The organism is Paucihalobacter ruber, from assembly GCF_006494535.1.
Classification (GTDB): Bacteria; Bacteroidota; Bacteroidia; order Flavobacteriales; family Flavobacteriaceae; genus Paucihalobacter; species Paucihalobacter ruber.
Window position 1 is genome coordinate 115343 of the sequence record NZ_VHIQ01000003.1, and the last position, 115343, is coordinate 230685.

Annotated in this window: 113 protein-coding genes and 2 tRNA genes (2 of these 115 running past the window's edge); 47 read left to right on the forward strand and 68 right to left on the reverse strand. The window is 36.4% G+C overall.

The genetic code is table 11. The features are described from left to right. The 6 genes from FJ651_RS06685 to FJ651_RS06710 form a co-directional block, all read right to left on the reverse strand. Window positions 1-1004 carry the 5' portion of a glycosyltransferase family 4 protein gene (locus FJ651_RS06685; RefSeq protein WP_140989705.1) on the reverse strand. It extends 94 nt beyond the left edge of the window, so the window shows 1004 of its 1098 coding nt (coding positions 1-1004); it begins with the start codon at window positions 1002-1004; its stop codon lies beyond the left edge, outside the window. A gap of 554 nt (window positions 1005-1558) precedes the next feature. Beyond that, complete coding sequence (locus tag FJ651_RS06690; protein WP_140989706.1) at window positions 1559-2884, reverse strand: glycosyltransferase family 2 protein; 1326 nt, start codon at window positions 2882-2884, stop codon at window positions 1559-1561. Then, window positions 2884-3720, reverse strand: coding sequence for an FkbM family methyltransferase (locus FJ651_RS06695; protein WP_140989707.1), 837 nt, complete (start codon window positions 3718-3720; stop codon window positions 2884-2886). Before FJ651_RS06695 ends, FJ651_RS06690 begins: the two co-directional genes overlap by 1 nt. A 166-nt stretch (window positions 3721-3886) precedes the next feature. Continuing rightward, a complete protein-coding gene (locus FJ651_RS06700) occupies window positions 3887-5065 on the reverse strand; it encodes a glycosyltransferase family 4 protein (protein WP_140989708.1) in 1179 nt (392 codons plus the stop codon). Window positions 5066-5076: 11 nt separating this feature from the next. Continuing rightward, a complete protein-coding gene (locus tag FJ651_RS06705; RefSeq protein ID WP_140989709.1) occupies window positions 5077-6000 on the reverse strand; it encodes a hypothetical protein in 924 nt (307 codons plus the stop codon). 1 nt (window position 6001) lies between these two features. Continuing rightward, entirely contained in the window at window positions 6002-7438 is a 1437-nt protein-coding gene (locus tag FJ651_RS06710) for an MBOAT family O-acyltransferase (protein WP_140989710.1), read from the reverse strand. 375 nt (window positions 7439-7813) lie between these two features. Between FJ651_RS06710 and FJ651_RS06715 the strand changes: the two genes are divergently transcribed. Continuing rightward, window positions 7814-8182 carry an endonuclease domain-containing protein gene (locus FJ651_RS06715; RefSeq protein ID WP_140989711.1) on the forward strand — a complete coding sequence of 123 codons (369 nt, stop codon included), beginning with the start codon at window positions 7814-7816 and terminating at the stop codon, window positions 8180-8182. A gap of 203 nt (window positions 8183-8385) precedes the next feature. Here FJ651_RS06715 and FJ651_RS06720 read toward each other — a convergent pair whose 3' ends face one another. The 11 genes from FJ651_RS06720 to FJ651_RS06770 all read right to left on the reverse strand — a co-directional run bounded on the left by FJ651_RS06720 (window position 8386) and on the right by FJ651_RS06770 (window position 20960). After that, window positions 8386-9486 carry a glycosyltransferase gene (locus FJ651_RS06720; RefSeq protein WP_140989712.1) on the reverse strand — a complete coding sequence of 367 codons (1101 nt, stop codon included), beginning with the start codon at window positions 9484-9486 and terminating at the stop codon, window positions 8386-8388. After that, window positions 9479-10873: an asparagine synthase-related protein gene (locus FJ651_RS06725; RefSeq protein ID WP_140989713.1), complete on the reverse strand. Its 1395-nt coding sequence runs from the start codon at window positions 10871-10873 to the stop codon at window positions 9479-9481. Before FJ651_RS06725 ends, FJ651_RS06720 begins: the two co-directional genes overlap by 8 nt. 283 nt (window positions 10874-11156) lie before the next feature. Continuing rightward, a complete protein-coding gene (locus FJ651_RS06730; protein ID WP_140989714.1) occupies window positions 11157-12350 on the reverse strand; it encodes a glycosyltransferase family 4 protein in 1194 nt (397 codons plus the stop codon). Between the two features lie 26 nt (window positions 12351-12376). Next, window positions 12377-14221, reverse strand: coding sequence for an asparagine synthase (glutamine-hydrolyzing) (gene asnB, locus FJ651_RS06735; protein WP_140989715.1), 1845 nt, complete (start codon window positions 14219-14221; stop codon window positions 12377-12379). Between the two features lie 6 nt (window positions 14222-14227). Next, a complete protein-coding gene (locus tag FJ651_RS06740; RefSeq protein WP_140989716.1) occupies window positions 14228-15334 on the reverse strand; it encodes a glycosyltransferase family 4 protein in 1107 nt (368 codons plus the stop codon). Between the two features lie 108 nt (window positions 15335-15442). Next, window positions 15443-16414: an FkbM family methyltransferase gene (locus FJ651_RS06745; protein WP_216746098.1), complete on the reverse strand. Its 972-nt coding sequence runs from the start codon at window positions 16412-16414 to the stop codon at window positions 15443-15445. Window positions 16415-16506: 92 nt separating this feature from the next. After that, entirely contained in the window at window positions 16507-17421 is a 915-nt protein-coding gene (locus FJ651_RS06750) for a glycosyltransferase family 2 protein (protein WP_140989718.1), read from the reverse strand. Further along, the gene (locus FJ651_RS06755) at window positions 17411-18286 is read right to left on the reverse strand and encodes a glycosyltransferase family 2 protein (RefSeq protein WP_140989719.1); all 876 of its coding nucleotides are present in this window, start codon (window positions 18284-18286) and stop codon (window positions 17411-17413) included. The genes FJ651_RS06750 and FJ651_RS06755 overlap by 11 nt, the downstream gene beginning before the upstream one ends. A 79-nt stretch (window positions 18287-18365) precedes the next feature. Beyond that, a complete protein-coding gene (locus FJ651_RS06760; protein ID WP_140989720.1) occupies window positions 18366-19088 on the reverse strand; it encodes a class I SAM-dependent methyltransferase in 723 nt (240 codons plus the stop codon). Window positions 19089-19165: 77 nt separating this feature from the next. Then, window positions 19166-19951, reverse strand: a complete 786-nt coding sequence (locus tag FJ651_RS06765) for a glycosyltransferase family protein (protein ID WP_216746099.1) — start codon at window positions 19949-19951, stop codon at window positions 19166-19168. A 25-nt stretch (window positions 19952-19976) separates the two neighbouring features. Next, the gene (locus tag FJ651_RS06770; protein ID WP_140989722.1) at window positions 19977-20960 is read right to left on the reverse strand and encodes a glycosyltransferase family 2 protein; all 984 of its coding nucleotides are present in this window, start codon (window positions 20958-20960) and stop codon (window positions 19977-19979) included. 150 nt (window positions 20961-21110) lie between these two features. On the opposite strand from FJ651_RS06770, the gene FJ651_RS06775 reads away from it, so the two are divergent. Genes FJ651_RS06775 through FJ651_RS06785 form a run of 3 tightly spaced genes read left to right on the forward strand, consistent with a single transcriptional unit; the run spans window position 21111 to window position 24105 of the window. After that, entirely contained in the window at window positions 21111-21830 is a 720-nt protein-coding gene (locus FJ651_RS06775) for a glycosyltransferase family 2 protein (protein ID WP_140989723.1), read from the forward strand. 14 nt (window positions 21831-21844) lie between these two features. After that, complete coding sequence (locus tag FJ651_RS06780) at window positions 21845-22591, forward strand: class I SAM-dependent methyltransferase (RefSeq protein ID WP_140989724.1); 747 nt, start codon at window positions 21845-21847, stop codon at window positions 22589-22591. Further along, window positions 22588-24105, forward strand: a complete 1518-nt coding sequence (locus FJ651_RS06785; RefSeq protein ID WP_140989725.1) for a hypothetical protein — start codon at window positions 22588-22590, stop codon at window positions 24103-24105. Before FJ651_RS06780 ends, FJ651_RS06785 begins: the two co-directional genes overlap by 4 nt. A 432-nt stretch (window positions 24106-24537) precedes the next feature. Here FJ651_RS06785 and FJ651_RS06790 read toward each other — a convergent pair whose 3' ends face one another. The 13 genes from FJ651_RS06790 to FJ651_RS06850 all read right to left on the reverse strand — a co-directional run bounded on the left by FJ651_RS06790 (window position 24538) and on the right by FJ651_RS06850 (window position 36548). Then, window positions 24538-24921 carry an HU family DNA-binding protein gene (locus FJ651_RS06790; protein WP_140989726.1) on the reverse strand — a complete coding sequence of 128 codons (384 nt, stop codon included), beginning with the start codon at window positions 24919-24921 and terminating at the stop codon, window positions 24538-24540. A 432-nt stretch (window positions 24922-25353) separates the two neighbouring features. Continuing rightward, on the reverse strand, window positions 25354-26445 hold the full coding sequence (locus tag FJ651_RS06795; RefSeq protein WP_140989727.1) for a glycosyltransferase: 1092 nt from the start codon (window positions 26443-26445) through the stop codon (window positions 25354-25356). Continuing rightward, window positions 26442-27335: a beta-1,6-N-acetylglucosaminyltransferase gene (locus tag FJ651_RS06800; RefSeq protein ID WP_140989728.1), complete on the reverse strand. Its 894-nt coding sequence runs from the start codon at window positions 27333-27335 to the stop codon at window positions 26442-26444. The genes FJ651_RS06795 and FJ651_RS06800 overlap by 4 nt, the downstream gene beginning before the upstream one ends. Window positions 27336-27349: 14 nt before the next feature. Then, the gene (locus tag FJ651_RS06805) at window positions 27350-28207 is read right to left on the reverse strand and encodes a hypothetical protein (RefSeq protein WP_140989729.1); all 858 of its coding nucleotides are present in this window, start codon (window positions 28205-28207) and stop codon (window positions 27350-27352) included. 30 nt (window positions 28208-28237) lie between these two features. Then, window positions 28238-29095: a glycosyltransferase family 2 protein gene (locus FJ651_RS06810; protein ID WP_140989730.1), complete on the reverse strand. Its 858-nt coding sequence runs from the start codon at window positions 29093-29095 to the stop codon at window positions 28238-28240. A 43-nt stretch (window positions 29096-29138) separates the two neighbouring features. Next, window positions 29139-29846: a sulfotransferase family 2 domain-containing protein gene (locus tag FJ651_RS06815; RefSeq protein ID WP_140989731.1), complete on the reverse strand. Its 708-nt coding sequence runs from the start codon at window positions 29844-29846 to the stop codon at window positions 29139-29141. Between the two features lie 10 nt (window positions 29847-29856). Further along, complete coding sequence (locus FJ651_RS06820; protein ID WP_216746100.1) at window positions 29857-30741, reverse strand: class I SAM-dependent methyltransferase; 885 nt, start codon at window positions 30739-30741, stop codon at window positions 29857-29859. After that, entirely contained in the window at window positions 30725-32017 is a 1293-nt protein-coding gene (locus tag FJ651_RS06825) for an ABC transporter ATP-binding protein (RefSeq protein WP_140989733.1), read from the reverse strand. Before FJ651_RS06825 ends, FJ651_RS06820 begins: the two co-directional genes overlap by 17 nt. A 27-nt stretch (window positions 32018-32044) precedes the next feature. Next, the gene (locus tag FJ651_RS06830; RefSeq protein ID WP_140989734.1) at window positions 32045-32755 is read right to left on the reverse strand and encodes an FkbM family methyltransferase; all 711 of its coding nucleotides are present in this window, start codon (window positions 32753-32755) and stop codon (window positions 32045-32047) included. A gap of 72 nt (window positions 32756-32827) precedes the next feature. After that, window positions 32828-33943 carry a glycosyltransferase gene (locus FJ651_RS06835; RefSeq protein ID WP_140989735.1) on the reverse strand — a complete coding sequence of 372 codons (1116 nt, stop codon included), beginning with the start codon at window positions 33941-33943 and terminating at the stop codon, window positions 32828-32830. Between the two features lie 11 nt (window positions 33944-33954). Further along, window positions 33955-34830: an ABC transporter permease gene (locus FJ651_RS06840; RefSeq protein ID WP_140989736.1), complete on the reverse strand. Its 876-nt coding sequence runs from the start codon at window positions 34828-34830 to the stop codon at window positions 33955-33957. A 482-nt stretch (window positions 34831-35312) separates the two neighbouring features. Then, window positions 35313-35615 (reverse strand): GIY-YIG nuclease family protein, encoded by a 303-nt coding sequence (locus tag FJ651_RS06845; protein WP_140989737.1) that lies wholly within the window; start codon window positions 35613-35615, stop codon window positions 35313-35315. A 420-nt stretch (window positions 35616-36035) separates the two neighbouring features. Further along, a complete protein-coding gene (locus FJ651_RS06850) occupies window positions 36036-36548 on the reverse strand; it encodes a hypothetical protein (RefSeq protein WP_140989738.1) in 513 nt (170 codons plus the stop codon). A 487-nt stretch (window positions 36549-37035) separates the two neighbouring features. On the opposite strand from FJ651_RS06850, the gene FJ651_RS06855 reads away from it, so the two are divergent. The 3 genes from FJ651_RS06855 to FJ651_RS06865 all read left to right on the forward strand — a co-directional run bounded on the left by FJ651_RS06855 (window position 37036) and on the right by FJ651_RS06865 (window position 40658). Beyond that, window positions 37036-37623 (forward strand): hypothetical protein, encoded by a 588-nt coding sequence (locus FJ651_RS06855; protein WP_140989739.1) that lies wholly within the window; start codon window positions 37036-37038, stop codon window positions 37621-37623. Next, the gene (locus FJ651_RS06860) at window positions 37613-38299 is read left to right on the forward strand and encodes a DUF2490 domain-containing protein (protein WP_216746101.1); all 687 of its coding nucleotides are present in this window, start codon (window positions 37613-37615) and stop codon (window positions 38297-38299) included. The genes FJ651_RS06855 and FJ651_RS06860 overlap by 11 nt, the downstream gene beginning before the upstream one ends. Before the next feature lie 295 nt (window positions 38300-38594). Beyond that, window positions 38595-40658, forward strand: a complete 2064-nt coding sequence (locus tag FJ651_RS06865) for a c-type cytochrome (protein WP_140989741.1) — start codon at window positions 38595-38597, stop codon at window positions 40656-40658. Between the two features lie 1074 nt (window positions 40659-41732). On the opposite strand, the gene FJ651_RS06870 is transcribed toward FJ651_RS06865, so the two are convergent. The 7 genes from FJ651_RS06870 to FJ651_RS06900 form a co-directional block, all read right to left on the reverse strand. Further along, window positions 41733-42239, reverse strand: coding sequence for a hypothetical protein (locus tag FJ651_RS06870; protein WP_140989742.1), 507 nt, complete (start codon window positions 42237-42239; stop codon window positions 41733-41735). A 564-nt stretch (window positions 42240-42803) separates the two neighbouring features. Continuing rightward, window positions 42804-43619: an SDR family NAD(P)-dependent oxidoreductase gene (locus FJ651_RS06875; RefSeq protein WP_140989743.1), complete on the reverse strand. Its 816-nt coding sequence runs from the start codon at window positions 43617-43619 to the stop codon at window positions 42804-42806. A gap of 242 nt (window positions 43620-43861) precedes the next feature. Further along, complete coding sequence (locus FJ651_RS06880; RefSeq protein ID WP_140989744.1) at window positions 43862-44359, reverse strand: hypothetical protein; 498 nt, start codon at window positions 44357-44359, stop codon at window positions 43862-43864. 491 nt (window positions 44360-44850) lie between these two features. Continuing rightward, complete coding sequence (locus FJ651_RS06885; protein WP_140989745.1) at window positions 44851-45240, reverse strand: type II toxin-antitoxin system VapC family toxin; 390 nt, start codon at window positions 45238-45240, stop codon at window positions 44851-44853. Then, a complete protein-coding gene (locus FJ651_RS06890) occupies window positions 45228-45434 on the reverse strand; it encodes a hypothetical protein (RefSeq protein WP_140989746.1) in 207 nt (68 codons plus the stop codon). The genes FJ651_RS06885 and FJ651_RS06890 overlap by 13 nt, the downstream gene beginning before the upstream one ends. Window positions 45435-45720: 286 nt before the next feature. Beyond that, window positions 45721-46335 carry a nucleotidyl transferase AbiEii/AbiGii toxin family protein gene (locus FJ651_RS06895; protein ID WP_140989747.1) on the reverse strand — a complete coding sequence of 205 codons (615 nt, stop codon included), beginning with the start codon at window positions 46333-46335 and terminating at the stop codon, window positions 45721-45723. Beyond that, a complete protein-coding gene (locus FJ651_RS06900; protein WP_140989748.1) occupies window positions 46290-46595 on the reverse strand; it encodes a DUF6922 domain-containing protein in 306 nt (101 codons plus the stop codon). The genes FJ651_RS06895 and FJ651_RS06900 overlap by 46 nt, the downstream gene beginning before the upstream one ends. Window positions 46596-47602: 1007 nt before the next feature. Between FJ651_RS06900 and FJ651_RS06905 the strand changes: the two genes are divergently transcribed. The 8 genes from FJ651_RS06905 (at window position 47603) to argH (ending at window position 55924) form a co-directional block, all read left to right on the forward strand. Beyond that, window positions 47603-48253, forward strand: coding sequence for a GNAT family N-acetyltransferase (locus FJ651_RS06905; protein WP_140989749.1), 651 nt, complete (start codon window positions 47603-47605; stop codon window positions 48251-48253). 3 nt (window positions 48254-48256) lie between these two features. Beyond that, entirely contained in the window at window positions 48257-49453 is a 1197-nt protein-coding gene (locus FJ651_RS06910; RefSeq protein ID WP_216746102.1) for an argininosuccinate synthase, read from the forward strand. Window position 49454: 1 nt separating this feature from the next. Next, window positions 49455-50429, forward strand: coding sequence for an N-acetyl-gamma-glutamyl-phosphate reductase (gene argC, locus FJ651_RS06915; protein WP_140989751.1), 975 nt, complete (start codon window positions 49455-49457; stop codon window positions 50427-50429). A 228-nt stretch (window positions 50430-50657) separates the two neighbouring features. Further along, entirely contained in the window at window positions 50658-51800 is a 1143-nt protein-coding gene (locus FJ651_RS06920; protein WP_140989752.1) for an aspartate aminotransferase family protein, read from the forward strand. Beyond that, complete coding sequence (locus FJ651_RS06925) at window positions 51797-52750, forward strand: N-acetylornithine carbamoyltransferase (RefSeq protein WP_140989753.1); 954 nt, start codon at window positions 51797-51799, stop codon at window positions 52748-52750. Before FJ651_RS06920 ends, FJ651_RS06925 begins: the two co-directional genes overlap by 4 nt. After that, complete coding sequence (argB, locus tag FJ651_RS06930) at window positions 52740-53537, forward strand: acetylglutamate kinase (protein WP_140989754.1); 798 nt, start codon at window positions 52740-52742, stop codon at window positions 53535-53537. Before FJ651_RS06925 ends, argB begins: the two co-directional genes overlap by 11 nt. Then, window positions 53506-54579 (forward strand): M20 family metallo-hydrolase, encoded by a 1074-nt coding sequence (locus tag FJ651_RS06935; protein ID WP_140989755.1) that lies wholly within the window; start codon window positions 53506-53508, stop codon window positions 54577-54579. Before argB ends, FJ651_RS06935 begins: the two co-directional genes overlap by 32 nt. Window positions 54580-54610: 31 nt before the next feature. Next, complete coding sequence (argH, locus tag FJ651_RS06940; RefSeq protein ID WP_140989756.1) at window positions 54611-55924, forward strand: argininosuccinate lyase; 1314 nt, start codon at window positions 54611-54613, stop codon at window positions 55922-55924. A gap of 2 nt (window positions 55925-55926) precedes the next feature. Here the strand turns inward: argH and FJ651_RS06945 are convergent, their stop codons facing one another. Continuing rightward, window positions 55927-56418 carry an Lrp/AsnC family transcriptional regulator gene (locus FJ651_RS06945; RefSeq protein WP_140989757.1) on the reverse strand — a complete coding sequence of 164 codons (492 nt, stop codon included), beginning with the start codon at window positions 56416-56418 and terminating at the stop codon, window positions 55927-55929. 195 nt (window positions 56419-56613) lie between these two features. Between FJ651_RS06945 and FJ651_RS06950 the strand changes: the two genes are divergently transcribed. From FJ651_RS06950 to FJ651_RS06960, 3 genes are all read left to right on the forward strand, one after another. Further along, window positions 56614-57462 (forward strand): transketolase, encoded by an 849-nt coding sequence (locus FJ651_RS06950; RefSeq protein WP_140989758.1) that lies wholly within the window; start codon window positions 56614-56616, stop codon window positions 57460-57462. 52 nt (window positions 57463-57514) lie between these two features. Beyond that, window positions 57515-58468, forward strand: coding sequence for a transketolase family protein (locus FJ651_RS06955; protein WP_140989760.1), 954 nt, complete (start codon window positions 57515-57517; stop codon window positions 58466-58468). An 84-nt stretch (window positions 58469-58552) separates the two neighbouring features. After that, window positions 58553-59140 (forward strand): outer membrane beta-barrel protein, encoded by a 588-nt coding sequence (locus tag FJ651_RS06960; RefSeq protein ID WP_140989761.1) that lies wholly within the window; start codon window positions 58553-58555, stop codon window positions 59138-59140. 40 nt (window positions 59141-59180) lie between these two features. Here the strand turns inward: FJ651_RS06960 and FJ651_RS06965 are convergent, their stop codons facing one another. Next, window positions 59181-60128: an FKBP-type peptidyl-prolyl cis-trans isomerase gene (locus tag FJ651_RS06965; RefSeq protein ID WP_140989763.1), complete on the reverse strand. Its 948-nt coding sequence runs from the start codon at window positions 60126-60128 to the stop codon at window positions 59181-59183. 124 nt (window positions 60129-60252) lie between these two features. On the opposite strand from FJ651_RS06965, the gene FJ651_RS06970 reads away from it, so the two are divergent. Genes FJ651_RS06970 through FJ651_RS06980 form a run of 3 tightly spaced genes read left to right on the forward strand, consistent with a single transcriptional unit; the run spans window position 60253 to window position 61713 of the window. Then, a complete protein-coding gene (locus FJ651_RS06970; RefSeq protein ID WP_140989765.1) occupies window positions 60253-60633 on the forward strand; it encodes an RNA-binding S4 domain-containing protein in 381 nt (126 codons plus the stop codon). Next, window positions 60611-61210 carry a TPMT family class I SAM-dependent methyltransferase gene (locus FJ651_RS06975; protein ID WP_246085328.1) on the forward strand — a complete coding sequence of 200 codons (600 nt, stop codon included), beginning with the start codon at window positions 60611-60613 and terminating at the stop codon, window positions 61208-61210. The genes FJ651_RS06970 and FJ651_RS06975 overlap by 23 nt, the downstream gene beginning before the upstream one ends. Beyond that, window positions 61210-61713 (forward strand): phosphoribosyltransferase family protein, encoded by a 504-nt coding sequence (locus FJ651_RS06980; RefSeq protein ID WP_140989766.1) that lies wholly within the window; start codon window positions 61210-61212, stop codon window positions 61711-61713. Before FJ651_RS06975 ends, FJ651_RS06980 begins: the two co-directional genes overlap by 1 nt. Here the strand turns inward: FJ651_RS06980 and FJ651_RS06985 are convergent. Next, window positions 61705-62223: a shikimate kinase gene (locus tag FJ651_RS06985; RefSeq protein ID WP_140989768.1), complete on the reverse strand. Its 519-nt coding sequence runs from the start codon at window positions 62221-62223 to the stop codon at window positions 61705-61707. The genes FJ651_RS06980 and FJ651_RS06985 overlap by 9 nt on opposite strands. A gap of 126 nt (window positions 62224-62349) precedes the next feature. On the opposite strand from FJ651_RS06985, the gene FJ651_RS06990 reads away from it, so the two are divergent. The 6 genes from FJ651_RS06990 (at window position 62350) to FJ651_RS07015 (ending at window position 66453) form a co-directional block, all read left to right on the forward strand. Continuing rightward, window positions 62350-62422, forward strand: a tRNA-Lys gene (locus FJ651_RS06990). 48 nt (window positions 62423-62470) lie between these two features. Then, a tRNA-Leu gene (locus tag FJ651_RS06995) sits at window positions 62471-62555 on the forward strand. 150 nt (window positions 62556-62705) lie between these two features. Then, entirely contained in the window at window positions 62706-63602 is an 897-nt protein-coding gene (locus FJ651_RS07000) for a MerR family transcriptional regulator (RefSeq protein ID WP_140989770.1), read from the forward strand. A 51-nt stretch (window positions 63603-63653) separates the two neighbouring features. Further along, complete coding sequence (locus FJ651_RS07005; RefSeq protein WP_140989771.1) at window positions 63654-65120, forward strand: phytoene desaturase family protein; 1467 nt, start codon at window positions 63654-63656, stop codon at window positions 65118-65120. A 35-nt stretch (window positions 65121-65155) separates the two neighbouring features. After that, window positions 65156-65995, forward strand: a complete 840-nt coding sequence (locus tag FJ651_RS07010) for a phytoene/squalene synthase family protein (RefSeq protein ID WP_140989772.1) — start codon at window positions 65156-65158, stop codon at window positions 65993-65995. A gap of 8 nt (window positions 65996-66003) precedes the next feature. After that, entirely contained in the window at window positions 66004-66453 is a 450-nt protein-coding gene (locus tag FJ651_RS07015) for a sterol desaturase family protein (protein ID WP_140989774.1), read from the forward strand. Here FJ651_RS07015 and FJ651_RS07020 read toward each other — a convergent pair whose 3' ends face one another. The 6 genes from FJ651_RS07020 to FJ651_RS07045 form a co-directional block, all read right to left on the reverse strand. After that, complete coding sequence (locus FJ651_RS07020) at window positions 66454-67038, reverse strand: TlpA family protein disulfide reductase (protein ID WP_140989775.1); 585 nt, start codon at window positions 67036-67038, stop codon at window positions 66454-66456. A gap of 74 nt (window positions 67039-67112) precedes the next feature. After that, window positions 67113-69380, reverse strand: coding sequence for an aconitate hydratase (locus FJ651_RS07025; protein WP_140989776.1), 2268 nt, complete (start codon window positions 69378-69380; stop codon window positions 67113-67115). 255 nt (window positions 69381-69635) lie between these two features. Further along, complete coding sequence (locus FJ651_RS07030) at window positions 69636-70589, reverse strand: AAA family ATPase (RefSeq protein WP_140989777.1); 954 nt, start codon at window positions 70587-70589, stop codon at window positions 69636-69638. A gap of 9 nt (window positions 70590-70598) precedes the next feature. After that, the gene (locus FJ651_RS07035) at window positions 70599-72014 is read right to left on the reverse strand and encodes a peptidylprolyl isomerase (protein WP_246085329.1); all 1416 of its coding nucleotides are present in this window, start codon (window positions 72012-72014) and stop codon (window positions 70599-70601) included. Beyond that, complete coding sequence (locus tag FJ651_RS07040; protein WP_246085330.1) at window positions 71992-72849, reverse strand: peptidylprolyl isomerase; 858 nt, start codon at window positions 72847-72849, stop codon at window positions 71992-71994. Before FJ651_RS07040 ends, FJ651_RS07035 begins: the two co-directional genes overlap by 23 nt. Window positions 72850-72851: 2 nt before the next feature. Continuing rightward, entirely contained in the window at window positions 72852-74786 is a 1935-nt protein-coding gene (locus FJ651_RS07045) for a peptidylprolyl isomerase (protein ID WP_140989780.1), read from the reverse strand. Between the two features lie 206 nt (window positions 74787-74992). Between FJ651_RS07045 and FJ651_RS07050 the strand changes: the two genes are divergently transcribed. From FJ651_RS07050 to FJ651_RS07060, 3 genes are read left to right on the forward strand one after another with little or no spacing between them, the layout of a single operon-like run. Then, window positions 74993-75916, forward strand: coding sequence for a T9SS type A sorting domain-containing protein (locus FJ651_RS07050; RefSeq protein ID WP_140989782.1), 924 nt, complete (start codon window positions 74993-74995; stop codon window positions 75914-75916). A gap of 56 nt (window positions 75917-75972) precedes the next feature. Further along, on the forward strand, window positions 75973-76434 hold the full coding sequence (locus FJ651_RS07055) for an SRPBCC family protein (protein ID WP_140989783.1): 462 nt from the start codon (window positions 75973-75975) through the stop codon (window positions 76432-76434). Continuing rightward, window positions 76421-76660 carry a hypothetical protein gene (locus tag FJ651_RS07060; protein ID WP_140989784.1) on the forward strand — a complete coding sequence of 80 codons (240 nt, stop codon included), beginning with the start codon at window positions 76421-76423 and terminating at the stop codon, window positions 76658-76660. The genes FJ651_RS07055 and FJ651_RS07060 overlap by 14 nt, the downstream gene beginning before the upstream one ends. Here the strand turns inward: FJ651_RS07060 and FJ651_RS07065 are convergent. From FJ651_RS07065 to crtD, 3 genes are read right to left on the reverse strand one after another with little or no spacing between them, the layout of a single operon-like run. After that, the gene (locus FJ651_RS07065) at window positions 76657-77796 is read right to left on the reverse strand and encodes a lycopene cyclase family protein (RefSeq protein ID WP_140989785.1); all 1140 of its coding nucleotides are present in this window, start codon (window positions 77794-77796) and stop codon (window positions 76657-76659) included. The genes FJ651_RS07060 and FJ651_RS07065 overlap by 4 nt on opposite strands. Further along, on the reverse strand, window positions 77797-78432 hold the full coding sequence (locus FJ651_RS07070; RefSeq protein ID WP_140989786.1) for a carotenoid biosynthesis protein: 636 nt from the start codon (window positions 78430-78432) through the stop codon (window positions 77797-77799). Window position 78433: 1 nt separating this feature from the next. Beyond that, window positions 78434-79921 (reverse strand): 1-hydroxycarotenoid 3,4-desaturase CrtD, encoded by a 1488-nt coding sequence (crtD, locus tag FJ651_RS07075; protein ID WP_140989787.1) that lies wholly within the window; start codon window positions 79919-79921, stop codon window positions 78434-78436. A gap of 201 nt (window positions 79922-80122) precedes the next feature. Here crtD and FJ651_RS07080 point away from each other — a divergent pair, with 201 nt between their 5' ends. Beyond that, complete coding sequence (locus tag FJ651_RS07080) at window positions 80123-81730, forward strand: family 16 glycosylhydrolase (RefSeq protein WP_140989788.1); 1608 nt, start codon at window positions 80123-80125, stop codon at window positions 81728-81730. A gap of 108 nt (window positions 81731-81838) precedes the next feature. Further along, complete coding sequence (locus FJ651_RS07085) at window positions 81839-84787, forward strand: AsmA-like C-terminal region-containing protein (protein WP_140989789.1); 2949 nt, start codon at window positions 81839-81841, stop codon at window positions 84785-84787. Here FJ651_RS07085 and guaB read toward each other — a convergent pair whose 3' ends face one another. Further along, complete coding sequence (gene guaB / locus FJ651_RS07090; RefSeq protein ID WP_140989791.1) at window positions 84788-86260, reverse strand: IMP dehydrogenase; 1473 nt, start codon at window positions 86258-86260, stop codon at window positions 84788-84790. Window positions 86261-86488: 228 nt separating this feature from the next. Between guaB and FJ651_RS07095 the strand changes: the two genes are divergently transcribed. Beyond that, on the forward strand, window positions 86489-88720 hold the full coding sequence (locus tag FJ651_RS07095; RefSeq protein ID WP_140989792.1) for a TonB-dependent receptor family protein: 2232 nt from the start codon (window positions 86489-86491) through the stop codon (window positions 88718-88720). Between the two features lie 174 nt (window positions 88721-88894). Here the strand turns inward: FJ651_RS07095 and FJ651_RS07100 are convergent, their stop codons facing one another. From FJ651_RS07100 to FJ651_RS07125, 6 genes are all read right to left on the reverse strand, one after another. Next, entirely contained in the window at window positions 88895-90337 is a 1443-nt protein-coding gene (locus tag FJ651_RS07100) for a TlpA family protein disulfide reductase (RefSeq protein WP_140989793.1), read from the reverse strand. Window positions 90338-90604: 267 nt separating this feature from the next. Next, window positions 90605-91066: a hypothetical protein gene (locus FJ651_RS07105; protein ID WP_140989794.1), complete on the reverse strand. Its 462-nt coding sequence runs from the start codon at window positions 91064-91066 to the stop codon at window positions 90605-90607. A gap of 134 nt (window positions 91067-91200) precedes the next feature. After that, window positions 91201-91692, reverse strand: coding sequence for a GNAT family N-acetyltransferase (locus FJ651_RS07110; RefSeq protein WP_140989795.1), 492 nt, complete (start codon window positions 91690-91692; stop codon window positions 91201-91203). A 2-nt stretch (window positions 91693-91694) separates the two neighbouring features. Next, window positions 91695-91976 carry a type II toxin-antitoxin system TacA family antitoxin gene (locus tag FJ651_RS07115; protein WP_140989796.1) on the reverse strand — a complete coding sequence of 94 codons (282 nt, stop codon included), beginning with the start codon at window positions 91974-91976 and terminating at the stop codon, window positions 91695-91697. A gap of 203 nt (window positions 91977-92179) precedes the next feature. Next, window positions 92180-92698, reverse strand: a complete 519-nt coding sequence (locus FJ651_RS07120) for a hypothetical protein (protein ID WP_140989798.1) — start codon at window positions 92696-92698, stop codon at window positions 92180-92182. A 282-nt stretch (window positions 92699-92980) separates the two neighbouring features. After that, window positions 92981-93844, reverse strand: coding sequence for a hydroxymethylglutaryl-CoA lyase (locus FJ651_RS07125; protein WP_140989799.1), 864 nt, complete (start codon window positions 93842-93844; stop codon window positions 92981-92983). 113 nt (window positions 93845-93957) lie between these two features. Here FJ651_RS07125 and FJ651_RS07130 point away from each other — a divergent pair, with 113 nt between their 5' ends. Both FJ651_RS07130 and FJ651_RS07135 read left to right on the forward strand, forming a co-directional pair. After that, window positions 93958-94203, forward strand: coding sequence for an AbrB/MazE/SpoVT family DNA-binding domain-containing protein (locus FJ651_RS07130; protein WP_140989801.1), 246 nt, complete (start codon window positions 93958-93960; stop codon window positions 94201-94203). Next, window positions 94194-94517 carry a type II toxin-antitoxin system PemK/MazF family toxin gene (locus FJ651_RS07135; RefSeq protein WP_140989803.1) on the forward strand — a complete coding sequence of 108 codons (324 nt, stop codon included), beginning with the start codon at window positions 94194-94196 and terminating at the stop codon, window positions 94515-94517. The genes FJ651_RS07130 and FJ651_RS07135 overlap by 10 nt, the downstream gene beginning before the upstream one ends. 7 nt (window positions 94518-94524) lie before the next feature. Here the strand turns inward: FJ651_RS07135 and FJ651_RS07140 are convergent, their stop codons facing one another. Beyond that, the gene (locus tag FJ651_RS07140) at window positions 94525-95139 is read right to left on the reverse strand and encodes a LysE family translocator (RefSeq protein ID WP_140989805.1); all 615 of its coding nucleotides are present in this window, start codon (window positions 95137-95139) and stop codon (window positions 94525-94527) included. A gap of 1 nt (window position 95140) precedes the next feature. Beyond that, window positions 95141-96166, reverse strand: a complete 1026-nt coding sequence (locus tag FJ651_RS07145) for a quinone-dependent dihydroorotate dehydrogenase (protein WP_140989807.1) — start codon at window positions 96164-96166, stop codon at window positions 95141-95143. A 109-nt stretch (window positions 96167-96275) separates the two neighbouring features. Between FJ651_RS07145 and pepT the strand changes: the two genes are divergently transcribed. Continuing rightward, the gene (gene pepT / locus FJ651_RS07150) at window positions 96276-97517 is read left to right on the forward strand and encodes a peptidase T (RefSeq protein ID WP_140989808.1); all 1242 of its coding nucleotides are present in this window, start codon (window positions 96276-96278) and stop codon (window positions 97515-97517) included. Between the two features lie 57 nt (window positions 97518-97574). Here the strand turns inward: pepT and yajC are convergent, their stop codons facing one another. The 4 genes from yajC to FJ651_RS07170 all read right to left on the reverse strand — a co-directional run bounded on the left by yajC (window position 97575) and on the right by FJ651_RS07170 (window position 100622). Beyond that, window positions 97575-97862 (reverse strand): preprotein translocase subunit YajC, encoded by a 288-nt coding sequence (yajC, locus tag FJ651_RS07155; RefSeq protein ID WP_140989810.1) that lies wholly within the window; start codon window positions 97860-97862, stop codon window positions 97575-97577. Between the two features lie 5 nt (window positions 97863-97867). After that, on the reverse strand, window positions 97868-98347 hold the full coding sequence (locus FJ651_RS07160) for a DUF1573 domain-containing protein (protein WP_140989812.1): 480 nt from the start codon (window positions 98345-98347) through the stop codon (window positions 97868-97870). A 118-nt stretch (window positions 98348-98465) separates the two neighbouring features. Beyond that, window positions 98466-99410, reverse strand: coding sequence for a transcription antitermination factor NusB (gene nusB / locus FJ651_RS07165; protein WP_246085331.1), 945 nt, complete (start codon window positions 99408-99410; stop codon window positions 98466-98468). Between the two features lie 105 nt (window positions 99411-99515). Further along, window positions 99516-100622 (reverse strand): Glu/Leu/Phe/Val family dehydrogenase, encoded by a 1107-nt coding sequence (locus FJ651_RS07170; protein ID WP_140989814.1) that lies wholly within the window; start codon window positions 100620-100622, stop codon window positions 99516-99518. A gap of 128 nt (window positions 100623-100750) precedes the next feature. On the opposite strand from FJ651_RS07170, the gene FJ651_RS07175 reads away from it, so the two are divergent. The 3 genes from FJ651_RS07175 (at window position 100751) to FJ651_RS07185 (ending at window position 105570) form a co-directional block, all read left to right on the forward strand. After that, entirely contained in the window at window positions 100751-102508 is a 1758-nt protein-coding gene (locus FJ651_RS07175) for an ABC transporter ATP-binding protein (protein ID WP_140989816.1), read from the forward strand. Between the two features lie 59 nt (window positions 102509-102567). Beyond that, window positions 102568-102954 (forward strand): PUR family DNA/RNA-binding protein, encoded by a 387-nt coding sequence (locus FJ651_RS07180; protein ID WP_140989818.1) that lies wholly within the window; start codon window positions 102568-102570, stop codon window positions 102952-102954. 111 nt (window positions 102955-103065) lie between these two features. Further along, window positions 103066-105570, forward strand: a complete 2505-nt coding sequence (locus FJ651_RS07185) for a M14 family metallopeptidase (protein ID WP_140989820.1) — start codon at window positions 103066-103068, stop codon at window positions 105568-105570. A 2-nt stretch (window positions 105571-105572) separates the two neighbouring features. Here the strand turns inward: FJ651_RS07185 and FJ651_RS07190 are convergent, their stop codons facing one another. After that, entirely contained in the window at window positions 105573-105908 is a 336-nt protein-coding gene (locus FJ651_RS07190) for a tRNA-binding protein (RefSeq protein WP_140989822.1), read from the reverse strand. Between the two features lie 43 nt (window positions 105909-105951). On the opposite strand from FJ651_RS07190, the gene FJ651_RS07195 reads away from it, so the two are divergent. Then, window positions 105952-106509 carry a thioredoxin family protein gene (locus FJ651_RS07195; RefSeq protein ID WP_140989824.1) on the forward strand — a complete coding sequence of 186 codons (558 nt, stop codon included), beginning with the start codon at window positions 105952-105954 and terminating at the stop codon, window positions 106507-106509. Window positions 106510-106570: 61 nt separating this feature from the next. On the opposite strand, the gene FJ651_RS07200 is transcribed toward FJ651_RS07195, so the two are convergent. After that, window positions 106571-107293: an energy transducer TonB gene (locus tag FJ651_RS07200; protein WP_140989826.1), complete on the reverse strand. Its 723-nt coding sequence runs from the start codon at window positions 107291-107293 to the stop codon at window positions 106571-106573. 161 nt (window positions 107294-107454) lie between these two features. On the opposite strand from FJ651_RS07200, the gene FJ651_RS07205 reads away from it, so the two are divergent. Together FJ651_RS07205 and FJ651_RS07210 are read left to right on the forward strand one after the other, a co-directional pair. Continuing rightward, window positions 107455-107949, forward strand: a complete 495-nt coding sequence (locus FJ651_RS07205; protein ID WP_140989828.1) for an RNA polymerase sigma factor — start codon at window positions 107455-107457, stop codon at window positions 107947-107949. A 4-nt stretch (window positions 107950-107953) separates the two neighbouring features. Further along, a complete protein-coding gene (locus tag FJ651_RS07210; RefSeq protein ID WP_140989830.1) occupies window positions 107954-108589 on the forward strand; it encodes a hypothetical protein in 636 nt (211 codons plus the stop codon). Between the two features lies 1 nt (window position 108590). Here FJ651_RS07210 and FJ651_RS07215 read toward each other — a convergent pair whose 3' ends face one another. Beyond that, window positions 108591-109388, reverse strand: a complete 798-nt coding sequence (locus FJ651_RS07215) for a lysophospholipid acyltransferase family protein (RefSeq protein ID WP_140989832.1) — start codon at window positions 109386-109388, stop codon at window positions 108591-108593. Window positions 109389-109531: 143 nt separating this feature from the next. Next, window positions 109532-110176, reverse strand: coding sequence for an NUDIX hydrolase (locus FJ651_RS07220; protein WP_140989834.1), 645 nt, complete (start codon window positions 110174-110176; stop codon window positions 109532-109534). 41 nt (window positions 110177-110217) lie between these two features. Here FJ651_RS07220 and FJ651_RS07225 point away from each other — a divergent pair, with 41 nt between their 5' ends. Beyond that, a complete protein-coding gene (locus tag FJ651_RS07225) occupies window positions 110218-110892 on the forward strand; it encodes a peptidylprolyl isomerase (protein ID WP_246085332.1) in 675 nt (224 codons plus the stop codon). Here the strand turns inward: FJ651_RS07225 and FJ651_RS07230 are convergent. Together FJ651_RS07230 and FJ651_RS07235 are read right to left on the reverse strand one after the other, a co-directional pair. After that, entirely contained in the window at window positions 110889-111497 is a 609-nt protein-coding gene (locus tag FJ651_RS07230) for a trimeric intracellular cation channel family protein (RefSeq protein WP_140989838.1), read from the reverse strand. The two genes, FJ651_RS07225 and FJ651_RS07230, sit on opposite strands and share 4 nt — an antisense overlap. Continuing rightward, window positions 111497-112219, reverse strand: a complete 723-nt coding sequence (locus FJ651_RS07235) for an RDD family protein (RefSeq protein WP_140989840.1) — start codon at window positions 112217-112219, stop codon at window positions 111497-111499. Before FJ651_RS07235 ends, FJ651_RS07230 begins: the two co-directional genes overlap by 1 nt. A 31-nt stretch (window positions 112220-112250) precedes the next feature. On the opposite strand from FJ651_RS07235, the gene FJ651_RS07240 reads away from it, so the two are divergent. The 4 genes in view from FJ651_RS07240 to FJ651_RS07255 are tightly spaced (each overlapping or abutting the next) and all read left to right on the forward strand, a layout consistent with a single transcriptional unit that may run on beyond the window. Further along, complete coding sequence (locus FJ651_RS07240; protein WP_140989842.1) at window positions 112251-113261, forward strand: stage II sporulation protein M; 1011 nt, start codon at window positions 112251-112253, stop codon at window positions 113259-113261. After that, window positions 113227-114153 (forward strand): hypothetical protein, encoded by a 927-nt coding sequence (locus tag FJ651_RS07245; protein ID WP_140989843.1) that lies wholly within the window; start codon window positions 113227-113229, stop codon window positions 114151-114153. The genes FJ651_RS07240 and FJ651_RS07245 overlap by 35 nt, the downstream gene beginning before the upstream one ends. Next, window positions 114146-114928, forward strand: coding sequence for a hypothetical protein (locus FJ651_RS07250; protein WP_140989844.1), 783 nt, complete (start codon window positions 114146-114148; stop codon window positions 114926-114928). Before FJ651_RS07245 ends, FJ651_RS07250 begins: the two co-directional genes overlap by 8 nt. Beyond that, window positions 114928-115343, forward strand: the 5' portion of a protein-coding gene (locus FJ651_RS07255) for a DUF4350 domain-containing protein (protein WP_140989845.1). 928 nt of this gene lie beyond the right edge of the window; the window shows 416 of its 1344 coding nt (coding positions 1-416); the start codon lies at window positions 114928-114930; the stop codon falls past the right edge of the window. Before FJ651_RS07250 ends, FJ651_RS07255 begins: the two co-directional genes overlap by 1 nt.

Here is a 115343-nt window from a genome sequence, read left to right on the forward strand (position 1 = left end):
TGCACTTTGATATCCTGCAAGGCGCTTATAAAATTTTCGGTATCATTCGCTGCAATCAAACAACCAGACTTTAAATGAGCTATGGCATCTTCCAAACCGCTGTTTAAACTGCCTATTGCGGGTAAACCAAGTGCATTGGCCTCTAACACTGCAATACCAAAACCCTCTACATCGCCCGTTTTAGTAGTAGTGCTTAGCATTACAAAAACATCGCTTTGACGTAAAAGCGCTTCTACCTGCTCATCCGGTAAACGACCGTGAACCGTCAGATGTTTTTCAACACCCAAACTATTTGCTAATGACGTAAGTTGCTCTACTTCTGTTGGAATACCCACGCAATGATAATGCAACGAAGGAAATGCTTTGAGCAGGGCAGGTAATTGGCGCACCACATTGGCCTGACCTTTACGCTCGGTAATATTTCCTACGGTAATCAATATAGGATAAGATGCCGATGGCTGCTTTGCTACAGCCGGTTTAGACCATTTTTCAGGATCGAATCCATTAGGAATAACCACCACATTTGAATGATGGGGTTTTACAAACGTGGCAGTATGTCTAGAAACGGCAATTAGGGTATCGAAATGCCTTAAGGCCAAACGAATGGAATAATTTAAAATAGGTGATTTAAAATTAACTTCAGAGCCGTGAATCACCGCGAGGGTTTTCTTGCGGTACCACAAGCGCATCCAAGCCACCGCCCATAAGGCAAACTTACCGGAAGCTATTAAAACGTCATGTTGCTTCGCCAATTTAAAAAGGAGCTTAAGTCTTTTGAAATACATTGGCCAACGCGGCTTTTGCATGGCTACGCGTTTAACAGTAAATTGTTGTTGAACGTCAAAAACAGCTTCGCTGGCAGCATCAGTGCGTTGATCGGCTATAAGGGTTACTTCACAACCAAAAGCACTTAAATGTTTTGCCATTTGTTGGGCATGCACCCCAATACCTCCAGGCAAGGGCGGAAATTCAGTGGTTAGTATGAGGATGCTTTTTTTAGGCAATTAATGACTTTTTTTATTAGTAAACTGTATTTAGTATTAAGTATTAAGTATTAAGTATTAAGTATTAAGTATTAAGTATCAAGACTCAAATTATCCGAACTCTGAACTCTAAACTCTAAACTCTAAAATTAACAGTTCTCTGTTCTCTTCTCTCTGCCTGTCGCCCGCCTGCCGGCTGGAAGGGCAGACAGGTCTTCTCTCTCTTCTCTTTTCTCTTTTCTAATATCGTATATCGTACTTCAAATCTATCTCTCTTCTCTCAAAACTTGCCATCCAAAACCCAGTCTAAATCCGCTTTTTTTGTCTGCCCTCCTCCTTCGCTTTAGCTCCGGCGGACAAGATAACCCTAAAGGGAACAAACCCGCCTGTCCGGCCGGCAGGAAAAGCTCCAATTTTGATAAATCGATTTTATATGGTCAACGCTATTCAGGGACGTACACACTTCTAACCTCTCACCTCTCATTTCTAATATCGTATATCGTACTTCAAATATCTCTTTTCTCTGTTCTCTTCTCCCTGTTCTCTTCTCTCTTCTCTCTGTTCTTTTCTCTAACTCACAATCTCTCAATCCTCGCCCCTTCCTTCATTTTAATACCCGACAATCGCCAGGACTTAGCTACCTGCAATACAACCAACGGTAAAAGTAACAGGCTTAAAGGAATTCCCAAAACAACCAGCCACTTATTTCCTTTAAATCGATAAGGCATGATGGATATGGGGATATTGCGCCATAATGCCCGTTTGGCAGCCTTGGTTCCAAAATAGCTTCTAAACAAATACAGCACACTGGGAATGGGACGCGGTTGCCATAAGTTTTGGGTTCTAAAGGCATCCCAGCTGCCCATATCGCGCAGGCCACCGGTGCCAACTTTTAAATGCAGGCGCTTGGCCAGTGGATTTGATACGTTTAAAAACCCGTTTAAATAGGCTCGCAAGCCAAACTCACCGTCGCCCATGCGCTGTTTTTCGAACTGCCGATCGAATAGCCCGATGGTTTCAAAAACACTCCTTTTGATGAGTACATTGCCGGTATCTAACTGGTCGCTTACCCTAAAATAGGCATAATGTGCCGGCACCTCAGCGCCAACGGCGGAAATAGAGACGCCTGAAGACAGATCTGCTTGAAAATAATCCAGACACTTGAGGTGGTTACTGATCCAATCCGCACTGACCCTGCTGTCGTCATCAAACAGCAGGATATAATTGCCTTTGGCACGTTTAATGGCCGTGTTGCGTGCCAGCCATAAGGCCCTTTCTGTCTGATGTGTTAATTGTAACTCTAAATTGTAAGCTTTATAAAACTCCGGTTGAAAGGGTTGCGACTGGTCCACTACAATCACCTCAAAGTGGCGGTAATCTTGCTGCTCAAGGTCTGTTAGCACGTCTTTTAAATACGCATAGCGATTTAAGGTGGGAATGATCACGCTTACAAAAGGTGACCGGTTAACCAAATCGGTTTTGGATGTTAAAGTCAACTGAGCGATGGGCGTATTGTAGGCGGTTGATCTAGGCGTGTTGCGCACCTGCCAATAGGCGTTGAGCTCTTTAAACGGATTGTTCAAGCCTGCCAAACGCATCAGCAACACCCATAGCACCCACCATTTGCTAAAATATTTAAAGGCAAAGCGGTAGTTGTCGGCTAAAGGCAGCGGTTCAAATTGCTGATAGGTATCGGCCTTTCCAATATAACCCCGGTGCAGGGCTTGCCAGGATCTGTCGTAGTCCTTCGATAACTGACTTTTATAATGGGCGTCTTCAGGTATTTCTTTTAGAATATCTTCAGGTAAGGCCGCTACGTTTGGAAACGCGTAATGTCCGTCTCTTTTAGGGAGTCTAAAGTAATGTACCGGTTGTAGATATGATAAAAAGCTAAATGGCATTACAGCGTTGCTTTAGGTAGGCAAAAAATATTAGGAGGCAACACATCGCCTTTTATGTATGGCTTCAGCTTCATAGTTAAAATTTGATAATCAATATTTTCAAACCATGTAATCATATCAATATTGTTATTAGTTTCAACAATTACCATAGGTTGAAACTTTAAAATGGTTTCTTTGGCGCCTTTTAAAATGGCCGGTTCAATACCATCCACGTCTATTTTAATCAAATCGCAACGTGTGATGTTTTGTTGTTTCACATAACTGTCGATGGTAATCATATCGATGGTTACTGAATTTTCATTATGACGCAGGTCTAAGACGTTAGAACTAGAATGATTCAAAAACAACTGAACCGGCTGACAAACATCGCCTACTGCATTATTAACCAATGTGATGCTTTGTTGTAAATCATTTTCAGCAACCGACTTGACCAAACAATCACTCACCCATGTATTGGCTTCAAAGGCATGTACTTGTCCGTTTTTAGCCAGTGTTTGCGACCAAACCAGGCTCAGGTACCCAAAATTGGCGCCTACATCAAATATGACTGCATTATCAGGCCAATGCTGTTGTTTAAACAAGCTTATACTATTGTTCAATAAGGTATTTTCAATGCCCCTTTGCAATGCTCTGGCCGCAACTTTTACGGGTGCTGTAAATTTAAAAACCACCTGTTGGGCTCCGTACAACCTGCTAACCTGCACCGTTGAGGTTTTATAGGTTTTGTTTGATTGGAGTAGTAAGGTTCTCAGCCATTTCAGTCTAGCAGACTGACCAAGTCGCTTTTTAAGAGAGGCCGGAATACTATTATACAAGGTGACTACAAACGGGTTCATATGGTAAGTTTTAATAACTTCATTTTTTAGTAATAAATGTACGCTTTTCAAGAATGGCAAAATAGCAATATTTACAAACTTAACCTATGCCAATCTTTAATTGAATCAACAGATTAAATATTTTAAAGCACCTGCACCGTCTTAGTTTTAAAATGACAATCTGTTTTTATGATTGATAAAAGGCTGTAAACTTTTCCTGCTGTGCCTTTAAACTAAACGCTTGTTCAATTCTTGTTCCGGCATTCGTAATGATATACTCACGTTCTTGATCTGATAATTCTATCGCTTTTAACAGGGCTTGGGCCAAACTATGCGGCTCACGTTTGGGGACAACAAAGCCGGTAATACCATCAACTACATTTTCGGGCAGGGCGCCTCCATCAGAAACAATGCACAAACAACCAGAGGCTTGTGCTTCTAAAACAGCATTGCAAAATCCTTCGGAATGGCTGTATTGGATATAAATATCTGAGGTTCTCATAGCATTTAATACAGCTTCATGTGGTTGTACACCCATGAGCTTTACTTCTTTACTCAATCCTAATTGATGAATGGCGAACATCAGGGGTTCATACAACTCTCCCGAACCAATAATGCTATATTGAAATCGATGAGCCGGATAATTTTGTTTAAAAATTGCCAAAGCCTCTAAGGTGTCCATAAAACCTTTGATGTAATGCAAACGTCCCACGCTTAAAATGGATATAACCGATCCAGGCTCAGTATTTGTGATTCTTTGCTGATACGCAGTGATATCGATGGCCGGAGTAATGATGCTGTAAGGTGTGGTTTCAAGCATGCCGGTGTTTTTGGCTTGACCTAACATGTGTTGTGATATGGCATGAACCTTATCGACCTGTGCCCATAAGGTTTTATAAGCATCGGGGTGTTTTAAAGGATAGACATCCATATCGTAACCCCGGCAGCTCACCGCCATTTTGGCCCCAATGGCCTTCGCCACCAATTCGTGCTGTAGTGCCATGGTAGCAAATCCAAAATGCAGCCAATCTAAACGAGCCCCTAACAAAGGTGCATTTAAATACAGGCGTTTGGCAATGACAGCTGCCGTTGTTCCACGGGCTTTTTCTAAGGCAATGTATTTTTTCACCCTTTTAATATGCGTCAATAAGCCCATATAAGTTTTAAGGATATGCCAGGCAAATGTAATGGGTTGACGCTTGTACACTTTCGGCAGCAGTTGTACTTTACATAAGCTGAATTGTGGAGAAGCCTTGCTCACAAAGAGTTGTACCTCAAATCCCGCATCCTGTAAGCCTTTAATTTTATGATTAAAAAAGGTTTCAGAATACACAGGCGTTTGAGAGAGTACAATACCTATTTTCAAAACATCAACATTTATTGCGAAGCTACTATTTTTTGTGCTAATAAAACCGAAAACTTTGACCCGGAGTCAATATCTAAATGATGTCCATCAGTGTATTGAAATTGATCAACCATATGTGTGAAATTAAAATAGGGTAACTCTAACTCCATACTTACTTCAAGCATTTTTTGGTCAAAATCAGGCATCAGCTCCTTCTCAATCGCAAGCATGTTACTATGAACAGGCATTCTTACCATAAACACCTTACCATGATACTGTAAAAAATCAATAGTTTGTTTTAAATAATCCAAACGTATATCAGAGAGACCTTGATAATCAGTCCTAATTTTAGAATAACTGGTTATTGTACTATTAATCCTTTGGTCTCTTTTTTTTGGCGAATCGTTTAGATTAACTTCATACCATCCATCATCATGTACAAATAAAATTTCTTTATGATAATTAGTTCCCTTTTTTGTAAAAATATCAACATTTTTACCCTCGTAAAAATTCATTAAATACTCTAAATTTGGCTTAACTGAAACATTTTTCACACCTCCTAAAAAAGAATTGTTTTCTCTAAAATTCACCGAGTCTAAAACTTCATTTTTTTGCTTACAAATACTCCAGGGGTTCACCTCGACAATAAAAATACCCTTCTTCGAATCTTCTTTTAATTTAAGCTTGATACTCTCTAAATAAGGCTTTCCATAAGGCGTATGTATTCTTGAAAATGCATAATTATATATTGGATAATTTGGAAGGACACGACTCATGCTATTTGGCTGTAATCCTTGTGCCGCCCTAGAAGAGCCTACAATGAGCGAATTTTGTTTGGGTGTAGTAAATTTTACATAAAATGCATCTGTATAACCGTCAGCTTGCATAAAAATAATATAGCAGCTCAAACCTGTAATTAAAATAAACCCTATGATATGCCAAATAAACCGCTTCATACTAAAACTGAAAATAAATAAACTCCTGCTCTTTAACGCCATACAGGAAGATGAGCATGATGATGAAATAATAAATCAATAGTCTTAACCAGCGTGGATACTCAAGCCACAGTTTTTCAATAGCATATTGATCCCTTCTTCCCCACCATTCTATAAAGACAAACACCAGGATAAACAACAACAAAAAGCTGGGTCTCACTTCGGGAATGCTCAACAAGCTGCGTTGAAAGATTCCTTTTAAATAAGCCACGGCATGCCCAATGTTGTCCGCTCTAAACACCACCCAAGCCAATACGGTGGCCACAAAGGTTAAGCCCATCAAGAGTAATTCTTTTACACTTGGTAATTTATTGTGCTCTGCCACGACGTTGGTATGCTTGCGGTTGCGGTTGGTCCATAACAGGGGTAAAAAGTAAGCCGCATTTAAAGCGCCCCAAACAATAAAGGTCCAGTTGGCTCCATGCCAAAAACCGCTTACCAAGAAAATAATGAGCACATTACGCAATTGCATCCCTTTGCCGCCTCTGCTGCCGCCCAGGGGTATATACACGTAATCTCTAAACCAGGTAGACAGCGAGATGTGCCAGCGCCTCCAGAACTCGGCCATATCTCTTGAGAAATATGGAAAGGCGAAGTTTTGTTTGAGGTTAAAACCAAACAACCTTGCCGTACCAATGGCTATATCGCTATAGCCCGAAAAATCCCCATAAATTTGAAAGGCAAAAAACACCGCCCCTAAAAACAAAGTGCTGCCCGAATAGCCGGCATGACCATCAAAGATGGTGTTGACAAAGACGGCACAGTTATCGGCAATGACAATTTTTTTAAACAAGCCCCAGAGTATTTGACGTAAGCCATCTACCGCCTTGCTGTAATGAAATTGGCGCTGTTGGTAAAACTGTGGCAGTAAATTGGTAGCGCGCTCTATGGGTCCTGCCACCAATTGCGGGAAGAAACTTACAAAGGCTGCAAAGGCTACCACATCTTTGGTGGGTTCCAATTTGCGTCTATAAACATCGATGGTATAACTCAGCGTTTGAAAGGTATAAAAACTAATCCCCACCGGTAAAATAATGTTTAAGGTATTGGGTTGAATAGCCGAGCCAAAAAAACTAAAGGCCGTTACAAAATTATCGACAAAGAAATTGTAGTATTTAAAGAAACCTAAAAAGCCCAGGTTGGCAAGAATACTCAACCATAGCAGGCTACGTCGTTTGGTTTCAGAATTAGTTTGTTGTAACCATAACCCAATACTGTAATCTACCAGGGTGCTAAACACAATGAGACTTAAAAAGCGCCAGTCCCACCAGCCGTAAAATACATAACTGGCTACTACTATCAGGGCATTTTGCAGTTTCAAGTGCTTTTGTGTTACAAACCAGTAAAGCACAAACACTATTGGTAAAAACACGGCAAAATCGATGGAGTTGAATAGCATTAAAGGTGGTTGGTTAGGTGATGGTTAACTGTGGTTGTATTTTTTTCTTCAATATTCGGGATAATTTATTAATTAACAAAATGGCGAACTCGGGGAACTGCCGGAACTCCCCTAACCCCTCTTAGAAAGAGGGGAGCATTTTGGACGGAATTGGTGGTTATGTTACCGAATTAGTTTTTTTTACTACACCAAAAAGCTTCCAAAAAATGCGCAAATTTATTATCCATCTCCCAAACCACATCAACCATCCCAAATGCTCCTCCCTTTTCAAGGGAGGTGTCCGCCGCAAGGTGGACGGAGGGTTCCCAAGCGGCCTGAGTGTTCCAATCACACAAACCTCTTGCAAAACCCACAAAAATATATTAGCTTTAAACCATGAAGCACAATCCCTTACACACCAGAAAGTATCTAAAACCCTATCGCAAGAAATTGAGGGAATCCATGACGCCGGCCGAGGCTTTTTTATGGAGACACCTTAAATCAAGGCAACTTTGCAACCGACGGTTTAACCGACAATTCAGTATTGGAAATTATATAGCCGATTTTTATTGTCACTCCGAAAAATTAATTATTGAACTGGATGGTGAAATTCATAACACTCCTGAAACTCAGGCGTACGACGACAAGCGTACTGCTTATTTAGAAAGTCACGGGTATAGGGTTATTAGGTTTGAGAATAAGATGGTGTTTGATGATTTGGTGGGGGTTTTGGAGGAGATTCGGGCTTCTTTTAACTCCCCTTGAGAACTCCCCTTTCTGGCGCTGCGCGCCATTCATTCCCCTCTTATTAAGAGGGGAGCATTTTGGATGGGGTGGTGGTTTAGTAACTACACCAAAAAATCTCAATTAATATTTTCCAAAACTCAAACCATGCTCCAAACCACATCACCCCTCCCAAATGCTCCTCCCTTTACAAGGGAGGTGTCCACCGCAAGGTGGACGGAGGGTTACCTGCCTGCCAACCGAGCATAAACCCCCTCATGCCCTTCCAGCATCTGCTGAAGTGTAAAACGCTGCTCAACTTCTTTGCGCATGGCCATGGCCAGGTCTTTGCGCTGTGTCCCATCCATTGCCATAACTGCAGTAATCTTTTTTGCCAGGTCTTGAGCATCTCCCGCAGGAAACAACTGCTCTTGAAAATTACTTAACAGGTCAATAACACCCGGTACTTCTGAACCTATTACTATGTTGCCGGATGCCATCGCTTCTAAAGGTGCTATGGGTAAGCCTTCACCCTTTTGTAAAGTAGAAATAACACACACATCTGCCAATGCCAGATAAGGTCTTACATCTCTTTGTTTTCCGGTAAAATGCAGGTGGTTTAAATGGGTATAGCGTTTTTTTAAATCCTGAGCATAAGCACTTTGATCATCGCCTACAATAAAAGTTTTTATACGTGGATTATTCAGATGTGAAACGGCCTCTAAAAGTACCTCAATCCCCTTAACCGGCACCAGATTGGCCACACTCACAATGACAAAATCGTTGGAAGTAGCCGTGATTCCTTCAGGACTGACATAGGCTTTTTCATGGACTTGAAAATGTGAAGTATCTACTCCTAAAGGCAGGTATTGCGTTTTAACCTTGGTGTTCTTAAAAAACTGCTCTTGCATACTGTGGTTAATGGTAATGACACAAGTACTCAATTTGGAGCGCCACAACCAGACCTTATTACCCCAACCCATGGCTTTTTTGGTATATACAAATGGAATACCGGCTAACTTAGCCGCCAAGGGTTCTGTAATATCAGAGCTCCAGTGCCAGGAGTGAATGATATCGAATTGATGCTTTTTAAAAAAGTTGACTATTTTAAGCAGACGAAAAGGTAAACTTATATAAGGTTTATAAGGCGTATAAAATTGAAAGATATGCACCGGCACACCTAAGGACTCCACCTGCTTAAAAAAAGCACCCTTATTGTGGGTACATACAATATGTGGTTCAAATTGTTCTTTATCCAAACCTTTCACCAGGTCATAAACCACCTTACCACTACCCGCCGTATCAAAATTGGGAATGCTAAATAGTATTTTTATTTTTTTAGGCATGTCGGAATTGTTGATTAAACTTGGACAACACCAATAATGTATTGATGGCATGGGCATTAGCCAAAGCATCCTGTTCATAAAAGCCTTCTAAGTTAGCTTTGATAAGGGATTCCGGTACAAGCTCCTGCAATTCCTGATGCAGCAGTGCCTGTTCCAGATGTTGTTGATTGTCCGCACCTAAAAACTGCAACTCCCAGTTGCGCTGTATATAGGGATTACCCAATACAGCACTGATACCGCGTTTGAGTTTGCCGGCTATTTGATGCGGTACATTGTAAGGCGATTGATTGCGGTGGAAATTATAAAGATTAAATGGCCGCTGGTCTTGCCAGGTAATCCTTGCCAGCTCAGGTGCTTTGGTTTTGATATAGGCTATTTGCAGTTGTCGGTTTTTGAGGTAAGCCTCCGGCACCGTGCAAATAAATTCACACATTCGTTGGTCGTAATAGGGTAAGGTGATTGGGTGAGCGCTTTTAAATACCGACAGGTTCACCGAGGTCCAGCGCGGTGCCCAGTGCAAACTTTTAAAGGCACGTATTTGGGCATTGGCGTTATGAGGGATGTCAACATGTTGTAATAACGCCGTAATACGATTTCTAAAGTAAGTTTCAAACGTTCCTTCCAGTCCCCATGCCTGCCATAACTGCTGAGCCAATTGCAAACCGCCTTTTTTGAGTAACTTTTTAATCAGTAGGGTTACCTGATCATCAAATGGCAAGTCATCAGGTACTTTCATATCATCAAACAATACATCACCCCAATGACCCAAAGAAAATACCTCTCCCATCTCCAGAAATTGGTGGTGTATGGCCATTTGTCGCGGACTCGTAAAATCGCTGTAACATTGGTTGAGTTCTGCCAGTTGGTCAATAACGCTCCATAAGTAGCCCTTTTGTATGGTATAAGCATTAAAACTAAAGTTGCAAGCTTTGGCAATGGCTTTGGCAATGTGTGTTTCGGGATAACCGCCTTTAAATTGATAACTATAACTGTGCACCTCAGCACCCAAACGTTTTAAAGCCACTGCCTGGGTGCGGCTGTCCAAGCCTCCTGATAAGGGTAAGATGACTTTTTGACGTCCAATCTGCTCCGCAATAATGCTTTCAAACAATTCTGTAAACTCCTCCAAAGCCTGTTGAAAGGTGATATCTCTGGGCGTGTAATGCCACTTGAAGTAAGGCCTGCTTTGCTGTAAAAAACCTTTATCATCCAAGGTGTGAATGGAGGCTGCTGCCAATACTTTACTATCCTTCCAATAGGTATCCGTATCCAGAAAAAAACCAATGGCCGCAAATACACAAATCGCTTCCAAATCCAATTCATGGGGTGCAACTACCTTGGCAAAGGTCTGTTTCGTTGGTATGATGGAAGTGTTGATGGTTTGCATAGTTTCTCCGAGACGAAGATAGGAAAAAAGGAAATTAGATATTAGAGGTACGATATTAGAGGTTAGAGGTTACAGCTTTGAACTTCCCTGAATAGAGTTGACTGTTTTTAATTTTTCAATTCCTTCAAAAGGTATTACACCCCTAAGGTCCCCTCAAGGGGACAATTGGTTCTTTATATTAGTTATAATTATTCATTCAATATTAGAGACGTACAGTTAGAGGTTAGACACCCAATGACCTAATGAGCTGACCCAATGATTAAATGATCAAATGACTCAATAACTAATTCTCTGAACTCCGAACTACATCCTCATAAAACTCCAAAAACTCCGCAATCCTATCCTCCGCATTAAAATGTTGTTTAACCAATTGATGGGCATTAGCCGTGATGCGTTGTAGCTCATATTCCGGGGTGTGGTGTAGCTTAGTGATGGCAGCGGCCAGAGCCTTGGGGTCTCTAACGGGTACCAGCCAACCTGTTTCACCGGGTTTGACGACTTCTGCCATACCGCCACAATTGGTGCTAATGACCGGTACACCCAGCGCCATGGCTTCTAATACCACGTTGGCAATGCCTTCTTCTAAACTGGGGAGCACTAAGGCGTGGTGCTGTTTTAATAAGGTCGCCAATTCTTCTTGCGACTTTTTACCTAATAAATTAACTTGGTTTTCTAAGCCTAACTGATGTAATTGAAATAGTATCTCCTCCGGATAGTCATTTTCTCCAATAAAGTTAAGATGCACACTTAGACCTTGTTGCTTTAACATATGCATGGCATTCAACAAATAACTATAGCCTTTTTTCCAATGAAACCTACCTACAACAATCAATTGTAAAGGCATATGTGAAGGTTTGTTACAAGGCTGATAAGAATCAATAAATAATGGTGATAGCGGTGAGCGTATGACTTTGATGCGCTTCATATCAGCTCCATAACAACTAGCCTCATGGGCAATAGCTTCTGACACTGCGTGAAATGCCGAAATATTCGGAAAGGTTTCTTGATAGATTTTAGCCATACGCGGTTCTACGATGGGCGTGTAATTGATATGCGCACCGCGCAAACTTACCAGCAGTTGAATACCCAACTTACTTTGCATAAAGTAGTAAAATTCTAAGTCTCTCGCCCATTGCAAATGCAAGATATCCGGTTTGTAAAGTACAATAGGTAAAAACTTTGTAAACCATATCCAACGTTCGTAGTTACTTTTAAAACGTTTTGTTTCTTTTAGTAAAATAGAAAGATTTTTTGGCGATTGTAAAGCCAGTTTTAGGATGCGTTTAATTGTGAGCCATAAATTGCCCCAATGAGACTTGGGTGTTTTATAAATGTGGATATTTCCCTGTTCATATACAATTGGTTTTTCTATAACCCCATATAACTGAACTTGGTGCTTTTGAGCCACGCCTTTAATCAGATTCTCTATAAAGGTGCTACTCGGTATTGAACCGGAAAAAATGGCAATCTTAATCACTATATAGTCAGTCTAAACAATTTAATTTAATCTTGTAATAAATTATTTTTTATGGCCCATTTTTGCCAAGCATAAATATGCCAAACGCCCCAACCGTTTTGATGTGTGCCATCTAAAAATTCAGTAACAAAATCTTTAATCTCACTTGAATTAATAAATGATGACCCATAAATTGGTATGTTAAAAACAACTGTCTTTAGGTCTTCTCTTAACTCATTTAATAACCAGTTATTAATTGGAACTGAAAACCCTTTTTTTTGATTATTTTCTAAATGTGCTTCATTAAATTCTTTTAATAAATCTTTTAGCGGTTTTTTTAAGTGTTCTGATTTTTCAAAATGCTTAGGCACATAATTCAGCGCTTCTTCAATAACCTGTTTGTCTAAAAAAGGTACCCGTACTTCAACACTATTGGCCATGCTCATTCGATCTACTTTTATTAAAACACGCTGTAAATGCGCATAAAACTCATTATATCTTAACCAAAGTAATAATTTTTTTGCACTTAATTTGTTTGGTAATTTGTACAAATTTTTAGCACCATGAGAAAATTGGGCGTTGGGCAACATCCTCTTTAGTCTATTAAAATCAATATAACAATGTTTTGATTGTATCCAGTCTTCTAAGTTTTGATGATGAAAAGGTGCCCAAGTATTTATAATCCCAATTTTATTCAATAATCTAATGAGTGGTTTTCGCGACGCAAAAGGAATCTTAAACCAATGTCTTTTTTTGTATATGTCCATCATTCTGGGATAACCAAAAAACAATTCGTCACCGCCATCTCCCGATAACATGACTGTGAAATTTTGAGATGCTAATTTGGTAATTAAAAAAGTTGGGATACTCGAATAATCTCCAAAGGGTTCATGTAAAAAATCAAAATGATTATCTACAACTTTTAATAGGTCTACTTGATTGACGGCGTGTACCTCATGCCGAATATTCAGTTTTGTTGCAAAATTAGATGCTGAAACACTTTCATCAAGTTTACTGTCTTCAACTTTTATGGTAAATGCCGTTAAATCATGTTTAGTTTGATGCGCTAAAGCAGTTATCAAAGGGCTATCAATGCCACCGCTTAAAAATGTTGCCAAGGGTACATCACTTACAAGTTGCGATGATACTGACTTTTTGAGTGTTTGTTTTAATATGTCTATTTCAAATTCTTGACCGGTAGACTTATTAAAACCAAAACTTTTAAAATCAGAAATATTGATAGTACCAGTGTTAGAAACTTCTATATAAGTGCCGGGTTGAACTTGTTTTATATCCTTAAATACGGTGTTTGGTGCTTGCATATAACCCATACCAAAATAGTCCATAATCACCTCCTTTTGAAGCATTAGATTATCTTTGAAATAGTGGTGGTTAAAAACCTGATTGAATTGTGATGCTGCCACCATACCTTTTTTAGAAACACCATAAAATAAGGGTTTAATACCCGCAAAATCCCTTGCCATCAATAAAGTTTGCGCCACCGTATCAATAACAACAATGGCAAACATGCCATTTAAAGACTGCACTGTTTTTTTAAAACCAACCTTATCTAAAAGATGCACAATCACCTCAGTGTCGGAAGTTGAAACTAAATTAAAAAGTTGAAAATTGTTAATTAATTCATTATGATTATAAATTTCTCCGTTAAATAAGAGATGATATCGACCTGATGGGCTTAACATGGGTTGACTACCTTTTGAAGATGTGTCGCGTATTGCCAATCGATTAAAGCCTAATTGATAATTATCTCCTTTTAAATAACCAAGATTGTTGGGTCCTCTATGCTTAGATAATATAAGAAGTTCTAAAAACGATGCTTTGTTTGAGAGCTGAATGTTAGTATAAGTATACTCGGCTAGAAATCCGCACATATTTCATTAATTAAGCAATTGTTTGTAGAGATTCACGAGCAATTTCTCTTCATTCTCAACTGTGAATTTACTGTTTACAAACTGAATTGATGCTTTTGAAAATAGATTGTATTTTTTTTCATTTGTATATAATTCTATAATTTTTTGTGCTGCCAATTCAATTTCATAATATGGTACTGCAAACCCTGTTTCATTCTGTATTATCATTTCAGGAAGACCGTCAGAATCAGAAACAATACACGGTAAACCATAAGACTGCGCTTCAATTATAGTAGCACCAGCTGATTCAGAAATACTGAGTTGCAAATAAAAGTCATACTTAGGCAAAATACTTTTAAATTCTTCATTTGGAATTTTACCATGACATTTTACAGAATCGTTTAAATTATATCTATCAATTAAGTAAAACACTTGACCCAAATCGGCTCCATCGCCGTAAATATCATATGTAACATCATATCCATTATCTATAAGATTTTTTACCACTCTAATGTTTGAATCTATATTTTTCTCCCAAGTCATGCGAAAAGCTGAAATTATTCTAATTTTATTTCGACTCAGTTTTCTGGGACTTTCGTTTGATTTACTTCCAAATGAGATCGGTATAACATGAATTTTTTCTGCCGACACACCCCATTTAGTTAAATATTTTTTCTGATGCTTACTTACAGTAATAAATGCATCTACTTTATTTCCGTAATTTTTATAGAACAATTTCCAACGCTCTAGAACGTAAGGCTTCAGATAGGTATCAGCACCTCTTAAAGTTATAATAATTTTAGGACGTTTATATGCCTCTATCTCTAATAATCCTATTATTTTAGGATGTAAAAATGAATCTTGAAGATGTAATATATCAACGTGTTGCTTCAGACTTTGTATTTCAAGGTAATTAAGCTTTCTGGGGGAATTTTTAATTAAGTGATAAAATGCTTCATAAATACGCCTAAAATGATAAGGCGGTATTTTAACAATATAGTCTTGTTTATTGCCTTTAAATACATTAACCTTAAAATTAATATCTTTCCTATCCATTAATGCGTTAACAATCGGAGGAATATAGGGTTGGTAAAATACCGGATATTCTTGAAAGACATAAACTAAATTCATCATATAAAATATAAATATTTTTCAATTATCTTTAATAGATAATTACATTTACTTTCCTCTCAATTTTTCTAAACATAATTAATTATATTTTAAAGCAATAAATTAAAAGGTTTATTCTGTAAAAGGTCTTATCTCCAATAATTGCTTTTCTTTGCTATGAATGGCAACATAATTTGTTCTTTCATTTTCCAAAAAAGATTTAGGATTAAGTTCAATTTTTAAATTCAATAAATCGAATAGAATGTAACCTAAAGGTGTGAGAAAATCAAAAATAGGGAGTCTTTCTTCTTTTTTATTTGATTCAAATATTACAATAGGTTTGTGCTCCTTCAAAATATGTGATGCTCCTTTAAGGACAAATATTTCAAATCCTTCAGTATCAATTTTAATCAAATCCGGAAAAATATTATTTAATTTACAATAATTGTCAAGAGTTATAACCTCGACTTCAATTTGAGTGCTTTGTTTATAATCTTTAATCTTTTGTTTTGTAGATGCCTCCAAAGAACCCAGCCATGTTTCTCTTTCTGGAAACATAAGGGATGCAAAACCAGATATCTCACCTACTGCTTTATTTACCAGACATGGCTTAAAATTATTTAATGTACACATTTTATGAAAAAAAGGCTTGCATTTTACATTGGGTTCAAAGGTTACCGTTTTAATATTGTTCGACAAAAATATGAGTGAATGTATGCCATAATTAGCACCAACATCAAAAAAAACTTTTGGCTTAAAGTCTGATTTAATAAAATTATGGTAGAATAATTTAATTTCAATGTCATGACCTGAAAGCGTAAGAGCCATATCCCAATTTAACCACATTTCGCCTTTTGAAATTGGAATTAAAATGCGGTTATTTAAAAATTTCACTTTCCATATCCCATTGAAACCATATTTTTCCGATTCTCTATATAGCCTCTTATACCTGGAGTGAAATCTTTTTTTTTCAGCAAAAGAAAGTTCATTATAGTAAAAATTGATAATTTTTCTTGAATATTTAAATCTTATAAGAGTTTTTATGTTTGAACTAAACATCTTTAAAAGTTTAGTTGAATTTAGTATTATTCTTAAAGGATTCATTACCATCAATTTATTGTTTTAATTAGAACTGTCATAGAATATGATTTATAAGAATTTTAGAAAAGTATCAATATTATTTCTAATTACCTTATTTAGTTTAAATAATTCTTAAAACGTTGAACAATATACTTTAAAAAGTAAGTATCTAAATAACATATAGCGTAATAAAGTCCATATACTACAATTCCAAATTTGGAATGATGCCCCAACTCAATTTTTCGATGCTGTTTTAAGGCTTTACGGTAAAGGGTTGCATCGACCAATTGCGGGTGCGATTTTTTAAAGTTTTTAAGCAATTGTCTGGTTGCCTGATGTTGGGCAGCTTTATTATTGGTAGTCACACTACCTACCGTTTTTTTACGGTTCATATGTACCAATACTTTTGGGATGCCGTACACCTTACTAATCAGGGCAAAGCGCAATATAAAATCCCAGTCCACATTAAAGTTGCCATAGTGGTTGTTAAAGCGCAATTGCTCTTGTTGGTGCACAGATTTGCGCCATAGCATACAGGTATTCACCACTTTTAACTGATGCTCATACAAATATTTAAACAGGGCTTCGCCTTGCGGAAATTGTTTACCATGTACCAGTATGCCGGGGAACAACACCGTACCGCCGTCGCCAATGAACTCGGCAATACCTGACACCAACCCTACTTCGGGGTTTTGTTGTATTACTTGTAACTGCCATTCTAAGCGTTGTTGCACATAAATATCATCTTGCTCGGCCATGGCATAGTACTCCGATTGTGGATCCGCTAAAACAATTAAGCTGTTCACGTTGTCTGCTAGCCCCAGATTTTTTGGGTGTTCTATGATTTTGATGCGCTTGTCTTTAAAAGATTCAGCAATGTTTTTAGACTTGTCTTTTGTGCCGTCAATTCCAATGAGCAATTCAAAATTAGCAAAGCTTTGGTTCAGCAAACTTTCAAGAGTAGCCCTCAAAGTTTTTTCGCCGTTATAAACGGGTAACAATATACTGATGAGCGGACTGTTATTGGCCATACAACCATTGTTTTAATTGGGTAAGCCTGCGCCAAACAGGATGGTACAATTTTAACAATTTCCAGCGACATTGGGGATGTAAATAGGGTAACAAATGTTGGTAATAACTTTGATACATCAAATCGTTGTCTTTAATATTGGCCTGTTTATTTAGGCTACTGGCCTGAGCCTCGTGAAGCCTAAAGGCGCATAAAGCCTTATCTATAAAACCAACCTTATAAAACGGCATCAATCGGTACCAAAAGTCGCTGTCTAAGGCCTGTTTCATGTGGGTGTTAAAATAACCAATGGCATTAAACACTTCGGATTTTAAAAGCACATTCCCGGGTTCGCCTATTTTATTTTTGGGACTGGTTAAAAAATTCCGGTCTTTTAAATAGTCCTTACCCTCTAATACACCATTGGATATTGTTAAGTCTTGCCATTGCTGGTGTAAGTTACTGTAACCTACTACAAATTGTTTGATAAACTCAGTTTCTGTGTCGTAAATTAAATCGCGCTTGCTGTAGGCCATACCAATGGTTGGGTCTGTTTGCATCAGCTGCACCAGACGCGCAATACAGTCAGGGTATAATAAATCATCCTGAAACAAGAACTTGATATAGGCACCCTTGGCTTGTTGCACGGAATGATTCCAATTGGCACCAATGCCTGCCGGTTGGTGGTGGTAGATGTGTATGGGGATGTCTGTTTGCTTTTGAAAAGTCTTTACGATGTTGAGTGTTGCATCGGTAGAAGCATCATCGCTCACGATGATTTCTAAAGGTCGATAGGTTTGCGCCAGTGCCGACTCTAGCGCCTGAGCTATAAAGGCTGCTCCGTTGTAGGTTGGGATACAAATGGACACTAATGGTTGACCTGACATTATTTAGTTATAAACATCAATTACTTACAAAAATAGCATTGCTTTTTTAATATCGGCTATTTTATGGCATTTAGATCTATTAGGGTTTGAGTATTTTTTTTAAAAGAATTTTTGTAGTTAATGCTATTAAATTTAATAACTCTTTTTTAGTTTTTAAATATTTAGGGTGCGTAATTTTTTGGTTATAATTACTTGGATGAACCAAAGCATTTACTTTTTTATTTGGAACTAACACACCATCTAAACAACCTTTTTTAGCATAGATGATCATATTTTGGCTATACCACCAAAACACTTTTTTGTGATCCCAAAATTCCTGTCTTAAGATATCATAAGCCAAAAAATTATGTTCTTTAAATTTTTGATGCCAATACTCCGGCCACTGTTCATTAATATGACAATGACCAAGTTGGTTGGGAACAGCAGCAGAAAATAACACCACATCACTTAGGGTACACAACGAACTTATCAACATATCTGCTGATGATTTTGGTAAATGCTCCCCTACTTCCAAACAAATGGCCATATCATAAGACTGCTGCAGTTGGAATGGCTTCGTTAAATCATGTAATAAAAATTCATGGTCTTCAATGAGTAATTCTTTTCTATCAACTTTAACGCCGTCAACGCCGGTTACTTTTTCAACACCCAATAATTTTGAAGCTTTTAACCAGCTACCATTACCACAACCAATATCAACGATACTTTTTGGTTGTATATATTTAAAAACAACAGGTAAAATTTCAAGAGCGTCTTTTGTATTGTGTATGTCCTGCGAATGTTGGTAATTTATTTTAGTCATTAAATTCTCTTTAAAACAGGTAACAATATACTTAAAAAACTAACAATCTAACCATTACATGCCTCTATAATGTTAGGTTATGCACCATTGGTATATAACGGCTTGTGAATAGCATTAATGAGCTCGCCACTTTCATCAATTTGCCAAGATGCAGAAGCGTTGGCAGTTTTTAAATAATAAGATTGTTCATCAGTTAAATTTTTAATATCAACATACCAGCCGCCATGTTGCGCCTGAATTGGATAATCTGTACGCCAGGCCTTGGTGAAATGTTTTAATCTGTAGTTATACCCGGGTCTATATAAGGCAAAGGTGGTGTCAATTTCAGCCTTCCAGGCGAGAGGATGAATTTTAGTTTTCCAAAATTGAGATTCCCATTCTAAAATGGCATTTTTGTTTGGGTTGGTGTTTGGTATATCATCTAATTTTAATGAAAAACCTACTTTGGTGCGGTCATAAGCCTTATCTAACAAAATACGAAAGGTATTTAAAAAATCATGAGGACACTCTGTCAATGGCAGTATATCGGGATCGGTAAGCGCATAATATCCTTTTGTATATTGATGAACCAAATGCTGATGTTTCCAAAAAGACAAATGGCCCGAATTTGCAGATAGATAATGAATGGTGACTTTATTTTTAATACTATCTAAATAATTGAGCAAAGGCGGGTAAGTAGATTGGTTATCTACAATTACAATGTTTTGATATTGGTGTTTTAATAAAAAGTCAACCAACTTTTTTAAATAGTATAACTGGTTAAAGCTAATGATAATGATGGGTATAGATTTGGGATTTTTAAGTTGTTTTTTAACCGTTTTGTTGAATGTACGGTGGTAAAACAGCGACATTATCTGTAGCATTAATCGCTTTAATTTTTGCCATTTGTTATACCAATTTGCCAACATACATGGGTTTTAATAGCTTATAACCTTTTCCAAAAATAATATAAGACCAATAAATCACGTATGTTTTTATATAAAATAATGTTTTTTTAGATGACGGCACCGGCATATGGGTTAACATTTCCAGCAACATTTTTTGTACATTTTTGGCACATCTATAATTTTTAAGCAGTAACTGATCTTTATAAACAAGCGTTACCATTTCCAAAAGTTTAAGCTGACACTTCTTACTTAAAACAGAATTATAGTTTTTTAAGGTATTAGCTTTTACCAATACGTTAGAAATAACCTTTTCACTTGAAGCCATCCAATTATTAGATAAATTATCCTCATGTTTAATAAGTTGGATTAATACTTTTGCGGTTGGAATATAATTGTCATCAATTGCCAGTGCCTTAATATGAAAATCGTACTCTTGTGATTGTTTAAGTGTTTCATCAAACTGCAACTTATGAGTCATGATAAATTCTTTTTTCCAAAGTGGTGCACCGGTAGACCAAAAAATTTGATAGCAGATATAATCTTCAAGCCGTTTATGAGATGAAATGGATTTAGAACGCAAACCCAAACTTAAATTCTTTGTTACATCTATCCATTCCGTTTGACAAATGCAATAGTTAGCATTATGTGATTGCAATAAAGCTAATTGATGTTCTAACTTGTTAGGCAACAATATATCATCGCTATCCAGAAAATTAATATAGGTACCTAGGCTTAATTTTAAACCGTAATTTCTCGCACCATTACCTCCCGGTAAATACTCATTACTTCTTAACACATATTTAAATCGGGAATCTTTGGTTATATAGGCTTGTACTACCTGTGGAGTTTGGTCTGTACTGCCATCGTCAATAATTAAACATTCCCAGTTGGTATATGTTTGCGCTAAGACAGAATCAAGGGTTTTTGCAATTAAATGAGTACGATTAAATACTGGAATTATTATAGAAACTAAATGAATATTCATATGCTATTTTAGTCGAGTATAAAATTAAAATTTTTATAACTCTTAAACTTTTAAAACTTGTAAATTATTTTTAAATATATTGCAATGTCAAATAATTAAGAGACTAATAAATTATGCTGCTGTTGTATTTCGAATTGTTTTATAATTGATATGAATAAAAAACTTTCCATCATAATACCTGTTTACAATGAACAGGAGACAATACATTTAATTCTAGATTTAATTCAAGATGTTAAGTTATTAGAAGAAACACAAAAAGAAATTATTATTGTTAATGATTTTTCTACAGATAACACCAAGGAGTCAATTTTAAATTATAGTTTAAAAAATTCCAATCTTCCAATGAAAATAATAAATCACGAAAAAAATTTAGGTAAAGGAGCTGCTATTCAATCTGGTATCGCAGAAGCTACGGGAGATTTTGTTATTATTCAAGATGCCGATTTAGAATATGACCCACAAGAATATAATTTACTTCTAAAACCTATATTATCCGGATTTGCTGATGTGGTATATGGTTCAAGATTTATGGGGGGAAACCCACACAGAGTTCTTTTTTTCTATCATACTATTGGGAATAAATTTTTAACTTTTTTGTCAAATGCTTTTACAGGAATCAATATCACAGATATGGAAACCTGCTACAAACTGTTTAAACATGAAATAATTAAAAAAATTCAATTAAATGAAAAACGATTCGGCTTTGAGCCTGAGGTTACGGCCAAAATTTCAAGAATAAAAAACATTAGAATTTATGAGGTTGGTATTTCTTACTACGGTAGAACTTATGACGAAGGAAAAAAAATTGGTTGGAAAGATGGTTTTAGAGCTATCTACTGTATTCTTAAATATAATCTATTTGTAAAATAACAGAATTAAATTACATGGCTCGAAATAGTGAAATTGCATTCAACGAAAATGATCCTGTTGGAGAAACAACGCTAACTGTGATTAGCGAAGCACATCAGTTCAATAACTGGATGTACCAAACTATCAAGCCCTTTATAAAGGGTAACGTTTTGGAAATTGGAAGTGGAATTGGTAATATTTCTAAGTTAGTTTTAAATGACGGATATAACCTTATGTTAAGTGATATACGACAAGTATATTGTAATAAATTGATTAAAGAATTTGAAGGTCATCAAAACTATTCAGGAATCATACAAATGGATCTTACAGACAGCAATTTTGAAGAAAAGTTTAAAAGTCATCTAAGGAAATATGATACCGTTTTTGCGCTTAACGTTGTAGAACATATAAAAAATGATTCGCTTGCACTCCAAAATTGCCATAAACTTTTAAAAGATAGTGGTCATCTCATCATTTTAGTGCCTTCATATCAAAAGTTATATAATAAGTTTGATGAACAACTAGGCCATTATAAAAGGTATAATAAATCTACATTAAGTAAATTGTTTAAAGAAAATAAGATTTGCATAATTCATAAACAATACTTTAATTTCACTGGAATATTTGGGTGGTATATTACAGGTAGTTTATTCAAAAAAGATGCTATTCCCGGAGGTCAAATGAAATTATACAACGCCATGGTTCCTATTTTTAAAGTAGTGGATAAAATTATTTTTAATAGAATGGGATTGTCAACGATTATCATCGGTAAAAAAGCATGAGAACTACAATTAACTTAAAAAACAAAAAATTTTATAAAGATTTAATTGGCATTTGGTTATTGATTTGTTTAGGCTTATTTTTTATTCTTATACAATTTTTTCAAGATCGAGGCATGTGGATGGATGAATCAGCGCTTGCTTCAAGTATTAGAGATGCAAACTTTTATGAACTTTTCAAACCCTTTGGAAACGGACAAGTAGCGCCGATTCTTTATTTAATTATACAAAAAGGCATGATTTGGGTATTTGGCAGTTATGATTTGGTATTTCGAATATTACCATTGTTTTCTGTTTTATTATCTACCCTACTCTTGTTTATTATTTTAAAAGAATTAGAAATAACTAAACGCATAACTTTAATTACTTTAGCACTTTTTTTATTACACCCAAATATAATTTATTATTCATCAGAAATAAAACAATATCCTACCGATATATTTGCGGTGCTCGGATTTATTTTCATCACACTCAAAATAATAAAAACAACTAGTTCAAGGAATAGAATAAAACTGGCTCTCTTGGTTGTTCCATTATTTTATTTTTCAAACGTAACAATCATCATCTTTCCTTTATTGGCGCTGATAATATTATACGATAATTATAAGCACCACAAAAAGTTAAAAATATCCTCAATATTAATCTTATTCATATGGATAATTAGCATTATTACTTATTACTACTTATTTGCATACAAACATGCCAGTACGGACCTAATGTTAAAGTTTTGGACAGGAGTTGGACTCCCAGATTCAGGAATTGATTCACTAAACGAATATTTTAATTGGGGGATAAAAATTATATGGGAACAATTATTTTATGACTTAATTGCCGATCAGAATATAGTTTTCGCGGTTATTAGTTTAATTTTATTTGTGATTGGACTATTTTTCCTAATTAAGGCAAAAAAGTATATAATTATAACTTTAATAATACTGACAATAATCAGTCATTTATTAATGTCTATGTTAATGTTATATCCTTTTTATAAAAGGATTATTCTTTATATGTTACCATTATACTTAATACTCATCGCAGGTTTTTTGGATATTTTATATTTAAAACTGCAAACAAGAAAATTTGGCGTCCCTATTTTTAATATCGCGATTGGTATATTATTTATGTCGTTAATTTATAACAACGCCATCAAATTTCCAAGTGAATATGATCCTTATAAAGCAGCAATCACTTACTTAAATCAAAAAGGATATAATAATGATACATTAATAGTCTTTGCTGGATTGTCTGGAATATCTTACTATAAAGATATAACTCAACCTTATAAAGATAGAATAATAGCAATTGGGCATATAGGCCCCACAAATGAAGAATTAAAAAAGCTAGATACAATAGATGTAAAAAAAAATTATTGGCTTATATTTAGCTATCGAAGAAGTGAATGGAAAGACAAAGTCTTTCCAATTCTTAAAAAAAATGGTAGCCTAAAGTTTGTAAAAGGAAATAACACACTTTTAAGAAAAAATGATGGTTATCTTTATCAATACACACCCTATTAATTGTGGTGAATCTTGTAATGTAGTTTTAGGTATTAACCAAATAACCTAGATGATTTATTGCTATATCATCAATAAGATTAGAGATGCCGTACAATCAATCAAGAGGCTGCGGGCTCTAACCCAAGAGATGCAGGGCTGATGGGATTTTAGATTTAAGATATACGATATTAAATATTCGATAATAAAAGTTTAACTGCTTCCATAAAACTACTGATTAAGAATAACTTAAGATTGTATGTCAAACGAAAGGAATATATGATGCATTTATCATTTGGTTAAGTTACCGTTGGATTGGTCGTGTTATTCGTCGATTTTAACAAAAAAATAGATAAACGGTTTATTAGATTAGATAAAGTTGTGTACTTTTATTACAGAAAAAACCTAGATAAGTTGGTGCTTATCTAGGCTTTTAAATCAAGAAATGCGTAAGGTTTAAGCGGAAATTTTAGAGAACTTCGCAGTTTTTAGCATTTCTTTTAAATCAGTACCGGGCGAAAATATAATTTTCGCCTTTTTTATGGCACTTGCCGTAAGCTCGTCGGCCAGCTCCTGGCCTTCACTACTTACCGACATTCTAAAACTGCCCAACTCGCCGAGTTTGACAATTTTGCCGTGCTCGAGATGGTACACTACCAGCTCCAGCAAGGAGATCAACACCGCATAGCAATCTGCTTTGCTTACGGTACTTTGTCTGGACGCAAAATGCGCCAGCTCGTCTAAGTCTACACGGCCGTCTGAGACTGCTTGCGCGTAGAACTTGTCCGGACCCTCAGTATCCTGAAGGTTCCGCTTTACAACTGATCTAAATTTGATCATAGTGTATTTGGGGATTATTTACACCCTTTTATTCAGGCGACGCCGGCATTATTGCCTTTGTGTTTCCAAGTTATAAAAAAGTGTTTTAAATGTCCTTAAATTTTTGTCTGAACTTATTAACCAAATTATCAACAATATTTATATATTTATACAATTTTTCCTACATATAAAAGTGTTTAAACTTCAATATATTTCATTATAACGTTTATTTAATCGTTAAAGCGTTTATTTTAACAGATAAAATGCGATTTTTATAAAAAAGCTGCATTTTATCCTTATTAAGCTGCTAAACAACGAGTTGTAATACTTTTCTGATAGTGGACGTCAATTTTGGAAAAGATGTATTGAAAAGTGGTAATTTTTTTGATGATTTGAAGACTCAATGAGATGTCTCATTTATAATTACAATGTCATGAAGTTACCCGAAAAAAGTTAAGTATTTTTAACGGCACTTTCTAAAACTTGTTGCAAAGTTGAAAGGTGATGCTCCATACTAAAATTGGCCTTGATGTAGGCTTTACCCGATTGGCCTAATTGCTTGGAGTAGTCCACATCTCTTAATAGGCGAAGCATGTGTTCAGCCATCGTATCAACATCATGTTCATGGCACAATAAACCTGTTTGTTCATGAATGATCACATCCGGGATACCGGCATGATAAGTTGACACCACAGGTAATCCTGCAGCCGAGGCTTCTAAGATGGCCACGGGTGTGCCTTCCATATCGCCATTGTCTGCGGTAATGGAATGTTGTACAAAGGCCAAAGACTCCTTAAGATCTTTTTGAAATTGGGTTGATGTAATCGCCCCCGGAAATGCCACATGGTTTACTAAGCCGAATTGCTTAGCCAAATTAATACAGGTATTACGCAAAGGACCATCACCTCCCATTATTAAGTATGCCGTCGGGTACAAGTCAACCACTTTTTTAAAAGCCAGTAAGGTTAAATAAGGCGCTTTTTTATCTACAAACCTCCCAAGCGCCAAGAATTGTGGCTTTTTAAAATTGGGATTGATGTGCAAAAATGCATCACTAGGTGCACAGGGGTTATAAATAATTTTTTCTTCAGGACAACCCAGCGAGATTAATAGGGATGTCATGAGTTTAGATACCGCAATAACGGCCGTGGCATATTCAAATACCTTAGTGTAATTATTATTTTTAGAAATTACCGATTGTATAGCTGCATCATAACCATGAAAATGAACTACCAAAGGAATTTTTAAGGCGCTACAAACATCCACCACACTTTCACCGGTGGGGCCGTAATGGGCTAACACCACATCAATTTTATGTTTTTTAAAAGATGTCTTTAAGCTTTGCGACTTAACGTCTTTAAACAATAAGCCATAACGCTTTCTAAAATCACCAAATGGTATTATTATACTGCCTTTGCCTTCTAGTTTAGTAGGTGGGGCACCGTCATAATAATAAAACACCTTGCCACTTATTCCGTTTTTTTGAGCCTCAATAAAGGTTTCGGAATAGCTGGTTTTATTAGGTGAAATGAGTGCGATGTTCATAACTTACTAAAGGGTAGGTTCGAATTTAAATAATTTTTCAATGCTGTTAATAAATCCTGAGACACCGGATACTCAAATTTACGCGCAAAGAACTTATTTGAACTTAAAATAGGCTCAAGATCTGTTCGATCTAAATTGGCCGGAAAATTTCCATTTCTGTTAGACCATTCAATATATCTTAAACTGTCATTGACAACGGTATTGGCATATTTAGAATTCATCAATACTGTTTGAATATAAATTTCTTCAGAGCAAAATGAGTGTTTCATTCGCCTTAAAAAATAAGGCTCCTCCTTTGTGTACTCCATTATATATGCTAAGGCTTTTCTGTTTAAACTCCAATAGCTTTCACCGCCATATAATTTGGGTAGTTTTTTAGATAGTTTTCTTTTAATACCCAGCTTTTTTTGCCAATTTACCAATTTAAAAATTAAAGGTCTGTGTTTTTTCGCATTGATCCAGTCGTAAAAATTATAATATTCCAAACGATCCAAGCCCCCATTAGGCCAATTTTGGTAAGGTAATTCACGATAAACCATATAATTGTTTTCCTGATGAGATTCAAAAAACGAGATAAAATAATCTTTGGTCTTTACGGGATAATCGTGGCCGGTAATAACATGAAACCTGTTAATGTTTTTATTTTTAAGAGCCTCAACAGACAAATATAAAATACACTTTAAATGATTAATTCCTCCCCAGTTCACTTTATATTTTTGAGACACCAATTTAACCTGTGGCAAGGTAGATAACTCGTTAATGACCTTGTTTGGAAGCTCACTTTTTTTATCGACATGAATATAAATTTCAAACCGCTGGTCAAAAAAATTAGCAATTTCATACAGATGTTCAAAATTCTTGTAGGCTGTAATAAGTATTGCTTGTTTCATATCAACAAATAAAACTATTTTTTAGAAATGGTAGGAAGTCTAAATATACCGCAAGAAAGCGAAGTGAGTATAAACAAAAATAAGGTTTTTAAATAATGCCAATTTCTAAAGGTCTTTCTTTCGTTTAAAAGTATATATCCTTTATGGTAAAATTGATGCTGTTGCTTTACAATGCCTCTTACGTCCCGGTCACTTAAGGCAGGCGTCGTTCTTGTAATATACTGGTCGGGCCATTCCATACAGGTTAATCCATAACCCAGATTTAAAAACTTATTGCTTAGTTCAATTTCACCATTGAAAATAATATTCAGCCTGGATGTTTCATTAATACCGGGGAATGACTCACCCAGTAAGTTCAAATATTTAATACTGGATAAAAAAGCATAAGTTTGAACGTGAGGTAAATTATTTCTGTCACTTCTAAGTGGGTGATCTATAAAATTAATGGTACTACCACAAAGTGCAGTATTTGGGAATTTTAAAAATTGTGATTTAAAATCTGTCAACCAGTTTTCTTTAAAAGGTCCAAATCCACTTCTGTTTTGAAAAAAAACATAGTCATTGAGATTAGCTTGTTGTTTTATGATGTTTAGCATGACGTTATAAGAACTAAAATCTCGCCCAATATTCGATTTATATAAGACCTGATTTAATGCAATGTTTTTGTGGTTGTTGAATAAATAACGTACAAGCCGCACAAAGGTTTTATCAATAAAATTTACAGGCTTTACTTTACTTATAGCCATATAAAGATTTACTCGACTAACACCCGAAGGCATTTTGTAAATACGTATCAGATTTTGAATATCACGATAATAATGCCAGGTATCATTAGCAGTAGCATAGATATGAAAATATTGAGGCTCAGACATATTTATCCACAACTTTAATACTTAGAATTTTCATTTTTTAAGTGAATTTTTTATTCCTTTTAAATTATTAAATATTAATTTATTGTTTTTTAAAACGGATTCAAGTTTTAAAGCCCATTTAATAACCGTTCTTTTTTGAATACGGTTATAGGCATCTCTATGCTCCAAGCCATCAACTAAGGCCATTCTTAAATTAGAAATCTGTTTCATGTCTTCTTTTGAAAACATGTAAGAAATTATTAAGCTTCTGTTCTGATTAGAATTAATAAGCATAGATTGCTCACGAACCCTATAATCAAAACCTACAATTGGTAAGTAATAAAATTCCCAACCTTTAAAAAACAAACGAATATATAAATCCCAATCTTCATAACCCATCACGGGCATTAGTTCGTCATAGCCACCAACCGATTCCCAAGCCGATTTTCTAAGAATCACACAGGCATCTATATAATTTTTTACCAGCATTCTAGAAATATCAAAAGAACCAACCTTAACCAAGCCATTTTCTATACCAAAACGATTGAGATCGCTGTAGACCACAGCAACCTTTTCATTGCTCTCAATGATCTCTAAACCTTTAAAAATGTAGTCTGTTCTTAATTTATTGTCGGCATCTAACAGCAACACAAAAGGTGCTCTGGCATTTTTTATACCTGTATTTCGTGCATAACCCAGGCCTTTATTTTCTTGATGAATAATGGTACAATTAGGATAATTAAACCCCGCTAAAACGCCCTGAGTATAGCCATTATCATTCGAGCCATCGTTAACTATAATGATTTCAATATCCTCTTGATTTGGAAAAGCCAAAACAGAGTTAACAGCCTCTTCAATAAAGTTACCCATATTATAACATGGAATGACGATGCTTATTTTTACGGGCATTTAATATTATTTATGAATTTAATATAAATTGATAATTCAATAATCATTTTAAAAAGTACACTGAAGGTAATTGAGCTTTTATATAGCTTTTAAAATTATGTTTATTTTCAAAGTGATAATTTAAGAATTTAATATCCTCATTATATATGCGTTCCACTATTTTTTTTCTATTGAAATTATAAAAATGAGAATAATGAAACATGTTATGCCCACTTTTATTAATCTTATTATTTAAAATCTTTTCTTTCAATTCATTTTTAATATTAAGTTTTAAAATACCGGTATTAAAATCTTCAAAAGATATTACCGCGTCATAATTTATAATTTTATTGTTTAATTGAAAATATGAATATTGGCTATTTAAATGATCACCTCTAAAGTCAGGCGTACTATTATTGTTCAAAAGAGAATAATATTTGCCCTTTTTTAGAATAAAATTTTCAAAAGTATCAATAATATTGTTAGTTTTTGATATCCAAAAATAATCAGACATCATTCTACTGTATGGATTTCTTACAACAATGAACTTATAGTAGTTATCCCAAATATCATAATTCAAATATTCACAATCAAAAAGTTGCTGTGGAGTAGCATGTTGTAGAAACAGTTTATTTTTTTCACTCCATCCAAAAAAATTTTTATTATTCTGAGTTGCATTACTAAACACATCTATATCAAACGCCTTCTCTATACTTGAACCAGCACATTTTGAAATATGAATAAAAATACATTTATGTTTGTGCGATATCATTAGTATCTAACTACTTTTGAAAAACTAGTACATCTTGAAAATAAATTCCAGGCTGTTCTTTCCAATTTCCCGGATAATATTCTATCAGGGTCAATCCTGAATGCATTAATAATTTATCTAATGCCTTTTTTGTGATTCCAATTGCATTTTCCGGAATTTTTAAACGTTTTGGATAAAGCCAATTTTCTGAATTATAAGCAGGTGTATTAAAAATCCATTCTAACTGATTAGTATTATGAAAACGACCCTTTTCATCTTTTCTTTTATCAAGAGAGTTAAAATATAATTCATCTAAATAAAAAAAAGTGACTATAGCATTTCCCCCTTTTTTTAAAACACGATGTATTTCTTTAAAATAAAATAACGCATCTTCTTCATTTAAATGAGTCCACACAGATAAAGCAGTAACCATATCCATAATTTCATCCTCAACAGGCCATTGCTTTCTAAATTGATTATTTTCGCGAGAGTACATTGCATTATTGACATCAAAATGCTGAAATCTTAAATGGTCTTTGTCTTTATAGTGATTCTTACAAAACCGAATGTTTTGCTCAATTACATCAATTCCTAAGTAATAACCATTTTCTTGAACAACCCCTTGGCAAGCCATAGACAACAATCCTGTTCCACATCCTACATCCAAAATAATATTATCATTTTTCTGTTTTAAATTTTGATAAATCAAAGTTTGAAAAATACCTATCACATGAGCCCATTCAGCATATGATATCTTACCTCCTTTTCTTTGTTTCCTGTAAGGAATACCTTGAATTACATTAGTTCGTAAAACTTCGTTTCTATCATTATCTTGAAATAGTAATTCTAAAGAATCAAAATCTACCTTTAAATATTTTTTAATCCTTTTCTTGGCTCTCTTATATAATTTTATCACTTTCCATCTTTTTAAAGTCCCAGGAGGTATCAATAAATACTTTTCCTAAATTCTTTTTAACCGGTATCTTGCCACTATTATAAAAATCACCATTGACTACTGATACCAATTCGAAATTTTCTTCATCAAACAGTGTTGTCATCAACTTTAAATCAATGATTTGTATTCCAATTTTATAGTCTCCTGGACCTAATGAAAACTTGTTTATTGAACAAGTTGCAATAACCTCTTCTTGAGGGTTGATCAACTGTTGATTGTTAGTAAAGAAAGTATTAAACGTAGTAATCAAGTTTTCTTTAGTGTCAAAAAATTGTAGTCTTATATTAATAATCTTGCTGGTTTGTCCATTTATTAAGTTTAGCGTGAACCTATAAGGCATACCCAATATAAAACTTGAAACATTATCGCCATTCGAGTTCTGAATTTCAAAGGATTTTATTTTAATATCTTTTAAAATTAATGGAAACCCTTTTATATTCTTCTCATTTTGGTCATTATCCAAATATGTATGAATCGCCTGATTAACTTCTCCGTCAAATGTAATAAACCCATTTTTTAGAACAATAGCCCTTGTACATAATTGCTGAATTGATTCCATATTGTGACTTACAAACAATACCGTTCGTCCTTCTCCCTGACTAATATCTTGCATTTTACCAATGGCCTTTTTTTGGAACTCGGCATCGCCCACAGCCAAGACCTCATCAATTACTAAAATATCAGGCTCTAAAAAGGCCGCTACCGCAAAGGCCAAGCGTACCCGCATACCGCTACTATAGCGTTTAACCGGGGTATCTACATAGCGCTCGCAACCGCTAAAAGCAATGATTTCGTCTTCCTTTTCCTTGATTTCGGCTTTGGTCATGCCCAGGATGGCACCGTTTAAATAAATATTTTCTCTACCGGTAAGCTCAGGGTGAAACCCGGTGCCTACTTCCAACAAAGATGCAATACGCCCCCGGGTTTTAATTTCACCGGTGGTAGGAGCCGTAACTCTGGATAGGATTTTTAATAAGGTAGATTTACCGGCACCGTTTTTACCAATAATGCCCAACACTTCACCTTGTTGCACTTCAAAATTGATATCCTGCAAGGCCCATACATAGTCACTATCCCCTTTGGTACTGCGGTCGTTGGTGTCGCCTATTTTTAAAAAAGGGTCTTCCTTACCGCGCACTCGGTACCACCAGCGCTTCAGGTCGTCACTGAGCGTGCCGGTCCCCACCAGGCCGAGGCGGTATTGTTTAGAGATGTTTTCGGCTTTGAGAATGATCATTCCTTTAAGGTCATTACATTTACAGGGTTAAATATAGGACATATGTTTAAATAACACATTGGTATAGGCCGCCATATTATTTCTATAAACAATAGGGTAAAAAGCTACTAACTCAAAACCTTGTGCGATGGCGAAATCACATAGCTCAGTAAACCTTGGAGCCTTATCATGGTGATTATTAAAAGTAGTTTCAAAAAACAGCAAGCCTATCTTTTGAGCAGCAAAGCAATTGTGTGTACCTTTAAAAACTTCTAATTCAAAACCCTCAGTATCAATTTTAAGAACATCTATTTTATCTATGGTATGTGTTTCACAAAATTGATCGATGGTTATTATTTTTACCGGCGTTTTCTTTTTTAATTGAGCATTGTTATCGGTTTTACTTTCTAAAAAAGAATTGGTATTTGAGAGTTGATATTCATTTAACATTAATTCCCCCGGTTGAGAAGCTACACCAACATTCCAATAATATACGTTTTTAAAATTGGAGGTAGCATTTTTTAAAATTTGGAAGGTATCAGGACTAGGTTCAAATGCGTGGATGGTTGAAGATTCAAAAACTTCTTTAAAGTCTTTAATGGTTTGTCCTACATTCGCACCTATATCAAAAAGGATGGGTTGCTTAGTTTTAACAAACTTTGCCATATCGTAAAAGGGATATAGCCCCATTTGATTTTTTTTAAACTTTATGATATCATATCCGTAATTTCTGGCAAGTTTTCTAATGCTTCTTCTCATGTTTTATAACCATATTTCTTAAAAATGTGCTTCTATATCATTAAAATTCAAAAATGAAGATAGAACATCATCTCATGTCAATAAACTGTTTAAAATATTTAGCTGTTTGCTCATATTATTGTCATGATATTTAAATCTATCTATAAAATCTTTTCGAGCAAATTCAGACATTGCGTTCCAATCGCCCTCCAGAATTTGTGTTATATTTTTAATAAGGTCTATTTGAAAGGTATCATTTTCACAAAAGTAACCATTCTTGCCATTTACAAGAATATCTTTAATCCCACCAACATTATTAGCAATGATTGGTGTTCCTGCAGATAATGCTTCCACATTCACCAATCCAAAAGCCTCCTCCTTACTGGCACTGATATGTATTAATACATTAGACATATATAAATACACAAAGTCCAGTTTTAAATTACCTAAAAAATGAATGTGGTCTGAGATTTTTAAAGCTGTACAACGCTGTTCTAAAGCGGCCCGATTAGGGCCGTCGCCTATAAAATAAAACATTAGTGTTGGGTACTGTTCTAAAATTTGTGGTATGGCCTCTACCAAGTGCTCCTGTCCTTTACTGTTATCCATTCTGCCTGCAAAAGCCACTGCAAACTGTCTATCTGCCTTACTTTTGATGGGTTGATTTTCAAAATAATCAGAGATGAGTAAATGTAAAACATTAACCTGCTCTTCTTTAAAATTAAAATGATGAATAAGGTCTTGTTTAGTAGCCTTAGAGTTCGTGAGTATCTGCGTTGCATAACCTCGCAGTAATAATTTTTTTCTAAGCTCTAACAACCATAATTTAAATGATGATGATTTTGAGTCGGTTTGTATTTGCAGAAACATGGTGTGCCAATACACCCATCTATTGCGTATGCCTAACAGTTTACTCACTAGTAATACCAAATTGGTAGCACCAAATTGACCAAGAGTTACATCGGGCTTGTACTGTTTGCAAAGCTTATAAAAGAATATAAAATCTTTAAGCTTGGTTGGTCTTTTAGAAGGCCAGGTTACTACCGGGATACCGTTATATTCTTTAATGTTGGTATTTTTCTTGTCGACTACGATTACTACTTTGTTACCATTGTTATGAAGTGCTTTAGCCAATGAAAAGAAATAGTTGGAAATGGCATTGCCTTTGGGACTGGTGCAAATGATGTATGTTTTTTGGTGGCTATACATTTGAAATTTGCCTAAACCGTATCAATAAAACTCCGCTCCGTTCTATTAAAAATCAACAGGCCTACAATTAAAATCACAAAAGTAACGGTTGCTGTAAACCCTAAACCATACCATGAAAAATCGCCCACACTTAACAGCATATAACGGCTGTACTCCACAATATAAGCCACAGGGTTGTACTCAACCAACCAGGCATATTGAGGGAGTTTTTCACGCATCAGAGCCAGTGGATACATCACCGCCGAGGTGTACATCAACAACTGCACGCCAAAGGTAACCAGATATTTAAGATCGCGGTATTTAGTGACCAAGGACGAGATAATCATACCAAGGCCAAGGCCTAAAAGTCCCATTAATACCACAATTACCGGGAACAGCACCAGCGTACTGTTGGGGCTCACAGCGGTGCCTTTAACAACGTAAAACACATAAAAGCCCACAAAAATAAACAGCTGTATACCAAACTTAACCAGGTTGGAAAACACCAGCGATAAGGGTAAAATCACCCGTGGAAAATACACCTTGCTAAAGATGCCTTCGTTGGCTTTAAACGTATCGGAAGTACCGGTAAGGCAGGTTTTAAAATAGTTCCAGATGCTAATCCCGGCCAGGTTAAACAAAAACGGCGGTATGGTTCCGGTAGAGATATTGGCCACGTTATTAAAAATAAGGGTAAAGGTCAACGCGGTAAACAAGGGTTGTATCAAATACCAAAACGGTCCCAAAATGGTTTGCTTGTAAACCGTTACCACATCGCGCTTAACAAACAACATCAGCAAATCGCGGTAGCGCCAAATTTCTTTTAAGTTAAGCGACAGCGCATTTTGCTTGGCTGAAATGGTGTAGAGCCAAGGTTGTTCCTGAGTGGTTTGGGATGGTTTGTTCATTGTTGTCGGGCAACTGATCATTGCAATTAACGGGTTAAATATAGGATTTATTTTGGGGACAGGGCAAGTGTAAATTAAGCAAATTTTGTTAATTCTATGGTTGTTGCTTTTTGGTGGGTGATTATGATGACTCGGTGAGATTGCTTCACCCTTCGGGTTCGCAATGACCGTCCTTCTTATTGTTTTTTAGTTAATGCCTGTCCGTCCTACAGAAAGACGCTACGTCAAAGCCAAATCAACCTAAACAAATACGGTCCTTGCGAGGAGCGCAGCGACGCGGCAACCTCATCAACCCCATTTCCCAACTCTATTAACCTCTCAACAACTTGTTTGGGTAAATCAACCTCATCCACCCACTCCCAATTCAAATTATTAAAGACGGTCATTGCGAGGAGCGCAGCGACGAAGCAACCTCATCCACCCCATTTCCCAACTCTATTAACCTCTCCGCAACTTGTTGGGGTGAAGCAACCTCATCCACCCTATCCAAATCTCTCTAAAACCTCCCCATACAAATCGTTCCAATCCCGATTCAAACCCTCAATCAAAGCCAACTTTTTCGCCCGGCTACCGGCCTTCAATTGCTTTTCCCTTTCTATCGCCAGACTAATGGATGGCAACACCTCATAATACACCAATTTATCCAGATTATAATGCGCGGTGAAAGACCGCGGATACTTCTTTTCCTTATGATCTTTGATGCGCTTTACAATCACTGACGTAACACCCACATATAAAGTGGTATTGTTTTTATTAGTGAGTATGTAAACAAATCCGGCTTTCAATTTGATATTGGACTTTAACAGGTTAAATATAAAATTTATTTTGGGGAGTTGTCACGGGAAAATGGAGTTTATATGACTAATTCGGCTCACTCGGTGAGATTGCTTCACCCTTCGGGTTCGCAATGACCCCCGTTTATTGTTTTTGTAGTTATTGCCTGTTTGGCCTTTAGATGGACGATACGTCAAAGCCAAATCTCGCGTAACAAGGACGGTCATTGCGAACCCCCAACTTCGTTGGGGGTGAAGCAACCTCCTCCACCCCATTTCCCAACTTGATTAAGCACTCCCCAACTAAAAGCGCAAAGCAAACTCATCAACCCTCCTACGCTATCGCTCCGGCGGGTAAGCTCAAAAACTAATAACACAATTTAAAATTGAAGGAATTCTTTCTTAATAAACTTCGGAGCGCTCAAATAAAACTTATAAGCCTCCTGATAAAATATCATTTTTAAAAGTAATCCACGTATTGAGGTCACCATTAATATATATTTCGCGCTTTTTACGTAACACTCCTGTTAATCCGCCCACGGCTGCACCAACAGGTAGACCTAAAATAATTCCTGCTCCTGCCCAATCTCCTGTTGAATTATTATCATTTAAATAACTTAAATCACCTTTCCATCTTAATGATGAAGATCCGCCTCCACCAACAACAGCCCCGATAACGCCTCCAATTATACTTCCTTTAAGAACGCTACTACCTATTGCACGTTTAAATTTGATGGCACCTAAATCTGTTGCTGATAAAGTATGCAAGCTATCTCTAAACCTAATGGTAAGGGTAGAATCGGATACACCGTACAAAAAACCTTTGGCAATTTTGTGGTCATCAAGATCGTAGATGCGCACAAACTTTTGGTCTTTAGAATGCAATACTTGAGACACACCGCTAACAGAAATGAGCAGTGCAAAAATTAAAACAGTTGTTTTCATTATAATAGAATTTAATTGGTTAGCATACCATTTAAAAACAACCATTAATGTGCTTTAGCAGGGCAGTATTTAAAACACGTTCATCTGCATTACATTAAAAGTACGAAAAAATCAATCACACAGATCAAACTCAGTAAAAAATACAACAGGTGGATCTTGTTAACTGTGCAATAGTATTAAGATTATAGACATAAAACGGATGGGATATTAGATATTAGAGGTTAGATATTAGAGGTTAGAGGTTTGAACTTCCCTAAATAGGATTGACCGTTTTTAAACATTAATTTCATTATTAAAAATAGTAATAGATAGTTCTCGATACAAATGTTTTCGCCCCTGCTCAAACATTCACACGAACTGAAGGTAGTTAGCGACTTGATAAAGTTTCGTCACTTCGATTGATTCCGAGGAACAAGGAATCGTATCGACAAGCACTCCTAAAAACCAACAAACCGTTATCTTTGTAATTAATTAGACGGTTTTACAAATGAAAACACCACTCTTGTATTTAGCCATTCTTGTATCACTTCTGCTAGTTGGCAATACCCAGATGATGGCCCAGCAAAAGTACGAGCGGGAGGTGCGCATTTCTGCTGATGACGTGCATCCCGATGCGCTCAAGTTTTTAAAAGATTCACCCGTCAACTCTAAGGTAAAATGGTATAGAGAAATAGGGCTGGATACCACCTCTATTGAAGCCAAAACCAAATACAAAGGTCAGCGTTACAGCATTGAATTCTCTGAAAACGGTGTGTTGGAAGATGTTGAAGTTGAAATTAAGGCCCGTGATTTGAAACCTGACATTCTTAAAAATATTGAACAAACCATCGAGCAGGCTTACGGCGATTTCAAGATTGAAAAAATACAATTGCAATACACCGGAAGTCCCCAACTTTTAAAGTCGGTTTTTGGTTCTAGCACCATACCCGATGCGGTAATCATTAAATACGAACTGGTGATTAGCAGTAAGGAATCTGAAACATTCAAGCGGTTTGAGTTGTTGTTTAATGAGGAATTAGAATTGGAGCGTACTACCGAGATCATCACCAAAAACGATATCAACATTGAATATTAAATACTGTTTTATAGCAGGCATACTGGTGCTGACTATATGGGTATCCAAGGCTCAAAGCAGCTATGAACTGGGCTGGTTGCCATCTTTAACCTTTAATAAAAAACTGCCCAAAGACTACGTGATTAACTTCAAGGCCGAATCTAGACAGGTCATGGAAAGCGGCGTGTTTAATAGCGACATCTCAGAAGGCTACGACTATGTTTTAACTGATTTTACCACCATTATTGGAAAAAAAATAGGGATGAATACCTCCTTAAATTTGGGGTATTTATTCAGGGTTGAAAACAATGTGATTATTCATCGCAGCATACAGCAACTTATTTGGGTCAACCGCTACGAAGGCTTTAAATTGGGACACCGTTTGGCCACCGATCAAACCTTCGAACCGGGCGAAGCACCCGCCTACCGACTGCGCTATCGCATGGTGGGCGAACTGCCCTTAAGCGGTTTAGAAGTAGACGTCAACGAATTCTACATCAAAGCCGGCACCGAATACCTCAATGAACTGCAAAGCGGTAAATACGAAGGCGAACTGCGATTAATGCCCTTTTTAGGCTACGCCTTAAACCCCAAACAAAAACTGGAACTGGGATTAGACTACAGACTGGGCAACTTTATTAATGGCCCTCCCGAGCACACCTTTTGGATAGGTATGAACTGGTATGTGTCGTTGTAGGATATAGAGTATTAAGTATTAAGTATTAAGTATTAAAACTTAAGACTAAGACTACACGACTTAAGACTTAGGATTTAATCGGTGTGAATCTGTGCTCGATTTATTATATACCATGTGAAACTTAATGCCAACATAAGTTGCAGATATTTCTGAAAATAAAAATTAGCAGTCCATCAAAAAGATTCATTAACCACTATACCACTAATTCGGGAATTTAACTAAATTTGAGTAAAAGTTAACTATTTACCTGAGACCTAAACCTTTTTCCTCTTGAGGAAATTTAGCACATAGTTCTATGAATCCATTTCCCTCCTCCCGCATTGTAAAGACTTTTGGTCTCTTTGCTGTTTTTTTCAGTCTTTTTTATTGTACCTCTGAACAACCGCCTTCTAAAGAAGCACCACAATTGATGGCACTTGGCTATGGTATTAATGGTATATCGCTTGCCGTAGAAGATATAGACAGTGCTCAAACCTATTTTACCGATGTGCTGGGCTTTTCGCTTCCCAGAAAAGATTTAGAAAAAAGCCTGATCGATCAGGCCTTCAGCTCGTTCTTTCAATTTCCGGATATGAGCTACATTGAATTGGTAACTTTACCCGACTCAATGCCAACATCTGAAAAAAACGCGGCTTTTCGCTCTTTTACAAAACAAGGACAAGGTGCTTTTTCTTATTCAATATCCAGTTCTTCCGCAGAACAAACATCCAATTGGCTGACTTCCCAAAAGTTTGTCATGGATAGCCTTCAGTCACTTTTTATGACCGAGGAAGTACCTTCCGGTTGGGGTATGAATGATGGTGGTGCAACGATGTTGAGTACGCGTTTTGTACAGCAAGACTACCCGGCACTTTTACCTGATTTCATGCAAATTAGAAACTTTCCCTACGAACGTATAACGGACTTTATCAGCTTTTACGTAATTCAGCGAGAATTTATTTCTCATCCCAATGGTGCGGTGGGTATTTCGGCTATTCAGCTGGTTGTGAAAGATCTTGAAAAGTCCAGAAGTGAGTTTCAAAACATGGGTTTTGAAGAAATTATAGATGACAATCTAAAAAATCAAGCGCGATTTCGAGTAAAGCGGCATCAGGAAATACAGCTATTTGGTGTGGATGAGAAAGACGTTGATTCAGAATTTCCGGAAAATCGAAAATCTAAGATTCTGGGCGTGACGGTTGAAGTGAAAAACCTGAAGGCTACCAGGGACACCTTGAATTTAAAACTTCCGGAAAAAGCCATTCAATTCGATTCAATCAATCAAATCCTTACCATCCCCGGCGAATATGCTATGGGTTTGCGCATGCAATTCATACAAGAATCAAAAGAACAGGCAATGCAAGCCGAGCGACTTAAAATATCTTTTGGTGGCAAGCTGGATAGTGTTGCCTCGTCTAATGCTGAAGCCATGTATCTTAAATACTGTGCTCTTTGCCATGGACCAGATCGGGAGGGATATGCTGCAGACAATGCGCCTTCCCTTCGATCGAAATCTCTTTTGGGTACTTCTTTTAATAATAATTTTCTTCGCTACACCATACAATATGGCAGAAACGAAACAGCTATGGCGGGGTACTACAAAGCAGCAGGAGGTCCATTGGAGTACATTGAAATAGAACTCTTACTGAAATGGCTCAATGAAAAAGCTGAGATTGAAAACCCTATTGAATTGTCTAATGACCCCATTAAAGGAGATATAGAATTGGGCGCAAAAATTTACTCCCAGGCCTGCGCTTCGTGTCATGGTGCCAAAGGCGAAGGGGTATTGGCACCTGCTTTGGGCCATCCGATGTTGTTGGCCACTGCCTCAGATCAATTTTTACGTTATGCCATTGCCGAGGGTCGTGATGGCACACCCATGTTGGCTTTTAAAGACAGTTTGAGTTCGGAAGAGATTGACGGGGTCACCGCTTTTTTAAGAAGTAGGGCGTCGGGTTGGGATGTACCTAAAACAGCAGTAGTTAGTATGCCCACCCCGGAAGAATATGTGCTCAACCCCAACGGTAAGCAACCCAATTTTAAATTGCGGGAAGGTCTTTATTTATCGGCAAAACAGTTAAATGAAGCCTTAAAAGACAGTGTAAAAATGGTGATCCTGGATGCCCGATCTACGGCTGCCTGGCATCAAACACACATTCCCGGATCTGCTCCGGTTCCATATTACGAAGATCCTGAAACCTTTGTACAGCACATACCCAATGATGGTACTTGGGTGGTAGCCTATTGTGCCTGTCCGCACGCCGCTTCGGGTGTAGTGATTCAAACCCTTAGAAGGCTTGGATATAAAAACACAGCCATACTGGATGAAGGGATTTTAGTTTGGTCGCAAATGGGTTATCCCATCCGCAGCGGACAGTAAGTTCATCGATTTCTAGTCTTGGTCACTTTCTGTTTGCCGCCTGCTTGCCTCTGGCATGTGAGCTTTAGCGAAGGAGGAGGGCGAGCAAAAAAAGCCGGTCATAAATTGACTCTATACTGTTAATTACCCACCCCTAACCCCTCCCAAGAGGGGAATAGGCCTGTTAGTTTTTATGAGACGTAGGATTATATCTGTGAGAATCTATGGTCAATTTATTATATAACATGTTAATAGTAAAACTTAAAGCCATATCAATCTTAGCTTTTTTTGTACCCTTTAGGGTTAGGGCAAACAAAAAAAGCCGGCAATGAATTGACTTTTTTACAAGAAGTTTAAAATTTAATGCTGAACTGCGATTTTACCCACCCCTTATCCCTGTATTGATGAGACTCCTCGTCGCTCGTGCCTCGCTCGCTCGGAGTGACAAACTACCTGCGTTTGTTATACCTACAGTTTCATCAATAAACTTAAAGCCATACCAATCTAAGCTTTTCCTGCCTGCCGGTCAGGCGGGTTTGTACCCTTTAGGGTTAGCCTGTGCGCCGTAGCTTTAGCGAAGGAGTAGGCAAGCAAAAAAAGCCGGCAATGAATTAACATTTTTACAAGAAGTTTGAAATTTAATGCTGAACTGCGATTTTACCCACCCCTTATCCCTATATTGATGAGACTCCTCGTCGCTCGTGCCTCGCTCGCTCGGAGTGACAAACTAACTGCGTTTCTTATACCGACAGTTTCATCAATAAAGTTAAAGCTAAACAATCAAAGCTTTTCCTGCCGGCCCTGCCTGCGGCAGGCAGGCGGCAGGCGAGTTTGTTCACTTTAGGGTTAGCCTGTGCGCCGTAGCTTTAGCAAAGGAGTAGGCGAGCAAAAAAAGCTATGACGTAACATATAAGATATTAGAGGTTAAATATTAGAAGTTAAAAGTTTTGTACGAGTTATCTTTATATGAATTATCCCTTTTGAGGGTCCCAAAGCATCGAGATAGCGATGTCTTAAAGCTCATAACTTTTTATAAATAAAAAAAGAGAACAACCTGAGGCTATTCTCTTTAATTATAAAATATTTTAAAATATTCTAGAACATAATGTTATAAGTTGCTCCCAGTCCAACTACTTGAATATCGATGTCGTTTTCAGCAAACGTATGTTGATAGAAGGCGTAAAAATTCCATTTGACGTTGTGGTATCCAATATGCGGATTAACGTACAACCCGCCGCTGTTATCATTGGCATTGGTTAAAAAACCGTATCCAAAGTCGGCTCCAAAAAACAACCCTTCACTGGTGGCGTAATATCTGGCAAAACCTGCCAAGGGTATTAATCCGAAATCGGCTGCGCCATCCTTACCAAAGAAGTGATTGTAACCCGATGCCACACCAATTCCAAAATTGGGATTAACCAGGTACTGTGCTCTAAGGTCGGCACCAAGGGTAAAGGAACTAAAATCAGCCGTGTCCCCAATGGGAGCGCCAATAGTTAATCCGGCCTTGAACCAGGAATTTTCGGGTGTGATGTCAATATTATCCTGAGAAAAAGCAAAACTTGCCGCAAACAAACTGAATACTAATAGCGTTTTTTTCATTATTGTGATTTAAATTATTGTTATACTTATTATTAAGTCAATATCCATGCCAGTAATACAAAGCTGCCACATTAGGTGAAAGTTGGTGGTGAGAGGTTAGATATTAGAAGTTTGAAGTTAGAAGTTTGAACGTTGTACGTCCCTTATATACGTTGACTACTTAAAGCCATATCAATCTTAGCTTTTCCTGCCTGCCCTGCCTGCGGCAGGCAGGCGGCAGGCGGGTTTGCTCCCTTTAGGGCTAGGGCGAGCAAAAAAAACTAGTCATTAATTTACAATTGAGTTAACCTTACCACCCTATTTATCCAACTGTAAGTAAGTTATGATGATTAAAAATGAATACGACAAACTCAAAAACTCAAAAACTCAAAAACCCTACTCCGGCGAGCGGGCTTAATAACACATTCTCCAAAGTCAGGAGAATTTAGCAAGCTTAAATAATTAAACATTTAACGGCGAGGTAAAAGCAATAATTTTAGAATCAATAGAGATCTGTACCTTCTCTATCGGTATAGCCGTGAATGTGTGCAGAAATTTTGAAACTATATTCAGCAAAGATTTACTTTAATTCCCTAAAACAGCATTTGGATGAATTTTTTCCTGCGCCTTGCGTATGATTGACATAGATAATGAACGTGGAACAAGCCAATTCACAAATAGCAGGGTGCGATTTACCATACCTGGTATTACCAATGATTTTCCCTTCATCAAAGCCTTGTAGCCGCTAAGCGCTACATCAGCCGGATGGCTACACAAAACGCTGTTAGGTGTTACTTTCGATTCGCCATTACCAACCGACTTTTGGAATCCCGTCGCCGTAATGCCGGGGCAAAGTGTTGTTATTGATACTCCGGTGGTATGCAATTCGTTGGCAATAGCTTGCGAAAACGATAAAATGTAGGATTTACTAGCGTAATAGACTGCCATTAGAGGACCCGGCTGGAAGGCAGCGACGGAAGCAACATTTAATATGCGTCCGTAACCTGCCGTTATCATTCCCGGTAAAAATAATTTAGTGAGTGCGGTAACGGTTAGTACGTGCAATTGTAACATGCACATTTCTTTTTGCCAGGGTGTTTCGGCAAAACAACCGTAAACCCCAAAACCGGCATTATTTACTAAAAAGGATATATTGAAACGATGGGTTGTAACATGATTATAAACAAATTCTGCAGCATTTTCTCGGGCAAGATTACAATTAAGTATATAAACCTTAATTTCCGGACACTCATTTTCTATTGCGTGTTTGGCCTCGCAGAGTTTTGGTTGGTTCATATCAACAAGGATTAAATGGTGCCCATCTCTGGCAAATAGTCTTGCAAGCTCAAAGCCAATTCCGCTTGCACCACCTGTAACTAAAGCTGTATATCTGCTGATCATAATAAAAATGGTATTAAACTTAAAATAAATAAATTAGTTTTTTTTTGAAAGAGAATTATTTGCGACTGATTGACTCCAATTAATTTTCCGCTGATTTTCGAAAGTTAAATACAGTGGAGATCTAAAAAGTTAATGTCTTAAGCAAGAAGACTGTTCAAAGCCAAAAGCTCGTTACAAAATTTAACGTTATTAGGTTGAACTCCGAAATCAGGAAACTTCAATGAGCAATTGTAGCATCACACTTAAAATCCGCCTGATAAGACGTTATTTTTAAAAGTAATCCACGTATTGAGGTCACCATTAATATAAATTTCCCGCTTTTTACGCAATAGGCCTGTTAAGCCACCCACGGCTGCACCAATAGGTAGACCTAAAACAAAACCCGATACCACTCCTTCGGCCACTGTTGCTTGACCGAATAAACTATCGGGGTCGGGATCGGCAGATGCACCTCCAACTATTGCTCCAATACCGCCTCCAATTAAACTTCCTGTAAGAGCATTACTTCCTATTGAACGCTTAAACTTGATGGCACCTAAATCTGTCGCTGCTAGAGTATGTAAGCTATCTGTAAACCTTATGGTAAGGGTAGAATCGGATACACTGTACAACCTACCCTTGAGCACTTTGTTGCCGTCGAGATCATAAACGCGCACAAACTTTTGGTCTTTAGAATGCAATACTTGAGACACACCGCTAACAGAAATGAGCAGTGCAAAAATTAAAACAGTTGTTTTCATTATAATAGAATTTAATTGGTTAGCATACCATTTAAAAACAACCATTAATGTGCTTTAGCAGGGCAGTATTTAAAACACGTTCATCTGCATTACATTAAAAGTACGAAAAAATCAATCACACAGATCAAACTCAGTAAAAAATACAACAGGTGGATCTTGTTAACTGTGCAATAGTATTAAGATTATAGACATAAAACGGATGGGATATTAGATATTAGAGGTTAGATATTAGAGGTTAGAGGTTTGAACTTCCCTAAATAGGATTGACCGTTTTTAAACATTAATTTCATTATTAAAAATAGTAATAGATAGTTCTCGATACAAATGTTTTCGCCCCTGCTCAAACATTCACTCGAACTGAAGGTAGTTAGCGAATTGATAAAGTTTCGTCACTTCCTGTCTGCCGACAGGCAGGCGAGTGATTTTACGGAGCTCGCGAATTTTATCACTATTAGGTTGAAATCAGAAAGCTCAAGAAGTAACTCAACCAATCAAATTAAATGCGGATTTAACAGCTTTAAATCCGGAATTTTATCAAAGTCTTTAATATTACGTGTTACTAAAGTCAAATTATGGTGTATGGCGGTAGCTGCTATTATAGCATCAGGCACCTTTATCGCATAGGTTTTTCTAATATCAACAGTTTTTTCAGTAATTGATGCATGTATATAATGCACTACTGAATCGTTAATAAAATCTTTTAAAATCGACTCATGTTTTTCGGTTGATTTAAAACTGAGTAATTCAATATGTGTAACAAAGGAAATCTGTGGAACATTATTAACTACCTCGTCTAAAAATAACATACCATTTTCAGGAAGCCTTCCTCCTAAATAATCGATAATGGCGTTGGTATCTAACAAATAATTTACGCGCCCCATGACGCTCTTGATTCTGCTACTTGGCTCTGAAGTTCATCTGTAACATTACCAGGTATGCTTGAAGCATACTTTTTTGACAACTTACGAGAAGGTTGCTTGTCCGTTTTCAAAACCCTAATAAGATTTAGGGCCTCTAAACTTTTTAAAAGTTTATAAACTTTACTACTTTTTATTTCGATGGTTAATATCTCCATGATACAAGTTTATCAAAAACACTAAGCTAAGATAATGAATTTTTATTTATTTAATAATCAACATAAAAAAAGAAGGTCAACTCTAATCAGGAAAGTTCAATGAGATATTAGAAGTTAAATATTAGAAGTTAAAAGTTTTGTACGAGTTATCTTTATATGAATTGTCCCCTTGAGGGGACCTTAGGGGTGTCTTATAGCCATATCTATCTTAGCTTTTTTTGTTCCCTTTAGGGCTAGGGCGATCAAAAAAAGCTATGCAGTAACATATAAAATATTAGAAAAGTGTTCAGAGTTTTTCAACAGCGGCCCTTAAGGTGGTCTTAACTTCTTCCCATGTTATCGGAACGACCATTTCGGGCATGACCTGTAGTTCGGCGTCTTCAAAGTAAACTAAACTTCTTATCGCATTGTAAGGAGAGGCATCGGGAAATTTGTTTGAATAAAACTGCAGCAGTTCTTGTAAAGAAAATTCTTGCAACAGAAAGTAAATATCCACAAAATCCTTTTTAGAACCTCTGTTTGTAATTGCTGCAATTTTCATAGGTGCAATATCTTTTTTTCCTGCCATCTTTACGCCTTCTGATTCAATGAGCGGATCAATCCAATCGTAAGGATAATTAACGATGTCGACTTTAACATTCTCAATAGTGAACATTTTAATCGACTTTCGGTCTAACATTATTTCAACATTAACAATGCCATATTGTTTAATCTCGTGGGTAATTTCCAAACCTGTTTCTTCAATTGTTCCAAAAAAATCTAAGTCAATTGATTTTCTGTGACCTATTTGCAGTGCGAGTGCGGTACCTCCAACCAGCCGCAGATGACTCAGCAAAGGAATGGATTGCAATTTAATCAATAAATCCAATGTGGACTTTTCGACCGTGTTTGTTTGTAACATCTGAATTGATTTTCGGGGGTTCTGGTTACTGTGGCAATAAAGGCCAGCGATTGCGGAAGCAAACTGCGTAAATCTAGTGCGATGTGTTTTATTTTTTCCAACCCATATAACTCATCACGAATAAAAAGCCAGTCTTCCCATCGACCGCGATCTAACACCCTGTTGACAATATAAGAACCGTGTTTTTCAACATCTAATTCGTTCAAATCGGCGTCCCAAAACAGGTTTTTTGAAAAGCGGGATAAAAGCTGCTGTTCCATTTTTACAGGTTGTTGTTTTACAAAAATAAGGAATAAAATGGTACTTGCGAGATTCGAAGTTTAAAGGTTGGTAGCTTGGCAGTTCGGTACACAAGACAGATTCTCCTAACTCGGTGAGATTGCTTCACCCTTCGGGTTCGCAATAACCCCCGTTTGTTGTTTGCTTCGTCACTTCGTTCCTCGCAATGACTCCCTATTGTTGTTTTTGTAGTTATTGCCTGTTTGGCCTTTAGATGGACGATACGTCCAAGCCAAATCTAGCGTAACAAGGACGGTCATTGCGAACCCACAACTTCGTTGGGGGTGAAGCAATCTCATCCACACCATTTCCCAACTCTATTAACCTCTCCGCAACTTGTTGGGGTGAAGCAACCTCATCCACCCCATTTCCCAACTCTACTAACCACTCACCACCTAAACCGTATATCTGTAAGTCCATGAAACAGGTTAACTTCTTAAAGCCATATCTATCTAAGCTTTTCCTGCCAGCCGGTCAGGCGGGTCTCCACCCTTTAGGACCAGCTTGTCCGCCGCCTGCCTGCCTCTGGCATGGGAGCTTTAGCGAAGGCGTAGGCGAGCAAAAAAAGCTGTGACGTAACATATAAAATATTAGAAGTTAAAAGATTTGTACGAGTTATCTTTATATGAATTGTCCCCTTGAGGGGACCTTAGGGGTGTATTTAAGCCATATCTATCTAAGCTTTTTCCACCCTTTAGGGCGTGGGGCAAACAAAAAAAGCCGGCCACGAATTAACTTTTTACAAAAAACACCAATAATAACGCTACTTTCTAAATTTACCTAAGCCCTTGCCCTAACTCTCATAGTTAGATGATTTATCTGTTTTTAGAGTTATCTAAAGATATTTATAATTAATTATATCTATAATAATCATAATATAAGATATTATAACTATTTTAATGATATTTAATAAAATAATAATCTGTATATTGTTATTTTATTGCAATAAGTATCTAATTTTGGCGACTTATTTTATTGTTGACGCTACATGGAAACCTATCAATTTAAACTCGAAGTATCTTCTTCAAAACATCTCAAGTATTGCGATGCCATCATTACCGAAATTGAGGCGTCTGCAAAAGTTAGAGGTACCGGAATTGCCAAACGCTCTGAGGAGTATGTTCAAAAAATTCTGGAAAGCGGTAAAGGCATTGTTGCCATTACCGAACAAGGCGAATGGGCCGGTTTCTGCTATATCGAAAGCTGGGACCACGACCGTTTTGTGGCCAACTCAGGATTGATTGTGGCGCCAAAATTCAGAAATCAGGGATTGGCTCGCCTTATCAAAAAAGCCATTTTTGATTTATCGAGACAAAAATATCCGGTGGCTAAGATTTTCGGACTCACCACCGGACTGGCAGTGATGAAACTTAATTTTCAGTTGGGGTATCAGCCGGTTACCTACTCTGAATTAACCCAGGACGAAAAATTCTGGAATGGCTGCAAAACCTGCATCAATTACGAAATTTTAATGTCGAAAGAACGTAAGAATTGCATTTGTACCGCCATGCTCTACGACCCTAAAAAAGAAATAAAACCCGAATTGCGATTAACCGAAAACCCAAGCAGCAAAAAACTCACCTGGAAGTCTATCTTACCACTGAGATATTTAAGCCTGAGAAAAAAACAAAATACATAAATCATGCAAAAATTAGTATTGGCCTATAGCGGCGGATTGGACACCTCTTACTGCGCCATCTATTTATCAAAAGAATTAGGTTACGAAGTACACGCCATTACCGTTAATACCGGCGGCTTTAATGATGAAGATATTAAAGGCATCGAAAAACGCGCTTTAGAGCTGGGCGTGAGTTCATACACCTGTGTCAACGCCGTTGAGTCGTACTACGACAGCTGTGTTAAATACCTCATTTATGGCAATGTGCTTAAAAATCACACCTACCCGCTTTCGGTAAGTGCCGAGCGCACCATTCAGGCGCAGGAAATTGCCAACTATGCCAACCAAATCAATGCCGATGCCATTGCGCATGGCAGTACAGGTGCCGGCAACGATCAGGTGAGATTTGATGTGATATTTCATATTCTTTGTCCGCAAATAGACATCATCACACCCATCAGAGATTTAAAATTATCACGTGAGGCTGAAATAGCCTATTTAAAGGCTAATGGCGTGGACATGGATTTTGAAAAAGCGGCCTACTCAGTCAATAAAGGACTTTGGGGCACTTCGGTTGGTGGTAAAGAAACCCTGACCTCTCATCAAAATTTACCTGAAGAGGCTTTTACGAATCAGCTTCAAAAATCAATAAACGACCAACAAGACATCGCACTTCACTTTAAAAAAGGTGAGCTCATTGGCGTTAATAACAAAGAATTTTCACACCCAACCCAGGCCATTCAGTATTTGGAAACTTTGGCGGCACCTTTTGCCATAGGCAGAGATATCCATGTGGGCGATACCATTGTGGGTATCAAGGGCCGTGTAGGTTTTGAAGCTGCAGCAGCCTTGATTACCATTAAGGCACACCATTTGCTTGAAAAACACACCTTGTCTAAATTTCAACTGCAAGTAAAAACACAGCTGGCCGAAAATTACGGTACCTGGCTGCACGAAGCCTTGTTTTTAGATCCGGTGATGAGAGACATGGAGGCCTTTTTAAACGCCTCTCAAAACACCGTTAACGGTACTGTTTTTGTAACCCTCAAACCTTACCGCTTTATCTTAAACGGCATTTCATCGCCCAACGATTTAATGGCTTCTAAATACGGTAGCTATGGCGAAATGAACCTGGCATGGAGTGGCGACGACGTTAAAGGTTACTCTAAAATTGTGAGCAATTCCCTGAAAATTTACCATCAAATCAATCAAAGTTATTAAAATGACTCAAAAAGCAACTATCGGAATTATTGGCGCCGCAGGCTATACGGGCAGCGAGTTATTGCGATTATTGGTGCATCATTCCAATGTCAATATCGCCTTTGCTACCAGCCGAACCCACGCCGGTACGGCTATAAGCGATGTTTTTCCTGATTTAAAGGGGGATATTAATATTAAATTCACTGAAGATTTTCAAACCGGTGCCGACCTTATTTTCCTGTGTTTACCGCACAAGCAAAGTAACATTTGGCTCGAAACGCATTCCATTCCAACCAATACCAAAGTTATAGACCTGGGTAACGATTTCCGCATTAAAAACAACAGCGCCCTGGGCCAATTTACCTATGGACTGCCCGAAGTGCATCAAGAACACATCAGCGGGTCGCAACTGGTGGCCAATCCCGGATGTTTCGCCACCGCCATTCAGCTGGCCCTTTTACCACTGGCACAGGCGCAGTTGCTAAACACGGTCAATACCACAGGTATCACGGGTTCAACAGGTGCCGGCGTCTCGTTGCAGCCAACCACCCATTTCACCTGGCGTAACAATAATATTTCGGCTTACAAAACCTTGCAGCATCAGCACGTTGAAGAAATTTTACACACTTTGCAACCGCTCAACAAACAACGCATTGATCTGCATTTTGTGCCTTGGCGCGGCGATTTCACACGTGGTATTTTTACAAGCAGCACTGTGAGTATCCATTTTGATATTAACCAAATACAAGAGTTGTACAATGACTTTTACAGCAACAACCCATTTGTACATGTATCAACTCAAAATATCGATTTAAAGCAAGTGGTTAACACCAACAAGTGTTTGATCCATCTGGAAAAAGTAGATCACCAATTGGTAATACACAGCGCCATCGACAACCTCATCAAAGGCGCATCGGGCCAGGCCGTCCACAATATGAATTTAATGTTTAACTGGCCTGTTCACACAGGTTTAAAACTAAAAGCATCGGTTTATTAATGCAACAATTGGTTAACAATATCAGGGCGTTTATACGGGCTATCCGTTCTAGCTTTTTTGCTTCAAGCTACTTTTTATGGCTGTTAAAGGCGCTTCCTGCGGTCGCACTTTACAAGCCTAAAAAGTTAAGCTTTCAGCTGCAAAAGGCTGCCACTGCTATCACTAACGCGGCCTTGAAAAGCCTTCAAATTTTGGTGCTCAATTATTTAATGTTAAAACAAATTACTCATGGAGTTATTTAAAGTATATCCCTTATTCCCCTTAAACTTTGTAAAAGCCAAAGGCGCGCATCTATGGACAGATACCGGCGAACAATATCTGGATTTGTACGGCGGACATGCTGTTATATCCATTGGTCACAGTCATCCCACCTATGTTAAAAAGGTATCTCAGCAATTGGCAGACATTGGCTTTTACTCCAATTCGGTTCAAATACCAATTCAAGAACAACTCGCCAAAAAATTAGGCGAACTTTCAGGCTATGAAGACTTCACTCTTTTTATGTGTAATTCGGGTGCCGAAGCCAATGAAAATGCCATAAAATTAGCCTCTTTTCACACGGGTAAAAAGAAAATCATCTGTTTTACCAAAGCGTTTCACGGACGTACCGCCGCGGCAGTAGCTGCAACAGACAACAAAAAAATTATCGCACCCGTTAACGAAACCGACAATTTTTTGTTTCTGCCGTTTAACAACCATCAGTCTTTAGAAGAAGCCTTTAAAAATCATGACATAGCTGCGGTGATCATAGAAGGCATTCAAGGGGTTGGCGGTGTACAAATACCCGAACCTTCATTTTTACAAAACATTCAAAGCCTTTGCAACGAAAATGACGCCATTTTCATTTGCGATGAAATTCAGTCCGGATTTGGAAGAACCGGTCAATTTTTCGCTCATCAACATGCCGGTGTAAAGCCCGATATCATTACGGTAGCCAAAGGTATGGGTAACGGTTTTCCGGTTGGTGGTGTGCTGATTTCCCCTAAGATAGAAGCACAATTTGGCATGCTAGGCACCACCTTTGGCGGTAATCATCTGGCTTGCGCCGCTGCCTTATCGGTTTTAGAGGTGATTGAAACAGAGCAACTCATGCAAAATGCCACTTTAATGGGAGATTACCTGGTGAATGCCTTAAAAGATTTACCCGGTATTAAAGAAATTCGCTATCAAGGTTTGATGATTGGTATTGAACTTAATGAGCCTTGTGCCGAATTCAGAAAAGCATTACTCAACAATTATCACATACTTACGGGTAACGCTTCGTGTGCAAATACCCTGCGTATTTTACCAACACTTAACATCAGCACCAAAGAACTGGATGAATTTATAATGGCTTTCAAAGAGCTAGCTAAATTAACTGTATTATCATGAAACGATTTTTTTCGGTAAACGACGTACCAAATCTCGATAACCTCATCAAACAGGCGCGTCAATTAAAACAGCAGCCGCTGGCGCAACAACATTTGGGAAAAGGAAAAACCATAGGACTGGTGTTTCTAAATTCAAGTTTAAGAACACGCATCAGCACGGTTAAAGCAGCTCAGAATTTAGGTCTGGAAAGCATTGTTTTAAACGTAACTCAAGACAGCTGGAACTGGGAATTTAATGATGGCACCATTATGAATGGCAACACTGTTGAACATATAAAAGATGCCGCAAGAGTTCTCAGTACCTATTGCGATATCATTGGCATTAGATGTTTTGCCGGTTTACAGGACAAGGCAGAAGACACCTCAGAAAAAGTTTATATGCTTTTTGAAACCTACGCTACGGTGCCGGTAATTTCGTTAGAGTCGGCCACCCTGCACCCGTTGCAAAGTCTGGCAGACTGTATTAGCATTGCCGAGCATAGCGCTAAAAATAGTTTCCCTAAAGTTGTTCTTAGCTGGGCACCGCACATCAAAGCCTTGCCTCAGGCTGTGGCCAATTCATTCGCACAATGGATGCATAAAATGCCATGCGAATTGGTTGTTACGCATCCCGAAGGTTATGAGTTAGACCCCAAATTTACCGGAAATGCCGCCATTGAATACAACCAACAAAAGGCTTTGGAAAACGCCGACTTTGTGTATGTAAAAAACTGGTCGTCGTTTAATAATTACGGAAAAATTTTACCCGTTGAAGAAGACTGGATGCTCACCAACAACAAACTGCGCATTAGCAATAATGCCAAAATCATGCATTGTTTGCCGGTTAGACGTAATTTAGAAGTGAGCGACGAAGTTTTAGACAGCGCCAATTCGTTAATTTACGAACAAGCCAACAACCGAACCTACGCCGCACAGGTAGTACTTCAAAATATATTAACACATGCAACTTAATATTATTAAAATAGGCGGAAATATTATAGACAGTGAAACAGATTTGGCATTGTTTTTAGAGGATCTATCCCGGTTAAAAACGCCTTTTATCCTTGTTCACGGCGGCGGAAAACTGGCGACACAAATGGCTTCACAATTAAATATTCCGCAGCAAATGGTGCATGGCCGACGCATTACCAACGCCGAAACCTTAAAAGTAGCCACCATGGTGTATGCAGGTTATATCAATAAAACCATTGTTGCAGGTTTACAAAAATCGGGGGTTAATGCCATAGGCCTGTCAGGCGCAGATGCCAACATCATTAAAGCCTCAAAAAGATCGGCAACACCGGTTGATTACGGGTTTGTTGGAGATGTTGATTACGCTCATATTCAGAATAAAACCTTACAAGTATTTCTTGAACAAGATTTAACACCGGTGGTATGTGCCATTACCCACGATGGCAACGGACAATTGCTAAACACCAATGCCGATACCATTGCCGCTCAAATTGCCTGCAGCATGAGCAACCATTTTAAAGTAAAACTCATATACTGCTTCGAAAAAAATGGGGTACTTTTAAACGCAGATCAGGATGACTCGGTGATACCCGAAATTGATGAAAGTATGTTTCAAACCTATGTGAATAGCGGTATTATAAAAGACGGCATGATTCCGAAAATGGATAATTGTTTTTTTGCCCTCAATAATGGCGTTCAAGAAGTGAGAATACTGCATGCTTCTCAATTAAAAAATCACATCAACCATAACAGCAATGACGGAACAAGAATTACATCAACTCTATAACAGCGCTTTAAGTTTGTTAAAACAGCTTATTAGTATACCGTCTTTCAGCAAAGAGGAAGCGCAAACTGCCGACTGTATTGAGAAATTTTTAAATAACCATGGTATAAAAACCCATCGTTCAGATAATAATATTTGGGCATTTAATAAGCATTTCAATAGCGACAAACCTACCATATTACTCAACTCACATCACGATACTGTAAATCCCAATTCTAATTATACTTTAAATCCGTTTGAACCCATTGAAAAAGATGGCAAATTATACGGCCTTGGCAGTAACGATGCCGGCGGATGTTTGGTATCGCTAATTCACACGTTTTTATATTTTTACGATCAGCCCAATCTTAATTACAACCTTATTATCAGCGCCACCGCCGAGGAAGAAATATCGGGCCTCAATGGTATTGAATCTATTTACAACAAACTAGGTCCTATAGATTTTGCCATTGTTGGTGAACCAACCGAAATGCAATTAGCAATCGCCGAAAAAGGTCTCTTAGTGCTAGATTGTGAAGCCAAAGGAACCTCATCTCATGCGGCGCACCCTAATAATGACAATGCCATTATTAATGCCATGACCGATATTGAATGGATTTCAAAATATAAATTTGAAAAAGTCTCCCCGTTGCTGGGCGAAGTTAAAATGACTGTCACCATCATCAATGCCGGGACGCAACACAATGTAGTGCCCAATAGTTGTAAATTTACGGTAGATGTGCGCACTACCGAACTGTATTCAAACCTGGAGGTTCTCAATATTATAAAATCTCACGTAAACAGTGAGGTCACACCGCGCTCATTACGACTCAACTCATCGCACATGCCATTGGATCATGCATTTGTTAAAGCCGGTTTAGCTATTGGCCGCAGCTATTACGGCTCACCTACTTCGTCTGATCAGGCCGTTATACCGTGTATCTCTTTAAAAATGGGCCCGGGATTATCCACCAGATCACACAGCAGCGATGAGTATATATTTTTAAATGAAATAAAAGAAGGTATTAAAATTTACCACGACACGCTTGTTCAATTATTAAAATAACACGCGTAAAAAACAAATAAAACCTAAAACTATGTCTCAAAAAATATGGCAAAAAAAAGCTGAAAGCAATTTGGAACACTCCCAAAAAGTTGAGGCTTTTACCGTTGGAAACGACATTGATTTTGATTTAAAACTCGCCAAATACGATGTCTTGGGCTCCCTGGCACACTGCGAAATGTTGTGCAGTATCAACTTGCTTACCGCAGAAGAATGGCAACAAATTCAAAAAGAATTAAATATAATTCTCGAAGACATTGAATCCGGTACTTTTATCATTGAAAGCGGTATTGAAGATGTGCACTCGCAAGTTGAGCATTTACTCACCAAACGCATTGGCGATGTCGGAAAAAAAATACACAGTGGCCGCTCAAGAAACGATCAGGTGTTAACAGACCTCAAGTTGTTTTTTAAAGCTGAAATTTTAGATATCAAAAATCTCACCCGGAAGTTATTTGAGCAATTGATTGATTTAAGCAATCAACATAAAGACGTGTTGCTTCCGGGCTATACCCACTTACAAGTAGCCATGCCATCGTCTTTCGGGTTGTGGTTTGGGGCTTATGCCGAGAGCTTAACCGACGATATGGAAGTATTGCTGGCGGCCTTCAACGTGGTAAATAAAAATCCGTTAGGTTCCGGTGCCGGTTATGGCTCGTCTTTTCCGTTAAACAGACAACTTACCACCGAACTTTTGGGATTTAAAACCATGAATACCAACGTGGTTTACGCACAAATGACCCGTGGAAAATCTGAAAAAGTGTTGGCCATGGCTTTGGCAACCATTGCAGCCACTTTGGCTAAATTTGCTTACGACAGCTGTTTGTATATGAGTCAGAATTTCGGGTTCATTGCATTTCCCGATTCGTTAACTACCGGCAGTAGCATTATGCCGCATAAAAAAAACCCGGATGTGTTTGAAATAATGCGTGCCAAATGCAACAGGATTCAGGCTTTGCCCAATGAAATTACGATTTTAATCAACAATTTACCTTCGGGTTATCACCGCGACGTACAATTAACCAAAGAATGTTTGTTTCCGGCGATTGACAGCTTAAAAGAATGTTTAGAAATGCTGCATTTTATGCTTCAACATGTAGAGATAAAAACAGATACCGTTAACCAAAATATCTACAAATATATGTTTAGCGTAGAGCAAGTCAATGAGGAAGTATTAAATGGTGTGGCATTTAGAGATGCCTATAAAAAAGTTGGTTTAGAGATTGAAAACGGTCATTTTGAACCCAACTTTAATGTAAAGCATTCGCACGAAGGCAGTATTGGCAACCTTTGCAATCACCACATTGAGGCGCAAATGAACAGTGTGCTCATCAAATTTGAAGAATAAAATCAGCCGTTCTTTTTTGAAGTTGGTAACTGCTTGATGTAGGCCGTACTTTTTTTCACTTCATTTAAAACAATAAAGCTGTGGTATTGCCCAATGTTTGGAATATCTGAAATGACATTCACGATAAAATCGTTGTAAGAATCAATATCATCAGCATAGATTTTAAGCATAAAATCGTAAGTACCCGATGTGCTCACCACTTCTAAAATTTGATGGTGTTTAACAATGGCTGCTTCAAAATTCTCCAAGGTTTTTTTTGACTGTTCCTTCATGGTGATATTGCAATAGGCAATTAAACCAATACCTAATTTCTGCCTGTCAACAAGCGCCACATACCTTTGAATGATTTGTTGCTTTTCGAGATTCTTTATGCGCTCATAAGTTGGCGTAAATGAAAGTCCGATTAAGTTACCCACCTCTTTCACCGAGATGGTGGAATCTTTCTGTAAAATGTTGAGAATTTTAAAATCTTTATCGTCTAATTGACTTTTCATAGATAATTATATCTGATATACAAATTTAACTATTTTACATCATTCCAATAAATTAATTCAATTGAAATAACAAGCATAAAACAGCATTTTGAAGGTTTAGATTTGACTGAAAAAAATTATCAAAAACTATTAACAAATCAACAATCGATGCTTTTAAAACCTTTACTTTTGAGGCATCAAAATTTTAACAACACAATGAATTCTAACATCCCTTATTTAAAAGATTTAACTACTCAGGTCCGAAGAGATATTTTGAGAATGGTGCACAAAGTAAACTCGGGGCATCCCGGTGGATCACTTGGTTGTACCGAGTTTTTCGTGGTTTTGTATAATGTCATCATGAAACACAACCCAAAATTTAACATGAATGGCGAAGGAGAAGATTTATTTTTTCTCTCTAACGGTCATATCTCACCTGTTTTTTATAGTGTGCTGGCAAGAGCCGGATACTTTAATATTGATGAACTCAACACCTTTAGACTCATTAATTCTCGGCTGCAAGGTCACCCAACAACCCATGAAGGTTTGCCGGGTATTAGAATAGCCTCAGGATCTTTGGGTCAGGGTATGTCGGTTGCCATTGGCGCTGCACAAACTAAAACATTAAATAACGATTCTCATTTAATATACAGTTTACACGGTGATGGTGAATTGCAGGAAGGCCAAAATTGGGAAGCCATTATGTATGCCGCCGCCAATAAAATTGATAATTTAATTTCAACTGTTGATTTAAATGGTCAACAAATAGATGGTTCTACAGACGATGTGTTGTACATGGGAGATCTCAAGGCCAAATTCGAAGCATTTGGATGGACGGTGATTGAAATTGATGAAGGTAACTCAATTGAAGCCATTATTGAAGGTATGCAAACTGCCAAATCAAAAACGGGCCAAGGCAAACCGGTATGTGTATTGCTTAAAACCGTTATGGGTAATGGTGTAGATTTTATGATGCACACGCATGCCTGGCATGGTAAGGCACCAAACGACGAGCAATTGGCCGTTGGGTTAGCGCAAAATGCCGAAACTATTGGAGATTACTAGAAAATTAATATAGAAGTTGAATCAAAAGATACCCGCTTTCGCGGACATGTATATGAAAACATTTACAAACACAGGAAATAAAGATACACGCTCCGGATTTGGAGCCGGATTAACCGAACTAGGTAAAACCAACCCTAATGTGGTGGCACTTTGTGCCGATTTAACCGGTTCATTAAAAATGGAAGTCTTTCAAGAGAACCATCCTGAACGTTTTTTTCAGGTTGGAATCGCTGAAGCTAACATGATTGGGATTGCCGCAGGTATGACCATTGGCGGTAAAATCCCGTTTACAGGAACCTTTGCTAATTTTTCCACCGGTCGTGTTTACGATCAAATAAGACAGAGTGTTGCCTACTCACATAAGAATGTAAAAATATGCGCCTCTCACGCCGGCGTTACGCTGGGCGAAGATGGTGCTACCCATCAAATCCTCGAAGATATTGGTTTAATGAAAATGCTTCCCGGAATGGTGGTTATCAATCCATGCGATTACAACCAAACCAAGGCAGCAACCATTGCTATTGCGGAACATTACGGTCCGGTTTATTTGAGATTTGGTAGACCCAGTGTCCCTAATTTCACACCGGCAGATCAAACTTTTGAAATTGGTAAAGCACTGCATTTAATAGATGGTAGCGATGTCACCATTTTAGCTACTGGGCATTTGGTTTGGGAAGCGCTAGAAGCTGCCAAAACTTTAAATGAATTGGGCATTTCGGCCGAGGTTATTAATATTCACACCATAAAACCTTTAGATGATGAAGCCATTTTAAAATCGGTTAAAAAAACAGGTTGCGTGGTTACTTGCGAGGAACACAACTATTTAGGTGGTTTGGGTGAAAGTGTTGCCAGAGTGCTTAGTTTAAACCATCCGGCGCCCCAAGAATTTGTAGCTACCAACGATACTTTTGGAGAGTCCGGCACACCGGCACAGTTAATGGACAAATACCAACTCAACAGCGCAGCCATTATTGAAAAAGCGCAAAAAGTAATCAGCAGAAAATAAGTGAATTAATTAAGCGTTATAAGATATATATATTTATTTGGTAGGGTTATTGCTACTTTAATTGTTAAATAAATAAACGATATCATGAAAAAACTTTTTTTAACAACTTGTTTTATTACACTATTTGGCCTTGTTGGTATGTCTCAAAATGGTAGTGGCTTTGGAATTAAGGGCGGCTTAAATTACAACGGTAACGGCGATTACTTTAATTCTATTTCAACCAATTTTGAAAATCCTGATAATACCTTCGGTTATCATTTAGGGATTTTCGGAAAAATTGGTAATAAGGTCTACCTGAGACCCGAATTGGTTTATACAAAAACCAAAAGTGATTACAACAGTGGTACATTTGATATGTCTAAACTGGATGCTCCAATTCTGGTGGGGTTAAAAATAATTGGTCCTTTGCACGTGTTTGCCGGTCCGTCTTTTCAATACATACTTGATACCGAATTTGAAGGTGTTACAATTGACAACATTGAAAACGATTTTTCAATAGGTTTAAACTTTGGTATTGGTGTTAATTTTAACTCCTTTGGAATTGACCTAAGATATGAACGCGGATTTAGCGAAAATGAAGGTACATTTTTAGATAATAATTTAGGAGTAGGTGGCAGACTAGATACCAGACCGGAGCAATTAATTCTGAGTCTTTCTATAAAACTGTTTTAAAAAAAATGTCGCTCGAATGAGCGACATTTTTTTTGATTATTTATGAATCCTCCGGCCAGGTCGGATCCAGATAGTCCGGTGTTCCGTTGTCATTAGAATCAGGGAACTCGATGGTGCCGTCTTCGCGAATAATAATTTCTTGTCTGGTTGGTACACCATCTCCATCGTCGTCTGAGTCTAAATAATTTGGAATACGATCACCGTCTGTATCATCATTAAATAAATTAAAATCCCCGTTTAAGTCTTCCATATAAGACGGCACACCGTCATTATCATGGTCGAGAACTTCAGTTTGAAATAATTCAAATTTAAAAATGAGATTAGAATAAAAAGGAACGCCCACCGGTGGTGTAGCAAAATAAGCCAATCCCGAAGGAATAAACATCACACCTACGCCATAATTAAAATATTGAACCGTACCATCAGTATTGATACTAAAAGTTTCTGCGGCGTTGAATTCCGGTAATACTCTGTTCCATCCCGGTATGACGTTGGTTAAATCAAAGACTATTGGACTTGGAGTACTATCAAAAATAAAATCGTTTTGCAAATTTCCTGAATATCTAACTCTAACCGCATCAGAAAAATTAGGACGACCCTCTCCACTACCCTGATTTAAATTTAAAATATAATAAGTGTATTCAACGTCTTGAAAAGTGGTGGTTTTAGTCACCAAATTAGCATCACCCCAAAGGATTCGGTTTTCATTCGGATCCGGAAGCGGCAAATAGTTACCATTGTCATCTTTTGGTAGTTCGGTAATTGTAATATCTGCAACTGTAATGTTATTAAGTGCCTGCAGCTCAGAAAAGTTGTAGTAGTGCGTTTGGAGATATCCTACAAGCGAATCGTTATCAACAATTTGTTGTTCAGTTCTGTCTCTTTCAGGTACCGGTTGAAAGTCGGGATCATCGGGTGAGCACGAAATACCAACAACTATAAAAACAGCAATTAATAGTCCTCCAAATTTTTTCGTTTTGTTCATCATTATTCTTATGTTGCCATTACGGCGTTTTAATCTAAATGTATTATTGCTTAAATTTGAGCGTGCAAGATACAATTTTATAACATTTTTGCACTGAATACTTAACGTAGTTTTTGGTAAAAATAATATGCGAATAGACAAATACTTATGGTGTGTACGGTACTATAAAACTAGAAACATGGCTACCGAAGCCGTTAAAAAAGGCCATATTAAGATAAACGGACAGGTTGTGAAGCCGAGTCGTGAGGTCTATCCATTAGACGAAATTGAATTGCGAAAAAATCAAATCAACTACAAACTAAAGGTGAACGACATCCCTGAAAACAGATTGGGAGCCAAATTGGTTGACATCTACAGAACCGATCTTACTCCTAAAGAAGCCTATGAGGCATTAGAGTTGTTAAAATATTCAAAAGAGTATTACAGGAAAAAAGGAACAGGTAGGCCAACCAAAAAAGACCGAAGAGATATAGACGATTTTACAGATGAACCAGATGTTGACTTTTAACGCCGATTACTGGAACCAACGCTACAAAACCGATGAAACCGGATGGGATCTTGGACATGTTTCACAACCAATTAAAGCCTATATCGACCAACTCGACAATAAAGATTTAAATATTTTAATCCCCGGTGCCGGTAATAGCTATGAAGCTGAGTACTTATGGCATTCTGGTTTTGAAAATATATATATTATTGATATAGCGCCTGTGCCCTTAATTAATTTCAAAAACAGATTACCGGAATTTCCTGATAATCAAATTATTTTAGGCAACTTTTTTGAGCTAAACATAACATTTGATCTTATTATAGAACAAACATTTTTTTGTGCATTAGCGCCGTCAATCCGTAAAACTTATGCTACAAAATCTGCTGAATTGCTTCATAACGGCGGGAAAATTGCCGGACTTTTGTTTGATTTTCCGCTTACCGAAAAAGGACCACCATTTGGTGGCAGTTTGAGCGAATATCAAAATTTATTTAACATCGGCTTCAATTTGAAAACTATGGAACGCTGCTACAATTCTGAACCATCGCGTGAAAACAAAGAACTCTTTATTATCTTTGAAAAAAGAAAAGTCTAATGATTTCTAATAAGCAGGTTATATTAAACGAGCGCGAAATTGAACATAAATTAAGACGTATCGCCTATCAAATTTATGAAAGTAACGCCAACGAAAGTCATATAGTTTTAGCGGGAATTGCCGATAACGGTTATTTGCTTGCAGAAAAAATTAAAAATTTACTAACCGAAATATCGGATTTAAACATAGAATTATGCAAGGTTTCTGTCGATAAAAAACATCCGCACTTACCTGTTGTTACCGATGTATCTCCTGAGCATTATCAAAACAAATCTTTGGTTTTAATTGACGACGTACTAAATTCGGGCAGTACGCTTATCTACGGCGTTAAACATTTTTTAAATGTGCCTTTAAAACAATTTAAAACAGCAGTACTTGTTAACAGAAATCACAAGAAGTTTCCGGTAAAAGCAGATTTTAAAGGCATATCGCTGTCTACATCCATCAACGAACATGTAGAAGTTGTGCTTGATAAACAACCATTTGAAGCCTTCCTAACTTAAAATCTCTATTATGTTGTCTGCAACTTGTTGTGGAGTAAGGTTGTCTATATTAATAGTAGCTTGCGCCTGGTTGTAGTAATAATTTCGCTCAAAAAGATGCTTCCGTATAAAATCATTTAATGCTTCTTTACTATCGAGGTGACTTATAAGCGGTCTTTTTGATTTTTCGGGATATAAGCGGTCTGTTAGTGTATTTACAGAAGCCTTTAAATAGATAACCTTAGCATTATTCGCACCGGTGAGTCTTGTTATGTTATCTCCATAACACGGCGTGCCACCACCCAAAGCCACCACATAATGATCTAATTCTAAAAGCTTTTCTAAGTGTAAATATTCTTGCTTTCTAAAAAATATTTCTCCCTTTTGTTTAAAGGTTTCGGTGATGGACATTCCGATTGAATCTTCCAAATAGTTGTCAAAATCCATAAACCTATATTGAATTTTATTCGCAAGTATTTCTCCAACAGTAGACTTTCCGCAACCCATATATCCTATCAAAAAAACAATCATTAACCAACAATTTAATTATTCAAATGAACAAAAAATAGCTTCAATAAAAAAACAAAAAATTAACATTTAAAAACATTTGGAAAGTAAATTAAAGATTCTATATTTGCACCCTCGAAAGAAAAACCTGACCTGGTAGCTCAGTTGGTAGAGCATCTCCCTTTTAAGGAGAGGGTCCTGGGTTCGAGTCCCAGCCAGGTCACATTAAGTTAAGCTTATGCTTAGCTTTTTTTTTATCTTTACCTAAAAAGCGCACGTGGCGGAATTGGTAGACGCGTTAGGTTGAGGGCCTAATGACCGCTTAGGTCGTGGAAGTTCGAGTCTTCTCGTGCGCACTAAACAAATTTTTGAGTCACTTTTTTTATTTTTTCTGTGCCTCATTTATCCTCAAACGAAATTTCTACAACCATTTTTTTTAAAAAATGTTAAACAGTCGCATTGATTGAAAAATTAATGTAATTTTGTTTAACTTTTCAGCATTTAAAATGAACAACATTAAAAGTAAATTTAGTATAAAAGATTTAGAAAATCTAACAGGGATAAAAGCGCATACCATAAGGATATGGGAAAAGCGTTACAATTTACTTTCTCCTAAGCGAACCGATACCAATATAAGATACTACGACCTTTCAGATTTTCAGAAACTATTGAACGTTAGCTACCTTAATAACAATGGTTATAAAATATCTAAAATAGCCACCCTGGAAGAAGGAAAAATTCCGGAAACAGTAAGAAAAATAGCGACAGAAACAAACCTAAACAGCCATGCCATCAATTCTTTTAAGCTGGCCATGTTAAACTTTGATCAGGTTTTATTTTATAGAACATACGAGCGTTTAGAAAGCGAAATGGGTTTTCGAGATATCTTTTACACTATTTTTATTCCGCTTTTAACAGAATTGGGCTTATTGTGGCAAACCGACACCATAACGCCCGCACATGAACACTTTTTAACTTCTCTGATTAGACAAAAAATTCTGATCAACACCGAGAATATTCAGGCGACGTCAGAAACAAGTGATAAAACATTTATACTCTATTTACCCGATAACGAAGTTCATGAATTAGGGTTGATGTACATTAACTACGAGATTGTAGCCAATGGTCATCATTCAATTTTTCTCGGTCAAAGTGTACCAATTGACAGCCTTATAGAAATTACCAATTATTACGATGATGTGACTTTTGTTTCTTATTTCACCGTAAAACCTGAAAAAGAAGAGATTCAACAATATATACAAGATATTGCAAGCAAATTATTGGTAAATTCTCATGTTAAATTTTGGGTTTTAGGACGAATGCTCAACGCCATCGATTTGAATAAGCTGCCAAAAAACATGAAAGCCTTCAAATCTATAGACCACCTAGTTAAAGATTTGTAAAAGTTTGAATTTCTTACATCCCTGTTTAACTTTTTGCTACATTTGTTAGACATGAAAACAACAATAGCAATTATAGGTTCCGGCTTCTCTTCGCTTTCAGCAGCATGCTATTTGGCGAAGCAAGGCTTTGGTGTTGAAATATTTGAAAAAAATAGTACAACCGGAGGCAGAGCGCGTCAACTAATTAAACAAGGATTTACTTTCGACATAGGACCAAGCTGGTATTGGATGCCGGATATATTTGAGAAATTTTTTAATGATTTCGGAAAGACAGTATCCAACTATTACGAACTGGACAAACTAAGTCCGGCTTATAAAATATTTTTTCACGATGAACAAATCACCATTGGTGATACCATGGATAAAATATGTGACGAGTTTGAACGCATTGAAACCGGTAGCTCAAAACCGCTTCGAAAATTTATAAAGCGGGCACAAGAACATTACGATATTGCTATCAATAAAGTGGTTTTAAGGCCGGGATTATCACCTTTTGAGTTAGTAACGCCTGAGACTGTAACCCGGGTAGATCAGTTTTTTAAAACTATTAGCAGCGAGGTTAGAAAGAACTTTAAAAATCCTAAACTAATTTCGACTTTAGAATTTCCTGTATTATTTTTAGGTGCAAAACCCAATAAAACACCGTCGTTCTACAGTTTTATGAACTTTGCCGATTTTGGTCTCGGAACCTGGCATCCAAAAGGTGGCATGTACGAAATTATCAAGGCCATGACTGCTTTGGCAACTGAATTAGGCGTTAAGATTAACATTAACAGCAACGTTGAAAAAATTATTGTTAAAGACAAAAAAGCGGCTGGTATTGTAGTTAACAAAGAGGAAAAGTATTTTGATGTTGTATTGAGCGGCGCAGACTATCATCATACTGAAACATTATTGGATGAAACACATAGACAGTATTCAGAAAAATACTGGAGCAAAAAAACTTTCGCGCCTTCATCCCTGTTGTTTTACATTGGATTTGATAAAAAGCTAAACAATATTGAACACCATAATTTATTTTTTGATACCGACTTTGAACAGCATGCCATAGATATTTACGATACACCTAAATGGCCTGATAATCCGTTGTTTTACGCTAACTTTCCTTCTGTTACCGACAAAAGTATGGCACCGGAAGATTGTGAAACAGGTTTCTTTTTAATTCCTATTGCGCCCGGATTGGAAGACACCGAAGCGTTAAGAAATCAATACTTCGACATCATAATTAACAGATTTGAAACCTTAACCAAGCAAAAAGTAAAAAATAATATTATATTTAGAGACGCATTTTGTGTGAACGATTTTATTGAGCAGTACAATTCTTACAAAGGAAATGCCTACGGAATGGCCAATACGCTATTACAAACAGCATTTCTAAGACCCAAATTAATCAGTAAAAAAGTAGAACATCTCTTTTTTACCGGTCAGTTAACCGTTCCCGGTCCGGGAGTACCACCTTCATTGATTTCAGGGAAACTGGTTTCAGAGTTGATCACAAAACAGTTTAAAAATAATTAAGCAGCGTCTGTATTAATTAAAAAAGGCATTTACAAATGAAAACATTATTCGATTCGGTTTCAAGACAGTGCAGTAAGTTGGTTACCCAATCTTACAGCACTTCATTTTCTATGGCAACAAAAATGCTTTCAGAGTCAATTCGCCAGGATATTTACAACATTTACGGTTTTGTAAGATTTGCCGATGAAATTGTTGATACGTTTCACGATTACAATAAAAAAGACTTATTCGACAGATTTTCTGAAGACCTTGAACACGCGCTGATTAATAAAATAAGTTTAAACCCTATATTAAACTCATTTCAAGAAACCTATCATAAATACGACATAGATAAACATTTGGTGGATGCATTTATGAAGAGCATGCATTTAGACCTTCATAAACAAACTTACTTAACCGAAGAAGAATACAAAGCCTACATTTATGGCTCGGCGGATGTTGTAGGGCTAATGTGCTTGAAAGTGTTTGTGAAGGGCGATCAACAGAAGTATGACGAATTGAAAGATTCGGCCATGAGTTTGGGTTCGGCCTTTCAAAAAGTTAATTTCTTAAGGGATTTAAAAGCAGACTTTGAAGACTTAAGTCGTACCTACTTCCCAAACACCGACTTAAATCATTTAGATGAAACATCAAAACAAATCATCATTCAAGATATAGAAGCCGATTTTCAAAAAGGTCTAGAGGGTATTAAAAAATTACCATTAGAAGCCAGATTTGGTGTTTTTATGGCTTACAGATATTACAATAAATTACTTGAAAAGCTTAAAGACACACCCGCTATTAAAATTAAATCGGCCAGAATTAGAGTTCCAAATTATAAAAAAGTGGAACTTTTAACGAGAAGTTATGTGAAATATCAATTAAATTTGATTTAAAATTAATTATGCAAACTTTACTCTGGATACTGATATTTCTAGGCACATTTTTAATAATGGAATTTAATGCATGGTTCACACATAAATATATCATGCATGGATTTTTATGGTCTTTACACAGAGACCATCACCTCAAAGACCACGACAGCTGGTTTGAGCGCAATGATTTGTTCTTTATTTTCTACGCTGTGGTGAGCATGGGTTGCTGGTATTTTTGGGGCGAACACAATTTATGGTATTTCCTGCCCATAGGTATTGGAATAATGGCCTATGGCCTTGCCTATTTTATTGTTCATGATATTTTTATTCACCAACGATTTAAGTGGCTGAGAAACATTGACAATGCTTATGCCCGAGGTGTAAGACGTGCTCATAAAATTCATCACAAACACTTAGGTAAACAGGAAAGCGAGAATTTTGGGATGTTATTCGTTCCTATGAAATATTTCAAGAAATAACTACTCTCTTAAGAGTTGGTCTAACTTTTCTTTAAAACCATCACTAAACCAGTTAGCAGCGCCGGTTTTATCTACTAAAATTTTACCGCTTTTATTAATAACAAAAGTTCGGGGTATCGAATTGATATTAAATTCTGAAGGCGGTTTCGTGGCGGCTTTGTAAACCGGAAATTGATAATTGTGCTTTTCTTTAAATTTTTGAAGTTTATCTAGGTCTTCATTCGAAACAAATAAAAACACCACATCGTCTTGGTAAGCTTGATAAAGTTTGTCTAAACTTGGCATTTCTGCGATACACGGCGGACACCAGGTAGCCCAAAAATTTATGACAATTACTTTTTCTTTGGCATCGTTAAATTTGAATAACTCGCCTGATTCGCTTTGCAAAGTCCAGTTATAATCAGAAATGGTTTCAGCCTTTTCAACCGATTTAAAACCCGGTCCAAAGAGCCCTAAAACTTTGTGAAGACCCACTTGAATTGGTTGACGCGTTTGCGGAATGATTAGCAATACCAAAATCACTAATAATACTATATTAAAGCCTCTACCCGATGATTTTTTACCCCTGCTTTTCTCGTCTGTCATTATATTTTAAAATTGACTCAAAAATAAAAAAAAAGCCCCCGATTTTCGGAGGCTTTATTAATGATATTTATTTATTAAGCATTTTGCTTTTTAATTAAATTTAAGGCCGATCCTTCGTTATACCATGCTATTTGAGCATTGTTATAAGTGTGATTAACTGTAATAGCATCTTTACTGCCGTCTTTATGAACTAGCTCAATGGTTAAAGGTTTATCCGGCGCAAAAGCATCTAAATCTAAAAAGTTGAAGATATCGTCTTCCTGAATTAAATCGTAGTCATTTTCATTGGCAAAGGTTAATGCCAACATCCCTTGCTTTTTCAGGTTAGTTTCGTGAATTCTGGCAAACGACTTTACCAACACAGCAGCCACACCTAAATGTCTTGGCTGCATGGCGGCGTGCTCACGAGAAGAGCCTTCACCATAATTATGATCACCAACTACTATTGAAAAAATACCGGCTTTTTTGTATTCACGCTGTACATCGGGTACACCACCGTATTCACCGGTTAGTTGATTTTTAACAAAATTGGTTTGTTTGTTAAAAGCGTTAACCGCGCCAATTAAGGTATTATTAGCGATGTTATCTAAATGACCTCTATATCTCAACCATGGGCCGGCCATAGAAATATGGTCTGTGGTACATTTTCCAAAAGCTTTAATTAAGAGTTTAACACCTTGTAATTTATTTCCTATTGGTTTAAATGGCGCTAAGAGTTGAAGTCTTTCAGACTCGGTACTTACCTTAACGTTGATATGGCTTCCGTCTTCGGCGGGCGCAATATAACCGGCATCTTCAACGGCAAATCCTAAAGGCGGTAATTCGTAGCCTCTGGGCTCGTCTAATCTTACTTCTTCACCATCTTCATTGATTAAAGTATCGGTTATTGGATTAAAGTCTAATCTACCCGAAATAGCGATGGCAGTTACCAGTTCAGGAGAGCCAACAAATGCCAATGTATTAGGATTACCGTCTGCACGTTTTGCAAAGTTTCGGTTAAACGAATGTACGATGGTATTTCTAGGTCCGTCGGCTGCTTTATCACCATATCTGTCCCACATTCCAATGCACGGTCCGCACGCATTTGCAAAAACTTTGGCACCAATTTTATCAAAAATATCTATAAATCCGTCACGCTCAATGGTAAATCTTACCTGTTCAGAACCCGGTGTTATGGTAAACTCTGATTTGGTTTTTAAATTTTTATCCGATACCTGTTTAGCCAGCGATGCTGCTCTTGAAATATCTTCGTAAGACGAGTTGGTACAAGAACCTATCAAACCTACCTGAACATTCAAAGGCCAGTCGTTTTCCTTTGCAGCCTCAGCCATTTTAGAAATTGGTGTTGCCAAATCGGGCGTGAATGGTCCGTTAAGGTGCGGTTCTAGTTCAGATAAATTAATTTCAATCACCTGATCGAAATAAGCTTCAGGATTGGCGTAAACCTCGGGGTCTGCGGTAAGATAAGATTTTATCTTGTTAGCCTCATCGGCAACGTCTGCTCTATCGGTTGAACGCAGGTATCTATCCATTGATTCGTCATAACCAAAAGTTGAGGTTGTAGCGCCTACTTCGGCACCCATATTACAAATAGTACCTTTACCGGTGCATGACATAGATGTTGCGCCTTCGCCAAAATATTCGATAACAGCACCGGTTCCACCCTTCACGGTTAGAATACCTGCCACTTTTAAAATTACATCTTTAGGCGCTGTCCAACCGGAAAGTTTACCGGTTAATTTCACACCAATTAATTTAGGGAATTTAAGTTCCCATGCCATACCGGCCATTACATCCACAGCATCGGCACCACCAACACCTATGGCAATCATTCCAAGACCACCGGCGTTAACGGTATGCGAATCTGTACCAATCATCATTCCTCCGGGGAATGCGTAATTTTCAAGAACCACCTGGTGAATAATTCCGGCACCGGGCTTCCAAAAACCTATACCGTATTTATTGGAAACCGATTCTAAAAAATCAAAAACCTCATTACTAGTTTCTTTGGCTCTTTTTAAATCTGCTTCTGCGCCTACTTTTGCTTGAATTAAATGGTCGCAGTGAACGGTTGTTGGTACAGCCACTTTTGGTTTACCGGCGTGCATGAATTGCAATAGGGCCATTTGCGCCGTAGCATCCTGACATGCCACTCTATCTGGCGCAAAATCTACATAATCTTTACCTCGTTGTAACACCTTGGTTGGTGTTCCTTCCCATAAATGCGCGTATAAAATTTTCTCAGAAAGTGTTAAAGGTCTGCCAACTAAGTCTCTCGCCGTGTCAACACGATGTGCCATGTTAGCATAGGCCTTTTTGATCATATCAATATCGAATGCCATAGTAGTAACTGTTTTAAATTGATTTGTTATTTTTTAAGTAGTGCAAAGTTAAGAAAACTCACTCACTTTTAAAAGTATGTAACAAAATGCTTAAATAAATGATAAAAATTCAAGTGATTTTAAGTTTTATCGTATTTTTTTAATTATTTCTTAACTTTTAAATACGATAATTTATAAATTCATAAAATTTGAATCATAAATTGAATATATGTTAATGGCATTAAAAACGTGTTTAAAGTCTTGGATAGATTTATATTAAAACAAGCTTTCAATAATCGCATCATCGGTGATGCCTTCAGCTTCGGCTTTATAATTTTTAATCACCCTGTGTCTGAGGACACTTTTTGAAACTGCCCGGATGTTTTCGATATCAGGAGAAAACTTCCCATTAATAGCGGCATGCGTTTTGGCCGCCAGCACCAGGTTTTGAGAAGCTCTTGGCCCTGCTCCCCAGTCAATGTATGCTTTTACCAAATCTGTTTTATAAGGAGATCCCGGCCTTGTTTTATTGACCATTTTTACGGCGTATTCTATAACATTATCTGCCACGGGTATACGACGAATCACATTTTGAAAATCTATGATTTCCTGAGCATTAAACAAAGAATTTACAGTAGCCTGAACGTCGGTTGTAGTACTTTTTACCACTTCCACTTCTTCTTCAAAGCTCGGGTATTCTAAATTAATGGCAAACATAAATCTATCGAGCTGAGCTTCGGGAAGTGGATACGTGCCTTCTTGTTCTATAGGGTTTTGAGTAGCCAGCACAAAGTAAGGCTTTTCAAGACTGTAACGATGTCCGGCAACAGTTACAGCTCTTTCTTGCATTGCTTCCAGTAAGGCTGCCTGAGTTTTTGGCGGGGTTCTGTTAATTTCGTCGGCCAGAATGATGTTGGCAAAAATTGGGCCTTTAATAAATTTGAAATGTCTATTTTCATCTAAAATTTCACTCCCAAGAATATCACTAGGCATTAAATCGGGCGTAAATTGAATTCGCTTAAAATCAAGCCCCAATGCTTGGGCAATAGTGTTTACCATTAAGGTTTTTGCCAAACCCGGAACACCAATTAACAAAGCATGACCGCCGGAAAAAATGGAAATTAGAATTTGATCAACAACATCATCTTGGCCGATGATTACTTTTGAAATCTCCTTTTTTAATTCTTTATATTTTTTTACAAAATGCTCTATTGCTGCTACGTCGGACATGGTGTTGGATTAGTTTTTAAGCCAGTTTCCTGAAAATTGACACTTGCGGTGCTCACCGTTGATTTTAATATAGGTGTCTTTTATTTTTTGGTCTTGCCATTTTGAAACGGTCTCCAATTGTTTTTCCTGAAGCGCCAATCGTTTAATTTTCAAATAATCGCGCGAGAAATCGGCTTCGTGTTCATCAGTCCGGTTGGTGACTTTTAAGATCTTGAATTTTATGGCATTAACCCTGTCTTCGTCTTGAAGTATCGGACTTACCTCATCGTCTTTTAAGTCTTGAATCTCTGTATACATTTGAGTATCCATTCGGGTAAGTTCAAAATTAAAATCCTGAGTCATCGGATTGATTAGTCTACCGCCTTCGAATTTGGTTTCAACTTCGTCGCTATACTTTAAAGCTGCCTCGGCAAAGGTAAGTTCTCCACTAACAATTTTATCCCGCGCTGCCTGAAGTTTTTCGCGAGCTGCCTGAATGGCCGATGGTGTTACTTTTGGCCTCAATAAAATATGTCTCACGTCAATTTCTTGTCCGCGTTCCTTCTCCTTATAAATGATGTGATAGCCAAACTCCGTTTTAAAGGGTTCTGAAATTTCTCCTTCTTGAAGGGAAAATGCCACATCTCTGAACTCTTTTACCATTTGCGGTCTTTTACGATTAAGTGTGTATTTACCACCGGTTCTTTTCGAGGCAATATCGTCTGTATAAAGCACCACTTTAGATGTAAAACTAGCACCATCTTCTTCAACATCTTTTTTAAATTGGCTAAGTTGGTCGATAACCTTATCAATTTCTTCTTGTGTAACCTCAGGAATAACCACAATTTGCGCTACTTGAAGTTCTGTACCAAAAATAGGCTTTTCGTCTAGGTCGTTGAAAAACTGCCTTACTTCTTCGGGAGTAACTTCAATTTCTTCTACAATTTTGTTTTGCATCTCGGTAACCAACTGCATGTTTTTATTGAGTTCTACCATTTCTTCGCGCAGTTCGTCTTCAGTACTTTTGTTATAGAATTTTAAAAGTTCGTCTAAAGTACCACCCGATTGGGCTAAAAACCCATCAATTTGTTGCTCTACCCTTCCACGTATTTCCAATTCATTCACCAAAATACTATCCTGAATGGCATGGTGCGCATAAAGCTTGTCTTCAAGTAATTTACCAAATAACTCACATCTGGAAAAATCTTTAACCTGACCACCCGCAGCCTTGATTTGTGCGTATTCTTTGTCAATATCTGAATCAAGTAGTACGTATTCACCAACAACTGCCGCAACACCGTCAATTTTTCTGCGCTTTGTATTGTCGATGGTATCTTTAGCAATTTCTTTTGGTTTATCTTCAATAATTTCTTGTGCACTCAGCATATTGAGGCCTGAAAACACCATAATCAAAGCTAATATGCTATTGATTGTTATAAATTTCAAATTTTTTGTTACTGTTAGCATCTTGAATAATGTCTTTTTCTAATTGTTTTATAAGTTCGAGTTTACGTCTGTTAACAACAATTTGATTTACAGTTGGTAACACATATTCTAAAGGTGCATAATCGTTTGGGAACAGCACTTCATTAACATGCACCAAATATAGGTCTAATGAATCTGTGAGTTGTATGAAATTAGTTTTTTTTAACAATTGATTTTTGTTGAGGCTTCCTGTAATTGGCACCTTTTCAATTAACTGGCTGTACCGAATCCAAATGGAGTCGTTTAATGAATAAGATTTAAACTGCACAGAAATTGAATCTAAATGTCGCTTGTCTTCGGATGTGAAAGATTTAAATTTATTGGTAATATCTTTGGCATCATTGGCGTTCTGAGCGATTTTAATGTAACGAAGTTTTAATAATTCTTCATTTAATTTGAACGACTCTTTATTGCTTTCATAAACTTCTTTTAATTCTTCAGGATTAGTGTTATCATTGATGTTTTGTTTCACCAAAGCATCTAAATAGGCCTTAGTATAAAGATCAGATTTGTATTGAACTACCAGTTTATTGAATTCTTGTTGTGTTTTGTCGGGTAAATTTCGTTCGGCTCCCGAAAGCAGTAAAAGTTGCAAAGCCCATTTATTTATATAATTATTAACCAATACCAGACTGTCGTCTTTTGACACACCCTCAGGAACTACGCCAACCAAGTCTTCTTTGTATAAAAAGTTTTCGTTAACTCTTGCCACCGGATTACCGGGTGATGCCGGTTTAAAAAAATCGCAGGAAGATAAAGAAAGAACCAGGAATAATATGCCGATGTTTTTAATCAATACTATTTTAATTGAGATTTTACCTTTTTAAGAATCTTTTCATTCACTTCTACCGGAAAGCGGGATTTTAGTTCCACAAGCCAGTTTGTTTCAATTTCATTTTGATAATCGTTGACCACTTTTCCACGAGCTTCTTCAAGTGATTGGATAGTTGAAGGAATTACCTCATTAATTAAAACCACATGATAGGCATCGTTATGACTGTAAATTTTTGAAACACCTTGACTGAATTCTAAATCAACGGGTAATATATCGTTATCTTTCTGATAGATGCCCTTGGTAAAAATAATCTTTTGATTATTGTTATTCATTTTGGTATTGATATCGTCTAAAGCTACACTTTCATTAAGCATTTTTTGAACCTGTTCTGCATCGGCTTTACTGGCTGAACTTGCCATAACCATATCTATTCTATCGTTCCAAATGTATGTTGCTTTGTTTTTGTTGTAGTAATTTTCTAATCCAACCGAATCTTTCGCGGCTTTATTCCAGACTTCTTTTTCCATCAAATCAAATAGAAGCAAACCATCTCTATATTCGGTTAAGATAGCCGCATATTCTTCGTTAGTATATTCTAAATAGGTCTCGTGATAAGTAGTGATGGTATTATTTACAAAATTTTTATATTCGGTTTCAACAATAAAATCAAACCCGGTATTTTTCCCAACATAGTTTTTCTGACTTGCTTCTAAAAAGAGTGCAAAATCTTTATTGGTGTAGGCAATACTGTCAATTTTTAAAGCGATTCCTTCTTTAAGATCTTCAGGAATACGCCATGTTCTATTAAAGAATTCTGCAGATAAAATACTTTGAAAATAAGGTTTAATTTCAGGATAGGTTTTGATCTGGTACTTTGCCATAAGCTTTTTAACCAAAGCCTCGTTGATTAATTTTGATCTGGAATCGCGTTGTATTCTATTTTGAATTTCGGACTTTAATTCATCCAAAGATTCTAATGGCTTTTTATCAATTAATTTCACAATATGCCAACCAAATTGTGTTTTAAAAGGTTTTGAAACTTCATTCTTTTCGGTTAAGTAAAAGGCCACATCTTCAAACTCGAGAGCACTTAACTGACCGCCTTTAAAAGGCATTAGTACGCCACCTTTATTTGCCGAACTTTTATCGTCTGAAAACTGTTTTGCTAAAGACTCGAAGCTTTCCCCTTGCTGGAATTTTCTGTAGATTTCATTAATACGCTGCTCAGTATCGATGTCTTTATCGGTTTGATTGAGTGATACCATGATATGTGCTACCGTAACTTCTCCTCGAGACGGTCTTTTATCCTTGACATGCACAATATGATAACCAAATTGTGTTCTAAACGGTTGTGAAATCTCACCTACCGGAGTTTCATAAGCCACGGTTTCAAAATCGTAAACCATTTTAAAAGCCGAAAAATAGCCCAATTCTTCACCGTAAATTTGTTGTCCGTCGTGCACTAAGGCTCTTACATTATCAAAACCTTCTTCTAGCGCGCGTTTTCTAAATTCCTTAATTTTGTTGTATGCAATTGTAGAGTCTTTTTCGGTTGCATCAATTCTAACCAAAATGTGAGAAGCGTTGATATCGAAAGACAATCTTTCGTAAGCTTCCTTTACCAATTCATCGGTAACCTCGGCGTCTGATATATAGTTTTTTAAAAGTTGTTTTTTGTAAGATTCAAACTCTCTTTTATAGGTTGCTTCTTCATCAAATTTTAAGCGTCTTGCCTCTTTTAATTTGAGCTGATAATTAATGTAAAGATCGAGATAGTTATCGATATCTTTTTGCGACTCGTCTTTAACCAGATCAAGATTTTTGTTATAAACGCGAATAAACTCGGTTGCAGTTATTGGGGTATTTTCAACAGTAAAAAGGATTTCGGTGTTTTGCTTTTGTCCCAAAACCCAAATTGAAACTAATAAAAACAAAACTATCATTAAATTTTTCAACATATCATCAACTTTTAAATGCAAGCAAAAATAACATAATTACGCTATTAAGACAACACACTATTTTAACTTGAGTTAAGAACAACACAAGCTATCATTTATTGTCTTATGCCAGATAATCTTGACAACTTTTTAACACGCAAACGTTTTCGTCATATACTTATAAGCTAAATCTTGAATTTTTGGTTATTTTTATAAAAACTTACTATATGATGAAAAAACTACTTTTCTTACTTACAGTTAATTTAACCTTTGCTGCAGCTTCACTGTTAGCTCAAACTAACTACAACGGAAACGGAAATGGAGGGTTTGGAGAACCTGTTGGTGGTAGTAATATGACTATTAACGACAATGGTACCACCGTTACATTAACCTTTAACAAAGGTATTGGCGACTTTAACGACGATATGGTCATTTACATTGACAGCAAAACGGGTGGTTTTAGCTCTACGGTTAATTTTGCCGATCCTGATTCTGGAGACAGGCTGCGCAGAGCGATAACAGGAGCCGGTATTTTTGATGGCGGCACACGCTCGGTGGTGAATTTTCCCGCAGGGTTTGAAGCTGATTACGCTATCGCTGTGAATACAGGCTTTGGCGGATTGTGGGAGCTTATCGAAAACGGAGCATTCCCTTTTATTACCGGAGTTGGAAATCCCGCAAATCCAACAGATACAAGTTTTGTAATGAGCTTTAACAAAGAAGACATTGGTATTGCTCCTGGAGATAATGTCGCCTTTAATTTTGTAATAACTTATATGAATGCCTTTGGAGGCAACGGCGTTTTTAGGTCGGATGAAGGTTATGGAGCCGGCTTACCATCAGGAAATCCCGGTACAGATGATGTTACCTTTACTTCGTTTGAAATTTACGATGCTAGCTTATCAATTAACGCCAATCAAATTAATAAATTAACTGCACGTTTTTTAAATAATGAGCTAAACATTTCAGGAGTCAATACTTCAGCTAATCTTGAATTATATAATTTACTGGGCCAAAGTGTTGTCAAGTTAAAAAACATAGCTATTAACAACCAATTAACTATAGGCAACCTCGATCTTATTAAAGGGGTTTATTTGCTGAAAATTTCAATTGCAAACAGTTCAAAGACTATTAAATTAGTCAATCAATAACCACAAACAAAGCACCGTCAAATAATCACACTAACTTTCGGTGCTTTTATTTTTTTATGAATTTTATTGCTGAAATAGAAATTGATTTACCACGTGCCGAAGTATTGCACAAGCTTATAAATACCGACAATTATCAACACTGGCAAGAGGGCTTTCGTTCCGCCGAACATATCTCAGGAGACATTGGTCAATTTGGCGCTAAAATGAAATTGATTTACAAATTTGGAAGCAAACAAAAAATCTGGATTGAGACCATCACCAAAAGGGATTTACCGTTTCAACTGCATGCGAATTACAGCAATAACGGACTTATAAATTTTCAGCGTAACTACTTTAACGAAAACAGTGAAGGTGTTACCAAATGGATTTCTAAAAACGAATTTATTCCTACCAACTTTAAAATGCGCCTGATTATTATTTTTATGCCCGGTGTTTTCAAAAAACAAATTCTGAAACAAATGAAAAATTTTAAGAAATTTGCAGAAGAAAATCAATCTTTGCTGAATGCAACAAATTAAATTTATCTGGGATTTTAGAGGTCCGAATGGCGCACAAATAGCCAACCACCATTTAATTCATTTAAAAGAATTTATTTTTAAAGAACAACTCGATATCGAAATTTTCGGGGTGGAATCTGTCAACGAAATGCATCATATGGCATTTATGGTGGTGCCGGAAGCCCTTATGAAATCTCTGCGCGATACCCTAAAACCGCATCGCGGACAGATTTACTCAGAAAACTAAAACATCCGCTTCAACAAAGCCTTTACAAATCTCAATGGAGGCACCGCAGTAATAATTCTTAAATCTTCTGATAAATTAGATTCTTCATCTAAAAACTTAAGAATAGTTTTGATGTTTGTTTTTTTAAATAAACTTGAAAATAATTTGGCACCATCGCCATTATGTTTGGCCAAAACATCTAATAATAGCAAGTCGTAAAACCAAAATTTTGTAAGCCTTGTGAACCTAGATAAGTCTTGGTTACCCTTTAAATAAGACACCACTGCTTGCGTTTTCTTGGTAGTATTCATAAAGGTATAACCGGTACTGGCCTTGGTCCAGCCGCCGGCGGTGCCAATGTGTAAAACATTCTTGGTGTTATTCTTCCAGAATTTAAAGGAAGTCATAGGTATCGCACCATGCTCTGTCTCTGTTATTTGGTAATTTTCAATACCTTTTTGTTTTAAATAGTCTTTTATGGCATTTTCATAATCTTGCTTTGGCAGCAAATCTTTTGAAAAAAGAGTGTATTCAAATAAAGCTTCGGTTTTTGAGGTTGGCAACACATACATAAAACGGGTATTGCCATTTTGTGGAATTTCAAAATCCATAAAAGTGGCGACATTGTCATTAAACACCTCGGTATCGCATTTCACAAACCAACCTATAAAATGTTGTTGCAATAATGGAAATTTCTGTTGCGTCTTAAATGACTCATCAAAAAGAATGCTGTTGAACAACTTATTACAAATAACCTCACCTTCAGAAGTTTCTACTGTAACAAAATCGTTCATTTCAGTAAAACCATGCACCTTTGCGCTTAAAAATTGAATGTTCGGTTTACTTTCGATAACTTCCCACAGATACCTGTAAAATTTGGCACTTCTTATCATCTTATACTGATAAGGCGCTATGTTAATTTCTTCAGAATAATAATCGCTTCCAAAGTAAATGTGATTCCATGATTTAAATATCAAATCATCCCATTCGCCATTCTCCTGCTCCCAAAAACACCAGGTACGATTGTTCGTGAGGTTTTTTTCCTTATCGATGATTAAAATAGACTTATCATCAAAAAAAGTATCCTGTGCCATTCGGTAAGCTAGCATAAGCCCGGAGGCTCCGGCACCGGTAATGATATAATCTGTTTTCTTCATCTAAAAAATTAAAAAGGCGCTAAAAAACACTAAAATAGATATATAAATATGCCGGGATAGCGTTCGATTTGTTTTAATGTTGAATTTCTGATATGCCAAGTGTGCCAAAAAAGCCGTACCCAACCAGCCCAAATAATTTTGCAAAGGTACAATACCGTTTTCAAACTCCCAGTAATCAAATCGTGGTGCCGAGACCTCTATAATCACGTCTAAACCGGTCATCAACGCTGCACCTGTGAAAGCCGAAACCCAAATATTTTTAAAAAACTGCTTCGCTATATCAGCTGTTATAGCTGTTAATACTGCCCAATTGATACATATTAATAAAGGAACACCAAATACCTTAAAGCCTAGATTGTTGCCATAGGTATAATTACCATATACCAAACCGAAATTAACGCCTAAAGCTTCGGTAACAAAACCCAGAAAAAAGGGGATGCTCAATGCTGCAAAAACTTTCAGGTTTATTTCCTGAATATTTACAAACATAATAGTGAAGGTCAATAGTAAATTTAGTGGCGTTAACGATAAAAACCATTCAGCATTTGGAGAACTTATACCAATAATACCGGATATGGTAAATAACCAGATTAAAAAAATGCTCAGCCAAAGCTTGTATTTGGGTTGCCAGGTCATATTAATGAGAGATTTCTATAAGTTCTGAAACAATTTTTCCTGAGAGCAAACACAGCGGAATTCCGCCGCCGGGATGTACGCTACCGCCGCAGAAATACAAATTTTTAATACTTCTTTTAAAGTTGGGATGTCTTAAAAACGCGGCAAATTTATTGTTTGAAGATGCCCCGTAAAGTGCGCCCTGGTAACTTTGTGTTTTAGACTCAATACCTCTTGGGTCTAATACAAACTCATATTCAATAAGCGCCTCGATATCTTTATGCAGCAACCTACTTAATTTTTTGATGACATTGGTTCTGGCCGATTCAATTATACTGTCCCAATTCTGACCGGTATTACTAGGCACGTTGATCATGGTAAACCAGTTTTCGCATCCATCGGGCGCATCGGTTGGTTCGTCTTTACTGGTAATGTTAATGTAAACTGTTGGGTCGTGATGGACGGTTTTTTTATTGAAAATATAGTCGAATTCGGTCTTATAATCTTCAGAAAAGAAGATGTTGTGCAAATCCAAATTCTCAAAGCTGTGTTTAATACCCCAATAAAAAATCAAAGCCGAACTGCTTCGTGGTTGTGCTAATGTTTTTTCGGGTGCCTTGTGCTTGGGTAGTAATTTTCGATAGGTTGGTACTACATCGGCATTAGAGACTACTATATCAAAAGGCAAAGTTTTGTTCTTTACCTTAATGCCCACTGCCCTATTTCTATCAGTAATAATTTCTTCAACTTTGGATTCAAAATAAAATTCAACACCTAGTTCCTTTGCCAGGTTGTACATACTCATGGTTATTTGATGCATGCCGCCTTTGGGGAAATAGGTGCCAAAATGTTGCTCTAAGTGCGGAATCATTGACATAATACCTGGTGTTAGATATGGGCTGGAACCATTGTAGGTAGCAAACCTATTGAATAACTGCACCAGTTTGGGTTCTTTAATCAACTTTTCATTGACTTCATTTAAGGTAGAATTAATATCTAAAACCGATAGATTAAAAATGGCTTTAATAGTTTGAGAGTTGAGATAGGTTGAAAATTGATGCAGTGATTTTTCAAGGAACAAACCGGCTGTTAAATCGTATTTGGTTTTACTGCGTTCAAAATAATCGAGCACTACCTTTTTATCTACATTAAATACAGCCTCGGCTTCGGCAGCAAAATCCTCCGGTTTGGCATGTGCAGTAAAAGTTGTGCCATCTTCAAAGAAATAATTACAGACAACGTCCTTTCTGATGTAATCAAAATAATCTTTAGAATTTCTGCCTGTTATTTCGAATAGTTCTTCAACAAATTGCGGCATGGTAAACAACGAGGGGCCCATGTCAAAACGGTAGCCTTTGCCTTCAAAAGCAGTAAGTTTTCCGCCGGGATAATTATTAGCCTCAAAAACGCTTACCTTATAACCTTTTGATTGCAAACGTATAGCAGCCGAAATTCCTGCAATTCCGGCACCAATTACGGCCACTTTCTTAACATTATTGTTCTCTTTCATAGAAAAACGAAGATACTATATTCTAAAAAATTTAATTAGTTTGTAAGTATTAAAACTTTCTAAATAAAATGAAGCATTATTGAGCGTAATTTGATAAGAAATTTTTCTTAAAATATCATAAACTTTTTATTGTATAGCTTTTGTATAGGTCATTTCCTTTTTCAACACAGAGATTATCGGTATCTTGAAGAAATTTTTTTTATGAAAAGACTCATTTCTGCCATACTATTCCTTTTTACATTTGCTATTACAACTAATTCTCAAACAGTTGAAGACGATTTTGAAGGAAATGGCACCATTAACACATGGTTTGGAGACGATTGCGACATTGATGTAAACTTTCTAAATCCGTGGCAAGAAGGTATCAATACCTCCAACACGGTTTTACTATATAGCGATACCGGCGGTCAATATGCCAATGTAAGATTTGACGTGATGGCTAATTTTAATTTGTCTGTTAATCAAACATTTTCCTTTAAAATTTATGTGCCATCATTTGGAATTACAGGAAATCAGCCAAATCAGGTGTCGCTAAAACTTCAAGACAGATTTTTAAGTGCGCCATGGAGCACACAAAGTGAAATTGTAAAACCAATTGTTTTAGACCAATGGCAAGAGGTGAGTTTTAATTTTTCAACAGACGATTATATTAATCTAGACTCCGGGTCTGCACCACCAACCGAAAGAACTGATTTTAACAGAGTTCTCATTCAGTTAAATGGTGAAAATAACAGCGACCGCGTTACTGCCTATATTGACGATGTGCTTTACGATGGCGAAATTGAAATTCCGGTTGAACCAAATTTTGACTACCTTGTTTGGAACGACGAATTTGATGGCTCGGGTGCTATTGATACTTCAAAATGGTTTCATCAAACATTGCTGCCTAACGGGCAAAGCTGGTACAATAATGAAATTCAACACTATACCAACAGAACAGAAAACACCTATGTAAGTGATGGTACCATGAAACTGGTCGCCAAAAAAGAAACGTTTACAGACCAAGGTGTTACAAAACAATATACCTCAGCAAGATTAAACTCCAAATTTGCATTTACCTATGGCAAAGTCGAAGTTAGAGCCAAACTACCAACAGGCATTGGCACTTGGCCAGCCATATGGACCTTAGGCAAAAACATTACAGAACCAGGAGGCTACTGGACCAATGATTTTGGCACAACCTCATGGCCTGCATGCGGAGAAATTGATATTATGGAACACTGGGGAGACAATCAAAACTTTGTACAAAGCGCTATGCATACGCCTTCAAGCTTCGGCGGCACCATCAATAAGGGCGGGCAGATGATTCCAACCGCTTCTACAGAATTTCATTTATATACACTAGTGTGGACAGAAGAAAAAATGACCTTTAGCGTTGATGGAAATGTACATTATGTTTACAATCCGGAAATTAAAAATGCTGACACTTGGCCATTTGATGCCGATCAATACCTGTTATTAAACTTCGCCATTCAGCCCAGTATTGATCCTAATTTTACCGAAGATGCCATGGAAATTGATTACGTGCGTATTTATCAAGAAGCACCACTTTCGGTTAGTGATGAACATAAGCGTAATAAATTATCTGTTTATCCTAATCCTGCTGTAAATATTTTAACCTTACGAGTTAACGACGAGTTCATAAATTCTAAGGCAGAAGTTTATAACATACTCGGGCAAAAAATAATAGAATGGACTATGGATAAAACTCAAAAAGACATTGACATTTCTCAGTTAAAAAACGGCGTTTATTTCTTGCGTATTGAAAATAATGAGGGTTTTATTACAGAAAAAATAGTTAAGAAATAGATTCAAATACCTTATTAACAGAAATTACATAAAATTCGCAAAATATTAACCTGAAACCTCCGAGTTTTATCCCTTCTTTAGTAATTTTAAGCTCTCTAACCCAAGACAATGCAGCTTATAAAGAATTCAGCTAATAAAAAGTGGATCAAAATAATAGGTAAACTTTTTGCAAGTATCGCAGTGGTGGTATTACTTTTTATGTGGTTGGTACCAAAAATTTTCGCAGATGATATCAGCACCATCATCAGAAATCAGGCCAATCAATCACTCACCACTAAATTCGACTTTTCGTCATCAGAACTGTCGTTTTTTAAACATTTTCCGTCTTTAACATTTTCGTTTTACGAGTCTAAGCTTGACGCTTCGGCACCATTTGAAAACGACACCTTATTTTACGCCAAAGAACTATATTTCAAAATAAATGTTTTAAAACTCGTTTTCTCAAATCAGGTTAAAATAAAAGGTATTGTAGCAACCGAGGCCGACATAAATTTAATGATAGACCAAACAGGTAACAGCAATTATCAGATTTACAAAACCAGCACCGATACCATTGCTGATGCCAATAAAGCATTATTTTTAGAAGTCGACCTATTTGAGATTCAAAATAGTAAACTCCATTTTAACGACCTGTCATCAAAAATAAATTTTAGTGCTGATAATTTTAATTTTAAAGGAGATGGCAGTTTACTCACAGCCGATGTCTATCTCAACACAGCCGTTAAAGCTCAAAATTTCGAATTCCTATACGACGGAATGAGATATTTTTTTGAAAAAGATTTGAATGCAAAAGTAAAAACACGCTTTAATACAGATGAACTATCGTTTAAATTTGAAAATAATAAAATAAAAATCAATAAATTACCCTTAAACTTTGAAGGTGAATTCAAGTTACTACCCGATGGTTATGAGGTTGATTTTTTAGCCGACTTCAGTAACACTCAAATTGCGAATGTACTGAGTGCCTTCCCTCCAAAATACAATATTTGGATGCAGGAAACAAAGGTAAAAGGAACCGCAAGTGCAGAGATGGTCTTCAAAGGTCGTAGCAGTAAACTCAATAACCTAAATCCTGATTTCTCGCTAAAGTTAAAATTAGAAAATGGAGAAATAGACTGCAGCTACACCAAAGAATTTATTGAAGATATCTTAATAGATGGTTCGTTTTTTATACCACAACTTAATTTATCGATGGCCAATTACGATATACAAAAATTCTATTTTAAAGTAGATGAAGACTATTTACAAGGCACCTATTTAGAAAAAAATAACGGCAAAGAAAAATTGGTAAATGCTGACATTAAGGGTAAAATTAATTTAAAAAATATTTCGAATGCTCTGGGAATTGAGAATTTGGTGATGGATGGTAATCTTAACGTAGCTATCACATCTAACGGTTATTACAATCCTGAAGAATTAAAATTCCCAAAAACCGAAGCCTATTTTAAAATAGAAAATGGTTTGATACAATCGCCTTACTATCCCAATCCCATTAGTAATTTAAATGCTGATGTAAAACTTAACAATGGCGCCGGTACTTTTAGTGATGCGAGTTTGATTATAGAAAATTTGAATTTCTTATTTGAAAACGAACCTTTTACAGCCAATGCCCGTTTTATTAATTTTGACGATGTTGATTATAATATGGCTGCAAATGGCACATTTAATTTAAACAGATTTTATAAACTTTTGGGCGCTTCGGTGAACAACCTTGACGGACTAATCATAGCAGATTTGAGTCTTAAAGGTAAGCAGAGCGATTTCTCGTCCGGTAATTATAACCTTCTTTCTCACAGTGGTAGCCTTAAGTTTGAAAACATTAATGCGAAGGTTAATAATTACCCTAAAGATTTTTTAATTGAATACGGTGAGCTCCTATTCAATAATAATTATACGGCTTTCAACAACTTTAAAACAAGCTACGGTACATCAGATTTATTACTAAACGGAAATTTTAACAACCTACTTTCGTATATGTTCAACAGCAAGGAAAATCTGGCCGGAAACCTTACCATTAGTTCTGACTTTTTTAATTTAAATGAGTTTGTGCCAAGTTTTTCATTTAAAGAAAGTGAGCAATATAATCCAATTTATGTAGATACCAATTCGGTTGAGCAGTACGGGGTTTTAAAACTTCCAAAGCGGGTAAATATAGAAACCCAATTAAATGCAGCACACATACTATACGATTCTATCAATGTTTATAAAGTGTCATCAAAAGTTTTACTAAAAGACGAAACCTTAATACTACAGCAATCGAACTTAAAACTTATTGATGCTACAGCAACCATATCGGGTAATTACAAAGCCATTGATAAAAACAAAGCTGTATTCGACTTCAATTTAACAGTTGACGATTTTGATATCAATCGGGCTTACAAAGAATTGCCTCTATTTAGAGAAATGGTCTCGGCCGCGGCCTACACCGAAGGTATTGCTAAATTAGACTATCAACTGTCGGGTATTTTAGATGGTGAGATGAAGCCCATTTTTCCATCGTTGGCAGGTTCAGGAACTTTAAATATTAAAAATGCTACCATCAAAGGTTATAAATTACTCGGAACCGTTTCTAAATCAACACAAACCGACGCATTTGAATCACCCGACTTAAAAGAAGTAGTTATTCCCACCACTATTAAAGACAATATTTTAACCATTGACAGGTTTAGAATTAAATCGAAGGGATTTAGACTTCGTACGGAAGGTGAAACGAGTTTAGACGGCGATTTGAATTTAAAAATGCGCATAGGTTTACCACCTTTCGGAATTATAGGAATACCCATAAAAGTAACAGGAACCAGCGAAGAACCCAATATTTCATTAGGAAGAAAATCGCCCGATTTAGAAACAATTTCTTATGAGGATTACCTAGAAATGGAAAGAGACAGTATGATGACTAAAGAATTAGACAGTCTTCAAATTAAGGAACTCAACACTAAATTCTCAAAAGAATTAGAGCGAGACCAATCCAAAACAACCGATAGTTTGTTAATTGATGTTGAAAAACTTCAGGTTAAATCAACCGACAGCCTACTAAAAGCGCAAAAGAACAATTAACTATCTAGAGTAATTAGGCGATTCTTTGGTAATGGTTACGTTATGCGGGTGACTTTCGTTAATGCCGCTCGCCGTAATTTTTACAAATTGTCCGGTTTCCTGGAGTGTTGCAACGTCTTTAGCTCCGCAATAACCCATTCCTGCACGTAATCCGCCAACAAATTGATGGATACTTTCAAACAATTCGCCTTTGTACGGTACACGACCAACAATACCTTCGGGCACTAATTTTTTTATATCGTCTTCTACATCCTGAAAATAGCGGTCTTTACTTCCTTCTTTCATAGCTTCAACAGATCCCATTCCGCGGTAAGATTTAAACTTTCGGCCTTCGTAAATAATAGTTTCACCCGGACTTTCTTTGGTACCGGCCAGCAATGAGCCGAGCATGACACAATCGGCGCCGGCTGCAATGGCCTTTGGAATATCGCCTGTGTATCTAATACCGCCATCGGCGATTACAGGAACACCGCTGCCCTTTATAGCAGCAGCAACCTCGAGCACTGCCGAAAACTGCGGAAATCCAACACCGGCAACCACACGGGTTGTACAAATAGATCCCGGACCAATACCAACCTTTACAGCATCGGCTCCGGCTTCAACCAAATATTTGGCAGCAGCCGCCGTGGCAATATTTCCTACAATAACTTCTAATTCAGGAAAATGCTTTTTAATTTCTTTTAAAACAGATACTACGCCTTTGGTATGGCCATGAGCGGTATCGATAACTACAGCATCAACTCCGGCTTTAACCAAAGCATCTGCTCTCTCTAAAGCATCGGGAGTTACCCCAATGGCAGCTGCAACCCTCAATCTGCCATAGGTATCTTTATTAGCAATAGGTTTTTGGGTGACTTTTGTAATATCTCTAAAAGTAATGAGTCCGGCTAATTTATAATGATCATCAACAATCAGTAATTTTTCAATTTTATTTTCCTGAAGAATACTTTCAGCATCTTTTAAAGAAGTTCCAACAGGGGCAGTTACCAAATTGTCTTTGGTCATGACTTCTATGATAGGTCTGGAATTTTCGTGTTCAAAACGCAAATCGCGGTTGGTGACGATACCTTTTAAGGTGCCATGATCATCAACAATAGGAATACCACCAATACTGTATTCGGCCATATTGCGTTTGGCATCTAAAACAGTAGCCGTTAACGGTAAGGTTACCGGATCGATGATCATACCGCTTTCGGCACGCTTCACCTTTCTAACTTTAGCTGCCTGGTCTTCGATACTCATATTTTTATGTAATACACCAATACCCCCTTCACGCGCCATGGCAATGGCCATTTTACTTTCGGTTACGGTATCCATTGCAGCAGAGACAATTGGTACGTTTATGCCAATATTTCGGGTGAATTTCGAAGTAATATCAACCTCTCTTGGTAGTATTTCGGAGTAAGCCGGGACTAATAAAACATCGTCGTAAGTTAGACCTTCGCCCAGAATTTTTTGTTGATGCGCTATCATGTGCAATTTCTTTGAATTGCATGCAAAGATACTTCTTTTTTTGAATGTATAAATGGGCAACGAAATTTTAAAAAATCGGTAATAAACGGTCTTCGGCTTAGTAAAAAGTTAAAACACAAACACCTATCACTTTTAATTTTTATTTATTCTAAATAAGCTTTGAAATATAAATATAACACTCTAAATTTGCCGCCTTAAATCAGTTTTGTTTTTAATCAATCTAAATAAATGAAATATTTACTTGCTGTTGCGACCATATTATTTAGCGCACCGATTTTCTCACAAACCACCCAAGAATCAGAAAAAAAAGCCACAGATAGCATTCAAAAATTAGATCAGGTAATCTTAAATGCCAACGTAATGTTTGGTAATAAATACGTGGCAAAAAACAGGACAGGTTCTTCTTATTATTTATCGCCCGAAGAGTTAAAAAAATTCAATTATACCGATATTAACAGAGCCTTGCGTTCGGTACCGGGTGTTACTTTTTATGAGGAAGACGGTTTTGGTTTAAGACCTAACATTAGTTTAAGAGGTACCTCACCCGAACGCAGTGCCAAAATAACCGTGATGGAAGATGGCGTTTTAATTGCACCTGCACCATACAGCGCGCCTGCAGCTTACTATTTTCCAAATGTAGGCAGAATGCAAGCGGTTGAAATTTTAAAAGGTAGCAGTCAAATTCAATACGGACCATACACTACCGGTGGCGCTATTAACTTGGTTTCGGCTCAAATCCCCAATAAATTTCAGGGAGAAATTCGCGGTAGCTACGGGAGTTTTAACACCTCGCAATTACATGCACGTGTTGGCGATAGTAAAGAAACCATTGGCTATATGGTTGAGTTTTTAAACTTTAATTCCGATGGCTTTAAAAATTTACCTTCTGGCGCCAACACCGGATTTAACCGAAATGATGTAGTAGCCAAATTTAGAGTGAACAGTAAAAAAGAAGCCAAATTACAGCAATCGCTGGAGGCCAAATTTCAATATTCCGACGAAGATTCAGATGAAACCTATTTAGGACTTACCCAGGAAGATTTTGACCGTTCGCCATTTGATAGATACGCAGGTTCGCAAATTGACAACATTACCACCGAAAATGTTCATTTTATGTTAACGCACACACTAAATTTATCAAAAGATATGCGTTTAACTACTCAGGCTTATCACAACCGTTTTGCCAGAAACTGGTACAAACTTAACGATGTAGCTGCCAACGGTCAAAAAGTAGGCATTGCCAATATTTTGGACAATCCCGCAGACTTTCCAACGCATATGGCAATTATTAGAGGTGAAGACGATTCAGCAGATGACGCTTTTTTTATTAGAGCCAACAATCGTGTCTATTATGCCCAGGGTATTCAATCTAAATTTGACTGGCACTTTTATGGCGACCAAACCTTTCACGATATTGAAATTGGTGTTAGATATCATTACGACCAAGAAGACCGCTTTCAATGGGATGACCGTTATAACATGATTAATGGCGTTATGAATTTAACTTTTGATGCCGTTGAGGGTTCAGGCGCCAACCGAATTAGCAGTGCCGGTGCTTTGGCTGCCTTCGCCATGTACAAGTTTAAATACAAAAACTTGACCGTTACACCCGGTTTGAGATATGAAAACATATTACTAAGTCGTTTAGATTTTGGAAGCAATAACCCAGAAAGAAATCCAGGAACCGGCTCAGAACGCGATAACCGCGTAGATGTCTGGATTCCGGGTATTGGATTTAATTACAATATTAAAGAAGACTTATCAATTTTTGGAGGTGTTCATAAAGGATTTTCACCTCCCGGCAACGAACCCGGCCAACAACCCGAAAAAAGTGTGAACTACGAATTAGGCTCAAGATTTACTTTTGGGGCATTTCGCGGTGAAGTGATTGGTTTTTACAACGATTACAGCAATCTGTTAGGAAGTGACTTGGCAGCCAGTGGTGGCGTTGGTACGTTGGACCAATTTAATGCCGGTGCTGTAAGAGTGAACGGTTTAGAACTGTTACTTAATTACGATGTGTTACAAAATAACTCAAAACTTTCTATGCCCATCAGTTTTGGTTACACTTTTACCAACACCGAGTTTCTAAGCGATTTTGCCAGCAGTGTTGGTATTTGGGGCGATGTTAATGTTGGTGACGAAATGCCATACATTCCAAAACATCAGTTTAATGCTATGATTGGTCTTGAACACCAAAAATTTGAAATCACTTTAAGCGGTCGTTATAACGGCGAATTTAGAACTGTGGCAGGTACCGGAAGCATTCCTCAAAATGAAAGGGTTGATGCCAACTTTATTATAGATTTTGCCGCCAAATACCATCTGGCCAAGCAACTGAGTTTAACCACAACGGTAATTAATTTATTAGACGAAACTTATGCTGTGGCCCGCGTTCCGGCAGGTCTTAGACCCGGACATCCGTTTGGAGTTTACGGCGGATTAGAATTTAGATTTTAAAAAAAGTGAATTTTGTTTAAGTTGATTCATTTTTAAGTGGAAGGGTTTGTTATTTGGTTAGCAAGCCCTTTTTTATTATATCTAAAGGACAACTTTTACTTGTTAACTTCAGGCTATAGTTTATCATTTCTAGACAAGCCAATAATTACCAATAACCTCCTTAAATAACATTTTTTATTTTGTCAATACCTTTTCAAGCTCAGTTAAATTACTAGGTCTCGGGGCATTATTTGTTAAAATGTTCCCGTTTTCATCAATTATTAAATACTGTGGAATACTTACGTAGCCTTTTACAAGAGAATAATTTTGTTCAAAATTTTGGAAGAAATCCAGACTTGCTAACATATGCAAACCACTCAAATTATAATATTTAATATCGTCCTTCCATTTATTTTCAACTTCGGGTTTATCTAAAGAAATATAAAGCTTTTTATAACCATTAGCTTTTAAAAGCACATCTAAGTCTTCATTAAATTTGAACTCTCTCTTACACGGTGCACACCAAGTGGCCCAAACATCCACGTAATATTTATCGCCTTTAAGTATATTCAAAAGCTCTGTCATTGTTGCAACATCTTTTCCGTCAATAAATTGGATGTTGTCTGCTAAATTTCCCGAAATTTTTTCATGATAGTCTTCTACTTTTTGGATTTCAGGTGAAAGATATTTAGTGTAAGGGCTTGTGGGATATCTTTCTTTATAATTTTTAAAAACCTTTATTAAGCTTTTTTCAAAATTATTTTGCTTTGTGGTATTCATTAAAAAGTTCGCTGTGACAATTTCTGCAATTTTGGAGTTTTCATATTCGTTTATTACGTTGTATTGGTAAGGAATCCATTGATCATTTTTATACCAAGTTTGAACTGAATCTATTGTGATTGAATTATTAGCTCGTAATTTATACAAGGGCTTTTGAAGCAAAATATTATCTGCTAAATCCAACCAGCTGCTAGGTTTGTAATCAATATTCAATGGATATTTTTTTTCTATTGTATTTGAAAGCTCTAATAAATCTTTGTTTATAGGAAAGTTTTGATGTTGTTTACTCAAAATAATTTGAATAGTTCTTGATGCGTAGAAATAGTTGATGTCCTCTTTTAAAATATTTTCAAATCTTTCATCAATTTGGTTTTTGTCTACAAGTTTTTGTATTTCATTTAATTCGTCATCCTGCTGCACTTTTATCTTGTTTGTTATCTGATAAGGTGTTGAATCAGTTTGATATTTATTGAACTCACTCACATCGAAATAAGGCCTTTTTATTTTATTTAGAAACTCCATTCCGGCACTGTTGTTTCCCTTGAAAACATAAGATGAATCAGTATATTCAACTTCAATTTTAGTATTTGGCAATAAAATGGATTTTAAACTTTCTTCTCCAACTTTAATAACTATGTACTCCGGTATTTCAATTTCTTTTTTAAATATAAACTCTTTATTTTCATTAGGATAAATAGTATCATTTTTCATATCCCAAATATAAACACCCTCTTTAGGGTTTCTTACTACCACATATTCAATTTGATCTGATTTTATGCTGATCTCTGAATCTCTATTTTCGTTTTCAGAACAAGAGGATAATAAAATAAAGACGAGTAGGTAAAGTATTTTTTTCATGTATGCTTTCTTAGTTTAATCTAGTCAAATTGTATGCTAATTCTTTATACCATCACCCTATGTAACGATACAATGCTATTAATTATATTATTAGATATATCTCAAATATAACGCAATTGATTAAAATCCCTACTTTCAATTACTTAATTGTAAAAAATTAACAAGCGTCTTAATGATACACCGTAAATATTTTGGTAGCTTCGTTATAGGCACTTTCAAAACTAAAAGCGTTCAGATTGTTTATTTTTTGCTATTTACAATAGTTTTCTAATCAAATTCAGGGTCGTAGTAACCAAATCTTATGGTGGCATTGTGAAATATGAATTCTGTAGCTGTTTCAGTAAATTCTATATGATCAAAGAAGATAGTGTAATCAACATTATTAATACCGGTATGAATTCTTCCAGAGAATGAAGTCCCATCAGTTTGATAATCTTCGTCAATTTGAGCAAAATCAAATTCGTGCATTGCATTTTCAACAATCAATCTACCGCTTATTCTAGCGTAGGGTACATTATTGGGGTGTGTTTTGGTATAATTTCCTAATTTTAATAAGGTGAATTCCAAGCCAGGTCTGTCGCTAAAAGTTAAGCAATCATTTTCTTTAATGACGGTTGATTCAAGAAAAGCTATTTCAAGACAATTTACTACTTCCTCATTAATTTCTTCATTATTAGTTGAGCATGATAAAATTGTGATGATGAGTATTGCGGATATAATGTTCTTCATGTCTTTTGTTTGTTATTTGTTGAACGTTCTCATATTTGATACGTAGCAGGCTAACAATCACTTTACTGCTTGCCTGAAACTAAGATTAATGAGTACCAAAACTAGCAAAAACCATTTATTACGGTGTGTTTTCCCTAAATTATTTGTCTTATTGTACTCATTGGAAGAAACATTTTTTCACTGTCCGGCAATTGTTCGAAACCATATTTTCTGTAAAAATCCACGGCATATTCATTAATTGGATCTACAACAACTGCCATGGCTCCAATACTTTCTTCAGATAATGTAAATGCTCTAAACAAAGCGTCTAACAGAAGGTGCTCGCCTAATCCGGTTCCTTTTGCCGATAAGTCTCTTGCCAGCCGTCCTAGCAGAATAACAGGAGCATTATAATTTCGAGGAACTTTTTTGATATACTTTTCAGGAATCTGTTCTCTTCCCAGGCTTTCGCTTGTTAGCGTATAATATCCTATTACATTCTTGTAAGAATCTGTTGCAACGAAACAGACAGCCAGCTTTTTCTTTACATCCTGACTAACTTGATTGTGGATATACTCAGTTAGTTGTTGCTCTTCGCATTTAAATGCCTTTCGGTTATGGGTCTTATCTAATAAAGAAATATCCAACTTCAGGCTTTTTTTGATTTGTATCTTTTAGCAGCTTCAACTAAGTTTTGATTAGGTTTTGGATTTCCGAATACGGCATCAAAGAATACTTTACGATCCTTCTCTGTTGCAATAATTCTGTCATTCTTTGCCACTATTTCTTCAGCTTGCTGTTTAACCACTCTAATAATAAAGCTACTGAATGATTTGTCTCCACTAAGTTTCTGTGCTTTTTTGAAAATTCTTTTATCAGTTGAGGACACTCTCAGTTCAATGCGTTCGTCTTTATTTAGCTGTGCTTCCATCGTGTATTATGTTTTTTCAAATGTACGTTAAATAACCGTACAAACAAAATTTGTTTCTTTCCGACGTCTCGCGTAAATGGTTTGTGGCGGTATAAAAACCGCTCGCCATTCGGTTAAGATTTTAAGTTTCTAAAAATACAAAAACTTTGAGTTTAGCCCAAAATCCGCCATGAACTATATACCCTGTTACCACATTTTTTTATTTAATTAGCTTTAATCAAAAGTAAAATCAGCGTTATTAACATTCCTAAAATAAAAGCAATAATATTCTTACTTGTTAATTCCTCTTTTTTAATTCCATAATTCAGTTTACTAATTTTCTTTTTATTCATAAGTATGATAATCAGAAATAAGATGGAAAAAGATATAACATAAAAAAATATCAAATCATTATCAATTAAATCATCTTTAATTACCATGAATACTAAATTTGAAATCAAAAAATAAAAATATGATTGAATTAAAATCCAACCGATTTTTCTTTTGATAAAAACTCCGATGAATGGAAGCAATGATATTATAACAGGTCTTAAATAACTGAATCTTGTAGTAATATAAAAGTAATCAGCTATTTTGCTTTCACTAAAACTATAGGCGACATCATAGTGATCAGTTATTTTTAAAATTGCATTAGTCAAATTAAATATAAACAAAAAGGCGATAAATATCTTAATTATTAATATTAGATAATTATCTTTTAAGTTTTCTAAAGTTAATTTCAAATTCCAGTTTACTTAAAATTATTATGCTCAATGTTTTGAGTGTGTTTTTTTTAAATTTTCTGTCATTTCACCCGCAATTTCATCATATCTTATAAATTCAACTCACGAATTTGACTTTTTTCGATTCTGAAATGTGTGGTAACTCATTATATCATAATTATTTATATCGATATCTCGATATTAAGTGGGTTATTCGTGACTTCTCAAATATAATAAATCTACCTCAACCGTCGATCGATAAATACTTAAATATAAAACCCTAACTAAAGAATAACGGACTTCTCAATGATACACCGTAAATATTTTGGTGGCCTCGTTATAGGCACTTTCAAAACTAAAAGCGTTGAGATTATTTATTTTTTGCTGGGTAAAATACGAGAGAAGTCGTTCGGTGGGCATGTTACCGGTGAGTTCGTCTTTGGCCATAGGGCAGCCACCAAAACCTTGAATGGCGCCGTCAAATCTTAAACAACCGGCTTTGTAGGCGGCATCTACTTTTTCGTGCCAGGTAGATGGTGTGGTATGTAAATGCGCACCAAATTCTATATTCGGATAGGCAGGAATTAAATTGGAAAACAAATAATCGATGGTTTCGGGATTTGAAGTACCAACCGTATCGCTTAACGACAAAATCTTTACTCCCATTTTGGCAAGTTTCTCGGTCCATTCACCAACTATTTCAACATCCCAAGGGTCGCCATAAGGATTGCCAAAACCCATCGAAATATACACTACTACCTCTTTATCTACTTTGCTGGCAATGTCCAAAATTTCGTTTAAGGTCACCACAGACTCCGCAATGGTTTTATGGGTATTTCGCATTTGAAAGTTTTCAGAAATAGAAAACGGAAATCCTAAATAATCAATTTGGGCATGTTGGGCGGCATCTTGCGCACCTCTGGTATTGGCTATAATGGCCAGCAATTTACTGGAAGTTTTACTTAAATCTAATCCTGCCAACACTTCAGCTGTATCTGCCATTTGCGGAATGGCTTTGGGCGACACAAAACTGCCAAAATCAATGGTGTCAAAACCCACACGTAACAAGGCCTGGATGTATTGAATTTTCTTTTGTGTGGGAATAAATGCCTTGATACCTTGCATGGCATCGCGCGGACATTCGATTATTTTAAGCTTAGATTGCATAGAGCACCAAAGATAAGAAAGAAATTTGCCCTGAAAAGAACCTATTGCAGCAATAAAGAATTATTTTCATAATTAATTAAAATGTATTTACTTTGTAATAACAATTTAACATCATGGAAACCGCAATTATTAAGATAGGAAATTCAAAAGGTCTACGCCTCAGCAAGAATATTTTGGAAAAATACAATATTAAAGATAAGGTAGAACTTATTCTGGAAAAGGGTCATATCATTCTGAAACCAATTCCTAGCCCACGCAAAAACTGGGATAAGGCATTTAAAAAAATGAACGAAAGCGGAGATGATAAACTTTTGATGAGCGATATTTTTGAAGATGAAAATTTAGAAGAATGGAGCTAAACCAATATGCAATAGTTCTTGTCAACCTGGACCCAACCGTAGGTAGCGAAATAAAAAAAACAAGACCTTGTGTTATTATTTCACCTGATGAAATGAATAGGAATTTAAACACCATTGTTCTCGCACCTATGACCACCAATCTTAAAAAGTATCCTACAAGAGTTGCTGTGAATCACAACGGGAAAAAAGGTATGATTGTGATTGATCAAATTCGTACGGTTGATAAATCGAGAATCATAAAAACATTTGAAAAATTAAATGACTCCGAAATTGATAAATGTAAAGAAATAATTAAAGAGACTTATGTTGATTGATAACTATTTACAGTAAAATATAAACTGCAATTCCAACAAACACCAAAATTTGCAACCATTTAAAAAAAACATTGATTCTTTTATTGTTAACAGTAAACCGGGCAATAGTACCTGAAGCCATCGCTATGGTTGAGAAAATAACAAAAGACACTGCCATAAAAATAAGTCCCAACACATAAAACTGAACCACCTTACTCAAATCATCACTAAACAAAAATCCCGGAAAAAAAGCCAGAAAAAAAATGGTGACTTTTGGGTTAAGAACATTCATAACAACACCTTGCTTAAACAACTGCCATAACGATTTTTTAGGAGCATCGCCACTTAACGAAATACCTTCGTTACTTTTAAATACTTTAAAGGCCAGATACAACAAATAAGCGGCTCCAAATATTTTGATAGCCGTATAAACAGAAGTATTATTTTTTATAATCGCCGACAGTCCAAACGCTAACAATGAAGTATGCACAATACATCCCGAAATAAGTCCTGCCACAGTTGCCATACCATATTTAACTCCATTGGTAATACTTTGAACCAACACGTAGATATTATCAGGTCCGGGAGAAATGGCCAAAGCTGCCGTAGCAAAGGCGAATGAAATTAAAGTTTCGTAACTCATTTTATGATTGAGTTTGTTGTAAAATGGCTTTATTGATGGATTTAATTAGTGCCGGACCTTCATACACAAATCCGGTATACAATTGAACCAAACTGGCACCGGCTTTCAGTTTTTCAAGCGCATCTTCAGCCGAATGAATACCGCCAACGCCTATAATAGGGAAAGCACCTTTACTTTCTTGATGTAAAAATCGAATGACTTCGGTGGCGCGCAATTTTAATGGTTTTCCGCTTAAGCCACCCATTTCGGCTTTATCTTCACTTTGCAAACCTTCGCGACTAATAGTTGTGTTGGTGGCTATCACTCCGGCGATTCCGGTAACTTTTACAATATCAATAATATCTAGAAGTTGTTCATTGGTTAAATCAGGAGCAATTTTTAATAATATAGGCTTCGCTTTTGGTTTTGTAAGATTGAGTTGTTGAAGCGAATTTAATAGTCTCGTGAGTGGTTCCTTATCTTGAAGTTCCCGCAAATTGGGTGTGTTTGGTGAGCTTACATTCACTACAAAATAATCTACATCGTCAAAAAGTGCCTCAAAACAAAGTTTGTAATCATTTTCGGCTTCGTCGTTGGGTGTAACTTTATTTTTGCCAATATTTCCGCCAATTAAAACATTTGAATTTGTTTTCAATCTTTCAACCACAGCATCCATACCTTCATTGTTAAAACCCATTCGGTTGATAATGGCCTGATCTTTTTTAAGTCTGAACAAACGCTTTTTAGGATTGCCATCTTGTGGTTTGGGGGTTACCGTTCCTATTTCAATAAAACCAAAACCAAACAAGGATAATTCTTGAAACAATTCGGCGTTTTTATCGAAACCGGCTGCCAAACCAACCGGATTTTTAAATTTTATTCCGAAAACTTCTCGCTCTAAAGATGGATGTTCTAAAATGTAAACCGATTTTAAAATACTTTTTACACCCGGAATTTTACAAATAAATTTAATAAACGAAAAGGTGAAATGATGTACCCTTTCAGGGTCGAATTGAAATAATAATGGCTTAATTAAAAACTGGTACATGGCTACAAATTGCCTACAAAAGTAACTTAAAAGCACAGAATTTAAAAGAAAGCCGGCGAAGTGTTGTAACTTAATTTTAGGTTGTATACTTTTGATGAAAAGCACGATTATGATTTCAAAAGAAGCCATCACTAAACGTTTTACAAGTTACGTTACCATTGATACGGAGTCTGACCCAAATAGTGAAACAACTCCAAGCACCAAAAAGCAATGGGATTTAGCCAATAAACTGTTTGAAGAACTAAAAAGTATTGGTATGAGTGATGTTTCTATTGACGACAATGCCTACGTCATGGCAACACTGCCGTCTAACATCAAGGCAAAAGTTCCCACAATAGGTTTTATTTCACATTTTGATACCTCTCCCGATTTTACAGGTGCCAACGTTAAACCTCAAATTATAGAAAACTACAACGGTAAGGACATTGTTTTAAATGCTGAGAAAGATATAGTCTTATCGCCCGATTATTTTGATGATTTACTCCAATACAAAGGCCAAACTCTTATCACAACTGATGGCACTACCCTATTAGGCGCCGATGACAAAGCCGGTATTACAGAAATTGTAAGTGCCATGGAATACCTCATCCATCATCCCGAAGTTAAACATGGCGACATTAAAGTTTGTTTTACGCCTGATGAAGAAATTGGTCGAGGTGCTCATAAATTTGACGTCAAAAAATTTGGTGCAGACTGGGCTTACACCATGGATGGCAGTGAAATTGGTGAATTAGAATACGAAAATTTTAATGCCGCCGCCGCAGTCATTCACATTAAAGGAAAAATTGTACATCCCGGTTATGCCAAAGGGAAAATGATCAACTCGATGTACATGGCAACCGACTTTATCAATTCATTACCCCGATTAGAAACACCAGAACACACCGAAGGTTATCAGGGATTTTTTCATTTGCACCAAATTGAAGGTAAAGTAGACGAAACCAAATTGCATTACATTATTAGAGATCACGATAGGGATAAATTTGAAGCCAGAAAACAAATGATGCAACAACTGACTCAAGATTTAAATACCAGTTATGGAGATGAAATTATTTCGGTTGAGATAAAAGATCAATATTTTAACATGAAAGAAAAGGTTGAACCGGTTATGCACATAGTTGACATAGCCGAAGAAGCCATGAAGCAATTGGGCATTAAGCCAAAAATTAAACCCATTCGTGGTGGCACAGATGGCTCTCAATTGTCTTATATGGGACTGCCTTGCCCTAATATTTTTGCAGGCGGCCATAATTTTCATGGACGTTACGAGTATGTGCCTGTTGAAAGTATGATAAAAGCAACAGAAGTAATTTGCAAAATAGCCGAACTAACGGCACAACGATATTCCTAATAAAAAAGCCGTTTCAGTTTAATTGAAACGGCTTTTTTAAAAATTTATAATTTTATTTTATTCTGCGCTTGCTTGTAGCTTAGCACTCATTTCCATTGAGATGGCAGATCTGTCAAACTTAATTTTCCCTGCTAGTGTTTCAATAACACAGCTGTTGTCTTTATCGTTAAGTTCAACTATTTTGCCATACATGCCACTTTTTGTGATAACTCTATCGCCCTTTTTAAGTTCAGTAATAAACTTTTTTTCTTTTTTCTGACGTTTAAGTTGCGGTGCAATCATAAAGAAATACACCACTGCAAACATTGCTACAAATGGCAGAAATGAACCAATTCCTTCACCCATATTAATTATTGCATTGGAGTGACAGACGCAGAACCGGCGTTAGCACTTGGGTTAATGAAAGCTTTTATACTAACACTTTCGTTGCCTTTTTCTGTATTGGTAGTTAGATTAACTGTTTTTCGAACTTGGTTAGCTCCTTTACCGTTAAATTTTACTGCAAACTCACCTGTTTCACCCGGCGCCACTTCTCTGGTCCAGTTTGATGGCACAGTACAACCGCAAGTACTTTTAATATCGCTTACAACTAACATTGAGTTACCTGTATTTGTGTATTTAAATACTGTTTCAACAGGTGTACCATCTTCAAGAGTACCAAAATCGTGCTCAACTTTATCGAAGCTAATTACAGGAAAATTACCGGCATTAGCATCTCTTTGGGCAGCCTGAGCTACATTTTCTTCTTTAATCTTTACTGTGGCGTCTTCTTTGCATGAAGTTGTAAACACCAAACATAAAGCGCTAAATCCTAAAATTACTTTTTTCATTGCTTAAAATTTAAATTATTGTGTATGATTTGTTGCATTTAAAACCCAAAAGTAGTAATAATTTTGTAGTTATTAAAACAATTGTATTGAGCTTAACGCTTTTCATTGCTTCAAATGACTACTTTAAGCCTCTGCCTGTCTTGTTAAGAGAATTACTATTTTGATACTGTTTAACCAAATTATCAAGTATTCCGTTTATAAATGTACTGCTTTTGGGAGTTGAATATTCTTTGGCAATTTCTAGATATTCATTAATGGTAACTTTAACGGGGATACTGGGGAAGTGTTTAAATTCACAAATAGCCATGGTCAATAAAGTAGCATCTACAGCAGCCAAACGCTCTGAATCCCAGTTGGTGGTTTTACCCTTAATTTCAAGATTCAGCTCGTCTTTGTACAGTAATGTTTTTTGATACAGCTGAATTGCAAATTGCTTATCGTCTTCATCCTTATACAAATCAGGTAAAAAGTAGGTATCATTGCTTTCGGGTTTGATCTGTTTAAGCATCTTTAATAAATTGGTGTTGATAATTGGTAAATCGTCAATCCAAGTTAGTTTTTTATCTTCAAGATAATCGTAAAGTTTTTCGTTAGGGGCAATAATGTCTCTGAAAATATCGGCTACAAATTGTCTGTCACTTTCAAAATCGTGGTTATTTGACTCGGCATATTTTCGGTAGATTTTGCTTTTTAAAATTTGTTTGAAGATTTTATCAACGTATTCAAAATCTAAATCCCAATAGTTTATTTTTTGTTTCGCTATGGTTTCAATCAGTAATTTATTTGTTGAAATTTTTAACAAAACCTGGTTATTAATAATAACTCTGCTTGGTTCCGGTTCGTTGGAATCTACTAAAATTCGGTTTTGAAGTTTTTTGTAATAGTCTTCAGATTTCTTGTGAAGCTCAATAAACAAAGACATCATGAGTAAGTAGAGATCGTACATATTACTCATACTGTTTAGAAGAAATTTTTGATCGGTATTACCTTCTGAAATTTCATTTTGACCTAACGCAAAAAGGGTTTGCATTACTTTAATACGAATATGTCTTCTGTTCAACATTTTTAAAGAACTTACTATGTAATCTTTTTAAAGATTATAAATTAACGATTAACCTTCAATAATAGAAAGTGCAAAAGTAGCGCAAAAACAAAAAGAATTAAGTAATTACTTCTTTAAATTTTCAATTTTTCTCTCCTCTATACGCTCTAAAGCTACATTAAGTGCTGCCTGATGTGTTGTAATATCACTTTTTTTGGCACGTTCTAAAATTTCAAGTGTTGTATTGAAGATATTTTCGGTTTTGCGCATAATTTCTTGACGGTTGTAATGCTCTAATTCGGCGTAAACATTGATAATACCACCGGCATTAATCAAAAAATCAGGGGCGTAAAGTACACCTCTTTCATGTAGTATTTTGCCGTGTATGTGCTCGTTAGCCAATTGGTTATTAGCAGCACCGGCAATAATAGCAGCGTTTATTTTAAAAACAGTATCGTTATTGATGGTTGCACCTAAGGCACAAGGTGCGTAAATATCCAGTTCTTGTTCAAAAACATCATTACCTCTATGAATATGGGCACCATATTTTTCACTAACGGCTTGTAATCTTTCTTCGTTAATGTCGGTGATAATTACTTTTGCACCTTCGTTAGTAAGGTGTTCAACTAGAGCTTCGCCCACATGGCCAACGCCTTCAACCAGTACAATTTTATCTTCTAACATTTCGCTACCATATTTAAATTTTGCAGCAGCTTTCATACCCATAAAAACGCCATAGGCGGTTACGGGCGAAGGATTTCCGGCGCCACCTTTACTTTCAGAAATACCTGTAACGTAAGGCGTAACTTCACGTACCAAATCCATATCGGAAGTTTCCATCCCTACGTCTTCGGCAGTGATGTACTTTCCACTTAAAGAATGTACAAACTCACCAAATTTTTTCATGAGTTCAGGCGTTTTTTGTGTTTTGGCATCACCAATTATTACAGCTTTACCACCACCAAGATTTAAACCGGTAATAGCGGCTTTAAAGGTCATACCACGCGACAAACGCAATACGTCATTTAAAGCTTCCCATTCACTGGCATAATTCCACATTCTGGTACCACCAAGTGCAGGACCTAAAACTGTATTATGGATTCCAATTATTGCTTTTAAACCAGTATCTTTGTCGTTGCAAAAAACAACCTGTTCGTGGTTATCAAATGAAGTTTGCCCAAATACCGGGGCAATCTGAGTTAGTTCGTGAGAACTTAAAACATCTACGGCCATGTTAAAACTTTTAATGGTAATTGAGACATTCTCAAAAACCGCCTGCAAAATTAGCTTATATTTTGAATTATTTTCATAACATAAGTCATATTTTGACGATTTGTTAATAAAAAGTTGCTTACTATTAAATGAAGGAATTACAGCACATCAATAAATATTTTTACAAATATCGATACCGATTAATTATTGGTATCATTATTACGATAGTCGCCAAAATTTTTACACTTTATACGCCAAGGTTTTTAGGTGCTTCAATCAATGTTGTTGCCAGTAGAGCTAATGGAGATATTAGCGATGAAGTTTTTCAAAAAGAATTGGCTTTTAATATCTTACTACTTTTAGGCGCTGCGGTTATTGCCGGTTTATTTACATTTTTAATGCGTCAAACCATTATCAATGTGTCGCGATTGATTGAATACGATCTTAAAAACGAAATTTATCAGCAATACCAAAGACTCTCGCTTAGCTTTTACAAATCTAACCGTACGGGAGATTTAATGAACAGAATAACCGAAGATGTTAGTAGGGTTAGAGATTACGCAGGTCCGGGACTTATGTATACCATCAACATGATCAGTCTTTTTGTAGTAGCCTTATTTTATATGTTCAGCACCGCACCAGTACTAACATTATATACCATTTTACCCTTACCCGTGTTGTCTGTTCTAATTTATTATATCAGTGCTGTTATTCATAAAAAAAGTACGATTGTACAGGAAGAACTATCAGCACTATCTGCTTTTACGCAAGAGGCATTTAGCGGAATTTCGGTTATTAAAGCTTACGCCATTGAACCAAAAACTCAGGCCGGTTTTAACCAATTATCAATCTCAAATCGCGAAAAGCAAATAGACTTAGCCAAGGTTAGAGCCTTATTCTTTCCATTAATGGTATTATTGATAGGCATCAGTAATATTTTGGTTATTTATATAGGCGGAAATCAATATATCAATGGTGAAATTGAAGAGATTGGCACTATCGCCGAATTTATTATTTACGTCAACATGCTCACATGGCCTGTGGCTACTTTAGGTTGGGTAACATCTTTGGTGCAACAAGCCGAAGCATCACAAAAACGTATTAACGAATTTTTAAAGCAAGAGCCTGAGATAAAAAACCTGAACCACGAACACTCTGAGTTAAATGGTGAAATTGCCTTTGATAACGTTCATTTCACCTATCCCGATACCAATATAAAGGCATTAAAAGGAATTAGTTTTTCGGTTAACAAAGGTGAAACTTTAGCTATTATGGGAAAAACCGGATCTGGGAAATCTACCATTTTAGACCTTATTGGAAGATTGTATGATTTAGAAGCAGGTGACATTTTAATAGATGGAACACCTATCAATCAATTAAACCTTTACGATTTAAGAAATCAAATTGGTTACGTACCACAAGAGGCTTTTTTGTTTAGCGACACTATAGAAAATAATATTAGGTTTGGCAAAGAAGACGCAACAATCGACGACATAACTGCTGCTGCAAAAAGTGCCGATGTACACAAGAATATTGTCAAGTTCAAAAAAGGTTATCAAACTATTTTAGGCGAACGCGGCATTACATTATCCGGCGGGCAAAAACAAAGAGTTTCAATTGCGCGCGCACTTATAAAAGATCCCGAAATATTTTTGTTCGATGACTGCCTTTCGGCCGTAGACACAGAAACCGAAGAGAAAATCTTAAAAAGCCTGTTTAAAGTTTCTAAAGGAAAAACAACCATTATTGTGACACATCGTATTTCTTCGGCTAAAAATGCAGATAAAATTATAGTGCTTGAAGATGGAAAAATTATACAGTCAGGTAGCCATGAAACGCTCATGTCGGCCGACGGATACTATCGCAACATGTTTGAAAATCAAATAAGTAAAAAAGAATTAAAGTAATTTGTTGGTTACTTATCTTTTTTTTTAGAATTTTGAGCGAAATTTAAAAAATACAGCGCATGAGTGATAACGGAATGAATGAACAAGAAGAAATTTTCTCAAAAGTATTGAGAGCCGGAAGAAGAACCTACTTCTTCGATGTGAGATCTACCAAAGCCGGTGATTATTACCTAACCATTACCGAAAGCAAAAAATTCACCAACGATGATGGCTCATTTCACTACAAAAAACACAAAATCTACCTTTACAAAGAAGATTTTGAGGAATTTAAAAATATTCTAGACGAAATGACCAATTTTGTATTCGATGAAAAAGGTGGAGAAGTTATTAGCGAACGTCATCAAAAAGACTTTAAAAAAGAAGATTTTAGTTCAAATGGTGAGCTAAAAGATGATGAAGCCACCACAACCGAACGTTTTACAGACATAAGCTTTGATGACATATAACCATCAACTTTTGTTAAAATAACTACAAAAAACCGCCTTATCAAAAGGTGGTTTTTTAATTTTAGACCTTTCGTAAATAAAAACACTAACTGTTCAACTAAAATCTCCAAAATGCGTTTTATTAAAGCAATTCTATTGTTGATTACATTCAACATATTTTCTCAATCACAAATTACTTTAGACTACTACCTTCCCGAGAACATTTCTTACAATACCAATATTCCAAAACCGGCTGATATTATTGGTCACGAAGTAGGACAATGGCATGTTACCCACGATAAAATGGTGCAGTATATGTACGCCGTCGCAAATGCGTCCAACAGAATATCTATTGAAAATCGCGGCTATACTTTTGAAGATAGACCGCTGCTGCTTTTAACGGTTACATCCCCAAAAAATCACGAGAATATTGAAGCTATTAGAACAACCCATATAAACGCTACTGAAAGCGACGAAACAAATTTTAACAGGCCAACCGTAGTTTATCAAGGCTTTTCAATTCACGGCAACGAACCTAGCGGTGCAAATGCCGCTCTGGCGGTTATTTATTATTTGGCGGCAGCCGAAGGTGACGAGATTAATCAATTACTGGAAAATACGGTCATTTTATTCGACCCGAGCTATAATCCCGACGGACTTCAACGCTTTGCCTATTGGGCCAATACCAACAGAAACATGAATTTAACCTCCGATTCAAACGACCGTGAGTACAACGAGGTTTGGCCGGGTGGACGTACCAATCATTACTACTTTGATTTGAACAGAGATTGGCTGGTTGGTCAATTACCAGAATCTCAGGCACGTATCAAATCCTTTCACAATTGGCTACCTAATATATTAACCGACCATCACGAAATGGGTACCAATTCTACTTTTTTCTTTCAACCCGGAATCCCGTCTAGAGTTCACCCGCTTACGCCAAAACAAAATCAGGATTTAACAATGGCTATTGGCAACTTTCACGCTAAGGCCTTGGATAAAATAGGATCGTTTTATTACACCGGAGAAAGTTTCGACGATTTTTACTACGGAAAAGGTTCTACATTTCCAGATATTAACGGAGGCATTGGAATACTTTTCGAACAAGCCAGTTCTCGAGGCCATCTTCAGGAAAGCGATAACGGATTGTTAACCTTTCCTTTTACAATAAGAAATCAATTCACCACCGCACTTTCTACCTTAGAAGCTGCTGTTAAGCTAAGAACAGACTTGCTTGATTACCAACATCAATTTTTCAAAAATGCCAGACAGGAAGCTTCCAAAGCAGGAAACAAAGGAATTGTTTTTGGTGATGAAAAAGATGCTGCAAAAGCCTATCACTTGGCCGAAATTTTACAACGCCATCAAATTGAGTTGTTCGCTTTGGAAGAAGATATGACTATTAATGGTAAAAAATTCGCAAAACAGCACAGTTATTTTGTTCCGAAGAATCAAAAAAACACCCGATTGATTAACGCCATGTTCGAAAAACGAACCCAGTTTCAGGATAGTCTGTTTTATGATATTTCGGCATGGACTTTACCATTGGCTTTTAATTTAGATTACGAAGAAAATGTGGCAAAACCTTCAGATAACAAACTTTCAACAGCCGTAAATTTATCTAAAGGTGAGGTTAATTCCGCAAGTAATTATGCTTACCTGATGGAATGGCACGAATATTATTCGCCCAAAGCACTTTACCAAATACTTAGTAAAGGATTAAGAGCCAAGGTAAGCATGGAACCTTTTAAATCTGGTGGAAAAGCCTATGATTATGGCACCATTTTAATCCCAATTCAAAATCAATCACTCAATCCTGGAGATATTAAAAGCTTACTTGATGACATTGGAATAGAATGCCATGTTAATTTCGATGGTGTATCTACAGGTCTCAACGAGGGAATAGATTTAGGTAGCGGCCAATTTAGAACCTTGGAAAAACCCAATATTGCGTTGTTAGTTGGTGATGGTATTAGCTCATACGATGCGGGCGAAATTTGGCATTTATTGGATACGCGCTATCAAATACCCATCACAAAATTAGATACTAGAAATCTAAATCGCAGTAATTTAGATCATTATACAACCATCATTATAGCCAACGCATCGGGATTAGGTAAATCTGAAGCCGGCAAACTAAAAAGTTGGGTAGAAAATGGTGGTACACTTATAGGTTACAGAAATACCTTGCGATGGTTCAACACCAATGAATTTATGAAAATAGAATTCAAAGAAAAGGATTTGACTGCTAAAAACATAAGTTTTGAACAGCAAAGAGATTTTAGAGGTGCACAAGTAATTGGCGGCGCAATTTTTGAAGCCAAATTAGACAGATCGCATCCTATAAATTTTGGGTATAAAAACAACAACTTAGCCTTGTTTAGAGATACCACTTTATTTGTTTCATCAGACGAACAAAGCTACAATAACCCCATTCAATACACAGATCAACCCTTGTTAAGCGGTTATATATCTAAGCCTAATTTAGAACTTTTGAAAAATACTGTGCCTTTTAAAGTTAACAGATTACGCTCCGGCCGAGTTATTGGATTTACAGATAATACCAACTTTAGAGCCTTTTGGTATGGTACCAATAAATTACTGATGAATGCCGTGTTTTTCGCTAACAACATGTAATATTACAAAACCTGAGCACCGTTATTAACGCGATGCTCAGGTTTTAATAAAATAACTTCGTGACTACTAACTGCTCCAACAACTAAGCATTCGCTTATAAAGTTGGCAATTTGTTTTGGTGGGAAATTTACAACAGCCAATATTTGCCTGTTTAGTAACTCTTCTTTTTTGTAAAGCACTGTAATTTGGGCCGAAGATTTTTTTATTCCCAAATCACCAAAATCTATGACGAGTTGATAAGCCGGTTTTTTAGCTTTCAGGAAATCTTTAACCTCGATGATAGTTCCAACCCTAATATCTACTCGTTCAAAATCATTAAAAGAAATGTCGGTATTCATTTTTTAAAAATACGATTTTTACTTATATTGTAAATAAAAAATTATGGCACAAACACCTTCTAACATGTTGCCTTTAGGCACCAAGGCACCAGATTTTGAGTTGTTAAACACGGTAGACAATAAAGTTAAAAATCTTAACCAACTACGCGGTGAAAAAGCAACAGTTGTTGTGTTTATGTGTAATCATTGTCCGTTTGTAAAACACATCAACAAAGAATTATCGGCCACTGCCAAAATGTATCAAAACAAGGGCGTCAATTTTATAGCCATTTCAAGTAACGACGTTGAAAATTATCCTCAAGATGCGCCGCATTTAATGCAACAACTCGCCAGAGAAGAAGATTTTATTTTTCCTTATTTGTACGATGAAACTCAAGAAGTAGCCAAGGCATATGATGCTGCCTGCACGCCCGATTTTTATCTTTTTAATAAAAATTTAAAATTGGCATATCGCGGTCAATTTGACGATTCCAGACCCGGGAACAACATACCTGTTACAGGTCTGGATTTAAAAAATGCCATTAATGCGGTCATTAATAATTTTCCTGTTGATGTTAATCAAAAGCCAAGTATAGGTTGTAATATTAAATGGTTTAAATAGAAAAGAACCAATTTAAATTGGTTCTTTTCTATGATTTAAGTTAAATTCTATTGGTTTTAAATTAGTTTGATTCAACCAACTTAAAATTAATTGGGATGCTGTATGGCACTGCTACAGGTTTGTTACGTTGTTTACCGGGTTCCATTTTAGGAAGTAAACTTATAATACGTTCGGCTTCTTTTTCTAAAATTTGATCCGGGCCACGCGTTTTAATTTTAGTTACTAGGCCATTTTTATCAATTTGGAACAACACGAACACTTTACCGTAAATTCCAAGTTCTGTGGCCACTTCGGGATATTTAAAGTGCTTTTTTAAGTGCTCCTGCATTTTTTCCTGGAAACAGGCTTTTAACTGGTCGTTGTTTCCGGTACAACCGGGAAATGTAGGAACTCTTTCAATAACCGCAAAAGGTACTACTATATCTTCTTCTACTTCTTCTACTATTAGATCTTTTATTTCAACTGCCGGTTCAATCACATCATCAAAGCCTATTTCTGTACTCTTTACTACAGTTTCTTCAATATCTTCGGTGTTTTCTATAACCGTTATTACTTCAGTAATTTGAGGTGGTGGCGGTGGCGGTGGAATATTAATGGTTGTCATAGGAATGTCTTCCTCAATCATCTCACTCATTTGAAGTATATCAACAAGTGTATCGCTCTTCTCATAGGTTCTATGCTCTAATGCCAAATATGTTAGCAATAACATTACATTTAAACCAACAGCAAAGTAAATACTGCTGTTTCGACCTACGTCTAAATTAGGATTCTTTTTTGATTTCATGACGCTTAAATTTTATGTAATGAAATTAATCTAAACCTCTAAATTTAACTATGATATAAATCAGTTCTTGATGAAATAGCCTATTTTTACTAGGATTCGACGAACAACTTGTAACAAAAACATAAAGTTGTATACTAACAGACACTAACCAAATTAGCGCATTGGACCACAGTTTAGAACATAGTTTTGTTGATCTTTTAGGGAAACATCAAAATATTGTGCATAAGGTTTGCAGGTTGTACACCAATAATCAAGATGCTCATAATGATTTGTTTCAGGAAATAACCATTCAACTTTGGAAAGCCTTTCCGAAGTTTAGGGGCGAATCTAAGTTTAGTACCTGGATGTACAGAGTTGCGTTGAATACCGCAATTACCTTATATAGAAAATCTACGCGAACTTTAAATACTCAAGAGTTTGACAGTATTCAATATAAAATTGAAGCCGAACCTTACGACGATACCGAAGAACAACAACTAAAACTATTGTACGACGCGGTTCATCAATTAAACGATATAGAAAAAGCCTTGGTGTTTTTATATTTAGAGGATAAAAATTACGCCGAAATAAGTGATACTCTGGGAATATCTGAGGTAAACGCTAGAGTGAAAATGAACAGAGTGAAGACAAAGTTAAAAACCATATTAAATCCGTAAGGTTATGGATGAATTAGAATTATTAAAAAAAGACTGGGGAAAACGCAAACCTCAATTTGAACAAGTTTCAGTAGACGAAATTTATGCCATGTTGCATAAAAAATCGTCCTCAATAGTTAAAATATTGTTTTATATAAGTATTGCCGAGTTGATATTTTGGATTTTACTTAATTCCATTCCATTTTTCTCGTCAGATGCTTACAAAGAACAAATTAATATGGTTTATAAAAATGATACGACGTTTTACATAGTGCTAAGTGTATCTTATGCCATCATATTGTTGTTTATTTATCTTTTGTATAAAGCTTATAAAAACATCACTGCAACCGATAGTGTAAGAGTTTTGATGCAACGCATTTTAAAAACCAGAAAAATTATACAATATTATGTGATTTACAATTTATTAATGGCTTTTACTGCCATGGTTTTAGGAAGTTATTATGGCATTGTAAATGACCCTGTAATATACGAACAATTTAACGGTTTTAATCAAACACAAATAATAATTTCCATTGGTATAATGGTGATTTTTACATTAATGTTTGTTCTATTAACTTGGGTATTTTATAGAATTCTCTACGGAATCTTGATTAGACGCCTATTAAAAAATTACAAGGAGTTGAAAAAGCTGGAAATTTAAATTACCATTTTCTTAATTTATTCAATTCTTCTTTTTCAAGCAATTCTTGCTGAGGTATAACTTTCAAAAAAGATGGATGCTGTTCTATGGCAAATTCAATTTTTTCAACAATTTGGTCGATGGTTTCATTTTCGTAATCTATGTTTAGTGGTTGTTTAATTTCCATAGTTTGCAAAATGTTTTTCTTCTTAACTCGTAGACCTTTTTTATCGAAAGAACGTCTAAAACCATCAATTACAATTGGCACTACAATGGGTTTGTAATGCTTAATAATATGAGCGGTACCTTTTCTAATTGGTTTAAAAGGCGTTGTTGTACCTTGTGGAAAGGTAATCACCCAACCATCTTCAAGAGCCTTTTTAATACTGGTGATGTCGCTCATCTTTACCTGTCTTTGTACCTCTTGACCTCCGGCACGCCAGGTTCTATCAATACTTATTGAGCCAGCATAGGCCATAATTTTTGGCAGCAATCCCGATTTCATGGTCTCTCTGGCAGCTACGTAATAAATATTTAGCTTGGGTTTCCATAGGTAGCCTATGTTTTTAATATTATCATCTCTGCCGCTCAAACTGGCGTTAAACACATGAAACATAGCCACAACATCGGCAAAATAGGTTTGATGATTAGAAATAAATAGCACATTAGTATCGGGTAGATTTCTAATAACATCCGAACCTTCTATTTGTAATTCATTAAAACCACGATAACGCCTATGGGTTAAAGTGCCCATAATTCTAATTAACCATAATTTTAAAAATAAAATATGACCAAACGGATTCTTTTTAAATAAACTCATTACCTGATGTTAAAATAACCTTACAAAAATAATCAGATATACCCGATTAAAAGCCCAAGAAGTCGCTAATATTTTAATTTGAATGAAATAAATATAAATAAAACCTTAATAAACAGATTTTTGCATTTCTATAAAATCTTGTTCTATTGCAACACATTTTGAAATAAACTTTTAATTTCACTCATCATCATTGCAGTGGCACCCCAAACAATTTGTCCGTCAAAATTAAACGCAGGTACTTCTACCTCTATATTGTAAGAAGTTGGTACGGTTACTTTACAAACACAACTGTCGTTTAAAAAATTTTGTAGCGACACGGCTAAAATATCTTCAACTTCAGACTCTTGTTTAATAAAAGTTGGTGTATGAGCTACTTTCCCAAGGAAAGGAAAAACTTCAAAATTACTCGGTGGTATATAAAGTTGTGTTAATGGTTTAATGATTTCAATACTTTTTCTGGACACGCCAATTTCTTCTTCCGTCTCTCTAAGTGCGGTTTCCTCAAAATTTTTATCGATGGCCTCTACCTTTCCACCAGGAAAGGCTAATTGAGCCGAATGCACACCTTTATAAGTTTTGCGTTTAATTAAAACCAAATGAGTTTCTCCGTTAAAATCAGGATAAAACAAGGCTAAAACTGCGGCTTTTTTCGATTTTTTTATAACTTGCTGCCGTAACTTCATCAACTCTTGGCGGTATGGCGGCGACATTAAAAATTGAGCATTCTCGCCGGGAAGCGGCAAGTGCGTTAACTGATTTACCTTTTCATTAAAAAAATCGAACTTCATCTATGAATTATAAAAGTCTGTTGTTTCTTCTCTTAATATTTATGAATTGTGAAGATAGCAAAACTTCAAAAGAAATAACTAATTCTAAAGTGAAGGATAGCATAATAGTTGAAGTTGAAGCTGAAGCTGAATCGAAAGTTAAACCGAACGACAGTGATGATACATTTCAACTCACTGACACCAATGCCATGGATTTTTTCATGATGTTCGATAAAGAAAACCCCGAAAACAAAGTGCGCATCTACACCCGTTTTGGAACTATTGATTTAGAACTATTTACTGAAACTAACTTTCATCGGGCCAATTTCATCTTTTTAACCAAAAAAGAATATTTTGATGGTACACAGTTTCACAGAGTGGTTAATAACTTCATCATCCAGGGCGGTAATACCGATAATCCTAATGTTGGTAAAAAACGTGGCGAAATAGGCAGATATCTTATTCCGAAAGACACCAGACATGGTTTTAATCACCATAGAGGTATTGCGTCTGTCCCCAGTTCAGAAATTGATAACCCTTATAAACTTGCTTCGCCTTATGAATTTTTTATAGTTCAGGCACCGAATGGGGCTTATCATTTAGATGGCGATTATACAGCCTTTGCCAAGGTTATTAATGGTATGAATGTAGTAGATAAAATTGCTGCCCAAAAAACCGATCGAGCCGAATGGCCATTGCGGAATATCATTATTGACTCTGTGCGGATTATAGATTAACCCTTATATAAAGTTGGCAAACTAATCTTAAAAATAACCGCAGCCAATCTTACTGCAATCACTACTAAACCAACGATTAAAAACAATATATCAGTTGATAAGTTTGTGAGTGCCTCCAGCATAAAAAATATAATTCCACCAACAATACAGGCAGTAGCATAAATTTCTTTTCGGAAGATAACGGGAATTTCGTTGCATAAAATATCCCTAATCACGCCTCCAAAACAAGCCGACATAGTACCTAATGCAATACAAATAATTGGATGTAAATCTGCCAAAATACCCTTTTCAATTCCTACAACTGTATATAAGCCTATACCAATGGTATCAAATAAAAACAGAGACCTTCTAAGTTTATCTAGTTTATTTCTAAAAATAACCGCGAAGATTGTAGCTCCGGCAATAACATACATAAATGTGAGGTTTTTCATCCAAAATACCGGTACTTGTCCGATAAGCACGTCTCGCAAGGTACCACCGCCAACTGCCGTTACAAAGGCTATGATAAATACACCGAAAGGATCGAGTTTTTTGTTAAGCGCTACCAAAACTCCAGAAATGGCAAAGGCTATAGTACCGAGAATATCAATAATTTGTAAGAACATTACATTTGTTGGGTATAGTAGTTATAATCTTTTAAGATGGTGCCAATAAATTCTTTGTCGTACATATCACTTTCAATAGACAATACGGTACATATTTTAGTTCTCAATAATTTAAGCATCTTAAAATCGTTGGTGCGTCGGGCAATTTGAAAGGCTTCTTTAATGATGCGCACATCTTTATCGGTTAAAGTAGTAACGTTTGAAAATACCGGTACATAGTCGTCTTTAACTTCCTCTAAAATGGTATTCGAAATTTTTTCTTTCTTCTTCACGCTTATTACCACTGTTCCGGCTGCAGCATCACCAATGCGCTGTTTTTTGTCGGATAACAAAATGCTGGTAACACCAATTGAGGCAAAGAAAATCCAGATATCAACAAAGCGCAACATCCATCTCACCATTAAATTATACCATTCGGTTGGGGCGCCGTCTAAGCGCACCACGCGAATGCGCATGATCATCTTTCCAATGGTTTGTCCGTTAAACGCAATATGGCAAATTAAAGAGTAAAAAAATGCCGGTAATAAAATGAGTCCAAGATAACCGCGCTTACTCCAACCATCGTCGATAAAGGTTGAAAATTCAACCAAATTTTCCATAATGGTCATGTAGGTTAACAAAATAACCCCATCAATAAGGAAAGCCACAAACCTTTCGCCCAATCCAATTAATTTGTAATTAAGGTTCACATTTTGGGCTGTGTTTATTGCTAGATTGCTCATTGCAGAGTATATTCGTTTAAATTTTAAGTTTATGCGTGAAGCTGCATTTGTGAGGCAAAATAAGGAAAAATGGCTGGTATTTGAAAAGGCTTTGAATAATAATATGAAAATTAATCCGGATGACCTAGCATCGTATTACATTCAACTCACCAACGACCTGTCTTATGCTCAAACTTACTACCCCGATAGTAAGACCTTGTTATATCTCAATTCGCTGGCGTCTCAGGCACATCAAAAAATTTACATCACCAAAAAAGAGTCTAAAAATAAAATTATAAGTTTTTGGAAATACGAATTCCCGCTATTTTTTAAACAATATCACAGCACTTTACTTTACACTTTTTTGATTTTTATGGGTGCAGTTCTAATTGGTGTGGTTTCTACCCTAAACGACGATTCGTTTGTGCGTTTAATTCTGGGCGATAGTTATGTAAATACAACTATTAACAACATTGAAAACGGCGAACCAATGGCTATTTATAAAAGCGGCAGTAAAATGGGCTCATTTTTAGGAATTACCATTAATAATATTAGAGTTGGAATTTTGGCTTTTGCCTTTGGTGTTATTTTTAGCGTTGGAACCATTTATATTTTGCTAACCAATGGCATCATGCTTGGCTCTTTTATCACTTTTTTCTACAATTATGGTTTATTAGAAAAAACCTCAACAGTTTGGCTGCACGGCACTATCGAAATTTCGGTGATTGTAATCGCAGGCTGTGCCGGATTGGTAATGGGCAACAGCTTTTTGTTTCCTAAAACCTACTCAAGGCGCGTAGCTTTTGTAAAAGGTGCCAAAGATGGATTGAAAATTGTGGTAAGTACCATTCCGTTTTTTATAATAGCCGGATTTATTGAAGGATTTATTACCCGTTATGGTGAACAAATGCCTTCATTTATTTCGTACGGAATTATATTTTTGTCGTTGTTTATCATTGTATATTACTATATTGCATATCCAATTTTATTGAATAAGGCAATCCCTCAAATTAAAAATAATCATTTAAGTGAACAAACCCTATTTAGAACTCAGAACGCGTAACAGCTTTGGCGATATTATCAATCTTTATTTTCAATTCTTAAAGTACAATTTTAAAAATTTTGTCAACTTGTATCTCAAATACAATGCAATTAGCATTATTTTCACACTAATTGCTTCTTATCTATTGGTTACAGGTTTTATGGGGCTTGCCAGTAGAGATTTTAGATTTGGCATGAGCAGTAATATAGACAGCAATGCCTATCTTATTAGTGGTGTTATTGTTTTGGTACTAATGGTATTAATTACCAGTTTAATAAATTATAGTTTTTCAAGCGCATTTATTACTGAGTATGTTGAAAATAAAGGTGAAGTACTTTCAAAACCCGTTTGGAATAAAATAAAAAAGAACATTGGTAATATCATCCTGCTCATCTTAATTGGTTTTGTGACTTATCTGGTTTATTTAATAATTTCGATTGTGGTGTCTTTTATTCCTTTAATTGGATTGATTGTGCAATACGGACTCAATTTTACACTAACCGCTTTATTTGGGTTATCCTTTATTTCAATGTTTAAAGCAACTAACAGAGAAGGCGCCGGAGCAGCCATAGGCGAGGCATGGGATTTTACGCTTTCAAACTTTTGGAATGTAATTTTATACGGATTGGTAATTGGCATTTTAAATTTGATGATTACCGCATTGATGTCTACTATTCCAGGATTTATAATTGGCATATACCTGTTTTTTTCAATTGATGCTGATATTGATTTTGCCACCAGTAACTTTGCAAGTGTTATTTTTACCATAAGTTTTGCCATGTTTATTTTGAGTTTTATTTTCACACAAGCCTTATCTCAAATTTCTTATGGCATCTTGTATTACAACCTTTATGAACAAAAACACAACACCTATTTAAAAGGTAAAATTGAGCAAATTGGTATTAATGATTAAGACGGTTTTTGACTTGATATTTAAGGGTCGTTCATATTCAACCCATGTAGTTAAAACCCACTTAAACCGTGGGGTGAATACAGATTTAGATATTAAACTAAACACTGGCTTAGTCGATAGCCTCACACAAAACAAGATTAAAACCGATTCGTCTCAAGTCGAGGTAACCCCTTTTAAAGAAGCCATTAACGAACGTTATAAAGGGAGCGACTTTAACTATGACATTAACGATACAGGTGGCATCAATTTGTTGCAGCGACTTTTACAGCGTTTTTTTAATTGGCTTAGTGATGTTTTCGGCATTAATATAGATTTTGTCGATTACAAAACGCTAGAGATAATTATTTACGCTTTGCTGGGTATTGGCGCTCTATACCTTTTGATTCGGTTTTTGGTTGAAAACCCAATGAACCGTGTCTTTAAAACCGAAGAAACATCGATAGAGACCTTCAACTACACCGAAGAAAACATTACCGAAGTTAATTTTGACCAACTAATTAACCAAGCAATTAACGAAGGTAATTTTAGATTAGCCACCAGATTTTTATATCTAAAATCCCTTAAAATTCTATCTAAAAACAATATTATTGAATGGCATTTTGATAAAACCAACAGCGATTACCTCAACGAAATTAAAAATACCGAAACACAACAATTATTTAAAAAAGTATCGTATGTGTATGATTATGTGTGGTATGGCGAATTCACGGTAAATCACGACCAATTTGAGTATAACAAACAGTATTTTGTGCAACTTCAAAAAGCAAAAAATTAATGGATAAAACTTCCAAAATAGCACTTTATGCCATTGGCTTTGTTTTGTTGCTAATGATTGTTGCCGAGGTAACCAAGCCAAAAGCGCTCAACTGGAGAGACTCATATTCAGCTTCAGATAAAATACCATTAGGTTGTTATGTACTTTATAATGAACTTAAAAATCATTCAACTTTTAATATAGAATCTTCTGAAAGTAACCTTTATGAATTTATCAAAACGGTAGACACCACTAAAAATCAAACGCTGTTTCTGGTGAACAATTACATCAATTTAGACGATGAGCTTTCAGATGAATTATTGGAATTTGCAAACAAAGGCAATACGGTTTTTATTAGTACAAGATATTTATACTCAAAACTATTAGATACCTTTAAACTCGATTTCCATAGTGGTTATAACAAATTTTACAAAGA

Bases quoted from the DNA above. Each gene is read 5' to 3' on its own strand.
- FJ651_RS06825 (WP_140989733.1), bottom strand. From the start codon at position 32,017: ATGATCATTCTCAAAGCCGAAAACATCTCTAAACAATACCGCCTCGGC.
- FJ651_RS07130 (WP_140989801.1), top strand. From the start codon at position 93,958: ATGGAAACCGCAATTATTAAGATAGGAAATTCAAAAGGTCTACGCCTC.
- FJ651_RS06870 (WP_140989742.1), bottom strand. From the start codon at position 42,239: ATGAAAAAAACGCTATTAGTATTCAGTTTGTTTGCGGCAAGTTTTGCT.
- FJ651_RS06755 (WP_140989719.1), bottom strand. From the start codon at position 18,286: ATGTCAGGTCAACCATTAGTGTCCATTTGTATCCCAACCTACAACGGA.
- FJ651_RS07085 (WP_140989789.1), top strand. From the start codon at position 81,839: ATGCAGCTTATAAAGAATTCAGCTAATAAAAAGTGGATCAAAATAATA.
- FJ651_RS06805 (WP_140989729.1), bottom strand. From the start codon at position 28,207: ATGTCTGAGCCTCAATATTTTCATATCTATGCTACTGCTAATGATACC.
- FJ651_RS06760 (WP_140989720.1), bottom strand. From the start codon at position 19,088: ATGACTAAAATAAATTACCAACATTCGCAGGACATACACAATACAAAA.
- nusB (WP_246085331.1), bottom strand. From the start codon at position 99,410: ATGTTGAACAGAAGACATATTCGTATTAAAGTAATGCAAACCCTTTTT.
- argC (WP_140989751.1), top strand. From the start codon at position 49,455: ATGACTCAAAAAGCAACTATCGGAATTATTGGCGCCGCAGGCTATACG.
- FJ651_RS06950 (WP_140989758.1), top strand. From the start codon at position 56,614: ATGAATTCTAACATCCCTTATTTAAAAGATTTAACTACTCAGGTCCGA.
- FJ651_RS07045 (WP_140989780.1), bottom strand. From the start codon at position 74,786: ATGTTGAAAAATTTAATGATAGTTTTGTTTTTATTAGTTTCAATTTGG.
- FJ651_RS06855 (WP_140989739.1), top strand. From the start codon at position 37,036: ATGAAAACACCACTCTTGTATTTAGCCATTCTTGTATCACTTCTGCTA.
- FJ651_RS06920 (WP_140989752.1), top strand. From the start codon at position 50,658: ATGGAGTTATTTAAAGTATATCCCTTATTCCCCTTAAACTTTGTAAAA.
- FJ651_RS07185 (WP_140989820.1), top strand. From the start codon at position 103,066: ATGCGTTTTATTAAAGCAATTCTATTGTTGATTACATTCAACATATTT.
- FJ651_RS06795 (WP_140989727.1), bottom strand. From the start codon at position 26,445: ATGAACATCGCACTCATTTCACCTAATAAAACCAGCTATTCCGAAACC.
- FJ651_RS06780 (WP_140989724.1), top strand. From the start codon at position 21,845: ATGGCTCGAAATAGTGAAATTGCATTCAACGAAAATGATCCTGTTGGA.
- FJ651_RS06885 (WP_140989745.1), bottom strand. From the start codon at position 45,240: ATGGGGCGCGTAAATTATTTGTTAGATACCAACGCCATTATCGATTAT.
- FJ651_RS06900 (WP_140989748.1), bottom strand. From the start codon at position 46,595: ATGGAACAGCAGCTTTTATCCCGCTTTTCAAAAAACCTGTTTTGGGAC.
- FJ651_RS06960 (WP_140989761.1), top strand. From the start codon at position 58,553: ATGAAAAAACTTTTTTTAACAACTTGTTTTATTACACTATTTGGCCTT.
- pepT (WP_140989808.1), top strand. From the start codon at position 96,276: ATGATTTCAAAAGAAGCCATCACTAAACGTTTTACAAGTTACGTTACC.
- FJ651_RS06970 (WP_140989765.1), top strand. From the start codon at position 60,253: ATGCGAATAGACAAATACTTATGGTGTGTACGGTACTATAAAACTAGA.
- FJ651_RS06955 (WP_140989760.1), top strand. From the start codon at position 57,515: ATGAAAACATTTACAAACACAGGAAATAAAGATACACGCTCCGGATTT.
- FJ651_RS06980 (WP_140989766.1), top strand. From the start codon at position 61,210: ATGATTTCTAATAAGCAGGTTATATTAAACGAGCGCGAAATTGAACAT.
- FJ651_RS07055 (WP_140989783.1), top strand. From the start codon at position 75,973: ATGAATTTTATTGCTGAAATAGAAATTGATTTACCACGTGCCGAAGTA.
- FJ651_RS07180 (WP_140989818.1), top strand. From the start codon at position 102,568: ATGAGTGATAACGGAATGAATGAACAAGAAGAAATTTTCTCAAAAGTA.
- FJ651_RS07070 (WP_140989786.1), bottom strand. From the start codon at position 78,432: ATGACCTGGCAACCCAAATACAAGCTTTGGCTGAGCATTTTTTTAATC.
- crtD (WP_140989787.1), bottom strand. From the start codon at position 79,921: ATGAAAGAGAACAATAATGTTAAGAAAGTGGCCGTAATTGGTGCCGGA.
- FJ651_RS07115 (WP_140989796.1), bottom strand. From the start codon at position 91,976: ATGGAAGCACAGCTAAATAAAGACGAACGCATTGAACTGAGAGTGTCC.
- FJ651_RS07175 (WP_140989816.1), top strand. From the start codon at position 100,751: ATGAAGGAATTACAGCACATCAATAAATATTTTTACAAATATCGATAC.
- FJ651_RS07190 (WP_140989822.1), bottom strand. From the start codon at position 105,908: ATGAATACCGACATTTCTTTTAATGATTTTGAACGAGTAGATATTAGG.
- FJ651_RS07210 (WP_140989830.1), top strand. From the start codon at position 107,954: ATGGATGAATTAGAATTATTAAAAAAAGACTGGGGAAAACGCAAACCT.
- FJ651_RS06865 (WP_140989741.1), top strand. From the start codon at position 38,595: ATGAATCCATTTCCCTCCTCCCGCATTGTAAAGACTTTTGGTCTCTTT.
- FJ651_RS07145 (WP_140989807.1), bottom strand. From the start codon at position 96,166: ATGTACCAGTTTTTAATTAAGCCATTATTATTTCAATTCGACCCTGAA.
- FJ651_RS07020 (WP_140989775.1), bottom strand. From the start codon at position 67,038: ATGACAGACGAGAAAAGCAGGGGTAAAAAATCATCGGGTAGAGGCTTT.
- FJ651_RS06890 (WP_140989746.1), bottom strand. From the start codon at position 45,434: ATGGAGATATTAACCATCGAAATAAAAAGTAGTAAAGTTTATAAACTT.
- FJ651_RS07030 (WP_140989777.1), bottom strand. From the start codon at position 70,589: ATGTCCGACGTAGCAGCAATAGAGCATTTTGTAAAAAAATATAAAGAA.
- FJ651_RS07060 (WP_140989784.1), top strand. From the start codon at position 76,421: ATGCAACAAATTAAATTTATCTGGGATTTTAGAGGTCCGAATGGCGCA.
- FJ651_RS06725 (WP_140989713.1), bottom strand. From the start codon at position 10,873: ATGCAAACCATCAACACTTCCATCATACCAACGAAACAGACCTTTGCC.
- FJ651_RS07010 (WP_140989772.1), top strand. From the start codon at position 65,156: ATGAAAACATTATTCGATTCGGTTTCAAGACAGTGCAGTAAGTTGGTT.
- FJ651_RS06905 (WP_140989749.1), top strand. From the start codon at position 47,603: ATGGAAACCTATCAATTTAAACTCGAAGTATCTTCTTCAAAACATCTC.
- FJ651_RS07160 (WP_140989812.1), bottom strand. From the start codon at position 98,347: ATGAAAAAAGTAATTTTAGGATTTAGCGCTTTATGTTTGGTGTTTACA.
- argB (WP_140989754.1), top strand. From the start codon at position 52,740: ATGCAACTTAATATTATTAAAATAGGCGGAAATATTATAGACAGTGAA.
- FJ651_RS07220 (WP_140989834.1), bottom strand. From the start codon at position 110,176: ATGAAGTTCGATTTTTTTAATGAAAAGGTAAATCAGTTAACGCACTTG.
- FJ651_RS06840 (WP_140989736.1), bottom strand. From the start codon at position 34,830: ATGAACAAACCATCCCAAACCACTCAGGAACAACCTTGGCTCTACACC.
- FJ651_RS06745 (WP_216746098.1), bottom strand. From the start codon at position 16,414: ATGAATCCTTTAAGAATAATACTAAATTCAACTAAACTTTTAAAGATG.
- FJ651_RS07100 (WP_140989793.1), bottom strand. From the start codon at position 90,337: ATGAAAAAAATACTTTACCTACTCGTCTTTATTTTATTATCCTCTTGT.
- yajC (WP_140989810.1), bottom strand. From the start codon at position 97,862: ATGGGTGAAGGAATTGGTTCATTTCTGCCATTTGTAGCAATGTTTGCA.
- FJ651_RS06910 (WP_216746102.1), top strand. From the start codon at position 48,257: ATGCAAAAATTAGTATTGGCCTATAGCGGCGGATTGGACACCTCTTAC.
- FJ651_RS06810 (WP_140989730.1), bottom strand. From the start codon at position 29,095: ATGCCCGTAAAAATAAGCATCGTCATTCCATGTTATAATATGGGTAAC.
- FJ651_RS06945 (WP_140989757.1), bottom strand. From the start codon at position 56,418: ATGAAAAGTCAATTAGACGATAAAGATTTTAAAATTCTCAACATTTTA.
- FJ651_RS06705 (WP_140989709.1), bottom strand. From the start codon at position 6,000: ATGAAGCGGTTTATTTGGCATATCATAGGGTTTATTTTAATTACAGGT.
- FJ651_RS06775 (WP_140989723.1), top strand. From the start codon at position 21,111: ATGAATAAAAAACTTTCCATCATAATACCTGTTTACAATGAACAGGAG.
- FJ651_RS06740 (WP_140989716.1), bottom strand. From the start codon at position 15,334: ATGATGAATTTAGTTTATGTCTTTCAAGAATATCCGGTATTTTACCAA.
- FJ651_RS06835 (WP_140989735.1), bottom strand. From the start codon at position 33,943: ATGTATAGCCACCAAAAAACATACATCATTTGCACCAGTCCCAAAGGC.
- FJ651_RS06790 (WP_140989726.1), bottom strand. From the start codon at position 24,921: ATGATCAAATTTAGATCAGTTGTAAAGCGGAACCTTCAGGATACTGAG.
- FJ651_RS06750 (WP_140989718.1), bottom strand. From the start codon at position 17,421: ATGGCCAATAACAGTCCGCTCATCAGTATATTGTTACCCGTTTATAAC.
- FJ651_RS07000 (WP_140989770.1), top strand. From the start codon at position 62,706: ATGAACAACATTAAAAGTAAATTTAGTATAAAAGATTTAGAAAATCTA.
- FJ651_RS07140 (WP_140989805.1), bottom strand. From the start codon at position 95,139: ATGAGTTACGAAACTTTAATTTCATTCGCCTTTGCTACGGCAGCTTTG.
- asnB (WP_140989715.1), bottom strand. From the start codon at position 14,221: ATGTGCGGATTTCTAGCCGAGTATACTTATACTAACATTCAGCTCTCA.
- FJ651_RS06830 (WP_140989734.1), bottom strand. From the start codon at position 32,755: ATGAGAAGAAGCATTAGAAAACTTGCCAGAAATTACGGATATGATATC.
- FJ651_RS06765 (WP_216746099.1), bottom strand. From the start codon at position 19,951: ATGCTACAGATAATGTCGCTGTTTTACCACCGTACATTCAACAAAACG.
- FJ651_RS07065 (WP_140989785.1), bottom strand. From the start codon at position 77,796: ATGAAGAAAACAGATTATATCATTACCGGTGCCGGAGCCTCCGGGCTT.
- FJ651_RS06895 (WP_140989747.1), bottom strand. From the start codon at position 46,335: ATGTTACAAACAAACACGGTCGAAAAGTCCACATTGGATTTATTGATT.
- FJ651_RS07225 (WP_246085332.1), top strand. From the start codon at position 110,218: ATGAATTGTGAAGATAGCAAAACTTCAAAAGAAATAACTAATTCTAAA.
- FJ651_RS06985 (WP_140989768.1), bottom strand. From the start codon at position 62,223: ATGATTGTTTTTTTGATAGGATATATGGGTTGCGGAAAGTCTACTGTT.
- FJ651_RS06800 (WP_140989728.1), bottom strand. From the start codon at position 27,335: ATGAAACAAGCAATACTTATTACAGCCTACAAGAATTTTGAACATCTG.
- FJ651_RS06875 (WP_140989743.1), bottom strand. From the start codon at position 43,619: ATGATCAGCAGATATACAGCTTTAGTTACAGGTGGTGCAAGCGGAATT.
- FJ651_RS07240 (WP_140989842.1), top strand. From the start codon at position 112,251: ATGCGTGAAGCTGCATTTGTGAGGCAAAATAAGGAAAAATGGCTGGTA.
- FJ651_RS07135 (WP_140989803.1), top strand. From the start codon at position 94,194: ATGGAGCTAAACCAATATGCAATAGTTCTTGTCAACCTGGACCCAACC.
- FJ651_RS06850 (WP_140989738.1), bottom strand. From the start codon at position 36,548: ATGAAAACAACTGTTTTAATTTTTGCACTGCTCATTTCTGTTAGCGGT.
- FJ651_RS07105 (WP_140989794.1), bottom strand. From the start codon at position 91,066: ATGAAGAACATTATATCCGCAATACTCATCATCACAATTTTATCATGC.
- FJ651_RS07015 (WP_140989774.1), top strand. From the start codon at position 66,004: ATGCAAACTTTACTCTGGATACTGATATTTCTAGGCACATTTTTAATA.
- FJ651_RS06720 (WP_140989712.1), bottom strand. From the start codon at position 9,486: ATGCCTAAAAAAATAAAAATACTATTTAGCATTCCCAATTTTGATACG.
- FJ651_RS06935 (WP_140989755.1), top strand. From the start codon at position 53,506: ATGACGGAACAAGAATTACATCAACTCTATAACAGCGCTTTAAGTTTG.
- FJ651_RS07005 (WP_140989771.1), top strand. From the start codon at position 63,654: ATGAAAACAACAATAGCAATTATAGGTTCCGGCTTCTCTTCGCTTTCA.
- FJ651_RS07250 (WP_140989844.1), top strand. From the start codon at position 114,146: ATGATTAAGACGGTTTTTGACTTGATATTTAAGGGTCGTTCATATTCA.
- FJ651_RS07080 (WP_140989788.1), top strand. From the start codon at position 80,123: ATGAAAAGACTCATTTCTGCCATACTATTCCTTTTTACATTTGCTATT.
- FJ651_RS06880 (WP_140989744.1), bottom strand. From the start codon at position 44,359: ATGAAAACAACTGTTTTAATTTTTGCACTGCTCATTTCTGTTAGCGGT.
- FJ651_RS06785 (WP_140989725.1), top strand. From the start codon at position 22,588: ATGAGAACTACAATTAACTTAAAAAACAAAAAATTTTATAAAGATTTA.
- FJ651_RS07195 (WP_140989824.1), top strand. From the start codon at position 105,952: ATGGCACAAACACCTTCTAACATGTTGCCTTTAGGCACCAAGGCACCA.
- FJ651_RS06975 (WP_246085328.1), top strand. From the start codon at position 60,611: ATGAACCAGATGTTGACTTTTAACGCCGATTACTGGAACCAACGCTAC.
- FJ651_RS07215 (WP_140989832.1), bottom strand. From the start codon at position 109,388: ATGAGTTTATTTAAAAAGAATCCGTTTGGTCATATTTTATTTTTAAAA.
- FJ651_RS06710 (WP_140989710.1), bottom strand. From the start codon at position 7,438: ATGCTATTCAACTCCATCGATTTTGCCGTGTTTTTACCAATAGTGTTT.
- FJ651_RS07125 (WP_140989799.1), bottom strand. From the start codon at position 93,844: ATGCAATCTAAGCTTAAAATAATCGAATGTCCGCGCGATGCCATGCAA.
- FJ651_RS06770 (WP_140989722.1), bottom strand. From the start codon at position 20,960: ATGAATATTCATTTAGTTTCTATAATAATTCCAGTATTTAATCGTACT.
- FJ651_RS07095 (WP_140989792.1), top strand. From the start codon at position 86,489: ATGAAATATTTACTTGCTGTTGCGACCATATTATTTAGCGCACCGATT.
- FJ651_RS07230 (WP_140989838.1), bottom strand. From the start codon at position 111,497: ATGTTCTTACAAATTATTGATATTCTCGGTACTATAGCCTTTGCCATT.
- FJ651_RS06690 (WP_140989706.1), bottom strand. From the start codon at position 2,884: ATGCCATTTAGCTTTTTATCATATCTACAACCGGTACATTACTTTAGA.
- FJ651_RS06815 (WP_140989731.1), bottom strand. From the start codon at position 29,846: ATGATATCGCACAAACATAAATGTATTTTTATTCATATTTCAAAATGT.
- FJ651_RS06715 (WP_140989711.1), top strand. From the start codon at position 7,814: ATGAAGCACAATCCCTTACACACCAGAAAGTATCTAAAACCCTATCGC.
- argH (WP_140989756.1), top strand. From the start codon at position 54,611: ATGTCTCAAAAAATATGGCAAAAAAAAGCTGAAAGCAATTTGGAACAC.
- guaB (WP_140989791.1), bottom strand. From the start codon at position 86,260: ATGATAGCGCATCAACAAAAAATTCTGGGCGAAGGTCTAACTTACGAC.
- FJ651_RS06695 (WP_140989707.1), bottom strand. From the start codon at position 3,720: ATGAACCCGTTTGTAGTCACCTTGTATAATAGTATTCCGGCCTCTCTT.
- FJ651_RS07170 (WP_140989814.1), bottom strand. From the start codon at position 100,622: ATGGCCGTAGATGTTTTAAGTTCTCACGAACTAACTCAGATTGCCCCG.
- FJ651_RS07025 (WP_140989776.1), bottom strand. From the start codon at position 69,380: ATGGCATTCGATATTGATATGATCAAAAAGGCCTATGCTAACATGGCA.
- FJ651_RS07050 (WP_140989782.1), top strand. From the start codon at position 74,993: ATGATGAAAAAACTACTTTTCTTACTTACAGTTAATTTAACCTTTGCT.
- FJ651_RS07200 (WP_140989826.1), bottom strand. From the start codon at position 107,293: ATGAAATCAAAAAAGAATCCTAATTTAGACGTAGGTCGAAACAGCAGT.
- FJ651_RS07235 (WP_140989840.1), bottom strand. From the start codon at position 112,219: ATGAGCAATCTAGCAATAAACACAGCCCAAAATGTGAACCTTAATTAC.
- FJ651_RS06965 (WP_140989763.1), bottom strand. From the start codon at position 60,128: ATGATGAACAAAACGAAAAAATTTGGAGGACTATTAATTGCTGTTTTT.
- FJ651_RS06925 (WP_140989753.1), top strand. From the start codon at position 51,797: ATGAAACGATTTTTTTCGGTAAACGACGTACCAAATCTCGATAACCTC.